The organism is Hydrogenispora ethanolica (assembly GCF_004340685.1).
Classification (GTDB): domain Bacteria; phylum Bacillota; class UBA4882; order UBA8346; family UBA8346; genus Hydrogenispora; species Hydrogenispora ethanolica.
This window is the reverse complement of sequence record NZ_SLUN01000004.1, coordinates 1-115,343: the sequence shown is the minus strand read 5'-3', so window position 1 is coordinate 115,343 and position 115,343 is coordinate 1. Positions and strand designations below refer to the sequence as shown.

Below are 115,343 nucleotides of genomic sequence, written 5' to 3'. Positions count from 1 at the left end.
AGCACCACCCGGACCGTATCCGGATTGAACTGGCTCATCCGCACGGCTTTGATCCACCGGCCGTCGCCCGGGATGGGCCGGTTGTTTCCCACCAGCGTCGCGCCGGCCAGGTCCACCACCAGCCGGCTGGGATGGTCGAAAGTGGAGACCTGATAGCGGGCGGGATAGTTTGACTTGATATAGACCTTCCGTTCCGGGCCATTTTGGAAGAAATCGATCGCCTCCACCAGATAATTCAGGACGATCGTCGCCTGGTTGGAGCCGGGCTCCTGAATGATCTGGTAGCCGCTGAGCCGGTTCAGATCGAAGACCACCCGCAAGCCGTCGCCGTTGGGGCTGAAACGGACCCTTTTGACCATGGGATTCTCCGCCACCGCGCTGTCAAAGGCCGGATGGGCCTGGACGCCCGGCAGGTCGACGACCAGCCGGTCCGGGCCGGTTAACAGGAAACTCTTGATGGTCAGCGGCTTGGCGCCGAGCAGCATAAAAGCCGGCCGGTCCTGATATTGAACGCGCTCCAGGCCCAGCAGGAAACTGGCGGACCAGGCCAGGGCGACACTCCGCTCGTCCTGGCTCTTGACGGCCAGGCCCAGATGCTCGATGAATTCCAGCGGCACCCACAGCTGGTTCTCCGCTTCAAAAGGGGCCGCCGCCAGGCGGCGGGTCTCGCCGTTCACGGAGTACTGCGGATCGTCCTCGAACAACAGCAGCGTCAGTTTGCCGAAACGGAGGTAAATCTCGCCTTTGTCGGGATCCCAGTCGCTATTGATATGTAAATATTGATTCAGAAAGGGCAGATTGATAAAACGAACGCCGTTCTCGCCGATCCGGACGCCGATCTCCGGGTCCAAAGCCTTGCCGTCCAGGGTCACCCGCAGCAAGCCGCCGTCCTCGGCCCGCGCGCCCCCTCCCGCCAACAGCACCAGGCAGATGGCGATCAGGCCGGTCATCAAAATCAGCCACGATGGTCTCTTGGCCAAAAAATTCGCCGCCTTTCGGGTTGATCATTCTACCCTCGGGCGGCGTTTCCTGCCAAATGCTGCTTAAAAAGATGTAGAATCTTTTGCCGGGCCTCACTCCACCAATTCCAGGTTGGCGTAAGCCAGGATCAACGACTTGATGCCGAGGCCGGGGAAGGCCACTTTGACCTGGGCGTCCCCCCCGTTGCCCTCTTTGGTGACCACCGTGCCGATGCCCCATTTGGCATGGCGCACTTTGACCCCCACCCGGATCGCCGCCGGATCGCTGGCGGCGCGGCCGGCCGGCTGCCCGCCGGCTTGGGCCCGGCCGGTGCGGTTCGCGAGGCCGGCCGGTTGCGGCGCCGGCTGGGCCGCGCCCGAATGGCCGGGGCGGTTGGCGCCTTTCAGATTGACCACGCTCGCTTTGGGCAACTCCAGCAGGAAGCGCGACGGCACCGAGACGCTGGTGCTGCCGTAGACGGTCCGCATATTGGCATGGCTGAGGTAGAGGCGGCGCCGGGCGCGAGTGATCCCCACGTAACAGAGGCGGCGCTCCTCCTCCAGCTCGTTGGTTTCCATCAGCGAGCGGCTGTGCGGGAAGAGCCCTTCCTCCAGGCCGACCAGGAAGACCACCGGGAACTCCAGGCCCTTGGCGGAGTGCAGCGTCATCAGGACCAGCGCGTCGGCGTCGGCCTCGTAATTATCGACGTCGGCCACCAGGGCGACGGTCTCCAGGAAGGCGGCCAGACTCTTATCGTCGCTGTTCTGTTCGAACTCCACCGTCAGGGAGATGAATTGGTCGAGGTTCTCCAGGCGGCTCTGGGACTCGATGCTCCCCTCGTTCCGCAACTCCTGCAGGTAGCCGCTCTCCTCCAGGATCAGCTCGGCCAGCTCTTTCACGCCGAGGGCCTCCCGCTGGGCCACCCATCCGGCCAGCAGCTTGAAGAAAGCCGCCAGCGGTTTCAAGGCCCGCGAGGTGAGGCTGGGAATCTCCTCGAGATGATCGGCGCCTTCGAGGACCGCGTAGTTGTTATCGTCCAGGAAGAACAGGAACCGTTCGTAACTGGCGTCGCCGATGCCCCGTTTCGGGACATTGATCACCCGGCCCAGGCTCAGCCGGTCGGCCGGATTGTAGACCAGCCGCAAATAGGCGAGGATGTCCTTGATCTCTTTCCGCTCATAGAAGCGCAAGCCGCCGAGCACCCGGTAGGGCAGACCGCGCTGGATCAGCGCTTCTTCAAAGCTGCGCGACTGGGCGTTGGTCCGGTACAAGAGGGCGAAGTCGCTGTAGTGGTAGCCTTCCTCCTTGACCAGCCGGTTGATCTCTTCCGCCACGAACCAGGCCTCTTCCCGTTCATCGTCGGCCCGGTACAAAAGGAGCTTGTCGCCCTCCCGGTTCTCGGTCCAGAGCCGCTTGGGCCGGCGGCCCCGGTTGTTCTTGATCACCTCGTTGGCGGCGTTCAAGATATTCTGGGTGGAGCGGTAATTCTGCTCCAGCTTGATGATGTGGGTCTGGGGAAAGTCCCGCTCGAACTCGAGGATGTTTCGGATGTCGGCGCTCCGGAAGCTGTAGATCGACTGGTCGTCGTCCCCGACCACGCAGAGATTCTGGTACTTGGCGGCCAGCAAGGTCACCAGCACGTACTGGGCGTGGTTAGTATCCTGGTACTCGTCCACCAGGATATAGCGGAACCGCTCCTGGTACTTCTCGAGCACCTCCGGGAACTCTCGGAAGAGCCGGACCGTCAGCATGATCAGGTCGTCAAAGTCGAGCCCGTTGTTCTGATGGAGTTTCCGCTGGTAGTGCTTGTAGACCTCGGCCACGGTGTTGGACCAGTAGTCGGCGGCTTTGCGGGCGTACTCCTCCACCCCGACGAGCTCGTTCTTGGCGGCGGAGATCGACGCCAGGAGCGCCTTGGGGTGGTAGCTCTTCTCGCTCAGATTCAGATCCTTCAGCACGTTCTTAACGACCGTGGCCTGATCCTGGGCGTCGAAGATGACGAAGCTCCGCTCGTAACCGAGGCGTTCGATCTCCTGGCGCAGGATCCGGACGCAGGCGGTGTGGAAAGTCGAGACCCAGATCGCTTCGGCGGCCGGACCCACCAGGTTGGCGACCCGCTCCCGCATCTCGGCCGCGGCCTTGTTGGTAAAGGTCACCGCCAGCACCTGCCAGGGCGCGACTCCTTCCGAGAGCAGCCGGGCAATGCGGTGGGTCAGCACCCGCGTCTTGCCGGAACCGGCCCCCGCCAAAATGAGAAGCGGCCCCTCGGTATGGCAGACCGCTTCGCGCTGTGGTTCATTCAAACCGTTCAAAATATCCATGAAATGTCACTCCAGACCATCGCTATCGCGAAATCGCGTTCCAAGCCGGCGGCGTTGAAACGGGCCGGCGGATCGCAGCGTATATACTTCCATTCGGCGGCCGGGTTTTCCTGCCGGACCGGCCATGAAAAATTAAACCGCCGCGGCGGCGCCGGCCGGCTGCCCCGGCATGCGGTGGGCGATGAAGAAATTGGCAATGGCCAGGACGCCGGCGGCGAGGAAGATGCTTTCAAAGCCGAGGCGCTCCCACAGCAAACCGCCGAGCATCGGCACGGACATGGCGATCATGTGATCCATCGAGATGCCCATCGACAGGGTGGGCGTCAGATCCTCCTCCGCCACCAGGTGCTTGTGGAGGTAGGTGGTGCGGGCCATGGCCACCGAACTGAGCAAGAGGTCAATGATGAAGCAGGCGAAGACCAGATAGACGGCGGACTCTCCCAGCCCCAGCCGGCCCGCGAAAGCGTAGCCCAGGCAGACTCCGAGGAACAGCACTGCCTCGGCGCTGATGATCTTCCGCTCGCCCAGGCGGTCGATGAGCCAGCCCAGCCACGGCTTGAAAACGATCCCGATCACCGCCGCGATAAAGGTCAAGGTGGCCATCATCAGCGGCTTTTGGCCGTAGACCTTGACGATGACCCAGGGCGCAAAGGTCAAAAAGACCTGCTTGCGCGCGCCGTAAAGGATCGACAGCCAGTAAAAGAGGGCATATTCCTTCCGGAAGAGCAGCCGGATCTTCACGCCGGAATGGGCCGAGCGGTGCTGGACCTTCATCATGAAGGCGCACCCGATGGCCAGTAGGCCGAAAAAGGCGGCGCAACGCAGGACCCAGCCGTAATTCAGCTTCAGCCAGCCCATGCCGACCCAGATAATCACGCAGCCGATGATCGAGGCGGCGGTCTGGGCGCCATTGAGCAGCCCCAGGTTCCTGCCGATCTGGCCGTTCTCCGAGAGCCGCAGGGTCACGCTGGAGGAGAGCGGCATGAACAGGTGCACGCCGGTGCTGAGGATGACCATATTGACGACCGCCCAGGAGAACTGGGGCGCTCCGCCCCATAAGTAAAAGGACTGCCCGAGCATGCCCAGGGTGGTCAGGATGACCGAGACGCCCAGCAGCCGCACGTCGGCCATGAACATCAACAGCCCGGAGATATAAGTTGAATTAAATTTCAAATAAGCATCATGTCCCTAAAGCCGGCCATGATGGATAAATTAAGGAATTTAATTCAACTTATTACCGCAGTAATAGGATGAAATAAATACCGTTTTGACTTCATTTGCATTCGGCTTTAGGAATGCAAATCTTAAAATGAAATTTATTTCATCCTATATGGCGATGATGAAGCCGGGAAACTCCCGGGGCAACTCCAGATAGCCGCGGACCTGGGCCGAGATGTGAAAGACCTCGTTCATGAAGTTGCTGAAGATCGTATCATTGATACCGCTGGTGATCCCCACCAGCAGCCAGGTGAGGAAGAGCAGTTTAAACTCCCGGCCGTAGCCGGACCATCCTTTGCCCATGTGAAACTCCCCGCCCGGATTTTCCTCCCGGGCCCGCCGCTTTTGGATTACAAAGCTCAATCAATCTTCGAATATTGTAGCATACTTGGCCCGGGTTTGAAATGGTCGGTTTGCGGCGCGGCTAAACCTGCCGCTCTCGCTCAGGAAAGGATGGGTGAGGCCGCCCGATCATTCTTCGAGAGAATTTCAAATTTCTTCGGAAAAAGCTTCGCAACACAATATATTGATTGATATATCCGGGCTGCTCACTATATATTGTATTGCGAAGGGAATATTATGGTAATTTGAAATTCTCTAATTCATGAATGACGGACCGCCCCGGAAGCAGCAGGATTCGTTCCTGAAATAGCCGGGGAACTGGCGCGACCTGCCACTCCCCTGCCACGCCGGGCGTTTCCCCCCGCCGGCCGGGGTGTTCCACGGCGCGACCCTTTTGGCCCGGGGTCCGGACCTGACACTCCGCTGCCAGGGACAGCCCGCCCGCCTCGTGGGATAAGTGATCCCGGACCCGGGAAAGTCGATCCTTAACACGGGAGAGTTGATCCTTGACTCGGGAGAATTGATTCTTAACACGGGAGAGTTGATCCTTCACTCGGGAAGACCCGGCCGCCGGCCGGGCGGACTCTCCGGGATGGGGGATCACTCCGCCCGGGCCGCGGGAGAGATGATCCCGAGCGCGGCCGAACTGATCCCCGGCGCGGGAAGATTCGTCCGCCAGCGAGGAAAACTGATCCAGGCCGGGGGCGGATTGGCCGGGCCCGGGGGCGGGCGAGCCGAAAGGTTGCGGCTCCGTTCAGCGTAGCTTGAAATAATTCTGCAGATTCAAACTTTCGATCAGTTGCACCAGGTTTTTGGTCCGCTTCATATTGCATTTCCTCAGGATGATGCCGATCTGCGACTTGATGGTGGATACTTCGACGCACCGGATTCGCGCAATCTCCCGGATCTTGCGCTGCTCGATCAAAAGCTTGATGATTTCCCGCTCCGATTGGGAAAACAACGACATGATATTCACCGCGTTGATAATGTCCGATTCATTTTTGCGAATCCGCGAAAATTCCGACCGGATTTTGTCGGCCACCTCCGGCCGGATCGGCGAGCGATTTTGATGCGCTAAGCGAATGCTTTCAACGATCTCCTCCGCCGGGGCCGTTTTGAAGACGTAATCGATGGCTCCGGCTTCATAAGCGCCAAAAATCGTTTCGTTGTCTTCATGCACGGTCAAAAAGACCACCCGGAGCTGGGGGTATATCCGGCGGAGGATCTCCGCCGTGCGAATCCCGTCGAAGCGTTCCGCCATTTCGATGTCGGTCAGCAAGACATCCGCCTCGACCGTCTCCAGGATGGCAAAGACTTCTTCGCCCCGGCCGGCTTCGCCCACGACCTTCATATCCTCGTTTTCATTAATGATACCGGTGAAATACTCCCGCAAAACCGCCATATCTTCCGCTACCACGACCCGTATGACACTCATCGTCCATCAGTCCCTTTGTTGCGTTTTATCGAGATCGGCGTCCATGACCGGAAGAACAATACTGAAAGTGCTTCCCTCGTGGAGCCGGCTTTTGACCTGAATATACCCGCAATGCGCCTTGATAATCTGCTTGGCGTAGGATAAGCCGATGCCCCAGTTTTTGGTGGTGATCTTGTGGGTATAAAAAGGATCGAAGATCCGGTCGATCTCATTGGGGGAGATGCCGCCGCCATTGTCCTCGATCTCCAGGACGCACCAGCTTCCTTCGGAGTGGGAAGCTATCACCACCCGGCCACCGGGCCGGTCGCCGATGGCCTCCACGGCATTGATGATCAGATTGGCGATGGCTTCGGACAGATAAAAGCGATCCGCGACCACCGTCAGGTCGGTGATGTTTTTCTGGACGGTTACGTTTTCGGGGAAAAACTTCACATTCTCCAGCGCTTTTTCGATAATTTGGTTCAGACGGTAGGGTTTGAGATTCAGCGATATGTCTTTAAACGCCTTATAAAGCTGGGTTATCCGTTGCAACGTTTGGTTGGCGATGGCCGAAATCTCATGCAAATTTCGGGTAACCTCGGCGACATTGATGCTTTCGCCCGGATGATTCACCGCTTTGCCGGTCTTTTTGGACAACACGTCGATCATCAGCAGCTGATTCTTTAATGAATGCGTAATCACGGAAACGCCGTGATTGACCGATAAAAATTTCTGCTCGTACGATAAATCCGATGTGTCAAGCCGCTTGCCGACATCGGAATACTTCCAGATCGCGAAGATTCCGGCGACCGAGGTGACGCCGGTGAAACCGATAAATACCGCCCATTGCCAGATGGTCAGCGGCGGATTGAAATTGCCAAAATTGGTATATAAAAAATAATAGGTCCGCAAATCGGTCAATTGGATGGGTCCCATAAACACCAGGTAAAAGTAGAATAGCGTCAAAGCCAGGACGCACAGCATGATATACTTCAACTGTTGGCGCAAAAACTGCAAGCGCGCGGTGTAATACTTATTCAATAAACAGTAAAAGGTAAAGAAAATCGTCAGCAATATCCAAAGCCGGATAAAAACGCTGATGAGGTAGATGGCATTGGATCGTAGCAGGTACAAGAGCTGCCGGTAAAGCGCCGGCTCGTAAATTAAGATATTGACCAGGCAAATCAGGGCGCTGGCCGCAAACAGATACCAGCAGGTCTTTTTAGAAAAGAAGGTGGCGATGGACAAACTCAAGCCCACCAAACTCATTGCAAAGATGCTTCTGCCGACCGACAGCAGGCGGCTGATCCAGTTGAGCGAGATCGAAAAGTACAGGAAGAAGACCCGGATGTCGTCGAAAAGGTATAAGATCCGGTTGACCCGGTAGTCGTAACCCCCGTATTTGGATAGAAAAATAATATACCCCAGCATGCTCAGGAACCAGCCCAGGAAGACACAGGCCATCCAAAACGCCATGGGCTTCCTGGCCCGGATGATCAATACCATGGAAGCGAAGATCAATAAGCACAATAGAATGATCATGTTATCCCCCGATTCGGATCAAACCGTTGGTGACGATTATATTAAACATCGGCCGCTAGCCTCCTTTTCATAAAAACAAAAACAAGGAATATAGCGTCAGCTTTAACCAGCCTTAGCTATATTCCTTATGCAAATTGGTAATGAGCGCTTCCGAAAAAGCCTTTACGCTATGACCATGTCTGCGGCATGCCCGAGGTTTGCATTCCCCGGAAGCGGTCCTCGGTTACATTTTCAATTCTTTCAGCGCCTCTTTGAAATATTGCGGATCGACAAAGTTGGTGGCCGGTACGAATTGATCGAGCTTTTTGTTGTCGACGAAGATCTGTTCCTCAATCTCGTACCATTTCAGCGCCGTGCCGTTGTTGTACATCTTTTTCAAGGTCTTGGTATCCAGCCACTTGGTGCCGTCGACCAGAACCGCGGTGGAGGTTTCGTCCTGTTGCAAATATTTGGCGGTAATCTTCACGCATTCATCCATGTGGCGATAGCGGTATTCATTGGCGCGGATCCACGCTTTCATAAACCTTATCGTCGCTTCCCTGTTGTTTTCCAGGAATTTAGGAGTCGCGACCCAGCTCTGCGGGAAGATCGCTTTGGGGACAAATTCTTTGGAATGCAGCAATTGGACGACGTTATTCTTGCCTTTGATCCGTTTGATCTCCGATACAAACGGTTCCCAGATGGCGGCGGCATCGATCCGGTCGGCGACAAAGGCGGCCACCGCGCCGGCGACGTCCATATTGATCACATTGATCTTGGATACGTCCAAATTCGCTTTCTTACAGGCCAGTCCGAAGATCATATCCGCGGTAGTCCCTTTGGGAACGGCCACCGTTTTGCCGTACAGATCTTTTAAACTCCGAATCTTGGACTTTTTGGTGGCGATAATCAGATTGCTGATGTCGGTGCTGTCCATCACCAGGATTTTGCATTGACCCTTGGCGGCAAAGACATGCGCTCCGACCCCGAGATACCCGATGTCAATATCGCCGGACGCCATTGCGGCCAGCTCCGGAGGACCGGAAGTAAACTGCACCAATTGCACATCCAGGTTTTCATCCTCAAAATACCCTTTTTCCTGCGCGATCAGGACCGTTCCCGCCCCGACGATATGCGGATGATACGCCACCCGAATCGAAATCCGCTTGGCGGGTTTGGCGAAAACAGCGCTTCCCACTAACAATACCACCAGCATCACGAGACTCAATCTGACCCAAAATCCTTTTTTCACGGCGCTTCCTCCTTAAAATTGAATGAAAAGCCAGGTGATAAAGTCTTTCCAATCGATTCCACTGGTAAAAGGATTTTAAAACGACTTTATCACTTGCTTTGAACGCTTTTAAATCGAGTTGAATTTCAATCCGTTTCCGGCATTCACCCGGACCAAACTTCCCGATTATTTCGGATTGGCGAGATATTCCTTGTAGACCATCGCCCACAGGCGATTTTTAAGCTCCGTAAATTCCTTGGTTAACTTGAGCTCCTGAACCCTGGGATAGGGCAGGTTGACTTCGATGATCTCTTTGAGCCGGCCCGGCCGCGCGCTCATGATAACGATCCGTTGCGCCAGAAAGACCGCTTCTTCCACATCGTGGGTGATGAAAAAACAGGTTTTTCGCTCATTTTCCCAGGTGGTCAATAAATTTTCCTGCAGTTGAACCCGGGTTTGGGCGTCAAGCGCTCCAAACGGTTCATCCATCAATAGCACTTCCGGGTTTACCGCGTAGGCGCGGGCGATGGCCACCCGCTGTTTCATCCCTCCCGACAGCTCCTTGGGATAGGCGTCCCGGAAATCCTTCAACCCCACCAGCTCGAGGTATTTTTCGGCAATCTGGCGCCGTTCCCCCTTAGGGATTTCTTGAAACTTCAAACCGAACTCCACGTTTTCGACGACCGTCTTCCATGGAAATAACGCATACTGCTGAAAAACCACCCCTCGCTCTTTCCCCGGTCCGGAGATCTCCTTGCCGCCGACTTTCACCGTGCCGCTGCTCGGCTCGGTCAGGCCGGCAATGATATTCAGAATCGTCGACTTGCCGCAGCCGCTCGGCCCCACCACGCACACGAATTCATTGCTGGCAACATCGAAACTGACGTTTTGCAACGCGACCGTCGTTCCGCTGCGGCCCTCAAATTCCTTACTGACATTCCGAATTTCAATTTGATTGGCGCCGGCACTCATCATACTTTCCTCACTTCCTGCCACCCGGTCAACTTCTTCTCTACCCACAACACCAACTTATCAAAGATGAACCCGATGACCCCGATGGTCACGATGCCCAGGATCACGACGTCCATGTTGAAGTAGAGCGCGGCCTCTTGAATCATATTGCCCAGGCCCTTGGAAGCGCCGGTCAATTCCGCGGCGACCAACGTGGTCAGCGCGGCGGCGAGCCCCAAGCGCACCCCGACTAAAATGTAAGGAAAGGAGGCCGGAATCACCACATCGAAGAAGACATCCTTATCCTTGGCTCCCAGCACTTTGGCGGCTTTGATCAAGGTGAGGTCCACGTTTCTTACGCCCTGATAGATGCTGATCACCATCACCAGGAAGACCGCAAAGAAGATGACGACCACTTTGGCCATGGTACCGACGCCAAACGCCACGATCACCAAGGGTATCAGGGCAATCGGCGGAATCGTCCGCAGGAACTGAATCCAAGGCTCAACGATGGTCCGGAACGTTTTATACCAGCCCAACAAAAACGCGACCGGAATGGCGGCAATCAGTCCGAGGAAAAAGCCGAGAAAAATTCTTACCAAGCTAACCCAGATATTGATCGCCAGGTCTCCATTGACCAATTCTTTATAGAACGCCTTGGCGAAGCGGAGCGGGCTAACGATGATCGAACTGACCCCGGGTAGCGATGATAACAGCGCCCATACCAAAATGGCCAATCCGAGGGAGACCACCATCATCGAAGCCTGATTCAGTTTCGCGGAACCGCTCTGCTTTTTTTTATTTGAACCCTTCGTGGACATTACGGAAAACACCCCTCCACCCCATCAAAAATCGCTTGATCCTGTCGAAAACGCCCCATCGATTGCTGGACCCGGGCCGGTCCGAATCACTCGCGTTTCATTGCCGCAGGATCAGGCCTGGCAAACCGATTCGAATCTTGTTTTCCCACAGCTTACTTGCATGTTACTATAATTTAATGTCTTCGAAAAGTCGTAATATTCATCCGACTTTTCGGTTGAAAGCGGCCTTTAACCAGCCGCGAGCCCGTTCGAAAGTTCCGGACTTTCCACAAGCAACCGCGTTCCAAACCGGACTGGAACTTCCCCGATTCAGGGGTCGCAACGACTGCCAGGCCGGTCTTGCTTGGCGTACCTGAAAAAACAAAGACCGCCGGCATTTCACCGGCGGTCTTCCCGCTTTCTTATTGCTTCCTTTTACTAAAGTAAGTTAATCCAGTCCCGTTTGGCATAAAGAATCCTGATGACCGTCACCGTTTTCTTCTTTTCGGAAACGACATAAAAGATAAGATAATGATCGACCGTCAGCCAACGAATTCCTTGCGCAGCCAAATTCTCATCCGCTGTCAAGGCGTGACGGGCCGGCAGCTCTCCGAGGCTCAGCACCGCCTCTTTGATCTTTCCCACCAGTTTTTTCGCAAGGGACGGCTCACGAAGATCGTTGGCAATATAGTCGGAAATCCCTCTCAAATCATTGACCGCCGGCTGGGTCATGAAGATCCGGTAGCTTTTCATACCTCCAGTTCGCTCTCGATTTGACGGAATACCTCTTCCGCGGGTACGACTTTATCATTCTTCACGGCATCCATCCCCTCGCCAAGCAGCTTGTAAAGCTCACACTTGCCGACGAGACGCTCGAAGGTTTCGATACTCATCACCGCCAAATCGCCTTGACCGTTCTTCGTGATATAAACGGGCTCGGAATACTTGTGACAAAATTCCGAAATTTCATTGTATTTATTTCGCAAATCAGAGCTCGGCCTGATGGAAGGCATCCTGATCACTCCCGTTTCGAATGTATACATATTTTATCAAAATATTGATACCGAATCAAGCTCAATGGCGTTCCATTCCCTCTATCCCGGTTCGCCCAGTGATCTCTCTTGGACAGACTCGATGATCGACATGTCAGTTAAAAGTGCTTATCCGAGTCGAAATCCACCGGATTCAAACAAAGACCGCCGGCATTTCACCGGCGGTCTTCCCGCTCCCTCATTGCTTCAATCCTGACCCCGCACCTTCTCGCTCATATCGAGCTTGACCCCTTTGTTCCCGCCGTGATCGGCGCCGGCTTCCAGCTGCGGCTCTTGCGACTTGATCTCGCGCGGCTTGGGATGGCCCCGCCGCAGGTCGGCCCGGACGCCGACCTCTTTTCCGACGGCATCGGGAGTAATCTGTTCACCCATGCTAAGCACCTCCGGCTCTAGTGTAACCAGCAGCCGGAGAATCAATAAGGGAGCAATACGGTCAAAAGTCCAAAGTCAAAGGTCCTCAAGGTCAAAAGTTCAAAAGTCTAAGGTCCAAAGTCTGAAGTCCAAAGTCTAAGGTCCAAAGTCTAAGGTCCAAAGTCTAAGGTCCAAAGTCTGAAGTTCAAAGTCTAAGGTCTAAGTTCTAAGAGTAAAGGTCGCTGGTGTCGATTCAAAATCTAAAGTCAAATGTTCTTTGCCTTTCAATCTTCGACTTTTGAACCTTTGACTTTTGACTTTCGACTTTCGACTTTCGACTTTCGACTTCAACCTTCCACTTTCGACTTTCAACCTTTGACTCATGTGACTCCTACCCAAGAAGAGCGCTAAATCCGTTGCTGAATTATTCGATAAATACCGCCGAATACCAGTTCTGGGGCTGATCGCGGTCTTTCAGCGTCTCGATGGGCAGGCCCAGCTGGCGGACGGTGCGGAAGACATCGATCCCGACGCTATGAAAAGCGGGGCGGGCCAGTTTGGGGTTGGCGCATTCCCGGCCCTCCAGTCCGGCGCAGTTGGCGCAGAGCGCGCAATCGCTCAGGGAAAAAGCAAAGTAATAGCCGTCGATAAAGGCTTCCCTTTCGATGGCGAAGGACGCTTTTTGGGCGATCTTCTTCACGGTCGAATGCACGATGACGCCCCATTGATACCTCTCGAAGATCTGCTGATATTCCCAGGGCTTGTAGGAACCGGGCCGCGAAGGGCAGGTCGGGCCCTTGCCCCAGTCGGCGCAGCCGAACATGCATTTCAGAATCGTCCGGGGATCAAAGACGATATCGCCGAGCTCGAAGCGGACCGCGTGGTCGGCGCCGAGTTCCAGCGCTAATTTGATATAAGCCTCGTGTTTCATAGACCCTCCTCATTTTGCCGTGGCAATCCTTCTCTCTGCATTCTACTGTAACGCCAGGAAATTGACAAGGCCGGGTCCAACGGATTCCTCGGGTTAATTGTCCGTTAACTTTGGAATAAGCCTTATCCTTGCCATGATGGTTTTACTTTGAAGGATGGGGAAGCCCGTTCGAACTTTTCAGTTCATCCCCTATCTCTTAGGCCCGCAAGTGCAACAAAAAAGCGCCCGCTATCAAGGGCGCTTTTCATGTGGTAGCCAACTCCGTGAGTGAAACCTTCGCTCCGCTTCCGATCACGAAACGTTCCGCGCGATAGCGGCTTCCAGCTCCGTTCCGTTCCGCGAGCGCAGGAGACTCATGCCGCCGTATTCGGCATCGTTCCGTTCCGGAAAATCCTCCCGGAAATGAGGGCCGCGGCTCTCCTTCCGGGCCAGCATCGCTTGGAGAATCGCCGTAGCGGTCAAAAGCGCGTTGGCTGCCGCCAACGCCGTCCGTAAAGCAGGGCCCGGGTATTCCAACGGGTTATAATCCCGGGCCAACCCGGCGAGGGAGTCCAGCCCCGCCCGCAACCGCGTTTCGCTGCGGATGATCCCGGCCGCCGCGTGCATGGTCTCCCGGATGCCGTCCAATACTTGTTCCGGGGCGAGCCGCGCCGGATGGCCGGAGTCGAAATCCCGGAGCCAATCCCGGGACGCCCCGGCGGGCCCGCTGCGCCGGGAACTCCGCCGTGCCAGCTTGGCGGCATGCTCGCCGCTGAGTTTGCCGAAGACCTGGGTCGCCAGAATGGCGTTGCCGCCCATCCGGTTGGCGCCGTGGGGTCCTCCGGCAGTCTCCCCGCAAGCGAACAGATTGGGAATCCCGCTCATCCCCGTCTCGTCGATGCGGATACCGCCGTTGAACCCCTGGCAATGGGGGTAGATCCAGAGCGGCTCCCGGCGCGAGTCCACGCCCCGGGCGGCCAGATAATCCCGCCATAACCGGAACTTGGGCTCCAGGAAGAAATCCGGCCCATACACCACGGCCGCCCCGGGCGCCCCCAACCGCTCGCTCTCCCGGACGATCGCCAGGTCGAAATGACGGGATTCGTCCTCGTAACTGAACGGGCCGTGGCTGGCGCGGCAATTCAAGCAAGCGGCGACGCTGGTCTCCGGCGGGAGATAATCCGTCAAAAACTCCGCCCCGTCGGCATTCCGCAAGGCAGGAAGGCTGCTCAGGGTCGGGTGATGAAAGTTGCTGCCGGGCCGCGGCGCGAGCGTTCCCGGGATAAACTGAATGAACTCCAGGTTGGCCAGGGCGGCGCCGTTCCGTATGGCCATGGCGTAACCCGCGCCCAACTGTTCCCGGTCTCCGAAACCGTAGCGCCATAGCGATTCGGCGCCGCCGGTCGCCAGCACGACCGCGCCGGCGGCGATCTCCACTCCTTGGCCCGCGGCATCGAGTCCCAGCATGCCCGCGCAGACTCCGTCGCGGAGCAGCAGATCGACGCCGCTAAACCCTTCGAGGATGGCAATGGCGCGCTTGAACAACTCCCGCAACAGACAGGCTTGGGCCTGGCTCAGCCGATTCAATTGAAAACCGCGCGGCCGCCCCCCGAAACAGGGCTTCTCATGATTCCGCACCAGCGAGGTGAATTCCAGGCCGTAGCCGAAAAGCTCCCGCAACCGGGCATCGGAATCCCGGGCCAGGACCTCCACCAGCCGCCGGTCGGCCACTCCACCGGCCACGGACAGGATTTCTTCGTAAAACTCGGCGGCGCCGTTCTCGGACTCGCCCGCGCTGAGGATCCCCCAGGGCAAGGAGTCCGGGTAGAAAGTCGACCCTCCGCCCCCTAATCTCCCGGCCGTGACCAAAAGCACCGTCGCGCCGGCATCGTGGGCGGCGATGGCCGCCCGGATGCCGGCCGCGCCGCCGCCCACCACCAATACGTCAGTCTCCATGCGTTGCGTGATCGCTTGCATCCGTTCACCCGCTTTTTTGATGAGCCGTCATCCCAGCGCGGCGATCTCCCGCGCCAGCCACCGGCCGAATTGCTGATGTTCCCCGGCCTCCCAATGAATGCCGTCCCGATCGCTGGTGGTCACCACCGCACCGGCGTCCCGGAAAAAGCAGCCGAGTTCCCCGGCCACTTCCCGGTAACACTCGGCCAACCGGAGCGATTTCTCGAAACCGCCCTGGAAGGTCTCGGCCGCAGCGGTCAACTTCCCCAGCGGCGGCGGCGCGATCAGCAGCACCGCCGGCGCCGCGCCCGCCGGCCCGGCGCTGCTCTGCTGGACCAGCTTAACCAGGACCCCGGCCCCGGCGGCGATGTCCCGGACCGGCAGATGGAAGCGCAGCTTCAAATCGTTGGTCCCCAGCATCAACAGCACCAAATCCAGCGGATGGTGCGTCTCCAGGCACAGCGGCAGATACGCCCGGCCGTTGCGGCACTCCCCCAACGGGTCGTCCCAGACCGTGGTCCGGCCGTTCAGTCCTTCCTCGATCACCAGATACTCCGGACCCAGTTCGGTCTGGAGCACGCCGGTCCAACGCTGCTCGCGGCGGTACCGCCCGCCGTCGGGGGGCCGGTAGCCCCAGGTGTTGGAGTCGCCGTAACAGAGAATGGATCTCATCGCAGTCACCCTCGCTAGCGGATGGAGCTTCCGCTAAAACTCGCCTTTCCGGCCGAATTTCTCCCGGACCCGCGCTCCAAACGCCGCTTCGGCGCGGCTGATCCCGGCCAGGATCTCTTCCAGGGATTGGCCCGCGGCGTTCCGGGCCGCCGGAATGATGGTCTGGCATTCGTTGGCGTCCATGAATAGGGCCGCTTCCAGCAAGCGCGCCTCGTCTTCCTCCGGCACGGCCAGGAAGCCGTGCTTGTCGGCATGGATCAACTGGCCGGGGCGGACTTTGCAGCCGAAGACTTCCACCTCGCAGTTCCAACGGACCGGAACGCTGAAGGCGTGGCCGACGCAGAGCCTGCGGGCCAGCGCCTTGAAACCGGCGTTGGTCATCTCGTCGACGTCGCGGATGGCGCCGTCGATGATGGTACCGACACAGCCGAGGGCCCGGTGGACGTTGCTATTGACCTCGCCCCAAAAAGCCCCCGCCACTTGCGGCTGATCCAGATCCTGGACCACCACGATCTTGGGGCCGGGAACGCCGGCCACATACTGGCGGTATTCTTTCCAGGCATTGGGATTGCGCCGCGGATGCTCGGGGTTGCCGGGCTCGATCACCACCGTGACGGCGTATCCGACCATCGGGCCCATCTGGGGCATGAAATCCCGGGTCTCCTCGGAGTTGAAGCACTCCGCCGCGGCATTCCGGCCGGTGATCTGCTCCCAGCCGTTATAAACGGTCGGCGTATTCCAGCGTTTTAACATTAAGAGATCGGCGTGGCTCAATCGCGAAGCGTTCATCATCTCAGCCCCTTTTTTGAATCGATCGTTTCCTCCCCGGAACGTAAGGAGCGGAGGATTCCCTCCGCCCCTGTTCGGTTCCTGTAAACGGTGGATCCCCGCTTAGGGATGGATTGCTTGTTTGGCCTGGAAATAACGGTGTTCCTCGGTGAGCTTCGCCAAGCGCTGTTTTTGCTCATCGTTCAAGGAGCGGAATGGCTTCCGGCATTCGCCGCTGTCGATGCCCATGAGGTTCAGGACATATTTGATGCCCTGGAAGACCCCGACCTCGATCAGCAGGTCGATCACTTGATTGGCCTCCACCTGCAGCTGTTGGGCCTCTTGGATCCGGCCCGCCGCGTACAGCCGGTTGATGGCGACGAACTTTTCGGCCATAAAGTTGTAGGTGCTGCCGATGGCGCCGTCGGCCCCCATGGCCAGGCCGGCCAGGAAGACTTCATCGTGGCCGTTGAAGATGGTCAACCGGGAATCGATGGTCTTCATCTGTTCCAGCTGGAACAGATCATAGGAGGTATGCTTGATCCCGATGACCCGCGGGTTGGCGGTCAGCTCCTTGACATTGGCGATGCTGAAGTTCACCCCGGAGAAGGCCGGGATATTATAGACGATCATCGGCAATCCGGTCTGCTCGATCAGATCGAAGTAGTAGTCCTTGATCTCTTGGAATGAGAATTTATAATAGAAGGGCGGCACCGACGAGAGCGCGTCCACGCCCACCTTCGCGGCGAATTTCCCCAATTCGGCGGCATGTTCGGTGTGGATGCAGCCGATGTGATAGATGATGGCCGCCTTGCCCCCCGCTTCATCCGCCACGGTCTCCAAGATCGCTTTCCGTTCTTCCTGGCTGAGCATGAAAGCCTCAGCCGTGCTGCCGCCGACGTAAAAACCGTCGACGCCCTTCTCCAGATTCAGGCGGACAATCTCCCGCAGCGCCTGGTGGTTGATCCCGCCCTCCTTGGTAAAGGGAGTGATCAGAGCCGGGTAGATGCCTTGTAGTTTTGCCATGATTTTTGTCCTCGCTTTATTGATGAATGTATTTGCTGGCGGTCAACCTTTCACCGCGCCGGATGTCAATCCTTCGATCAAATAACGTTGCACCACGCCAAAGAGTCCGATGATCGGAATGGTCACAATGACGCTGCTGGCCATGATCCCGCCCCAGTTCTGCTTGCCCATGCTGTCCATCAGCTCGGCGATGCCGACCTGCACCGTCTTGGCCTGGGTCGAAGTGGTCAGGATCAGCGCGTATTGGTAGTCGTTCCACGATAGGATGAACGAGTAGATAATGATCGAGACCAGCCCGGGCGCTGTCAGGGGCAGCACGATCCGGAAGAGCGTCGCCAGTTTGGTGCAGCCGTCCACCGAGGCCGCTTCCTCCAGCTCCTTGGGGACCGTCTCGAAAAAGCCCCGCATCAGCCAGACGCCGATCGGGATCGTCGCCGTGCTGTAGATCAGGATCAGCACCTGATGGGTGTTTAAGATGCCGAGCATCCCGGCCATTTTATACCAGGGCACCATGATCAGCGGCCCCTGAAACATCTGGGACAGCAGGATCGCCACGCTGACCGTCTTGAACCCCGGCGCCCTGTAGCGGGCCAGCGCGTAGCCGCCGGTGGCGGCGAAGAATCCGGTCAACAGCGCCGTCCCGCCCGACGCCAGGATCGAGTTGAAGAGCAAGGGAAGCAGATTGGTGCCGTTCGGCCCCAAGGCCCAGGCATAATTCACCAGCGTGAACCGTTTCGGGATCCAGCTCGGAATCACCTGGAAGATCTCCTGGTCGGTTTTGAGGGTGCTGACTAACAGCCAGAGATAGGGCAGCAGCGTGAAGCCCATGACCACGGCCAAACCGCCGTAAATGATTGTTTTGGATAATATCTTTCTGCTCTGCATCGCGTTACCTCACTCATTTCCCTTGGCGTCGAACAGCCGCAAATAAACCAGCACGATGGCCAGCACAAACAGGGTCGAGATGGCGGCCACCGCCGAACCGGTCCCCAAATTGAAGAACTGGAATGAATTCGTATAGATATAGGTCGGCAGGATGCTGGTGGCATGGCCCGGCCCGCCGGCGGTGAGCACCCAGATCATCTCAAACTTGGTCCAGGAAGTGATGATGCAGACCAGTCCGGTCACGAACATCACCGGAACGAGCATCGGCAGGGTGATGTAGAAGAACCGCTTCCAGGCGTTGCAGCCGTCGATATAGGAAGCCTCGTACATCTCCTCGGGCACGCCCTGGAGTCCGGCGAGCATCATCAGGGTGACATAGGGGAAGCCCTTCCACATCGAGGCGAATAACAACGCCGGCCAGACCGTGCCCTGATCGCCCAGCCAGATCACCTTGGTGTGCAGGTAGAAGTTGAGCAGGCCGTAATCCCCGTCATAGATCCATTTCCAGATGAGACCCATCACCACCATCGGCGTCACCCAGGGCACCATCAACAGGCCGCGCCAGACGGGCCGGAACGGCAGCTTGGCATTGAGCACCAACGCCGCGGGCATCGCCACGATGAACTGGAGCACCGTCGAACCCAACACCCAGAACAGGCTGTTGCCGAAGATCGGCCAAAAATTGGGATCCTGGGTCATCAGTTTGAGATAGTTTTGCAAGCCGATATACCCGCCGCTGCCCGGACGGAGAAAGTTCAAATCGGTGAAACTGAGCCGGAACGACTCAAACAGCGGATACACTTGAAATAGCACCAGATATAGCACTGTCGGCAGGATTAGCAGATAGCCGAAGCCATAGCGCTTCCAGAATGACGCCGCGGGCCTCAGGGTCAGGTCAGTCATGTTTTGCCACCTCAATCGAAAAACTTTGCTATCGCATTTTGATAAAGCGGAAACGGCTTGGTTCGCGAAAAGTGCGGTGAACCCAAACCCGTCAACGCTTTCGCAAAATGCTGTATTTGGTTGCGAAGGGCTGATTGCTCAGCCCTTCGCATCGTTCGTCGCTTTATTTCAGTTCGTCCTTCACGCGTTGAATGCCTTTGCGAATCTCGTCATAGGCCGCGGCCGGGGTCAGTTCGCCGTTGGTCAACCGGACCAACGCGCCCTGCACCACCAGCTCCATCTGGGGCTGGCCGTAAATCCGCGGTTGGGGCACGCCGTACTTCTTGGCGATCTCCGAGAAATCTTTCAACACCGTCAGGTGCCCTTGGTAGGATTGGGGATAGGTCTGTTTGGCCACCTCGTTCAGGACCTTCTTGTCAGCCTTGGTGCTGGCCGGCAGGTTGATGGCGCCGCCCAGTCTGGCCGCCAATTGCTTGCTGTTGAGGACCTCCATGACCTTCCAGGCCGCTTCTTTCTGTTTCGAACCTTTGATCATCGCGAAGCCGGCGTTGGCGACCATCGCCCGGGGCTTGCTGGCCGACGGTCCGTGCGGGAAGACGAAGGCCCGGGTCTTGCCGATGATCTCGGTGCTGTGGGAGATGGCGTTGGCCGTGAAATAGGTGCCGGTGTGCATCATTCCGACGCTGCCCGCGCCCCAGGCTTTGTAGAGTTCCGGATACAGCCAGGTGATCTGGCTCTTCGGCATATAGGGCGACAGATCGCCGACCAGTTTCAAAACCTCGATATACTTGGCCTTGGAAGCGTCGCTGATATCGTCGGGGGTCACATCATTGCTCAGGCAGAGCATCATGAAATCGCGGAAGCTGAAACGGCCGGTGCCGCCATTGGCCATGGCATAACCGTATTTGCCGTTTTTGGACATCGCCTTGACGGCGGCCTTCACCGCGTCCCAGCTCTTCAGATCGCTCATCTTGTAACCGGCGCTCTTCAAGAGATCGGTGTTGATAATGTGGGCGTACACGATGCCGAGCAAGGGAATGGAATACAGCTTGCCGTTGACTTTGGAATATTCCAGATACGCCGGAGAATAGTCGGAGATCTTGATCGAGCTCTTCTTCAGGTACTCGTCCAGCGGTTCGAGGGCGTTCATCGCCACCGGGTTGATCACGTCCTGGACGTTCATCATATCGGGGTAGTCGCCCGAAGCCACCATCACGGCCAGCTTCTTCTCGATGTCCGACCAGTTGAGGAAGATGTATTCGATCTTGATATTCGGGTATTTTTGGGACACGGCCTTCTTGAGGCTTTCGGCCCAGGCTTTTTCAACTTCGGAGGTTCCGGGATACAAGATTCTGAGGTTGGCCGAGATCTGGTTGCCGGATTGCTTGGCCAGACCGGTCACGCTCCATAACAAGCAAACCGCTAAAACCAATGACAGGAACAGACTGATTCTTCTTCGCATCTTCAATTTCCTCCCTTTTCGAAATATTATTATCGTCGGATCCTTCCGACGTAATAACCGGATTGGGGACAGCCCGGGACTTGTCTCTATTTCGCCCGGCCTGATAGCGGATGTTTCATCATTCCCGGATACGTTGTCAAAATGGCAAGTCCGGGAAGGATGATAGCCGCCCTTACAGATTGAGCAAACCGCTGTACAGGTGGTCGCGCATGGCCCGTTCCGCCACGTCGGCGTCGGAGACCTGCAACTTCTTCACCAGCTCGGTGTGACGGTTGATGATATGGTCGTACTGGTTGTTGAAACTGAGCGAGGAGAGCTTGTTGGCGGCGAAAAAGAGGCTCAGCCGCATGACCTTGTTGAACTCCCGCACCAGGACCTTGCAGTCGGCCAGCTCGACCAGGGAACGGTGGAACAGAATCTCTTTCTCCCAGTTGTCCCAGGAGTTGACGGCGGAACTGTCGACCGCCGCCGCCAATTCCAGCAGGCGGGCTTCGTTTTGGATGATCGGCTCGCCGCAATAGAGCCGGGCCGCCTGGCCCTCCAGCGCCTGGCGCAGGATCACCTGGCCGCGCAGGTCTTCCTCGGTAATGACCCGGATCCGGGTGCCCTTGCGGGGGATCGTCTCCAGCAGCCCTTCCGCCTCCAGCTGCAACATGGCCTCCAGCGCCGGGGCCACGCTGACCTCCAGCTCCGCCGCGACCTCCCGCCGGTTGATCATGTCGCCCGGCGCCCATTCGTTGCGCAAAATGCGTTCCAGCAGGGTATCATAAACTCGTTGCGAAAGCGAGCGTTTCAAGATATTTTTCCCCTTTGAGTAGCGGTTGTTCCATGAATCACCTTTATGATATATCACGTGATATATCACTGTCAAGCAGAATTTTCCCCCAACGGCGATCTTTGCCGCTCCTGGTTCTTGGAACCGTTACTGGAATATAAAGTGCAGCTATAATGGTATTTTCACCGTACCGGCCGCGTCCCCCACCGGGCCTCTTCCGGGACAAAACCGCTTCCCGCACCGGCTCGTCTTGGCCCTGTGACATTCCAGGCAACGCCTTTCAGAGTCCCGCGAAACCGCCCGGTTTTGCAACGAACCGCTTTGGCAACGCGCCAAACTTCCCCGGCGGCCGAGGGAACGCCTTGGGCCACCCGGGCAACTGCCTGAATGGCTCCCGCACTTCCTTCAGTCGCTCATGTATCTCCTTGAACGACTCAAGCACTTCCTGCGGTCGCTCAAGCAACTCCTTGAACGACTCAAGCACTTCCTTCAGTCGCTCAAGCAACTCCTTGAACGACTCAAGCATTTCCTTCAGTCGCTCAAGCAACTCCTTGAACGACTCAAGCACTTCCTTCGGTCGCTCAAGCAACTCCTTGAACGACTCAAGCACCTCCTTCAGTCGCTCAAGCAACTCCCAACCGCCGCGACCCGGCTGGCGATGCCAAAATTTTTTCCGCAGCGGCAGGAGTTTGCGAACCGACAGCAAATAATTCATTCGATGAATTCATTGAATGAATTAAAACAGACCATCACGGACAGGAGCCTTGAAAACACGATGACTCATAAGGAAACGCCGTTTTTTTCCGGCCAGAACCAGGACGCTATCCAGCTGCGCAACCGTTCGCTGGCGCTGCAGCTGCTGAAGCTGAACGGGACGATGTCCCGCAAGGAGCTGGCGGCGCGCACCGGCCTGAATGCCTCGACCGTCACCTATATCATCAAGGATCTGCTGGAAATGGGGCTGGTGGTCGAGACCGGCTGCTACGCCCGGCACGGGGCCATCGGCCTGGCGCTGGATCCCGACGGCCGGTATGTGATCGGCCTGCAGCTGGCCAGGGACCACCTCAGCGGCGGCCTCTTCAATCTGGAGACGCGGCTGCTGGCCTCGGAGCGAGTCCCCCTATCGCCGGCCCTGCCAGTGGCGGAGGTGCTGCGGCGGCTGGAGGAACTCGCCGCCCGGCTGCTCGAACAGAGCCCGGAGCGGCGGAAAGTGGCGGCCCTGGGCGTGGCCGCCCCGGGACCGCTGAATCTGGACGACGGCCGGGTGGCCTTCATCAGCAACTTCACGGGCTGGCGCGATATTCCCATCGCCGCGGCGCTCCGCGAGCGGTTCGGCCTGCCGGTCGTCGTCGAACACGACGCCCACGCCGCGGCTTCGGCCGAGCAATGGCTGGGCAGCGGCAGGACGGTCCGCAACCTGCTCTACATCGCCGCCGGAAAAGGCGTGGGCGCCGGGATCATCATCGACGGCCGGATCTATCACGGCGCCCACGGCATGGCCGGCGAGATCGGCCACACCATGATCGATCCGGACGGCCCGCGCTGCGAATGCGGCAATTTCGGCTGCCTCGAAGGATACTGCTCCAGCACCGCGCTGCTGCGGCAGGCCGAGGCGCGGCTGGCGGCGGCCGGCGGTGATTCCCTGCTGGCCGCGGCGCGGCCGCTGAGCTTTCCGGACCTGGTTCGCGCGGCGCGGGCCGCCGATCCGCTGGCGCTGGAATTGGTGCGCGAGGCCGCCCGTTATCTGGGGGCGGCGGTGGTCAACCTGATCAATACCCTCGAGCCGGAGCTGGTCATCCTCGGCGATGAGCTGCTGGAGCTGGGTCCGGTCTGGTTCGAGACCGTCCGCGCCACGGCCCGGGAACGGCTGCTGCCGGAGATCGCCCGCCAGGTGCGGATCGAACCCGCCAGCCTGGCGGGAGACCCCTTCCTGATCGGAACCGGGGCCATCGCCATTGAGTATCTGCTGCGGCACCCGGGATGAACTCCCGGCCCGGCGCAGCCTCTTCCCGGGGCGGCCCCGGCCGAGGATTGGCACCGGGGCACCGCCGCAAGGCCGTTCCCGCTCCCAATGCGCATCCGGCCGCGCCGGTCCCCCGGACCACATAACGCTGTCAACAGTCCAAACGAAACATAAGGGAGGTTCTCCAATGCAAAACTCCATCCCATCCCGTCTCGCCGCCACGCTGGAATCCCAGCGCGGCGTGCTCTTCGCCGAACCGGCCCTGGTGGGCCGGGAAAACTATTCCGGCCGGGACATTTTGGCTCCCAACAGCCAATTCATCCCGGAGTTCCAGGACGAGCGGGGCTATCTCACGGTGGAACGCTGGATCATGTCTCTGTCCGCGGCAGTGAACCGCCTTCCCAGGGCGCACGAAGGAATCTCGCGGCTGCGGCTGACGGACGGGGAGCCGGTGCTGCTGACCGAGGCGGCCGCCGCCTGCGGCGAGCGGCTCTTCGGCGGCTGCCTGGACCGCTGGCCCCTGGTGAAGCTGCTCGACATCGGCGGCGCGCCGGTGGTCCCGTCCTACGGCGGGGCGCCCGAAGCGCCGCCCATCACCTTCCATGTCCATTCCGGCGAGATCGTGAACGGCCGGGCCCAAGGCCCGGGCAAACTGGAGGCCTACTTCTTCCCGCCGCTGGACCTGCCCCCCTACAACCAGGATCCGGGCCGGGTCATCTCCCGCCTGGGAGTCCGGCCCCGGGTCACCCGGGAAGACGTCCTGGCCGCCCTCGGCGAATTCGGGAACAGCGACGCCATGTACGCGCTGGGGCAGCCTTACGAAGTGCGCCCCTATGACGGCTGGATCATTCATCCCGGCTGCCTGCACGCGCCCGGTCCCTGGCCCACCATCGAGGTCCAGGTGCCCCAGGACGATTACAACCTGGCCGCCTGGCGTTTCGGCGAACGGGTGGCCGATCCCGCGGCCCGGCGGGAACTGTGGCGGGCGATGGGCCTGCGCGGGCTGGCCGACGAACGCGATTTCCTGGCCCAGGTGGTCGATTGGGAATTATCCGCCGATCCCGAGTTTGAAAAGAAATACCGCCAGGCCGCCCGGACCCTCGAGAGCGGGAGCTGGGGGCGGCGGCTGCAGATCTTCTTTGAGATGTTCTACGGCGAAGCGCTGGAGATCGAGCCGGGAGCCGAATACCGCTGCCCCGCCTCCCCGGAGCCCTGGACCGGCCTGGTCTGGAGCGGCGCGGGCAGCCTGAACGGGATGCCGGTCGGCGCCGACTACCGCCGCTCCAATAACGAATTTCTGGTCACCCCCGGCCATGAGGCGCTCTTCCACAATTCCGCCGCCGGGGAGCGGCTCGTCGTCTATCGCATCTTCCCGTACCGCATCGGTTGAAAAAGGAGTTGAAGCATTCATGGAATATCTGCTCGGAATCGACCTCGGCACTTCCAGCGTCCGGGCGGCGCTGGTCGGCGCCGACGGCCGGGTCGCCGGAATCGCCGGCCGGGAGTATCCGATCCAGACCCCCCATCCGGATTGGGCGGAGCAGGACCCCGAAACCTGGTGGCAAGCCAGCGTCGCGGCCATCCGCCGGGTCGTAGCGCAGACCGGGCTTCCGGCGGCCGCGATCCGGGCCGTCGGCCTCTCCGGTCAAATGCACGGCTTGGTGCTCCTGGACCAGGAAGGCCGGCCGCTCCGGCCCGCCATCATCTGGCCGGACAAACGGAGTCAGGCCCAGTGCCGGGAGATCGCCGCCCGGATGGATCCTGGCCAATTGTACGGAATCACCGGCATGCCCACCGCCACCGGCCTTTTCGGCGTATCGCTGCTCTGGGTGAAAGAGCATGAGCCCCAGCTTTATCAGCGGATTCATACCGCCTTTCTGCCGAAGGACTTCATCCGCTACCGCCTGACCCGGGAGATCGCCACCGATGTGACCGACGGCTCCGGGACGCTGCTCTTTGATGTCACCCGGCGCCACTGGTCGGGCCCCATCGTGGACGCCCTGGAGCTGAAGACCGGCTACCTCCCCGCCCCCTTGGAATCCGTCAGCCTGGCCGGACGGCTCACGGCGGAGGCGGCCGCGGCCACGGGCCTGGCGGCCGGAACGCCGGTGAGCGCCGGCGGCGGCGATCAACTGATGGGCGCCATCGGCGCCGGCATCACCGCGGCGGGCGTCGTCGCCTCGACCATCGGCACGGGCGGCCAGGTCTTCACCGCCGCCGGCCAACCGCTGTTCGATCCCGGCCGCCGCATCCATACCCTCTGCCACGCGCTGCCGGACCGCTGGTTTCTGATGGGCGCCATCCTCGCGGCCGGCCTCTCCCTGCGCTGGTTCAAGGAGAACTTCTGCCAGCCGGAAGACCGGGACGGAGCGGGCGCAGGGACCGGCTCCTACGAGTTGCTCTCGCAAGCCGCCGCCACCGTGGAGCCCGGAGCGCAGGGCTTGCTCTTCCTGCCCTACCTCTGCGGCGAACGGACTCCGCATATGGACCCCAACGCCAAGGGCTGTTTCATCGGCCTGAGCCTGGCCCACCGCCAGGCCCATCTGGTGCGGGCGGTGATGGAAGGAGTGGCCTTCGCGATGAAAGATTCCTTGGCGGTCTTTGCCGAGCTCGGCATCCCCGTCCGGACCATCATCGCTTCCGGCGGGGCGGCCCGCAGCGAAGTATGGAGCCAGATCCAGGCCGACATTTATGAGACGCCGGTGACGATCCTGTCCAACCGGGAACATTCGGTCTACGGCGCGGCGCTGCTGGCGGGAGTCACCGGCGGGATCTTCGGCGCCGCCGACCTGCAACGTTTGGACCGCCCCGTGGAACGGCGAATCGCTCCCGATCCGGATCACGCCGCGATCTACCGCAAACATTACACCATTTACCGCTCGCTGTATCCGAGCCTGAAAGCTGCTTTCGAACAGCTGGCGTGAGGAAGCTTTGACGAACCTTGCAAAAAACAGCGGCCCAGGGGAACTCCGGACCGCTGTTTTTTATAAGATAATTTGATAATTTTAGGAGGCTTGCTTGAAAGATACCAAGAGCCGTTCCGGTGAGACATACTCCTTGCCGAGGGCTTCGGCCACCGGCGCGCAGGTCAGATTGGCCCGGTAGGTATTCAGGCCGGACAAGAGCGAATGGTCTTCCAGCAAAGCCCTTTCCGGTCCCAGGTTGGCGAGTTGCAAAAGATACGGCAGGGTGGCGCCGGTCAGCGCATAGGTGGAGGTGCGGGGCACCGCGCCCGGCATATTGGCCACCGAATAATGGATCACGCCGTGCCGCTCGAAACAGGGATGGTCATGGGTGGTCACCCGGTCCACCGTCTCGATGGAGCCGCCTTGGTCGATGGCCACGTCGACAATGACCGAGCCGGGTTTCATCGTCCGGACCATGGCTTCGGAGACGACCTTCGGAGCTTTGGCTCCGGCGACCAATACCGCCCCGACCAGCAGGTCGGCCTGGCGGATGATGGTCATCATATTGAATTCGTTATAGTACAGGGTGGCGATCCGGCCGCTGAAAATATCGTCCAAATACGCCAGCCGGCTGGCGTTGATATCCAGCACGGTCACCCGGGCGCCCATCCCCACCGCCATTTTGGCGGCATTGGTGCCGACGATCCCGCCGCCCACGATGACGACGTCGGCCGGGGGCACGCCGGGGACGCCCCCCAGCAGCACGCCGCAACCGCCGTTATATTTCTGGAGCAGATTGGCGCCGATCTGGACCGCCATCCGGCCGGCCACTTCGCTCATGGGCACCAGCAAGGGAAGGGCCCCGTCCGCGGTCTGGACCGTCTCATAGGCGATTCCGGTAATCTCTTTGCGCAACAGCGCCTCGGTCAGCGGCCGGTTCGGAGCCAGATGCAGATAAGTGAAGAGCGCCTGACCGTCCTTGAATAGTTCATACTCCGACTCCAACGGTTCCTTGACTTTCACGATGAGATCCGCTTCGCGAAAGACCTCGCTGCTCTTTTCGAGCATGGCGGCGCCGGCGGAACGGTACTCCTCATCCGTGATCCCGCTGCCGAGTCCGGCCGTCTTTTCGACGAGCACTTTATGGCCCGCCTTGACCAGGGCATACACGCCGGCCGGCGTGACCGCCACCCGGTTCTCATTATTCTTAATTTCCTTGGGAACTCCGATAATCATTGCCATACCCCCAAATTTACTCTCCGGAATAGTCCTCCGGGATGATCGAATGGTTGTTCTTGACCGTGGATAAGGCCACGATGGTGCGGGTCTTTTGCACCCCGGGAACGCTCTTGATCCGGTTTAAAAGCCTTTCCAACGTCGCCGCGCTACGCGTAATGATCTTCAGGGCATAATCATAATCGCCGGCCAGGTAATGGCATTCCAGGATTTCATCCTCCCGCTGGACGAACTCCACAAACTGCTCGGTGAATTTCGGCCGCTCCAGGGAGATAAACATGATGGCCGTCAGTTCCTTCTGGAAACGGGCCGGATTGACGATGGCGACATACTTATCGATGATCCCGCCGGCTTCCAGCTTCTTCAGCCGATCACTCACCGCCGGCACCGACAGATTGATCTGACTGGCGATCTCCGATACCGTCACCCTGGCATTTTGTTGAAGTAACTTCAATATTTTTACATCTAACGTGTCCATGACTGCCTCTTCCGGAAGACTTACATCAATTTTACATGATCGCCAAACGATTTAAAATAGTTCTTGATAATTACCAAAACATTTTATGTATAACCCCATTTATTGTTTAATAATTAAACAATCCCTGACATCAAATTCCTTTGTGAAAAAATTTTTTAACTCTTGCCGCCCCTTCCTGCTACGGCTCATCCCAATAAAAAAAGAGGGCTTCGCCCTCTTCGTAAATTTTGGTATTTCGCTGAAACCTTACGTCATTGTCACAACCGGCCAATCTCCCGGACCCAGCCGAACGGATCCTCGGCCCGGCCATATTGGATATCCACCAAGCGATCGTACAGTTGCTGCGTGACCGGGCCGACCTGGTTGCCATGGATGACATGGTTTTGATCCTGATAGAACAACGAGCCCACCGGCGAGATGACCGCGGCCGTTCCCGAACCAAACGCTTCGGTGAGCGTTCCGTCCTGCAGCCCGGCGATCACTTCATCGATTCCGATCGGCCGCTCCTCCGCCTCATAACCGAGACTGCGCGCCAACTCAAGCACCGAAGCCCGGGTAATGCCGGGGAGGATCGAGCCGCCCAAATTGGGAGTGACCAATTTCCGGCCGAAAACGAAGAACATGTTCATGGAGCCGACTTCCTCGGCATAACGGTTCTCCTTGGCGTCAAGCCATAATACCTGGGAGAATCCTTTTTCCTGCGCTTTGGCCGCGGCCAAGAGGCTCGCGGCGTAATTTCCGCCGGTTTTCACATTGCCCACGCCGCCGACGGCCGCCCGGATATAGTGTTCCTCCACATACAGGCTGATCGGCTTGAAGCCCTCCTTGTAATACGCTGCCACCGGGGTAAGGATCACGTAGAAGAGATACTCATCGGCCGGATGGACGCCCAGAGCATCTCCGGTTCCGATCAGCGTCGGCCGGATGTACAACGATGTTCCCGGCGCCTTGGGAATCCAACGTTTTTCCAGATTGACCAGATCGGTGATGCCCTGGAGAAACAGTTCCTCCGGCACCGGCGCCATGCACAACCGCTCCGCCGAAGCATACATCCGCCGGGCATTCTGTTCCGGCCGGAACAATAGGATCCGCCCGTCCGGTCCGGCATAGGCTTTGAGCCCCTCGAAGATCTCCTGGGAATAATGGAGCGCGACCGCAGCCGGATCGATCTGCAATGCCTTCAGCTTGGAAATCTTGGGTTCGACCCAACCTTGGCCTTTCCGGTAATACGCAGTGAACATGTAGTCCGTAAAAACTTTGCCGAATCCCAGCTGGGTCGGGTCCGCAAACAGCGGTTTCAACTCCTGCTCCGGCAGTCGCTCAACGGTAATATTCATGCCTTCGCCTCCTAAAATATATCAAGAATTTCTCTAAAAACATCCCTATCCAGACAAAACCGCACGGAAACCATAGCTCATACCCGTCAAAGAAAAATGAGCCGGTCTCGGAATTATCCCCTATTATAACACATTTCGAAGGGACCGGCGCGCCTTCTGAGAAAAAAAATAACGCCGGTCCTCGTTTCCCGGCGCTTATTTTTAAAACTTCAACCAAACTGTTCATCGAATCGCGACGCTTTCCAATGAACCCCAACATTGCCGCCCGTCCATTTCATCTTACATTCCGGAGTCTTGTGCCGGAGTACGGCTGGCTTTCCAATAAACGCATCAAGCGGCTTACCGTCAAATCGATCTTCGTTGCCAGCTTGTAACTCTCCTCATCCTCCAATTCCGGATGAGAGGGGTTGGTCAGCAACTCTTCCTTGAGTTCTCCAACGACCCGGTAGATCTGTTCAAGGTCCTTCTCCAACATGATCGGCCTCCGTCCGGCGCCAAGCCGCATTGGCCCGGCAACTGTCGGGTGTTTGATGGGTAATCCGCTGGACTGCAAAAGCGTTGTGATAAACCCTGTCCGAAGGTCAGGGCGGACACAAAAGCTCAGAGCAGCAAGGGATAAAGTCGTTTTTAAACCTTTTTGCAAGCTGATCCCAGTTTCGAAAGACTTTATCCCATGGCTTCCAACGCGTCCCGGATGCAATACTCAGTATCCATGATTATATCAGAAATTGTCGACGATGCAAGGGAAGAAAGACATGAAATAACCCCGGCCGGAAATATCAACCGGAGTTTGGTCGCGCTTTTCCCCGCGGATGGCGATTATCGTTTCCTAGCAATTTGAACCGGGTTTTGTCGAATCAGACGACAGGGTTGGAGCTGATTGGCAGCGGAACGCTTTTTCTTGAAACTGAACGGGCGGTGATCATTTCGGTTTATCCAGCGCATCAACCTTCACCCGAGCGCTGGAAACAATCCGGTTTATTTCAACGGTTCCGCTGTGGAAATGCCTCTTCCGGTAGAGCCAAATCCGCCGGCGCCGCGGTCCGTCTCCGCCAATGCATCCACCTCTTCCCAAATCCCGCGGAACACCGGGAAAAATCCCAGCTGCGCCAGTCGGTCTCCGGGTTGAATCTGAAAATCGGCCGCGCTCTCGTTCTTGACGAGACAAATCACTTCGCCGCGATAATCGCTGTCGATCACCCCGACCGCATTGGACAAGGCGATGCCATGTTTGGATGCCAAGCCGCTGCGCGGGAAGACCAAAGCCACCACGTGCGGACCCGGCAGTTCGAACGCGATCCCGGTGGGAACGCCCACCCGGCCGCCCGCCGGGATCAGCAACGGTTCCGCGATACAAGCGTGCAAGTCCATAGCCGCCGCACCGTCGGTGGCATATGCGGGCTTTGGAATCACGCCCTCCCTGATCAGCGGAGAGAGCACTTTTAATTTAATCGCCAGCGGTCCAACCGGCTCAATATTCATGATACCCTTTCCGCAACAGCTCCGAGTCCTCCGCAAAGGGCCCGACTGCCGTAATGACTAATTTATTCTCATCAAAAATGGCTCGGGCCGCCTCCAACACTTGAGCGGCATCGACCTGATCGATCCGGGCCACGCTCTCCTCGGGAGTCGTCAAAGGTTCTTGAAACAAAACCAGTTTTGCGATACGGCTCATCCGGTTGCAGGTGCTCTCCAGACTCAATAACAAGTTTCCTTTGAGCTGTTCCTTGGCCCGGGCCAACTCCGCCGCTCCGACGGGATTGTCGCGCAGCTTGCGCAGCTCGCTTTTGACCAGGGAAATCACTTCCTCAAAATTTTCCATGCTGGTTCCGGCGTAAATCGAGAACAAGCCGGTATCTTGATAGGCGGAGTGATTGGAACCGGCCATATAAACCAGTCCCCGTTCTTCCCGCAGTTCTTGAAAGAGCCGCGAACTGACGCTGCCGCCGAGAATGCTGTCCAATACGAAGACGGTAAACTTCTCGGGGCTGCTCCGCTCGACCCCCCGCGTTCCGAGGCAGATGTGGACCTGTTCCGTTTCTTTGCTCCGGATCACCACGTCTTGCTCCAGGCGCGGCAGCGAGGGCAGCTGCTTGGTGGCATGACCCGCCAATCCCTCAAAACGCTGGGCAACCTCTGCCACGATCTGGTCGAATTGGACATTACCCGCTACTGCAAAAACGATGTTATCCGGGGTATAATGGTGACTTAAGTATTGCAAGATGACTTCCCGGTCGATGCCCCGGATGGTCTCGGGCGTTCCGAGAATCGTCCAGCCGAGCGGATGTCCTTTCAATACCGCGCCGGCGAAAATATCATGAATCAGTTCATCCGGCGAGTCTTCATACGATTTGATCTCTTCGATCACGACTTGTTTCTCTTTTTCAAGCTCCTCCGGCAGAAAGAGGGAATTAGTCACCATATCCGAGAGAAGGTCGATTCCGAACCGGAAATGCTTATCGAGCAGCTTGGCATAAAAGCAAGTGTATTCCTTGGTCGTAAAGGCGTTCAGTTGACCGCCGACGGCGTCCATCTCCTCGGCAATCTGCTTGGTGGTGCGCCGGCCGGTTCCTTTGAACAGCATATGCTCGATGAAATGAGAGATTCCGTTGTATTGCGGTTCTTCATAGCGCGAACCGGTGCCGACCCAGATACCCAATGAAACCGAATGGACATGCGGAATCGTCTCGCAGACAATCCGCAGGCCATTCGCTAAGGTGGTTTGTTGGTACATGTTTCGAGTTCCTTGTCTTTTTGATAATGGCAAACGGTTTCTCCGTCAGCGTCCTGGCGGGAACGTCCGGTCCACGCCAATCGGAAGGGTTCGAAACCGCTTTTTGCCGATTTTAAGTGCTAATGACAGAATTATCATGTAATGTTCGCCTTTTTGAACCAAAGTCCTCTTTTTCGAGGCGGATGGTTTTAATGGTTTTAACTGTATATATCGTACTCCATATTCCGGACCAACAATGCCAACGCCACTTCGGCCGGAGCGACGGATGATGGTCCCTGTTCCATTTTTCGGAGTACCAGCCAAAGTATGCGTCGATTGTCTAAGTATAACGGGTTTACCGGGATCTACTTAGAGGTAAACCGCCCTGACCAGCGAATTTTCGAATTAAGGGCAGCGTTTATTGATTGCTGAAACAGCGATCATTTCATCGGATAAAAAAGTCAGGTCCCGGCATCGATAATTGGAAGGGAGCAACCCGATGCAAGGCAATGTGATCACCACCATCATAGCATTACTGTTTTATCTTACTTCGGGCCTCTTCGGGGTGAATTCCGGCAGTTCCAGCAAAAACTCGGCTCTGCCGCCCGAGACGAGCATTTTTTACCCTCGCTCCGGAGTGATCGCAAGCGATGTAGCGACCATTCGCAGCGAAAGCTCCTCCTCCAGCTCTACGGTGGGGAGCGCCACCAAAGGGTCGCGCTTAATCATTCTAGGGGAAAAGAATGGTCTCTATCAGGTGCAGACCCATTCGGGAATCACCGGCTGGGTGGCCAAATGGATGGTCACCGCCCAGGCCCCTGCGGCGGGGACGGTGAGCAAGGGAAGGACCATCGCCGGTTATTATGTCGAGAACTATTATAACGATCCGGTGGGGTACTCAGCGCTCTCCGCCAATCTGGGGACGATTAATACGGTGATGCCTTTCTCCTTTAACATTGACCAATACGGGACGATCCATAGCACCCACAATCCCAAGCCGGTCCGACTGGCCCGTAGTGCCGGCGCGGTGACGTTGGCCGTGGTCAATAACATCAAGGGGGATAATTTCAATTCCAGCGTGGCCAGTAAGTTGTTGAGCAGTCCGACTTACCGCTCCAAGGCAGTCTCGGGAATCAGCCGGATGCTGCAACAGAACGGTTTTCAAGGCGTCAATATCGACTTTGAGAATGTCCCGGCCCGTAGCCGAAACGATTTGACTGCCTTTTTCCGGGAATTGGCCGCCGAGTTGCGGCCCAAGGGGTTATTGGTGACGGCGTCGCTGCCGGCCAAGACCTCCAACGATCGCAGCTCCAGCCATGGCGGCGCCTATGATTATCAGGCCATCGCGCCCTATCTGGATCAGGCAATGATCATGACCTATGACGAACATTATGCCGGTGGCGCTCCCGGTCCGGTGGCTTCTTACCCTTGGGTTGATAAAGTGATCCGGTATACCTTGAATTATTTCCAGCCCAGCAAGGTCGTACTGGGACTCGCCGCTTACGGCTATAACTGGAGCATGAGCTCAGGAAAAGCGCAAAATTACAAGGCGATCCAAAACCTGATCAAACAGTATTCCGTCGCGCCGAAATGGCACCCGACCTATAAAGTGCCCTACTTCACGTATAAAAGCTGGGGAATCAAACATCAGGTCTGGTATGAGAACGCCAGCAGCACCGCTGCCAAAATGCAACTGGTCCGGAACTACGGCCTCAAGGGCGTAGCGGTCTGGCGGTTGGGCTATGAAGATCCCGCCATCTGGAATGTCATCCGGCAAAGTTTATACTGAGTGGGCTGAATCGCCCGAAAGGTTTGAATCGATAAAAGCAAAAAGGAGGCGCCGGGCGCTTCCTTTTTCATTTTCCTTATGGGAGGACCATGCCGATACCGCCAAACCGCCCTTGCCTTTCTGAAAACCGGTTATTAATCCGATGGTTAAATGTATGAAAAATTCTGGAAAACTCGTTAAAGCATCGCGATTTTCCAAAATTCCTTTCGATGTATTTAAACACCGGAGTAGTAGGAAATTCGCTCGTTCCGCAAAGCCGCGGTTGGCGTTTTTTTCGGTTATTGGTCACGATTTCCCCATCACCTGCGAGACCGTACCGGGTTCGAGATTCCGTTGGCGCAAGGAGCGTATCAGCTCCCGGAATACCGTCTTGGTGGCGACCGTGGGATGCATCAGCAGGATACCGCCGGGTTCGATCTTGCCCAATACCCGGCGCAACATCTCCTGCGGATCGGGATTTTTCCAGTCTACGGTGTCCACCGACCACAAGATGGTATAATTGCCCAATTCCCCGGCCGCTGCCAATACCTCCGGGCTGATCTCGCCATAGGGCGGCGCGAACAGATTGGCCGGTTGTTTTCCGGTGATCGACCACAAGAGCAACGCGTTATCGGAAATGAGCTTTTTCACTTGCTCCCGGCTCATCTGCGCGGGATGGCCGTGAAAAAGGCCATGATTGGCCACCTCGTGACCGGCGGCGGCGATATTCCGTACCAGTTCCGGAAATAGCTTCACCCACGTTCCGACAAAAAAGAAGGTCGCTTTGGTCTTTTCCTCCGCGAGGATCTTCAGCATCTCTCCCAGGTGTTCTTCGCCCCAGGCGACATTGATCGCCAGGGCCACCCGGGAAGCAGTTTTATCGCCCTGATAAACCGGTTTGAAAAGATCCTCGGTGATCGGTGGCGGCACCGGGTTCACCACCAGGCGGGCCACGGAGCCGGCGGGCGCCATGCAGACCTGGTGGACCGTTTGGGCGACATCCACCAACTTGCCGGACTCGGCGGGCAAGATCTCGCCGGTTTCCGGAATATAACTGGCATTGCGCGGCTCCCGGTTCACTTGAGCGGCGAGCGTTTTCACCAGCGAAGTGACTTCGTCCGGCAAAAAGCCTTGCACAACCCGCCCTTCCAACCGGACGCCCTGTTTCACCCCGAAAATCCGCCGGGCAAACCTATCCCAATTGGCCACCACGCCGGCGGTGAAGATCATCAGCAATAGAAAGATTAGCCCTCTTTGGACCTGTTTTTGCTTGAAGAAAAGAACGCGCATCCCCTATCCCCCCGTTCTCTGATTATTTATTCACGGGGGAAACCGGGTAGAACCGGTTATCTGGGATGGCGGCCTGATTTTCCGGCCGCTCCGGGAGCAGCCGCCCGCTGTATCGGTCGAAAGGTTCTGCTTTGCCGATGGAGCCGGGGTTGGGAAGCGAGGTCAGTCCCGGTAATCGGCGGCGATGAGCTGCGCCGCCCTTTGCATCACTCCGGGAGGTCCGATCCGTTCCCGGACTTCCCCCAATTCCCGGCGCAGCTGCGCGTTGTACTCGGCGTCGGTGAGCATCCGCTTCAGCTCGCGGGCGATGTTGGCAGCGGTCAGGTTCTTTTGCAGGAGCTCCGGAACGACGCTGCGGCCCATCATCAAATTGGGCAGGCCGATAAAGCCCAGCTTTTTATGTTCGGCTGTCTCCATCGCCTTATAGATTTGATACGACAAACCACTGATCCGGTAGACGATGATCATGGGCGCGCCGAGGATGGCTGCTTCCAATGTAGCGGTGCCGGAGGCGATCACCGCCCCGTCCGCCGCGGCCAGCAGATCGTAAGCTCCCCCTTCACAAAGGCTGCATTCCACCGGATACTCGCGGACGATCGACTCAAGCCATTCCCGGTCCAACGAGGCCGCCACCGGCAGGGCGAAACGCACCCGAAGCTCCCCCGCGACTTCCGCCGCCGCCTCCAGCATGAGCCGGAGCAACTTGGCGATCTCCTGCTTCCGGCTGCCCGGCATCAGCACCACCAATTGCTGAGGGTCCGCCACTCCCAGCGCCTCCCGGACCTCCTGCGGCTGGCGAGTGTTGCGGACCCGATCCAGCAAAGGATGGCCGACATAAGTCACGGTCGCGCCGAACTTGCGGTAAAAATCGGCCTCGAAAGGAGCCACCGCCAGCAGCAGTTTAACCCGCTCCGCCAGCTTGACGGCGCGATCCTGTCCATAAGCCCAGGCCGAGGGCGAAAACATGCAATACACCGGGATCTGCCGTTCCTTGGCCGCTTTAGCCAACACCAAGTTGAATCCGCCCGAATCCAACCAGAGCATCAAATCGGGGCGGCGTTTGTTCCACTCCTCCGTAATCTCTCGGACCAGTTTTTTCATCCGGCGTAGATTGCGCAATGCTTCCAGAAAGCCGATGGTGCTGACCCGGGTCGGGTCAAAAAGCAACTCCACTCCAGCCGCGGCCATCCGGGGTCCGCCGATGCCATAGAGTATGGCTTCCGGCAGCAATTTTTGCAATTCCCTCACCAAGACCTCGCCGTGCATGTCCCCGGAAAACTCACAGGTCGATACGAAAATAACCGGTTGTCCCATAGGCGTCTCCTCTGCCGTTTCATTCCAAAGCCAACGGGTCCGGGCGAACCCGAGATGATGCCTTCTCATTCTTTGGATATTTTGATTTCCGGGTTAATAATTCGGGGAATCTTCGCCGGTCCCTGCAAGAATCGGCGATTCCCGCCAAGATAGCCGGACCTGCCCCGGCTTGAGCCGCAAACCGGTCAGCCGCAGGGGCAAATTCGGCAACAGCGGAAACTCCAGCGGAATCTGATCGCCGATCAATCCGACGAAGCTGCTGCCCATGGAACGGCCGGAGATCAATAACCGTTTCGGAAAAAAACGAATATTCCTGTAATCGACCGGGGCAACTTCCCCTTCCAGCAGTATCGGCACTTCATTGCCGAAGACCGAGGCCACGCCGGTGAGGCGCACCCGATCCGCCAAAACGTTCAGATCCAGCTGATAATCGGGATAATGCGCCCGCAGGTACTCGCTGAGCGCTTGGTCGGAGACCCACGCTTCCACCGCGGTCTTCCGCACCTCCAGAAAACGCAGCCCGCCGCCGCGCAACAGCAAAGGGAGGTCAAAGCGAAAGCCCTCATTGACCAGGTCCAGACGGGCCAGGTCTAACTCGCTGATCCGGCAGTGGGTTGCGTTCAAGCGGGCATAACGAATCCTTCCCCGCGCCAGATCGGGCAGGCTCAGCCAACTGAGGTCGGCCTTCAGTTGCGACTTGGCGCCCGTATCGATCAGACTGGCCCGCAGGGCGGAGCGGATCCAAAAGTTCAGCCCGAACTCGGCCAGCAAGACGCCAATCAGGAAACCGGCCAAGCCGATGATGGCCGGCTTCACGTACTTGCGGGCCAGCAGCCGCTCAAATTGTCCCACCCATTGGCGGCAGTAATGTCGAAAGGATTGCAACCGGAAGGCTCCTTGCCTGATTGATTCAGTTCATTTTACGGGATCGCTATTTGCTATTATTACCGATTTTTCAGTGAACAAGCCGGCTTTTATAAGCCATGTGATAAAGTCTTTCGAAACGAGATCAGCATACAAAAAGGTTAAAAAATCGACTTTATCACTTGCTTTTCTGAGCTTTTGTGTCAACCCTGTCCTTCGGACTGGGTTTATCACAACGCTTTTATAAAGGCGCGCCGATCTCCACCACGTGTCCGTCCGGGTCATAGAAGCGAAAGACCGGCTGCCCCCAGGCTTGTGTTTCGATGCCGTGGATCAGCCGCACTCCCGCCTGGCACAAGCGTTCGTAGGTGCCCGCCAAGTCATCCGTTTCAAAGTAAACATCCATGTTCAGACTGCCTTGCGGTTCGTCCGTCCCGCCCTCCGGCGCGCCGATCAATCTCCGGAACTCCCGGGCGCCGTGTAATGCCAGATGGCCCTCGAAGATGACACAAGCACCGTAATCTTGAACCACCGGAATGCCGATGGTCTGTTCGTAGAATTTTTTGGAAACCTCAATATCTTTGACCATAATCAGCGTATTAACAAATTGAATCGTCACCGCCACCACCCCTCTTTTTATCAAATCGCCGGCAACAGCCGGTACTTTACTCGCTGGGCGTAATCGGAGTATCCGGCCAATTCTCGACGGAGCATCCGATCGTCTTCCAACGCGATGCACCCGATGAAAAGCGCCATGGTCAAACCGTCCGGAACCATAGGTTAATCCAAAAGTTTATAGCTGGTCTCTACTACCACCTGATCGCTCATTGACACCCAAACCGGCGCTAGAGTTCGGGTCTCCTCCAATGCATTCCGGATCTCATCAGCTCCGATATGATCGGCTTTGATTGCGGCTTCAAAAATAATTTTGCCTAGCGATAAAGGTTTCTCACGTCGGAAACCCTGGACATGGGCTTTAAAATCGCTGACTTGCGCTCCCTTTTTTCGGAGCAGATATAATAAGGTGGTACTGACACAGCTTGCGAAACTCATCACCAGCAGTTCCAGCCCGGCATACCCCGCTCCGGTTCCCAGAGGGGGCGCGAAGTCGAAGGTCAACGGCTGTTCGGCATTGGATTTTGAGATTCCGCTCATTTTTACTTTTTGGTCGATTAAACTGATTTGGATATCATATTGTGGGTTGTTCAAGCTCATGACTCCTTTTCTATTCGGAATTTTCAGCAATGGATGCCAGGCGTCGACCGGCAAGATCCGGGGCTGGGAACACTCATTTTGAATCAGCCTCGCAGATACTCTCCCAGCCTCGCCAGCGCCTGGGGAAAATTCTGGCGTCCCAGCCCCACCCGGAAATGATTCCCCGGCGCATCGAAGACCGTGCCCGGGAGGATCATCAGGTTCTTGGTCAGCACCACGTCTTCGCAGAAAGCCTCCACCGGAACCGCCCGCGTCAGCTCGGGAAAAGCGGTTGAACCGGCCTGGGGCGCAAACCACCGGAAACTCTCCGGATGCTCCGCAAAAAACTGCTCGGCCAGGTCCCTGTTGCGAAGGATAATCTCCCGACTCCGGGCGATCAAACGCTCCTTGGCCCGCAGCCCGATGATGGCCAGCACCTCGCTGGGAGCGCTGCCGCAGATGGTGGTATAGTCTTTCATGCTCGCGAACCTGTCCATGAGCGCCTGGCCCCGGGTGGCCAGCCAGCCGATGCGGAGCCCGGGAAGTCCGAAGGTCTTGGAGAGTCCGAACAAGGAGACTCCTTTCTCATAGGCGTCCGCGACCGCCGGCAGCCGGTCGGCGGGATGATGTTCCGACAACCAGTACATCTCGTCCGAGAGGAGATAAAGATCATGCCGCCGCACCAGGTCGAGAATTCCGGCGAAGAGCTCCCGCGAGGGCAGAAACCCGGTGGGATTGTGGGGGAAATTGATGGCCAGGAGCCTCGTCCGATTGTCGATGCTATCCTCCAGACGGTTCAGGTCCAACGTCCATTGGCCGTTCCCGGCCACGATCGGCCAGGGCGTCACCTTGCAACCGAGGCTCCGCGGGATCTCCTGCAGCGACTGGTAGGCCGGATCCACGACCACGGCGCTGTCGCCCGGTCGCAGGATGGTGTTGAGCGCGATGAAAATGCCTTCCTCCGGCGTCAACACCAGTACGTCCTCGGCCGAAATCTCCCGGTAGAGCCGGGCGATCTCTTCCCGCAGCGCCGGGTGGCCTTTGGACTCGGTATACCCCAGTTTCAAATTGGCCCAGAGCTCTTTTCCGTCGGGATCCGCATATTCCAGCAGTTCCGGAAGGGATAGACTCTCGCAATCCGAGGGGCTCAGGAGATACTCCACGTTGAACTCATACTTGGCGAAATAACGTTCCAGTTTAAAATCATTCAGTTGCATTGGAAAACCGCCTCATCTCATGAAAATTCGATCGATTGGAACCGGCGTCGAAAAACCCGGCAATTTTGGAAATTCCTTTCAATTTGATGATGATTACTCATCCACCCCGGTTTTTCCTGCCTCCCAATTGTTAAAATTCGGAGACGGGTAGACGAAACGGGAAGCAGCTGTTTCTCTTATGCCTGCCGGAGATCCCTCCCGCTTCGTCCGGTGCGCCGCCCGGGCCGCGCACCCCGACAAAAAAAGCTCTGCATTTCTGCAAAGCTTGTTATCCGTCCGGCGGGTTGCGGCATTATCATCCGGCGTTTCGGGTAGGGACTGATGGGTCATGGACAGCGTTCCCGAAGTCTTCCGGCTCCCCCAGCTTCGCCTGATACTCCTTGATAAGCGCCACCGATTGCTTAAACTCCGCCATCTCCCGTTGCGAAAGCCTGCATTCCATCAGCTCCTTCACGCCGTCGCCGTTCAGCACGGCCGGGACGCCGACGTAGACGCCGTTTTCGCCGTATTCCCCTTGCAGCATGGTGGAGACCGGGATGACCTTGTTTTCGTCGTTGAGCACCGCTTTGATGATCTCCACCGTGGTCGCGGCGATGCCGAAGGTCGTCGCGCCTTTGGCGTTCATCACTTTGTACGAGATATAGGAGGTGTTATGGGCGATCTGGTCGATCGCGATGCCTTGCAGCCGGTCCCGGTTGTCCTCGAGAATGTCGAGGAAATTCTTGCCGCCGACTGTGACCAGGCTCCAGGGAATGACTTGCGAATCGCCATGTTCGCCCAGGCACAAGGCCTGCACGCTCCGGGGGTCCACCTTCATTACAGCGGCGATGTAATATTTCAAGCGCGCCGAATCCAGCGCCGTACCCGTGCCGATCACGCGGCGGGCCGGCAGGCCGGAGAGTTTGTACACATAATAGGCCATTACATCCACCGGATTGGTGATCACAATGAAGATCCCCTGAAAACCGCTTTGCATCACCGGACCGATAATGCTGCGCATGATGCCGGCCGCCTTTTCGGTCAGATCGAGCCGGGTCTGTCCCTTCACGAAGGGCAGCGCCGCCGCGATCACCACAATATCAGCGTCCCCGCAAGCGGCGTAATCCCCATCCCGCACATTCATATTGCGGTTGGAATAGGCCAGGGAATGCTGGAGATCGGTGGCTTCCGCCCAGGCCTTGTCCCGGTTGATATCGATCAACACCAAATCGTCGCAAATCCCCTGCACCACCAGATTGAAGGCCACCGCGGAGCCCACGGCGCCCGCCCCTACCACCACGACTTTGTTGCGTTTGATTGCCATGCTTCATCCCATCCTCTATGTTCGATGTCAGGAAATTGTGATACCGATAACCGATTGAGAGAGCTGCTTCTCCGAGTTCCGCCACCGCCCCCGAGCGGGACGGTGCTGAATGTGATCATAACATAAAAGCGGCGAACAAAAAAGACCTGCGTCTTCCATGTTCGCCGCGATGAGCCTTCGCACTTTGGAGCCTTTTAACTCCTTACATCCTCCGGTCTTCTTCCTTTCCTGAACCATAGCAACTTTCAGCGCGAGAATTTCATTTCATTCTCGCCAATTTCAACTTCAGCCTCTTTATTTTTCAGACAATCTCTACCCCTTCTTTTAACACCTCGGCGACAAATCCTTCCCGTTCGATATAATCCTGATAAGTGAAAGGAATGGGTTGAAAATCATAATGGTTATACTTACGGGCTCTGGCAAGCAAAAACTTGATCCCCTCGATGCGAGACGAGCCCGCAAAATAATCCGAAAAAATGGCTAAATCGACATCGCTATCCCGGTCATAATTCCCCCGGGCGTATGAGCCAAACAAAACAGCTTTCTGAACTGGTATTTCCTTGCTTAGCTCCGAGACATATTCTCGAATCGCCAAATTTATATTTTCAGGGATTTGAGCCATGCAAATACCTCCTTAGCCTTGGACAAAATGGCAACGGCAGATTGGTGATTGACGGATAGCGTAATCTTCTCCTTGTAAGACGGGTACCTTTCCGAAATATAAAAAGCCAATAACTCTTCTAAAAATTCTCGATACTCCTCAACCTTCACCATAATTTGATCCGGTTGAAACTGAATTTTTTCAAAAATCGCAAGAATATTATGAGTCCGCGGTGGTTCCTCCCCACTTTTTAAGACAAATAATCCTTTCGTTATTTTTTCGATCGCCTGCTGACACATAAAGACCACATATAAATATCTCCCGGAGTCAAGCATGGCCTCAGCGGTTTTAAGATCATATTCGGCGATATCTTCCCAATATGAATATTTGTCAAGCGGATCCAATCAAATCACCACCTTTGGATTGATTATATTATTTTCTCAATAATTGGGGATTATCTTGTTCTCTATCACGCAAATATATTTCCAACTTCTATAGAACATTCCACAAGAATTTCCCAATTCCATGACCACTTGCTCTATCTCCCGCGCGTATTCAACAACTTGAATCCGAATGGCAACGATCGATTCCGCCGTTCTTCTCCAGCTCCTCGTAATGGGCGATCTTTTTGTCGATCTTCAGGGCGTACTTCTTGAACTGCCGGATCTGCTCCTCGATGGCTTGTTTCTGCTCGATCAGCATCTGTTTGCGGGCGCCGATCGTCGCCGCGTCGCCCTTGGTGAGGGTCACAAAGCGTTTGATCGCGGCCAGCGGCATTCCCGTGTTGCGCAGGCAGCAGATCAAACCGATCAGTTCCATATCCTGGTCGCTGAAGTTGCGGTTGCCGTTCTCGTCCCGCTCGATCAGCGGCAGCAAGCCTTCCCGCTCATAATAGCGGAGCGTGTACTCGGTCAGTCCGACCTTTTGCGCTATCGTCTTGATCGTGTATCCCATGGCGTCGTTCTCTCCTCGTAATTTCGGTTGATGGCCTTCCACTCCATTATATACCCTAGCGCCCGTGGTAAGGCAAGCCCTCTCCGATTTCTTCCTCTCCCGAAGAGGGGTTTCCCGCCGTCCGAAACCGGTGTTGACTTATAGCCTACTCCAAGGTATACAATTCAAATGTTGGCTTCATTTTGGCCGGCGGCCGCCCGAGCAATGAGGCGATCGCGGCCCCCGGAGCTTATGCGCGTCATTCATTTTTCAGGATATCAAGCACCGACGGATGCGCAACGATAAGCCATCGTCGACCCGAGGTTGCGATGGTTGCGGCGACCCGCGTAGGCTCCGAAAGACAAATTTTGAAACGAGGTGTTTCATTTGCCAAAAGTCGTAGTCACGGGCGGCAGCGGACGGCTGGGAACCGCGGTGCTCGAACATTTTCTGGAGTCCGGCTATGAAGTCGTGAACGCCGATCTGGTCAAACCCAAGGTTGCGAAGGTGAAGCATGTCACGGTCAACCTGCAGAACCTCGGCGAATGTTACGGCGCCCTGGCGGGGGCGGACGCGGTGGTGCACCTGGCGGCGATTCCCGTAGCCTACAGCCATCCCAATGAAGTGACCTTTCAGAACAATGTGATGTCCACCTACAACATCCTTCAGGCCGCTGCCGGCCTGGGCATCGGGAAAGCGGTCGTGGCCTCCAGCGAGTCCTCCTACGGTATCGTCTTCGCTAAACACCGCCTGGTCCCGCAGTACGTGCCCCTCGATGAGGACCACCCGCAACTACCGCAGGACAGTTACGGCCTGTCAAAGATCGTCAACGAAAAGACGGCCGAGATGTTTCACCGGCTCACCGGGATGCAGGTGGTAAGCTTCCGGATCGGCAATGTCATCGCCCCGGAGATGTACCAGAACTTCCCCAATTTCATCCATGACCCGGAGCAACGCCAAAACATCCTCTGGAGTTATATCGACGCCCGCGACGCCGCGGTCGCCTGCCGGATGGCGATCGAGGCCGACGGACTCGGCGCGGTGACGCTCAACCTCGCCGCCGACGACACCAGCATGGACATCCGGAGCGAGACCCTCCTGAGCATCGGCTATCCCGAAGTGACCGATATCCGCGCGCCGCTGGACAATTTCAACACCCTTTTGAGCAACCGGAAGATCAAGGAAGTATTGAACTGGCGGCCCGTTCATTCCTGGCGCGATCATGTGAAACTCTGAATTCCGGATCTTCGCCCGAAGCCTCCCGAAAGCGGCCGGGATTTAGAATACGTCATCCCGGGGTCGGCCCATATTAAAGGAAAGAGGTGTGTTTCATGAAAAAAATCAGTATTAGCGGCGGCGAGATGAACGTCCCCGCGATCGCGCTCGGCTGCATGAGAATCGCCGAACTTTCGAAGCAGGACGCGGCGGCTTTGCTCCATACCGCGTTGGACGAGGGGATCGACTTTTTCGACCATGCCGACATTTACGCCGGCGGCCGCGCCGAGGAGCGCTTCGCCGAGGCCCTGGAGATGAATCCGGGCATCCGTGAACGGCTGATCATCCAGAGCAAATGCGGCATTCAAAAGGGCTATTTTGACTTTTCCAAGCAGCATATTCTGGAGGCGGTCGAGGGCAGCCTCAAAAGGCTGCGCACCGAGTACCTCGACGTGCTGCTGCTGCACCGCCCCGACGCTCTGGTGGAGCCGGAGGAAGTCGCCGAGGCCTTCACCCAGCTGGAACGGAGCGGCAAGGTCAAATACTTCGGAGTCAGCAATCAAAATCCGATGCAGATCGAGTTGCTCAGCAAGTATCTGAATCAAAAGCTGATCTTCAACCAGTTGCAGTTGAGCATCACCAACACCGGGATGATCGACGCCGGCCTCAACGTCAACATGCAGATCGACCGTTCCGTCGATCGCGACGGCAGCATTCTGGACTACTGCCGCCTCAAGAACATCACCATCCAGGCCTGGTCGCCTTTTCAATACGGCTTCTTCGAGGGCGTCTTCCTGGACAATCCGAAATTCCCGGAATTGAACCGGAAGATCGACGAGATCGCGGCGGCCAAGGGCGTGCCCAACACCGCCATCGCCATCGCCTGGATCCTGCGGCACCCCGCCAAGATCCAAGCCATCGCCGGCACCACCAATGCCAAGCGCTTGAAAGATATCTGCCAGGCTTCCTCGGTCACCCTCTCCCGGCCGGAATGGTACGAGATCTACCGCGCCGCCGGGAACAAGCTGCCCTGAGTTGTGCAAAAAGCCGGTTGGAAGGAGATCCAGCCGGCTTTCTGTTTACCAAGAACCCGTCCCCAGGGGAATGTCCGGAAGTGGCGCTCCGGCCAATCTACCTTCACCACCTGGCCTGTCCGGGATTGGGGCAAGATTCCCCGTCAATTTTCGCTCTGACCTGAACCAGGCAGCCGCAATGCCGGCAGGTCGTGCCGAACGATAGATCCGGGCAGCGGCTGCAAATTGCCAATCGACTTTGATATGCCTCGTCCGCTACGGTTTTAACTTTTTTCTTCTCGATAACATAGCGCAGTATGTTGGCAATTTTCTCCGGAGTGACAGCGATGGTCCCCGAACAATCCTTGCAAGGGACGATTCTCATCCGATTCCCTCCCCAATCTCACATGACTTCCAATAAAACCACCGACATTGGCGGAAGATTGGCTTTCAATCCGTCGGAAAGCGTTTCATATTCATTGAATTGCCGCGGTTTTACTTGCTCCGGCTGATCAAAGGTATTATGAGTGTTCATTGCGGAGGCGGTTAAAACCTGTCCGGAAATCCGGCGTGGGTTGAGCCCCGCCAGGCTGCAGTTGATCTCAACGCTCTCCCGTAAATTGATGTTGCAAAGGGTCAGGTGAATTTTACCATTGTCATCCACCGAAGCGGACGCACTGAGCCACGGAATTTTCTGCCCGTCATGTTCATGCTCCCCCGTTATCAGCTCCACTGGCAAATGCGTCGCATCCTGGTGGACCTGGTACATTTCGTAAACATGATAGGTAGGCGTAAGAAGCATTTTAGCCCCGTCCGTTAAAATAGGAGCCTGAAGGACATTGATTGTCTGGGCGATATTGGTCATCCGCACCCGGTCGCTATGATTGTTGAATATATTGAGGCTGATCCCGGCGGAAACCGCATCACGAAGCGTATTCTGCTGATACAGGAATCCCGGGTTGGTGCCGGGTTCGACATCAAACCAAGTTCCCCACTCATCGACGATCAAGGCCACTTTCTTTTCAGGATCATATTTATCCATAATGGCTGAATGCTTTGTAATAAGTTCTTCGGTAAAATAAGCAGCGCTCATGATCGCATACCATTCGTCCGCCTCGAAATCCACCGCGGATCCCCGGACGGCATTGGGTTTTGCTAAATAAATCTTGTTCCCATCGGGTTCTTCAATTACTATGTTGTGGTCATTGACCCTTGTATAATAATGCAACGCGAGTCCATCCATAAAATGCCCCGCTTCCCGCATCATCACTTCCGTCCAGTGATAATTATCCCCTCTGGGACCGGCGGCAATCTTTTCGAGCGGAGCGGCGCCATAATCCCTGACATACAAGCTGTACTGCCGATACAGGTCGGCGTAATATTCGGCTCTCATCCGGCCGCCGCAACCCCAGTTTTCATTGCCGACCCCGAAATACTTCAGGCTCCAGGGTTTTTCCCTCCCGTTTGCCCGGCGGAGAGCGACCAGCGGCGATTCGCCGTCGAAGGTCATATACTCTACCCACTCCTGCATCTCGCGGACGGTTCCGCTGCCCACATTGCCGCAGATATACGGTTCGGTCTCCAGCAACTCACACAAATCAAAGAATTCATGGGTGCCAAAATGATTATTTTCAACGACTCCACCCCAATGGGTATTCACCATTCTGGCCCGGTTTTCCCTTGGGCCGATACCGTCCTTCCAGTGGTATTCATCGGCAAAACATCCTCCCGGCCAACGTAACACGGGGATCTTAATATTCTTTAATGCCTTGATGATATCATTCCTTATCCCTCGGGTATTGGGAACCGGGGAATCCTCTCCCACCCAAAAACCGTCATAAATACAGCGGCCCAAATGCTCGGCAAAATGACCGTAGATATTGGGATTGATACGATGCTTGCCCGCTGTGGTGTCGATCTTTAGCGTAGTCCGCATAACAGGTAGCCTCCTTCGTTTATCGAACCATTCGCTGATTTTCAGCCTTTTACGCCCCCGCTGGAGAGACCCGATATAAAAGCGCGCTGGTAAAAGACGAATAAAATAATGATCGGAATGACTGCCAGTACGGCGCCGGCTATCAGCATGTCGTAATTGTTGCCGTAGGGTGACATCAACGATGCCAGACCGATGGGTAATGTAAACATGGTGTTGGTCCGCAGGACGATTAACGGCCAGATAAAACTGTTCCAATTCTGCATTGCCAAAAGAATGGTCATCGCGCCGAAGGCGGGTTTCATCAAAGGAGCCATGATTTTAAAGAATATGCCGAATTCCGTACAGCCGTCGATTCTTCCGGCATCCATGAATTCTTTGGACAACCCGCTGGTATACTGGCGGAAGAAAAATATCGCCATCGGTGAAACCGTAAATGGCAGGATCACTCCAAAATAAGTATTGATGATACCCAGCTTGATAATTAGTTTATAGAGTGGCAGTATCAATATTTCCAGGGGAATCATCATCACAAATAAAACCATCGTAAAGATCACGTTCTTGCCTTTGAAGTCGTAGGCCCCCAAACCATAGCCGACCAAGGAGGAAAAGAAGAGCGCTCCGATGGTGTATAGGAAAGTAATGCAAAGACTGTTAAAATACCAATAAAGATAGATTGACCCCTGGCCGAGAAATAGCAACCGATAGTTCTCCAAGTTCATCAAATCGAGCCTAATTCCTAAGTCTAAACCGTTTCTGAACAGTTCACGGGAACTCTTAAAGGACGCCATCAGCATGTAATAAAGGGGAAAAAGCACAATTAAGCTGACGATGATGAAAGAGACGATCATCAACACAGTAAGAAGGCTTCGTTTATGATTAGCATTCATCAGCGTTCACCATCTTTTTTAAAAAGTCCAAAACATTTTAATTGGATCAAGTTGATCACTAAAACAATGACGAGCAGTGTAATTCCGATAGCCGATCCCAGCCCCATGTCATTTCTCTGGAAGGCTTGCTGATAAATGTATCGGACAATCGTGAGTCCGATATCCCCGGGCATCCCCTCATTCCAGTATACATAGCTCTCTCCGAACATCCGGTAGCCATCGAAGATCCCGATCGTCAAGGTGTAAATGATAATCGGCTTTAAAAGCGGCAAAGTAATCATCCGTAACTTAGTGAACGTATTGGCGCCATCGATATCCGCCGATTCGTACAATTCTTCGGGTATATTTTGCAACCCCGATAAATAATAGATCATGTTAATTCCGGCAAATCGCCATGCGGCCAGTATGACCATTACCAACATCCCCGTGGCGTAATTCAAAGTCCACTTCTGGGCCGGCAACCCGATTTTCAGAAAGATGGAATTCACGAAGGCGGTATCCAGTTCGCCAAACATGAGTCGAAACGCGACGCCGGCAACAATTACGGAGGTCAAGGCCGGCACAAAAATAACCGCTCGGAAAAAATTTTTTCCCTTCATCAGCTTGGAATTTAAAAGCACCGCAAAAAGCAGGGGCAGCGGTATCAGTATCATGAGCGTTGATAGCGTAAAAGTGGTATTCGTCTGAAGCGCGTTAAAAAAATGTTCATTAAGCAAGCGGTTATAATTGCTAAATCCGATAAACCGAGTGGCCGAAAAACCTAAAACCTCTTGAAAACTCATGATGATTGTACTGATAGACGGATAGAGAAAAAAAATCAAAAAAGACAAGATAAATGGGGAAACAAACAAATAGGGCGCTGTTTTACTCGAATAAAAAAACTTTTTAAGACGACTCGCGCTCAGTTTCGGACCAGCCCCGAGATTAGGCATCGCTGTTTTGACCAAAATCCCACCTCCTGGAGTATTAGGGCTGCTAAAGATTCGCTGCAGATTGAGCGGCTTTAGCAGCCCAAATTAAATCGAGATCCCCCTGATTCTTACTTTCGCTGCCTGCGCAATTCCTCGGCAGCCGCCTTTAATGCTTGTTCCGGAGTCTGACTCTGATCTTTCAGCGACTTGAACATCACATTGGATTTTACGATATCCTGCGCCGCGGCGCTTAATTCACCCATATTCGGGGAGCGAATCTCTTTTCTCATCGTCAACAGGACCTTAAATACCTTTTCATTATTGAAATACGGCAGGGGTTGGGCCAACTCCGGCGAATCCCAAACATCCCAGCGGATCGGGTCGAAATTGAGCTCTTGCCAGATCCGGATGTTGGATTCCTTCGAAAGCTTAGCATAGGCGAGAAACTTCACTGCCAGATTCTGGTTCTTGGACTGTTTGGTCACAGCGGTTCCGGTTCCACCGATACCGGCCGACCGTGAGTTGCCTTTTTCAAAGATCGGCATGGGGCGAACCATTATTTTTCCTTTTAAATCCGGCATATAGCTGGTAAACCGGCTCATATACCACATCGGCATAATCAACGAAGCGATTCCGCCCTTATTCATGAAGGCGAAAAATTCTTCAGAGTTGGTATTTCCGCCCGGCATGGGGATAGCGATTTTTTCCTTGTAAATCATGTCTTTAATGAATTGTAATGTTTTGACGTTGGTTTCACTGTCCATCGTCACATTGCCCTTTTTGTCAAGGTAATCAGAACCTCTTTGGACAATCATCGGCCAGAAAGGTCTTTGATCGGTGACTTCCACCGCAGTCATTGGTTTCCCCGTTACGGCGAGCACTTTTTTGCCGGCGTTGACATAATCGTTCCAGGTAACGATCTTGTCCACATCGACTCCGGCTTGATTCATGAGGTCCTTGTTGTAATAGACAACGGTCGCGCCCACGTGGAAACAGATCCCGTAGTATTGGCCGTTTTTGCTGTAAATATCGAACCGGGACTGGATACATTTCGATTTAACCGGATTGATGACCCGGTTGAGTGATACGAGAGGAATATCGCCCTTTAAAAAATTCTGGAAAAAGTTAATGTTGATATCCGAAATATCCGGAGCCCCGACTCCCGACTGCAAAGCAATCAGCAGTTTGTTGTGCATTTCGGCGTTGGGATAAACATCAACCGTCAAATCAATGGGCTGTTTGGGGTTGCTTTTGTTCCAGAGTTCCGCAGTTTTCTCATAATACTTTTTGTGCAGATCCATGTAGGTCCATAGATTCAACTTGACCGGTTTTACGGCTCCTTTGGCCTGAATGGCGCTGTAGCCGAGCGGTAATAGAGAAAGCACCAGCAGCATGGTCAACACTAAAATCGAAACCTTTTTCATAATCGTTCCTCCCTTTTTTATTTGTCTTTAACCCTACATTTACATTATAAAAAATACTGTATCGCTTCGAACTCCACATTCTTGTACTCTACTACAATTTTTTGTAATCTACTTTTTACAATTCTGTTCATACTCCAAAGGGGTCATCCCCACGATCTCCTTGAACACCTTAAAGAAATAGTTGTAATTATTAAACCCGGTTTTGGTCACAATCTCTTTGAGCTTGTATTCTCCGTTGTTAATATAATTGCGGGCATTTTCAACCCGAATATGATTCAGGTATTCAACAAAACCCATCCTGCAGTCTTCCTTAAAAACTCTACTGATATAGGAATTGCTTACTCCGATGAAATCAGCGACATCGCTCAAGGAAATGTCTTTCTGATAGTTGCGGTTGATAAACTCGATCACTTTTTTGGTTATATCCGAATGCTGGTGATCGCTTTTTATGCTCTCAAGGATTACAATCAACTTTCCATAGATGCCCAACAACCATTCTTTGATATCGCTGATCGTTTCATACTTTTGCAGCATATTGTACGGGATATCCTTATTGGTATAGATCTTGGAAATCTCCAATCCGGTCTCTTTAAGGACCTTATTGACGATGTTGATCAATTCGGCGCAAATCATCTGAGTTGACTTAATGCCAAGCCTTTGACTGGAGATTTTCTCGAAAATGAGATCGATGGTTCCTTTCACTTTTTCATAATCAAGGGCTCGCAAGGCCATGGAAATTTCTTTTTCCTCTTTGATATCAAGACAGAAAAAGCCCTCTTCATGCCGATAGGCTGAGCCGCTCATGAAAATACCGTCTTTCCCCTGGTAAAATTTATTTTTTAACTGAATGTCCGCTTCCCGGTAAGCCATGGAGAACACGGAAATGTCCCGGCATAGTTTGCCGACACCAAAGCAGGCGGTGATATTCAAGTATTTTTTAATTCCGGTTCTGATTCGATCCAAGGTTGCGGAAAGCCGATTATTGATATATAGCCGGCTATAGCCGACTCCCAAAGAAAAGACGATGATAAACTTCCCTTTCTCAAGCTGGAAGATGGGCGCTTTCTCCCAATCGCTGAGCATTTCCTTGGCGATCTCCAAAAAAGTTTGGATCAGAACCCCCCTTTCCTTACTGGAGTATTTTTCTTCGATAAATGGATAGTCATCGATCTCCGAAATCGCGATCACCAGATTTTCGGTATCCATCTTAATGTCCAGGGCACCGATGGTTTGGCGAATTTCTGCTTTATCGGTTATGGTTCCGGAAACCAGTTTCAAAATGAATTCCTGAGCCAGAATCGCCCGGCCGCTTGATATCTGGTCGGACATAAAATTTCTTTGATTACATTCATCCCGGTATTGGATGATGGAATTCCGGGCGGTTTCAAGCATATCCATTAAAACCGCCGCGTTCAAACGATGCTTCAGGACATAGTCGATGGCGCCCTTCTTCATGCTCTGTCGCACATAATCAAAGTCATCATAGGCGCTTACGGCAATCACCCGGATCTGCGGGTAATTTTGCTCAATGTAATCAATCAGCCCAATCCCGTCCATCGAGGGCATGTACATGTCGGTGATCACGATGTCGGGCAATTCCTTTTCCATGAGTTGAATGGCGTTTAAACCGTTATTGGCCTCCCCGGTGATACAAAAACCGCGGTTCTCCCATTCGATCATCGTTTTCAAGTCGGTCCTGGAAAAACTGTCGTCATCCACAATCAACACCCTTAGCATCCAATTCAGCTCCTTCCTTCTCAATCACCGGAATGGTGATTTCTACCGTCGTATACAAATTGGGAACACTCTCAATGGTAATACCGTACTCCGGGCCGAAATTGAGTTTGATTCTTTCTTCGATATTCCAAATTCCGATGCCGCTGAGCCGGTCTTTCTTTTCAGGTGGCTTTTCTTGCAGTAAGTTGTCCATCACATCGCCGGGGATACCGACGCCATTATCCCGGACAATCATCTTTAAGTCGTTCCCGGCCCTGTACCCTTTGACAACAATGATCCCCTGCCCGCCGCCGGGCCCTAAGCCATGGATCAGTGAATTCTCGACGATCGGCTGTAAAATGAACTTTGGCACCTGGCAGTCCAAAATTTCGGCTTCAATTTGATAATGGACCTTAAATTTGTCATAGTACCGGTAGGCCATGATATTGAGATAATTCTTCACATAGGTGATCTCATCCCGAAACTCGACCAACTCTCTCCCTTTGCCCATGCACCCGTCCAACAGCTGCATGAGTGATGTAACAACACTCGATATATTATCCGCCTTCTGGATATTGGCCAGCCAGCGGACAGTATTCAGTGTATTGGCAAGAAAATGCGGGTTGATCTGGGCCTGTAGCGTCTTAAGTTCAGCAATCCTTTTTAGTTTTTCTTTGTTTTTTACTTCCTCAATCAGATCTTTAATCTCCCGCACCATCTTATTAAAGACATTCGTTACTTCGCCGATCTCGTCCTTGCTGCGATCTTCGATGCGGACGACAAAATTGCCGGTTTCAACGTTTTTCATGGAATCCACCAGTTGATGCAGAGGCTTGGCAATACTTTTGGTGACAATGAAAGAGAGGAATAAAGCCAACAGGAAACAGATAATTCCTAAAATAGCGATGTAAATGCCAATTCTGGTTGATTCGGAGTTCAGATAGAAGAAGGGGATGGCGCTCACCACAAACCAATCCGCGCCGGGGATGTAGGTGTAAGCAATCAAACAGCGTTTGCCGGAAATAATATGGTTAAATGTATATTTACCCTCTTTCATGTGGCTTTTGAGTGCTTCGCTAAAGGAAGGATCGGGATATAACCGGGCAACTTTCGTGTCCGGGTTTCGGCTGGAGATCACCACCCCTTGACGATTCAAAATAAAAGTATCGGCGCCGTTTCCAAGATTGATGCTTTTATATTTATTTAAGATATACTTCTCATTAATTCGGATAATGATATAGCCGATCGGAATTCCCTGTTCCAGTGATTTAAAGCTTCTGGCCAAAAGGATGCCCGCACTGCCGTATCGTTCCATGCGATAAATCGAATTACTCGGTTCTGCTTCATTCGCTTGATCTTCGATCAGCCATACCGGGACGCCTTTTCGGGCCGCCGTTTCCTGGAAAATGTCCTCTAAGAAATCCGACTTAAGCTTTAGTTTAAAAAGCATGTCGCCGTAGGCGATGATCTTCTCCTTATTTTGGGTATACACTAAAACATCCGAAACGCTGCGGAAAAACAGAAACCGTTTGGCGAGAATGGCTTGCATTTTTAATTCCGCATCCGTTTTTTGCCAATCATTCAGTGTAGCATAGCTAATCAGGGTTTTTTGAAAGATATCCGAAAACGCAATATCAACGCTGTCACTTTCAAAACGGGCCAGAGCGTTTTGAATGTTTTCACTGACTTGATTCACAACCTGAATTGAATAAGTGCTGATCTTGGTTTTAATCGCTTCACTCGACTTATAGTACGCAAAAACTCCGGTAATCAGCAATGGAATCAACGAAAGGATCGCAAAGGAGATGAATAAGCGGTTCTGAATCCCCGTCTGCCGGATAAAGCCGGCCAAATTGATAAAAGCTTTGTGATTTTCGTAATTCCGAGTCAGATAGTTGATCATATCCGATATGTTCAAACGTAGCTGTCTCAAAAGCTCTTGAATGGGGCGCAAATGGTTTGCCTCCTCCCGGCAATGCGAAATTTTTCATAACATGAAAAGGGACAGAAACGTTAATACATTTCGGTCCTTCCGGCCCACTTCCTGCCATGGCGACAGGGAGACGGCGCTTTACGAAGCACATTTCGCGTAAACAGGCGAAATGCCGCGATGAATCCTTTCCGGTAAATCATGGGGATGTTTGACGAAATTTTAAAGAAGCCTTTTTTTAAGATGAAAAATGTCTAAATGCAACCCCTTGCCCCTTAAAGGGGAAAGCACCAGGCTTTGAAGTGGATGAAACATTGTTTTGAGCTTCTACAAGCGTTGTGATAAACCCTGTCCGAAGGCAAGGGTGAACACAAAAGCTCAGAGAAGCAAGTGATAAAGTCGATTTTTTAACTTTTTTGCATGCTGATCTCGTTTCGAAAGACTTTATCACATGGCTTCTAGATAGCTTTTAATCGGGCGCGGGTTGAGGATCCGCAAGAGAACGTTTTACGAATCACGGATCGCTTTGGGTGGCTGAAAGAGCTCGCTCAGTCGCCGAGCAAGCTCTTTTTGTGGATGAGCGAGCTGGTTTTGTGGATAAGCGAGCTAATGATTATCAAGTTAGCTCCGCTCACACGGAAGGGATTGAAGGATAAGTCGTGACGTCTATAGTCCTAACCCTCGGCCCTTCCCGAATCGGGCAATGTCATCCACCTGAATCCGTGACCTCTATAGACTACCAGGCAAAACCGTAAGAACTCGCGACAACGTTTCGCCTGGTATAAAGGGATTCGCCACGGATTCAGGATCAAGCTATCGTGGGATAAAATGGGAAAGATGACTATCAAGTTAACCCAGTAAAATCGGAAAGATAAATCGAACTCACCCTCGCCCTCTCTTTTATGAAAGAGAGGGTAACCCGGATCCTCCGCCGCCTAAAGACTCAGCCACTGCCATGAACCGGCCTTCCTTTCCTCTCTTTCCGCAAAAGAGAGGGAAGCTAGATGGGTGAGTTCAGTTTTGAGCTTTCAGGCCTAATCTGGCTAAGATATTTCACGATATTTTAATTTTCTGAGCTAATATAATAGTCAACATGGGAAATGTATTGATGACAAACTACGAAGTCGAAAAGCGACCTCTCCCACTCTTCCCTTATTCATCATCATAATGCGCTATAGTGTTCTTGTTCCAAAATATGTAATTATCCCTTGATGGCATTGCCCGAATCGGGCAGGGAAACCACCAGGCTCCGGGGTCTAAAAGCCTTTAGGCTGCGGAGAATGGTGGTTACTCTCCCCGATTCGGGCCCTAACCAGGATGGTTTACGCACGGCGGTCCATGGATGGAATACCGCTGCGGAGAGCCAAGAGAGAGGAAGAAGGCTAGATCGAATCCCTATCATGCTTACGTACTTTCTTGCGGATTTAACTTTATAATCATCAGCAAGCTGGTTTTATGAATGAGCCTCCCACCCCAACAAAGTTAGGACAAACGAAAGGATGAAAAATGACGAAGTGCGACCCCTTGCCCCTTAAAGGGGAAACCACAAGGCTTCGAAGCGATTTTTCAAAGTAGATAGCGAACTTGCTCAGTCGTTCAGCAAGCTCTTTTTGTGGATGAGCAAGCTGGTTTTGTGAATGAGCGAGCTTGCTCAGTCGCTCGGCAAGCTATTTTTGTGGATGAGCAAGCTGGTTTTGTGAATGAGCGAGCTTGCTCAGTCGTTCAGCAAGCTCTTTTTGTGGATAAGCGAGCTGGTTTTGTGAATAAGCGAGCTTGCTCAGTCGTTCAGCAAGCTCTTTTTGTGGATAAGCGAGCTGGTTTTGTGACTGAGCGAGCTCGCTCAGTCGCTCGGCAAGCTCTTTTTGTGGATAAGCAAGCTATTTTTGTGGATAAACGGATCCGTTTAACGTGGTTAACGGTTTTGGCTGTGGATAAGTCGGGGATGTACAACGAAAACCGGCTAACCGGCAAAGCCGGAAAGCCGGCCGGACACAGGTTCCAACCGGCTTTCACTCATCTTAAAATTCAAACCGCGAAGTTTTATCTGACCTGATGAGATGGGTTTAGGGGTACAGGATGACCTTCATCGCGTTGGTTTTCTGCTTGTTCCAGAGCAGCTCAAAGGCTTCTTTGACCTGTTCCAGCCGGAATCTGTGCGTGATTAGCGGTTTGGCTTGCAACCGGCCCGCCTCCATCAACCGCAGGGTGGTCGGGAAATCCTTGAACGGGTTATTGGCGGAACAACGGATCGAACGCTCGCCGCTCAGATCCAACAGTTGATAGTCCATTTCATTCTCATTGGCCACCAGATTGACCATGGTTCCGCTGCAGCCCAGCATCTGCAGGCCCTGTTTCTGAGTGCCGTTGGTTCCCACGCAGTCAAAGACGGCTCTAACCCCGCTTCCACCGGTTTGCTCCTTGATATACTCCACCGGGTCGGCCTGGGTAGCGTTCACTCCGCCATCGGCTCCTACTTTTGCGGCGATCTCCAGCGCCAGGTCATAAATATCCACGCAATAGACTCGTCTGGCTCCAAAGAGCCGGACGATCTGGGCGATAGCCAGTCCGACCGGGCCGCTGCCGATGATCGCCACATCTTCCCCCAAGAGCTCCGGAGCAAGCTTCACCGCATGCATGGCGACTGCAAAAAAGTCCAGGGTCGAGGCCTCCTCGTCGCTTACGTGATCGGCAATGGGGTAGCAGTGGGTCCCCCAGACCTGGCAGTATTCGGCCATCCCCCCGGGGAAATACTTCATATCGTTCCAGCCCGCGCCGTGCCCGATATGTTTGGTGTCCCGGCAGAGATTTTCGCGGCCGGTGCGGCAAAACTCACAAACGCCGCAGGTGTTGTAGACCAATACTCCGACGCGTCGGCCGACTAAAAAGCGGTATTTGGGGTCGCGTACCTCGACCACCTCGCCGGTGAACTCGTGACCCAGGATAATATTGTCGGGGTTCTTGGCGTTGATGCCAAGGGTATGCATGGCCCATGGGCTTTCGCCGTCATAATAGCGTAAGTCGCTGCCGCAGACGCCGCAGGCTTTCACCCGGACCAAGACCTCATCCGGCTTCAACTCTGGCAGCGGCACATCGCGGTATTCCAAATCGTGACTGCCTTTCAATACAACCGCCTTCATCCGTTCATCCTCCTCAAAGCGTTTTTAATCGTACCAGAGTCTCGCCGCCATACGGGATGATCCCGACCTTGGCGTCGGCTCCATGTCGCTCAAAGGCCATCTCCAAAGCGGCGTTCACATCGTTGGCCCGTCGAAAACGTAATAGTCTCAACTCTTCTTCCGTTAGATATTGAGACACGCAAATCACGTCGGCCCGATCGATCAGTTTGAAATGGTTCAGAGGATTGGTGGCTCCCACAATGTCCCGGATGGCCCCCCGGTTGACCCCGTCGATAATCGCTGGCGGCGTCATTCGAAAACCTTCATATACCGCTTGTTGGTGGGACGGGGCGTTGCCGCAGAGTCCTTCCGGAGCATCCAGAACGAAAATAATCGTTCCGCCCTTCTTCACACCGAACTGGGCGAAGGCAAAGGGTTTGAAACCCTGCCAATAATCGATGAAACAAGGATTGGCCGAAACGACCAGGATATCGGCCAGCTCCGGAATTTCCGGTCTGAGCACTTGATCGGCAAAGCGGACCCCCGCGCGGTGGGCTTCTAAAAAATGCCCGGCGAAAAGCTTCAGGATGTTTCGCTCCTCATCGAGCACGGTATTGATGATAAAATCCAGCCCGACCATTTCGCCGATGCGGTCGATCTCGGCGCGGCAGAGATTGTCGATGGCGCCGCAGACCCCCATCAGATCGGTCTTGACCGCGCCGATCCAATGGGTGTAATCCGTAGTCCGTTTGCCGCAGACTCCCGGCTGGATCATTTTGGCCCCGCCACTCCAACCGACGACCACGTGGGGAACGATGTTCCCGATGGCGATTTTGAAATCGGACTCCAGCACTTCGGGATAAACCTCAACCGGAGTCCCCAATTCCGTGGTGTTCAAGTAATGAAAATGGCTCTCCTGATAGTTGGGGTTGATGATCTCGTATCGGCCGAGGATTGCCGGACCCACTTTCTGGAGCAGTTCCGCCTCGGTCAACGGCCGGTGCGTTCCCGGGGCGATCATCAGCTTGATCTGCCGAGGCGCCGCCTGCTCGATCCGGCGCAAGACATGGGGCAGAATCCGCTGCTGCGGCGTAGGCCGGGTAATATCGTCGATGATGATCAGTACCTTGGCCCCAACCGGGATCGTTTCTTCCAAGCGGCCGGCCCCGATGGGCTGGTCAAGCGCTTCGCTGATGAGCCGGTCCTGATCGCCGCAAGCCGCAATGGCCGCCGGAGCGGCATAGTAAAGCAGATTCCGGTCCGGCACCGCGAATTCCACTTCGCGCAGGCCCGCAGATTCCGGTCCGGCACCGCGAATTCCACTTCGCGCAGGCCCGTGGAAAATCTAAACGTTGACATCGGTTTATCTCCCATACTTTATTCGATATTCAGTACCCTACTGTTACCGCCCGGACCGGCCATAATCCAGCGACTCCCGGAATTGGCGGAGATTCTGCGCCAGGCTTCCGCCTTTTTTGAAGACGGCCGAGGTCCCCGCCACCAGAATATTAGCGCCGGCTTCCAGCGCCGCCAAAGCGTTTCCGGTGCTGATATTGCCGTCCACCGCCAGGTTGATGCCGCCCACCAGGGAACGTGCCTCCCCGATCTTGGCGTGCATCGCCGCAATGAATTTCTGACCGGCGAAACCCGGCTCCACCGTCATGAGCAGCAGCAGATCCAAATAATCGACAAGGTAGCGGAGCTGATGCAAGGCCGTGAAAGGGTTGACTGCCAACCCCGCTTGCACGTTGTTTCGACGGATCTTCTCCAATAGCCGGATCGGGCACCTGGTGCTCTCCGCATGGCAAGTAATGATGTCGCTGCCGGCGTCAATGGCTTGATCCAGGTACTGTTCCGGCTGTTCCACCATGAGGTGCACGTCCAGCGGTACCCGGCTGATCTGTTTGATCCGCCGGACGGTTTCAAAATTCATGGCCAGGTTGGGCACGAACCGGCCGTCCATGATATCGATATGGAACCAATCGCAACCGGCGTCCTCCAGTTGGCGGACGGCCTCCTCCAAGCGTAACGGATCGGCGCACATCAACGAGGCGGAAATTCTGACTTTCATGAAATCCCTCCCCGGGCCGAGACAAAGCTCGCCACTTCCTCCCGGGATGGCAATGACCGTAACGAACCGGCCCGGGTGGCAGTCAACGCGCCGACCGCGTTGGCAAACTTCACGCTCTCATCAATACTGTACCCCCGGCTATAATAGAAGGTCAGCGCCGCGCTGAAGGCATCGCCCGCCGCGGTCGTATCCACCGCCTCGATCGCATAGGCGCGGTGATGGCGAAATCCGGTCGCGTCACCGACCAAGGCGCCCTGATCCCCTAACTTCAGGACCACAATCTGAGCGCCGGAGGCTAGCAGGATCTTCCCGGCCCGCTTGGCCGAGTCCAGATCGGCGATGGCGACTCCCGTCAGGGCCCGGGCCTCAGTCTCATTCGGGCTTAAGATGGTGACTCCTTGGAATAGGTCGAGCGGCAACGATTGCGCCGGACCGGCATCCACCACCACCGGCACCTTGTGCCGGCGGGCGATGGCGATAATCTTTTTCACGCTGGGAATGGGGATCTCCAGTTGCAGCAGGACGATTCGGGCCGATTCGATCAGCGGCCGGACTTGGTCGACCTCTGCTTCCTGATAAGCCATGTTAGCGCCGGGGAGCACAATGATCCGGTTCTCGCCGCTCTCCTCGACGATGATGAAGGCGACTCCGGTGGCGGTCTGTTCATCGATGAATAACGCCGCTGGATCGAGCTTCTCATTCAATAAGGTGTGGTATATGCCGTCGCCGAAGGAGTCCTTGCCGATCTTGGCCGAGAAACGGACATCCGCCCCCAATCGCGCCAGGGCCGTCGCCTGGTTGGAGCCTTTCCCTCCGGGCAGGAAACTCATGGCTGAGCCGAAGGAGCTTTCGCCGGCGGCCGGCACCTTGGCGGTCTTGATAAAAACATCCATGTTGGAGCTGCCGATGACTAAAATGTGATCGCCCAACTTGATCGCCCCCTACGGCAGGATGATTACTTTCATGGCCTGGTATTGTTCTTTATGGAACAGAATGTTAAACCCCTCATTGACCTGTTCCAACGGGAGAGTATGAGTGATCAGCGGCTTTGCCTGGATGACGCCGGACTCCAACAATTCGATGCCGAGCAGGTAATCTTCATATTTATTATTGGCCGAACTGACGATTCGGCGTTCTCCGCTGAGATCCATCAGCCGATAGCTGGCCTTGGTCTCATTGGCTACTAGGTTTACCAGCGTACCGCTGACCGCCAGGCATTTCAGGGCATCACTCTGGCTTTGGGCAGTTCCCACCGTGTCAAATACGATATTGACGCCTCGATTATGCGTCTTCTTCGCTATGAATCCAACGATATCTGTCTTTCTGGAGTCAAGCGCCTCGTCGACCCCGATCGAACCGGCTATTTCCAACGCTTTGTCAAAGACATCCGTACAATAGACCCGACTGGCTCCGTAAGCGCGCACCGCTTGTGAAATGCACAACCCCACCGGGCCCGAACCCAAAACCAGAACCTGATCGGCCGGTTGAATCGCAGTTTGAGTAATGGCGTGGATGGCCACGGATATCGGATCGAGTAAGGTCGCTTCTTCATAGGAGATCGAGTCCGGTATCTCGCAGACATGGGTTCGCCAAACCTCGCAGTATTCGGCCATCCCGCCCGGATAATAGCTCATCTCGCCCCAGCCTGCGCCATGCCCGATGTGCTTAGTGTTCTTGCAGAGATTGTAACGTCCGGTCCGGCAAAATTCACAAACGCCGCAGGTATTAAAGGCCAGAATGCCGACGCGTTTCCCGATCATCTCCTTAAAATCGGGGTTCCCCACCTCCACCACGTCCCCGGCAAACTCATGGCCGAAAATGATATTGGCGGGATTGGGCCGGTTTTCGCCCAGCGTATGTAGGGCCCAAGGATTCTCCCCTTTGTAATACCGTAAATCACTGCCGCAAATGCCGCAGGCTTTCACCTCCACCAATACCTGGCTTTGGTCATAAGACCGCTTCGGAATCTCCTCCACTACCAAGGTCTGCGGTTTCTTCAATACTGCTGCTTTCATGGTCTTCTCCTCCGTGTTGTCGATGTTTTTCTTTTGACTGTCTTTGGAATCTCAAGTCTCAAAGCTTCCTATGCCCGCTCGGCCCGGCTCAACCTTTGACTGCTCCGGCCGTCAATCCCTTGATGATATAGCGCTGCAAGAACAGCGAGATGATTAGGATAGGCGCGGTGATCACCACAGCCGCCGCCATCAGCCCGCCCCAGTTAATTTGGGAATATGAAACGAAACTGAACACGGCGATCGGCAAAGTTTTGGTGTTTGTTCCGGAGAGAATCAGAGAAAACATAAAGTTGTTCCAGGAAAAAATGAACGACAGGATCGATGAGGTGATGATCCCCGGTCCGGACAATGGCAGAATAATCCGGAAAAAGGTTCCCACCCGCGAACTACCGTCCACCCAAGCGGCTTCCTCCAGTTCCCTGGGCAATGATTCAAAGTAAGGGATCATAATCCAGATTACGAATGGCAACGCCACCAGCATATGGGTGAGGATTAGGGCTGTATAGGTATCAACCAGCCCGATCTGGGTAAACAGAATATACCAGGGTACCAAAAAGGTAATCCCCGGGATGATCCTTACCACCAGAATGATCAGGCCGAAAAGTTTCTGTTGGAACCGCGCGATGGCATAAGCGGCAGGCAAGCCCAGGATCAAGGCGTAAAGAATCGATAAAAAGGCGATGATAAAACTGTTTTTAATGGGACCTAAAAAGTTATATTCCGAGAAGACTGCAACATAATTCTTGAAGGTCGGAGTGAATTGAAACGGATTCTGGTCCACCGACATGATCTGCACCTGGGTCTTGAAGGATGCCAAGACCATCCAGATTAATGGGAACAACACCACCAGCAGAATCAGATAAATCAGGATATGACGCGTAACCTCGAAAGCAATTTTCCGGTTTTTCCGGCGCTTGCCGATGACTTGCCGACTTTTCGCGGCGACTGCCGTCTCGTTTGCCATTAGAAATCCACCCCGACTTTGTTTTTTACTTTAATAAAGCCCAGGCTGATCAAAAGCACAATAATAAAGAAGATTACCAGCAACGCCGAGGCCTTACCAAACGTAAAATATTGAAAACCCTGGATGTATCCTAAGATGTTAACGGTTTCACTGGCATAATCCGGTCCGCCCTGGGTCGTGACATAAAAGATATCAAAAGTCTTCAAGGCATCGATCAATCGCAGCAACGCCGCGATCATAATGGTCGGACTGACCAGCGGAATGGTGATCTTCCATAGTACCTGCCACCCGTTGGCGCCATCGACTGTCGCCGACTCATAGGGGTCATGGGGTAGCGCGCTCAAACCGGCCAGCACGATCAGGGCGATCATCGAGGTCCATTCCCAGATATCCACGATTAGCAGCGACACAAATGCCGTCTTGGGTGAGCCGAGCCAGGCCAGTGGTTGGAACCCCAACGCTTTGACCACGACATTGACAAAGCCGATGGTCGGCTCATAAATGAGCATCCAGATCAAGCCGACCGCCACCGGCGTGGCGATCATCGGCAATAAAAACAGGGTTTTGACAATGTTCTTGCCCAGGAAATCGCGGTTCAGCAGCAGCGCGATGGCCACGCCGAATACGGTCTCAAAGAGCAACGCCAAGACACTAAAGTAGAGCGTGCGGAAGACCGACATCAAAAATCGCTGGTCCTGCATTAACTCGACATAATTGTTCAACCCCAGCCATTTTGGAGGCGTCAGATTCGACATGCTCCACTCAAAGAAACTCAACCGAAAGGTATATACAATAGGAAGTGCGATCATGACCAGTACAAAGATAACTGCTGGCAAAGTAAAAATAAACTTGAGATTCTTGTCTATCCAGCGAGTCAACAATTTCCTTCCCTCCCTATTTCTCGAAGCAGGCTCCCGAAAAGAACCCGGGAGCCTGCCATAATCGCTATTTGCCGAAATCCTTGTCGATGATCGCCTGGAAAATCTGGTTGGCTTTGTTGGCCGCAGCCGCCACATCCCGGTTTTCGATGGCCGCGGTGATCACATCACCAATAGCATCCCGGGCGGCACCCACCTGAATTACCAGCGGCCGGTCGGAACTCACGCCGATGGAGGCCGAGGCGTTGATCACCGCCACCAGTTCCTTCGGAAAACCTTTAGTCCCCACCGAACGTTTCCAGATCGAGCGCCGGGCTCCGGGTACCCCGCCCTGCTGCGTAAGCATCACCATGGCTTTGCCGGTGGCCCAACGAATGAATTCCCAGGCCGCGTCCTTTTTGGTACTATTCGGACTGACGCCAAGCGCCCAAGTGACGACGTTGTACGGTCTGGCCCCCGCCGGTCCGGCCGGGAATGGCGCAAAACCGACATGTTCGCCGATGAGCGATTTGTCCTTATCCACAGTTGACCGGTACAAGCTGTCCGCATCGGTATACATCGCCGCCTTGCCCTGCGCGAACACACCTGCGGCCTGGGGCCAGTTCATGTTCAGGACGCCCGGCGCGCCATAATTTCTCAAGATATCGCCGTAAAACTGGAAGGCTTTAATGGCTTCCGGCGTATTGATGGTGGCTTTGCCGTCTTTCATGAAATCAGCGCCAAAGCCTCGCAAATAACTGGAGAATTGGGTTACGGCCGCTGCCCGCTGGCCTCTTGCCACAAACCCGTAGATGCCGTTGCTCGGATCATTCAATCGCTTGGCGGTCGCCATTAACTCATCCAATGTCTTCGGGGGATTTAATTTATACTTTTTGAATAGGTCTTTGCGGTAATAGAGGATTTCTCTTTCAGTGACGATAGGTACGCCGGCGATCTTGTCCTTGTCTTTCACCACTTCGAGGGTGGAGGGAATAAAGTCCTTGAGATCGAAAGCCTTGTCCTTCTGAACCAGCCCATCGATCTCTTGCAGCCAGCCGTTTTTCATGAAGAGCCGGCCCTCTTGAAGCGGACGGAACATGAATACATCTAAGCTTTTGGAGCGGGACGTACACTCCACCGCCAACTTCGTGCTTAGCTGTTCCTCCGGCAGAGATTCGAATTCAATCTCAATTCCCGTCCGTTCGGTAAATTCCTTAAAATAAGGCCGCAGCAGTTCGGTCCAGTTATGATTACCCGCCAGAAAACGGATCTTGGTTCCGGCATAGGGTTTGCCCTTGGCGGCGTCTACCGAACCACCCCAGGTTATTCCAAAGCCGGCACACAACGCCACGATGAACATCCCAAACAATACTTGAGGCCAAAACTTTCTGGTTCTTTGCAACTTCAACTTAACTTCCCCCTTTTTTATCCTTTTAGAACTCAAAAACTCAAAATGCCATCCATCCCTCCTTAGCCTCAAATCGCCTCAGTTAGGCACTTAATCAAAATGAGCTGCGTGCACAATTTTAAACAAAAATTTTTATCGAAGAATTCTTATAACGATTCCTTCGTTTTAACCAGCATCGGCATGGTCGTTTCAATCTCATTGGCAAAGCCGTAGATTGCGAGTTCGTACAGGGATTTGATGGTGCAATAGCCCAATTTGATTAAGTCCACGCCAATCAGTGCATCAACCAGGCCTTCCATTACGAATATCTCAGCCTTCGTGGTGAAATCGAAGAAAATCACTTTCACTTTATCGAACTGATTGCATTCTTTTAAAGCGGTTACAATTCCGGCGATTCCGCCACAACTGGCGATAATCCCCTTCACGTCAGGATGGTTCCGGATGATCTCCAGGCAGGAATTGTAAGCGATATTTTCGGTGTAATTTCCCGAAACATTGGCCACGATCCGCAGGTTGTCGTATTCATGAATCTTACTCACCGCGCTGGCGATTCGGGTCTGATGAACCGTATTATGGAGAAATCCCGAAAAGAGCGCCACTTCGCCGGCACCGTGCATGAACTTTTCCAGCAGATCCACCGCCACCCGTCCCTCCTTGGCGCTGTCTGAACCCACGAAATAGTTGAAGTCCGCCTCAATATGATTGAAGTAACAGGTTACGATGATCCCTTTTTCCCTGGCCCGTTGCACGGCAGCCGGAATCTCTTTCTTTCGTTCTCCTTCCGGACAAATCGCAATCCCGGTAACCCCCATTTTAATAAACTCGTCGATCGCCTTTACCTGGTCCTCGGCCCGGCCAGTGGTCATGCGGCGGATAATGAAATTGACCCCACGATTCTGGAGACGCTCGATACACAACTGCATTCCTTCAAGGATTAGCGAAAATAACGTATTATCCTCCGGAGTCAAATCGGAAGAGAGAATAATCCCAAAATTCAGTTTTTTCTGAAGAGCCAGAGCTTTCCCGGCACTATTCGGTTTGTAGCCTATCTCGTTAATCCGCTTTAGAATAAGCTCTTTGGTCTCTTTTTTGACACCAGGCCGGTCATGGATCACCCGATCCAAGGTGGCCCGCGATACATTCAGTTTTTTTGCCAATTCTTCCAAGGAAGTCATCAACAGTCTCCTTATTTTGAGCTACGTGCCCATTAATGTTTCATCTATTTCCGCTTTCTTTTCCCTATCATGTAACGAATCACTTTTAAACGCCGGTTGTACAGACCGCGCTCATTTCGTTATTTAAGCAGAACCGCTCATTAACGAATAATTGCCGCATAAAAAACACCAATTGAGTTGCGTGCCCGATTTCAGTTTTGATTATATCATCAAGTGATTCACTTTTCAAGCCAGATTGTTACAACTTTTTGAACACCCCCCTCTTCTCCCAATCCGGCGTACCCCTTCAATGCATGGAATACTCTCAATTGTTGAATTGAAAAGCCACTTGATAAAAACCATCACTTCCGCCGACGAGCGGTAAATGAAGACTCTGACGAGATTCTTTGAATAATGGTATAAATAAGAAAAGTATTCGTAGTCGTCCCTGCCGAAATATGATACAATCAATTCGTTATGAGTCCGCTTGGAGGTGTTATTGGAATGGATGATCGGCAAGTAGCGGTATTGCTTGAAGATCTGCGGGCACAGTTTCGGACCTTTGGCGAAGGCCTCCAATTGCTCAACCAGCAAGTTGAACAAGGCTTTTCCGAAGTGAAGGCCGAACTTAGCTCCTTGCAATCCGAAGTTCTCCATCTCAAACTTCAAAATCAACAAGAACATCAACAATTGCGGCAGATGATCCAAGAATTGGACAATGAAGTACAGGTCGAAGTCAAGCGGGTAAAATAGCCGAAGCAAACCTTTGCTTTCATCATGCTTCTGCGGCATAGGCCGCAGGGTTATTTAATATTTGTCGCCAAAGCCGGTCGGAACTCATTCAGAGCTCCTACCGGCTTTTTACATTGAATCCTTACCCGAGGCCGCGTTTTAGAGCTTCCCGCTCAGATCGGCCATCTCCAGCGCGGAGATGGCCGCGTCCCAGCCTTTGTTGCCGGCCTTGGTTCCGGCCCGTTCGATGGCCTGCTCAATGCTGTCGGTGGTCAAGACGCCGAAAATTACCGGCACCCCGGTGGCCATGCCCACCGCCGCCACTCCCTTGGAGACCTCGGCCGCCACATAATCGAAATGGGGCGTGGCGCCGCGGATCACCGCCCCCAGGCAGATTACGGCGTCATACTTCCCGGACTCGGCGGCCTTTTTGGCGACCGCCGGGATCTCAAAAGCGCCCGGCACCCAGACTACCGTGATCTTTTCATCGGCGATGCCGTGCCGTTTCAGCGCGTCCTCCGCCCCGTCCAGCAGGTGCTGGGTGATGAAGCTGTTGAACCGGCTGATCACAATGGTGATCCGAAAGTCCCTGCCGCCTAAATATCCTTCGATGATGTTCATGGTCATGTATCCTCCTTTATTCGATAGCAACACAGAATCAAAAACCAATCATTCTTCCAACAAATGCCCCATCCGCTTCTGTTTGGTCTCCATATAAAATTGATTGGCCGGCCGCACCGGCACGGTTAAAGGCACCCGTTCGACGATCTCCAGGCCGTGCCCGGTCAGGCCGATCAGCTTGCGGGGATTGTTGGTGAGCAGCCGGATCTTGGTCAGACCCAAATCGCGCAGGATCTGCGCGCCCACCCCGTAGTCGCGCAGGTCGGCCTCAAAGCCCAGCGACTCGTTGGCCTCGATGGTATCCTGGCCCTGATCCTGCAGCTCATATGCCTTGAGCTTATTCAAGAGGCCGATGCCCCGGCCCTCCTGGCGCAAGTAGAGAACGACCCCGGCGCCTTCCGCCGCGATCAGCTCCATCGCCTTGCGCAACTGCTCGCCGCAGTCGCAGCGATAGGACCCCAACGCGTCCCCGGTCAGGCACTCGGAATGGACCCGCACCAGGGGAACTTTTCCTTCCAGATCGCCGTAGACCAGCGCCAGATGTTCCTGATGCCCGTAAATGGTGGCGTAGCCGTACATCTTGAAGGTCCCGTACTGGTTGGGCAGAAGCGTCTCCGCCTCGCGCCGCACCACTTGCTCCTGGGCATTGCGGTAGGCGATCAGATCGGCGACGCTGATCATCTTCAGGCCGTGGTCCGCGGCGAAACGCTCCAGATCGGGCCGGCGGGCCATGGTGCCGTCCTCGTTCAGGATCTCGCAGATCGCCCCGGCCGGTTCCAGGCCAGCCAGCCGCGCCAGGTCCACCGCGGCCTCGGTATGCCCGGCCCGGACCAGCACTCCGCCGTCCTTGGCGATCACTGGAAAGATATGCCCCGGCCGCACCAGATCGTCCGGCCCGGACTCCGGATCGGCCAGCGCCTGAATGGTCAGCGCCCGTTCCCCGGCGGAGATGCCGGTCGTGCTGTCCCGGTGATCGACCGAGATTCCGAAGGCCGTCCCCATCGACTCGGCGTTGCGGCTGACCATCGGCGGAATATTCAACCGCTGGGCCGCGGCCGCGGTGAGCGGCGCGCACAACACCCCCCGGCCGTACTTGACCATAAAGTTGACCGCCTCCGGCGTGACCTTCGCCGCCGCCATCAGCAGATCGCCTTCATTCTCGCGGTCCTCGTCGTCGACCACGATCACCATCCGGCCCAGCCGGATCTCTTCAATGGCTTCCTGAATCGTATTCATGATGATTCCTCCTTACTTCCACAGAAAAGTCACGTTATGAATGCTATTTATCAAAATCCGTGTTCCGCCAGGAACTCGACGCTGATTCCCTTGCCCCGGCCCGGCTCCTCCGCAACGGCCGCATCCCCCTGCCGCCCGTACTTGGCCAGCAGGTCGGTCTCCAGATTGACCGGGTCGCCCGCTTTAAGCCCGGGAAAGTTGGTCTCGCGGTAGGTATGGGGGATCAGGGAGACCATGAATTCGGTCCCGGCCAGCGCCTGAACGGTCAGGCTGATGCCGTTCACCACGATGGACCCTTTATGGACGATCCAGGGGGCCAATTGCTTCGGAAAGCCGATCCGGATCAGGACCGCGTTATTTTGCCGTTCGATCCGAAGGATCCGGCCGATCCCCTCGACATGGCCGCTGACCAGATGGCCGCCGAGCCGGTCGCCGAGGGCCAGGGCCGGCTCCAGGTTCACCGCCGCGCCCGGTTTCAAAAACGACAAATTGCTGCTCCGCCAGGTCTCCGGCATCACGTCGGCGCTGAACCAGCCGCCGCCCAACCGCGCGGCGGTCAGACAGACGCCGTTCACCGCCACGCTGTCGCCCAAGCGCAGGCCCTCCGCCAAATCGGTCCGGATCTTCAACCGCGCCGCCCGCGCCGTGACCTGCCGTTCCAGCACGGTTCCGACCGCTTGAATCAAACCGGTAAACATGTCGCCAACTCCTCCCGGTACGCATGGACCAACACATCATTCCCAACCCGCCGCACCCCGGCGACGGTCAACCGCGGCGCTTCCGCCAGCACCGCCACGCCCGGGCCGCCGACCACTCCTTTGGCGGTCGGGCCGCCGATGAAGAACGGCGCGTAAAACAGGTAATATTCATTGACCAGATCCGCCCGGACCAGCGAAGTGAAGACACCGGCTCCGCCTTCCGCCAGGACGGACTGCACCCCCATCCCGCCGAGGCTTTCCAGCGCGCCCGCCGGGTCCACCGCGCCGTCCCCTTCCTGCCGGATCACCCGGACGCCGGACCGGGACAGCTGTTGGATCCGCTCCGCCCCGGCCTTGCGGGTGCAAAAAACGATCAGTTGCTCCGGACTCTCCCGCACCAGTTTACTCTGATCCGGCAGACGCAGGTTGCTGTCGAAGACCACCCGCAACGGCTGGCGGACTGCCGGCCGGGCCGTCCGGTTGGTCAGTTGCGGATCGTCGGCCCGCACCGTTTCCACCCCGACCAGCACCGCCGCAACTTCCGAGCGGAGCCGGTGCACCACCCGGCGGGCCGCCGGGCCGGTGATCCACTGCGATTGGCCGGTGGCGCCGGTGATCTTGCCGTCGAGACTCATGGCGGCCTTCAGAATCACCCAGGGCCGGCCGGTCAGACAGAAGTGGAAAAAACGCCGGTTCAGCTCCAAGGCTTCCCTGCGGCCAACGCCGCCGGCCACCTTCACCCCGGCCCCGGCCAAGCGGGCGGCGCCGCCCCCGGCCACCGGATTGGGATCGGCGATGGCGTACTGGACTTCGGCGATGCCCGCCGCGATCAAAGCCTCCGAGCAGGGCGGCGTCCGCCCGAAATGATTGCAGGGCTCCAGCGTGACATAGATCGTCGCGCCGCGCGGGTCTTCGGTGCAGGAGCGCAAGGCTTCGATCTCGGCGTGCGGCAGGCCCGACCCCCGATGCCAGCCTTCGCCGATGACCCGTCCCTCCTTGACAATGACCGCGCCCACCAACGGATTGGGGCAGGTCCGCCCCTGGCCGCGCTTGCTCAGTTCCAAAGCCCGTTTCATATAGCGGCGATCCGCAGCCGCGATCCGGCTTTCCGAGATCTCCCGTTCCGAACCCGACTCGTCATTCATATTTCAAGCTTCCTCCCATCCGATCCATCCTAAACTTGCCCCCGGTGCTAAGTCTTTATCAAATAAAAAATCGACCCGGCCAATACGCTTCGGGTCGATGATGGACATCGCTGAAATTCAAGGCATACCTTCTCCCATCCAGGCTGTACTGTCGGCTTTGGAATCTCACCAAATCTGCCTCCAAAGAGGCTCGCGGGCTTTACCGCCGGCTCGGAATTGCACCGACCCCGAAGGTTATTCAATTCATAGCACGAATATTACCCTTATGATAACCGAGTTTTCGACATTCGGCAAGAGGGTTAACCATTTCCTAACAAAATAATATCCGGGAATCCCTCAACCAAAGCAACCGGCGGAACGTCTAACGCTTGACGGCGCAAACGGTTCCAACCTAAATAAATCGAGGTGTCATGCTTCATGAAACGGTTATTAAGCCTATTATTACTCCTCTTGATATGTTGGCCCGGGACCGCGATCCAAGCCGAATTTGGTTCGAATGACGCGGCGCTGGTGGCGGAACGGGTGCAATTCCTGACGCCGCGGATTCCCGGTGATCACCCGCGGCTGATGCTCACGCGATCGGAGTTGCCGGAGTTCCGGCGCTTCGTCATGGCGATGCGGCAGCGCCGGGAGTATCCGGCGGTTTTCAAGAATGTGCTGATCCCCCCGTCCGGACTGCCGCTGCCCGATGAGCCGCCCGCGCCGCACGGCAAGGGCTTCGACGGCCGCGAGATCTGGCGGAAGGGCTACCAAACCGCTTTTTACGCCGGAAGCCAGGCCCAACAATACGCCTTCTCCTACCTGCTCAGCGGCGACCCCGTCTACGGCCGGGAGGCCGCCCGCTGGCTGCTCCATCTGGCCGGCTGGGATGTGAACGGCGGGATCAATATCCGGGAGAACGACGAGGCCTTCATCCAGTCGCTCCGGCCGATGCTCTACGCCTACGATTGGGCCCACGACGCCCTGACCCCGCCCGAGCGGCGGGCCATCCTGCAAGCCTTGGACGTTCGCCTGAAGATTCTCTTCCCTCATATCACCCGCAAATTCAGTCTGGACCGGCCGACGCCGCCCGATAATTCCCTGAGCCATCCGCTGCGTTTCATCTCGACCCTGGGCATCGCCGGATTGGTGCTTTATCAGGACCTGCCCGAGGCCCCGACCTATCTGGCCTGGGCCTATGAGTATTATCTGCGCCGCTTCCCGGTCTGGGGCGGCGCCGACGGCGGCTGGTCCGAGGGCTTAAACTATTGGGCCACCGCCACCAATCAGCATTTTCAATTCCTGGACGCGATGCAGGCGCTGAACCTGACGGAGATCCTGCAAAAACCCTTTTTCCGGAACACCGGCTATTTCGCCCTCTACAACCTGGAGCCTTTCCCGGCTTCCTCCTTCGGCGACCTCTGCAACGTTATGGCGCCCAATCCCAATATCGCGCTGATCTTCGAAAAGCTGGCCCTGTTTTATCAGGACCCGTACTTCCTACAGTATTTCCGGACCATCTTCGAACGCTATCCCAGCGGCCGGGATTATTACCAGTTCTCCTACTTCGATACCCTCTTCCAGCTCTACCGCAAGGATCAGAGCCAGCTGGCGCCGCGCAGCCTGGCGGAACTGCCGCGCAGCCGTTTCTTCCGGGATATCGGCTGGGTGGCCATGCATTCGGCTCTCGGCGGCCGGGACGATATCATGCTGGGTTTCAAGAGTAGCCCCTACGGATCGGCCAGCCACAGCTTCTCCGATCAGAACAGCCTGGTGCTGAATGCCTTCGGCGAGCCGCTGGCGATCTCCTCCGGCTACCGGGAATGGTATGACAGCCCCCATCATCTCGGCTGGACCCGCACCACCCGGTCCAAGAACGCCGTCCTCTTCGGCGGGGAGGGCCAGCCGGTCAAAGACGCTTCGGCCACGGGAACGATCCGCCGTTTTTACACCGGGCCCGGCTTCGACTTCGCCAGCGGCGACGCCACGCCGGCTTACCGGAAAGCCGGCGCGCGGCAGGCGCTACGTCACGTGCTCTTCGTGGACCGGCGCTATTTTATCGTCTTTGACGAACTGCAGTCCGGGGCGCCCGTCTCTTATCAATGGTTGCTGCATGCCAAGGAACCCTTCGCCATTGTTCCGGCGCAAGGGACAGCGACCATGGAGCGCCATCAAGCCGGACTGCGGGTCATGTTCCTGGAACCGGAACCGGGCCAGTTGGATTTCAGCCAAACCGACCGTTTCAGCGTACCGGTGGATCCCCACTTTGCCGCCAAGCTGCCTCCGGAATGGCATCTCACGGTCGCGGCCGAGCGACCGCAAACGGCCCGCGACTTTCTGACGCTGCTCCAACCCTACCGGCTGCCCCGGGAAACGGCCCCGGCAGTCCGGGTCGAGCAACGGGACTCTGGCTACCGGTTGATGGTGGCCGATCATTCCCGTCAAGATCAGATCATGCTGACCAAAGAAGGCCGCGCCGAATTCAAAACGGAACGAGGCCGGTTGCACGGCAAAGCCGGGGTGATTACCACCGCCGCCGGCAAGCCGGTCAAGTTCCTGCTGATCGACGGCCGGCTGCTGCAGGGCGCCGGTCTGGAGCTGGAAGCTTCGCGAGCCCTTTCGCTGGAGGGCGCTTTCAGCGCCGCCGGGCTGCGGCTGTCGGCGAGCGTCCCCGGCGTCACGGAACTGCGAATCCGTTTGCCTTTCGTCCCCCAGGCGATCTCCGGGATACCCGGGGCCGATTGGCGGTTTGACCGGGAGACGCAATGCCTGTTTCTGAAATTGACGCGGGATGGAACCATCCAGATTCAGTAAAACTGTTTCCGGAACCGACAGGAAATAGGCAAAGGAGAAGCGAATATCCTTCGCAAGAGATCCAAAGCAAATCCGCGCAAAGGAAGGTCATGCTGATGAGCCAAATTTCAGCCCAACAACTGGCGGCCATGATTGACCATACCATTCTGAAACCCGAGGCCGAGCGGGTTCAGATCATCAATCTCTGTGAAGAAGCCCGCCAGCACCATTTCTGCTCGGTCTGCGTCAACCCGGTCTGGGTCGCCGATGCCGCCGAACTGCTGCAGGATACCTCCGTCAAGGTCTGTACCGTCATCGGCTTCCCGCTGGGCGCCAACACCCCCAAAGTGAAGGCGTTCGAGGCCGCCGCCGCGGTCGCCGAAGGCGCCACCGAAGTCGACATGGTGATCAACGTCGGTGCGCTCAAATCCGGCCTGCTGGGACTGGTCCGGGATGAGATCAAGGCGGTGGTGGATGCCGCGGCCGGACGGGCGCTGGTCAAAGTGATCCTGGAGACCGCGTTGCTCACCGAGACCGAAAAGATCACCGCCTGCCATCTGACTGTGGAAGCGGGCGCTCAATTCGTCAAGACCTCCACCGGTTTCGGTCCCGGCGGCGCCACCGTGGCCGACATCGCCCTGATGCGGCGGGCCGTCGGACCGGATTTCGGCGTGAAAGCCTCGGGCGGGGTCCGCGATCTCCCCACCGCCCTGGCGATGATCGAAGCCGGCGCCAGCCGCATCGGCACCAGCTCGGGAATTAAGCTTATCGCGGGCTTGAATCCCTCGTAACGGGTGCCGCGGTTTAAGCCACGGGATTGCGGCCGGATGAAGGACCTTTAGGTCCGCTCCGGAATGGCGCCGCCATGTCAGGGATGATCTTCCGTCCAACTCGGATCTTCTTCATCCTTGTTAGGATGAAAGCCATCCTTGGAAGGGATGCCGCGATCCTTTCAAGGGATCTTGCGATCCATGTTAGGAATGCTATGATCCGTGTCAAGGATGGTCTTCATCCTTGTAAGGGATCCCCTGATCCTTTCAGAGGATCCCTTGATCCTTTCTTCCCGAAGGGTCATCCTAGCATCCCGGAGGTTCCGGGACAAAGAACCAAACCTTCGGGATGCTTCCTCAAGACGCATACCTGCATCTTCAATGTTCATCCTGGCTTCCCGAAGAACCATCCTTCTTTCCCCGGGTCTTGAGGAAGCGGGACCAAGCCGCAAAGAAGCTTCCCCAAGGCCCGGGGAAGCCGGACCGAACCCCGGACCGCGCAAAAGGCTGCCCCGAAATTACTTTTGGGACAGCCTTTTTGACATTTTAGCCATTTTTCAATACGAGCTTTAGCCAATCTCCCCCAGGAAACGTTGGAGCAGCCCTTCCGCGCGAGCGGCTGACGCTTGATGGTACCGGGCCGAGAACGGGTCGGCAAAGCCGTGCGCTCCCGCGAAGACATGACACTCCACCTTCGGCCGGTGATTCAGGGTCTCCACCAGTTCCGCCACTGTAAAACCCGGCTCGGTCTCGGGGAAAAAGAGCAAAACCGGGCACTCCGGCCGGACTGCCGCAAAGTCGCGGATCCGCGAACCGTAATACCCCACCGCGCCCCGCACGCCAAGCTCGCTGCAGCGCCAGGCCACCGTCGCTCCGGCGCTGAATCCCATCAGGTACAGCGCATCGTACCGGGGCAATTGGTCGAGGATGATCCGGCGCGCCTCCTGATAAGCTTTCTCAAAGCCCACCTCGTTCAGGAAATAGGCGTAAGCCTCGGCCGCCGCCTCATATTCAAAGGGCTCCCGGCCGAGCAGGTTGGGGCAGAGCACTTCGTATCCTTCCCGCCGCAGCCTTTCGGCCCGCCATTCCATGTGGCGGTTGACGCCGTAAATCTCATGCAGCAAAATGATTAATCGTCGCGACGGTTCACCCATCTAATCCCGCTTTCCCTGCTCCTCCCGCAACTCCTGAACCAGCTTGCGGAGTTCCCGGACCTCTTTGACCAGGTCCGGCAGGCGGCTCAAGGACGCCTGGATCCGCATGGTCTTCTGATGCGGCCGGGCCGGATCGCCGGAGACGAAGGAACCCGGCGGCAGATTTCCGATGACTTTGGCGCAGGCCGCGATGACCGAGTCGTGCCCGATCTCCTGATGACCGGTCAAGCCGGCCCGCGCCGCCAGCGTCACCCGGTCGCCCACGATGGAGCTGCCGGCCATGGCCGCCTGGCCGCAGATCATATTGTGCTCGCCGATGGAACTGTTATGGCCGATCATCACCTGATTGTCAATTTTGGTGCCCCGCTTGACCAGGGTCACATGGGTCGTGGCCCGGTCGATGGCGCTATTGGCCCCGATCTCCACCTCATCCTCAATCACCACGATGCCGAGCTGCGGGACTTTATAGTGCCGGCCCTCGACCGTCACATACCCGAAACCGTCCGCTCCGATCACCGTTCCGTCGTGGATCTCGACCCGGTCGCCGATGCGGCATTCCGCGCGGATGACGACGTTGGAATGGATGATGGAGTTCGCGCCGATGGTGACCCGGTCGCCGATGACCGCGCCGGGATGCAGGATCGTTCCCCGGCCGATGCTCACCTCGTTCCCGATATAGACCAACGGGCCCACCTGACAACCGCCGTCGCGGAAGTTCTTTCCGATGACCGCGGTCGGATGGACGCCCGGGACGCAAGTAACTTGCGGCGCGAAATAGGTCAGGATCTGGGCGAAGGCCAGGCGGGGGTTGACGGCCCTGATTCCGGGCTTGGCCAGCTCGGTGACACGCTCCGGAACAATGACCGCCGCCGCCGGCCCCTGCAACGCGGCGGCGATCGCCTGATCGGTGGCGCCGAGGGTGATCACGCCGGGCCGGAGGCCGTCGAGACCGGCCGCGCCCTCGATCGCCGTTCCGCCATCCCCCAATACCGCTCCGCCAACCAAGGCCGCCAACTCCGCCAGTGTGGCCATGCAATCATCTCCTTATCACGATTGAATCCGGTGAGCCAATTCCTTATCGATGGATTGAACCACCGGGGTAGTAAAAAAAGAATTCCCTTTCGGAATCCCGTCGATCGCTCTCATCTATCTCGGATTGTAGATGAATTCTTCCCAAAAAGCAACTCTATTTTGCGCCGAAACCGCTCATTCAACCCCATTCTATATAGGCCATCTAACGAACGAAATTGAGTTCATTTTGCGTAAAATATTTAAAAGCGATCTTGTAAACTCATGCGTAACAAGGTTATACAGAGACGTTTTTAGAATCAAACTGATCCTTGCCGCGCTGATTGTCTAAAAACTGACCTCTCCCCCTGTCCCCTCCCCGGCGGTATTTCATCCGTGAACCGCCGGACTCTATCCTTCCTGGACATGGCCCGGCGAAGTTATTTCTGATGGTAGACTCGACGGGGAGGGGTGGATTGCCACAAATTATTGCGCCCATTTTGGGGTTTTATCTTTGGCCTATTTCCGTTTGATTCACGTAAAAACTTACCTTTTTGCATAAACATTGGCCCTCGTTTCAAGCGATTGACCCCTCCCCGTCGAAATGTCTATCTGAATTCGCTTCGCCGGGGAGGGGATCGGGGAGAGGTCGCTTTTGGACTTGCTTTGTCTCTCTATTGATCTCCAAAAACCTTTTTGGTTCCGGCTTCGCCGGGATAGGATGAAATAAATTTCTTTAATAAGATTTGCATTCCTAATGCAAACGACATTTAACAAAGCCGTTTGCATAGAAGACCGAATGCAAATGGAATCAAAACGGAATTTTATTTCATCCTATTACAGCGGTAATAAGTTGAATTAAATTCCTTAATTTATCCTTCATGGCCGGCTTTAGGGACATGATGCATAATAGAAATTTAATTCAACTTATATAAGCAAATTCAAAAAAAAGTAACCAACCGCAAAAGTTGGTTACAAAAGAAAGGAGGAAAGAAGAAAGTGTTCCGTCATGCCATCTTCATACGATACTGATCATTCCCGGAACCTCAGGTTTCGCAATACACTTCCACCACCGGGCCGGCGCCGGCGGTCAACGGGATCACTTTGCCGTCCACTTCCCGGCCGGCCACGGTCAGTCGATAGTGGCCGCTGCGCCGGTTGGCGATCTGGATCCGGTATGCCACGCCCCGGAATTTCCGGGTGACGGTAACCTCCGCCAGCTCGGCCGGGAGGCAGGGATCGACCACCAGCCCCTCGAAATCGGGCCGGACTCCCAAAATATATTGGGTAATGGCAACGAAATTCCAGGCGGCGGTCCCGGTCAGCCAGGAGTTCTTGGCTTCACCGTGCCGTTTGGCGTCGCTGCCGGTGATCATCTGGGAATAGACATAGGGCTCCATCCGGTGCAGATCGCTGATCTCCTCGCGATAGGCCGGAGCGATCTTCCGGTAATACTCAAAGGCCCGTTCGGCCCGGCCGACCATGGTTTCGGCGATCATCACCCAGGGATTGTTGTGGCAGAAAATGCCGGCATTCTCCTTGTACCCCGGCGGATAGGTCGAGATCTCCCCGAGTTCCAGCCGGTACCCGGAGTAGGCCGGGTTGACCAGGCGCAGGCCATGCGCGGTATCCAAACGCTGCTTCACCGCGTCCAGAGCCTTGAGGGTCAGGCCCTTTTCCTCGCCGATCCGGGCCATGCCGCACATGCCTTGCGGCTCGATGAAGATCTGTCCCTCGTCATTCTCGCGGCTCCCCACTTTCCGGCCGCTGTCGTCATAGGCGCGGAGAAACCACTCGCCGTCGAAGCCGGCATCCAGGACCGCCTGGCGGATGGCGGCGACTTTCTCCAAGACGCTTGCCGCGGCGTCGTCCCGCCCCAGCTTCCGGCAGAGCCTGGCGTATTCCGGGCCGATATGGACCAGCATCCCGGCGACGAAGACCGACTCGGCGGTCTTCCCATCCTTGCTGGTGCAGGTCTGGAAGGACTCATCGGGAGTGGTGGAATAGCAATTCAGATTCAGGCAATCATTCCAGTCCGCCCGCCCGATCAGCGGCAGGCCGTGCGGCCCGCGGTGCTCCCAGACGTGCCGGATCGAACATTCCAAATGCTCAAAGAGGGTCGCGGTCACCGCCGGATCGTTGTTGAACGGCACGACCTCGTCCAGGATGGCGTAATCCCCGCTCTCTTTGAGGTAAGCGATCACCGAATAGAGCAACCAGAGCGGGTCGTCGTTGAAGCCGCTTCCGGCATCGGCATTGCCCCGCTTGGTCAGCGGCTGGTATTGGTGGTACGCGCTGCCGTCGGGGAACTGGGTCGCCGCCAGATCCAGGATGCGGGCCCGGGCGCGCTCCGGCACCATCCCGACGAAACCCAGAATGTCCTGGTTGGAATCGCGAAAGCCGATCCCGCGGCCGATCCCCGATTCAAAATAGGACGCGCTCCGCGAAAGATTGAAAGTGACCATGCACTGATAAGGATTCCAGATATTGACCATCCGGTTCAGCTTGGCGTCGGCGCTGGCCACCGTATAGACGCCCAACAGTCCGGTCCAGTAATCGCGCAAGTCCGCCAAAGCCTGCCCGACCCGGTCCGGGGAAGCATAATCCGCCAAGATCCGGCGGGCTTTGGTTTTATTGATGACGCCCGGCCGCTCCCATTTCTGCTCCGGATCGTTCTCCACGTAGCCGAGGACGAAGATGAGCTCCCGGCTCTCCCCCGGCGCCAGGGTGATCGCCAGGCAATGGGAGGCAATGGGCGACCAGCCGTCGGCCACCGAATTGCGGGACTGGCCGTTTACGACGACCTCGGGATTATGAAAGCCGTTATAAAGCCCGGTAAAGCTATGCCGGTCCGTGTCGAACCCGGCCAGGGGATGGTTCACCCCGTAAAAGGCGAAATGGTTGCGGCGCTCCCGGTACTCGGTCTTGTGATAGATGACGCTGCCGTCCACCTCGACCTCGCCGGTATTAAAATTGCGCTGGAAGTTGGTCATGTCGTCATAGGCGTTCCACAGGCAGAACTCCACCAGCGAAAAGAGCTTGAAGCTCTTGGGCTCCTTGCCCTGATTGGTCAGGGTGACCCGGTGAATCTCGCAATCGTGATCCAAGGGGACGAAGAACAGCGCTTCCACCTTCAGATCGTTTTTGACCCCGGTGATCCGGGTATAGCCCAGGCCATGGCGGCACTCGTACCCGTCCAGCTCGGCCTGGACCGGCTGCCAGGACGGGGACCAAACCGCTCCCCCGTCGTTGATGTAAAAGTAACGTCCCCCGGTATCCACCGGCACTTGATTGTACCGGTAGCGGGTGAGCCGGCGCAAGCGGGCGTCCTTGTAAAAGCAGTAGCCCCCGGCGGTATTGGAGATCAATCCGAAAAAATTCTGCGAACCCAGGTAATTGATCCAGGGGCGCGGCGTGCGCGGCGTGGTAATCACGTACTCCATTTGCGAATCGTCGAAATAACCGAATTTCATCCCATTTCCTCCATTGTCTCAATAATGGACCCGGATCTTCAGCGACGGGCCGGGCTGCAGGCGGTCCAGCGGAATGAAGCGCGGGTCCGTTAGCCGCTCCCCGGCGATGAAAATGCCTCGTTCCGCCACAGGGCCGCGGAAGCCGATCTCCAGATCGCGGCCGCGGAAACGCCGCCGGACGGTGAATTCCGGCCAGTCGTCGGGAACCTGCGGATCGATGATCAAGCCGTCATAATGAGGGCGGATTCCCAGCAAGTATTGGGTTCCTGCCACATAGGCCCAGGTCGCGGTGCCGGTGAGCCAGGAATTGCGGCCCAGCCCGAACTGGGGATGCTCCTTGCCCAGGATATTCTGGCAATAAACGTAGGGCTCCACTTCGTGCCGGTCGGGGATGGCATTCTTGTAGACCGGCAGAATCCGCTGGTAGTCCCGGAACGCTTCGTTCTTCAGGCCCAGCATCAGCTCGGCTATGATGAACCAGGGGTTGGTGTGGACGAAGATGCCGCCGTTCTCCTTGGCGCCGGGCGGATAGGTGCTCACGCCGCCCCGGTCGTCCCGGAACTTCCGGTAGGCCGGATACAGCAGCACCAACCCGAATTCGGTGCCGAGCAGCTCTTTGGCGCGGCTCAGCGCCATTCCGGCCCGCGCCGCGTCGGCCACCCCCGAGAGCACCGCCCAGGCTTGCGGGTTCAGGTAGATCTGTTCCTCTGCGCCGCAACTCTGGGAGCCCACCGGCCCGCCCTGATCATCGAAGGCCTGCCGGTACCACTCGCCGTCCCAACCGGCGTCGTTAATCGCCGCTTTCATTTGGGCCGCCGCCTCGCGCAGCCGGGCGGCCTCGGCCGATTTGCCGAGATGCTCCGCCAGTTCGATGAGAAGGTTCAATTCCCGGTGGTAGAGCATGCCGGTCCAGACCGACTCGGCCCGGCCGTCGCCCCGGTCCAGGTTGAGCGCGTCGTTCCAGTCGGCGAAGCCGTTCAGGGGCAGGCCGTGCTCGCCCCGGTGGCCGGCGGTGAATTCCAGCGCCCGCAGCAGATGCTCCCAGACCGTTCCGGCCCGCTCCGCCCCGGCGTAGCCGATCGGTTCCGCCAGGAAATCCAGGTCGCCGGTCTCCTTGAGATAGGCGACGGTGGCCTCGATCAGCCAGAGGTGATCGTCGGAATACCAGTTATACTTGCCGCCCTCGGCCTCGCCCATGGTGCCCTCGCCGGTCAGCGGATAAAACAGGTGATAAGCGTGGCCGTCGGCGAATTGGCATTGGAAGAGCCGCCGCAACAACTTTTTGGCCTGGTCCGGAAGGGCATGGACCACGCCCAGCAGATCCTGGGCGCAATCCCGGAAACCCATTCCCCGGTCGATGCCCAGCTGATACAGGGAGACAAAGCGCGACCAGTCGAAGGTGGTCTTGCATTGATAAGGGTTCCAGGTATTCAGCATCAGGTTCAATTCGGGAACCGGCGTGACCGCCTGGAACGTCGCCAGGTAATCCCGCCAGGACTCCCGCAACGCGGCGAAATGACGGTCCACCGCTCCCGGTCCGAGCAGCTCCGGCAGCTCCTTGCGGAGCGCCGCCGGGTCGGAGGTGACGCCCAGGACGTAGACCAGCTCCAGCGTAGCGCCGGGCGCCAATTCCAGTTGGTGATGGAGCGCGCCCACGCCGTTGCCGCGCTGGGCGACGCTGCCGCTGCAACGCCCCGCTTCCACGGCGGCCGGATTGGTCAGATCGCGGTAGCGGCCGACGAAACTCTCCCGGCTGGTATCAAAGGAGCTGGCCGGGAGGCTGGCGGTCATGAAGACATCGTCCCATTTCCGCATGAAAGCGTTCCAAAAGATGATATTGTCCTCAAAGACGCCGCGCTGGATCTGCTGGACCCAGTCCACATTCTGCTGATCCTTGGCGGCATCGAAGAAACAGAACTCGGCATAGCTGAAGCTGGAGATCCTGCGGGTCCGCTGGGAGTGGTTGCGGAGCTTCAGCCACCAAAATTCCAGCTTTTTGCCCAGGGGCACGAAATAAGTTAGTTCGCTCCCGATCTCGGCGTGCCGCTGGGAGATGACGGTATAGCCCAAACCGTGCCGGCATTGATAATGATCGAAGCCGGCCTTCACCGGTTGCCAGGTAGCCGACCAGAAGGCGCCGCTCTCGTCGTCCCGCAGATAGATGTAACGGCCCGGCTGGTCCTCGGGGATCGCATTGTAACGGTAACGCAACACCCTTTTGTAACGCGGATCGCGGTCAAAACTGTAGCCGCCGCCGTTGTTGGAGACGATGCCGCCGTACTCCCCGCCGCCGAGATAATTGATCCAGGGCGTGGGGGTCTGCGGCCGGGTGATGACATATTCCCGCTCTTCGGGGTCGAAGTAGCCGTATTTTCCTTCTTCCAGCATGACGATGCTCCTTTGCGTCGGATCCGGGCGCGAACCGCGGCAAATGCCACAGGTCAGGCCCGGTCGCGGGTCGGTCCGTTGGTGGACTGGCGGACCACCAGCTCGCTCTGGAGATAGCGGCCGGGAATCTCCCGGGCGGCCTCATCCTCCATCCGCAGGCATTCCAGTAAGATGCCCGCTCCCAGCGAGCCCAGTTCGTACAGTTTGGAATGAATCGCGCTCAGCCCCGGTTCCAGGCTTTGGGTCAGCGGCAGGTCGTCGCCGCCCAAGACATCGATGTCTTTTCCCGGAACCAGCCCCCGCTCCCGTAGCGCGCGCAACACGCCCCAGGCCATCGGATCGCTGGCGCAAAAGATCGCCGTGGGCGCGGGCTGTTTCGCCAGCAGCCGCTCCACCGCGTAATAACCGCATTCGACCGAATAATCCCCGGGCAGCACTCCCTGGGCGGGAAACTCCAGTCCCGCCTCTTGGTAGGCCCGGATGCAACCGCTGATCATGCTCTCCTTGTCCGGTTCCAGAAACTGCGGCGCCTCGCCCAGGAAAGCGATCTCGCGGTGGCCGAGGTTCAACAGGAACCGGGTCCCCAGATAGCCGCCGCTGGGCGCTTCCACCTCCACGAAGTTATACTTCTGTTCCGGATAACATTTCCCCAATGAAACATATTTCAGCCCCTTGGCCTCGAACTCCCGGGCCAGCGGCTCGACTCCGGCCATGGCGTAGAGGATCAGCCCGTCGACGTTCTTGTGTTTCAAAAGGCTATCCACTTCGCGCAGGGCATCCCGGCCCGACTTGGGCACCGAGAGGATCAAATTGTAATCGCTCGCCGCCAGCACGTCGTTGGCTCCCTTGATCTGCTCCAGCTGGGCGGGGTCGCGGAAGACAAAGTCCGAGCCGTAGGGAATGACATAGCCGATATTAAAGGTCTTTTGCTGTTTCAGGCTCTTGGCGACCGCATTGGGATGGTAATCCAGCGCCCGGATGGCATCCAGCACCCGCTGCCGGGTCTCCTCCTTCACCGTCGCGCAATGGTTGATCACCCGGGAGACCGTCTTCGGGGATACCCCGGCCCGCGCCGCCACATCATAAATGGTCGCCATCGCTTTGCCTCCTGAAATCGTGATGTCATCGATGTCATTTATTATAACATACCTTTCAAAATCCGTTCAACGGAACTTTACCCCGAATTTACATTTCATCCCCTTCCAGCGAATCAAAAGGTGCCCGGATCTCCTTTTTTCTCCCTCGTTTAGAAGCGTTGTGATAAACCCCGTCCGAAAGGTCGGGGTATTCACAAAAGCTCAGAAAAGCAAGTGATAAAGTCGATTTTTTCCGAATTTGAGGACTTTATCACATGGCTTTTAGAAAAATGCTCCTTTCCAACTGGCGGGAGATCCAGCCGCGCTTCCTCCGCCGCCGCGGCACTCCGGGAACTATTTTCGCCAGGCTGGAATGAACCGGCCCCGCTCCGGGCCAAAGCAACCCGGGCCGGGATGCCTCCCGCCCGGAGGCTGGGATCTCATGCCCCGGTCGCGGCGGCAGCCGCCCGGAGCACGAGCATCTCGGTCCTGGGCCGCGCTCGCCCAGACAGGGGCGGGAGCCGACATGACGGAGGCAACCGTCGCCCGGGAGCGGGCGGCCTAGGCCGGGAATTTCCAAGAGTCTTTTAAGCGGGTGCGGAGAACGTTGAAGGACGGCCTGATGGCCGTCCTTTCACAAAAATCCTGTTCGATGGTTGAATGGGTAAAAAGGCCGTTCCGCCGGTCCCGGGGCGGAGCCGCCAGTGCCGCCGCGGCGGCTCGGGGCGAGACTCCCCGGCTCAGCGGGTAATGGTCACTTTGGACAACCGGCGCGGTTTATCGGGGTCATACCCCTTGACCAGGGAGAGCTTGCAGGCGAACATCTGGGCCACCATCATGTTGAAGAAGGGCGAGATCACATCGTTGCCGGTATCGGGGATGGTGAAGGCGCTCTGGCCCATCGCCAGGAGGTCCGGGCTGTTGGAGACGATGATCAGCTCCACCTGGCTCTGGGTGAGTTTGGCGATGATCTCGCGCATATCGGCCTGACTCGGCCCCTGGGGCGCAAAGATCAGGATCGGGATGGCGCTCTCCACCATGGCGATGGGTCCATGCTGAAAGTCGGAGGTGGCAAAGGCTTTGGCCCGGACGTAGGAAGTCTCCTGAATCTTGAGCGCCGCCTCCAGCGAGATGGCGTAGTTGATGCCCCGGGCCAGTACAAAACATTCGTCCATGAAGCGGTACCGTTCGGCCTTGGCCGCGATCACCTCGGCCTCGTCGCGGAGCGGCAGCAGCTTTTGAGGGACGGAAGCCAGTTCCCCGGCCATCGCCGGATCGCCGGACCAGGCCGCCGCCAGCTGCGCCAGGGCCATCATCTCGGCGCTGAAAGTCTTGGTGGCGGCGACACTCTTCTCCAGCCCGGCATGGCAGTCCAGATGAAACTGGCCGGCCCGGGCCAGCGGAGAGGCGGGGTCGTTGGTGATGGCCACGGTCACTGCGCCGCTGCGCTTGCCGGTGTTGATCACCTCAATCACGTCGGCGGCCTTTCCCGATTGGGAGATGCCGATGACCAGGCAGTTTTTCAGCTTCAGATCCTGGGAGTACATCGTGACGATGGACGGCGCGGCCAGCGCCACCGGGATCCCCAGGGTATACTCGAAGATATATTTGCCGTAGACCGCGGCGTGATCCGAAGTCCCCCGGGCGGCGATGTAGATCAGATCGATCTCGCGGGCCTTGATCGCCTTGACGACCTCCCCGATGACGCCGCTATTTAGAGTGATGCAACTCTCCAGCACGGCCGGCTGCTCCCAGATCTCTTCCCACATTTGAACCATGATGAATCCTCCGTTTCATTTCGCCTGACGATGCCTTCCCGCCCGGGGCGCCGGATGGCGGAAGCCGCCACCGGATGCGCCGGGATGACGATCAGGCATGAATATCGTTTCGGTATAGAGGTATATACCACTTTGTTGCTTTCATGGTATCACTGCCGTCTCCTAAAATCAAGAGCAGGCTTGTTAAAATTTCCGGGAGCTGCCGTGCGAAGCGTCGGAGCGGCTGTGGCCGCCGCTCCGGCCCGCAGGCTGGTAACGACCGGGACGGCGCGGGCGCTATCCGGAACCGCCTTTAGCGGTTCTCTTTGACATGAATGCGGACGCTGTACCGGTATTGGGTGGCCGAATAGACCGAATTTTCATAGAAGAGTTTCTGGCCGGAGACGGAGAAGTAGAGTCCGCTGATGCGGAGCAGCGGCTCGCCCGGGCCGAGGTGCAACACTGCTTTTTCCTCCTTGCCGGGACGGCCGGCCTCGATCGAGTTGTCAATGAAATGGATGACATAGGAATACTCGTCCTTGATCAGCTGATACAGCGAGGCGGTCAGGTCGTGCCGGTCCAGCTCCGGGAATAAGCGTTCCGGCAGAAAAACCTGCTCGATGGCGATGGGGGTCTGATCCGCCAACCGCAACCGTTTCAGATTGAAGACCGCTGCCGCGCCATCCAGTTCGAGCGCTGCGGCGACTTCGGGCGGAGCGATCTCCCTGCCGAAATGGAGCACCCGGGTGGCGGGAGTCCGGCCGCTCTGGCGCACGAAATCGGAGAAACTCATGACGTTGCGCTGCTCCATTTTGGCCTTGGAAACAAAAGTGCCCCGGCCTTTCTCGCGGTACAGGACGCCCTCGTTCACCAATTGGTTGATGGCCTGGCGGACCGTCATCCGGCTGATGTTCAGCTTCTCGCTCAACTCCCGTTCCGACGGGATCGGCCGGCCGCCGTCGAACTGGCCGCTATGGATCTGTTCCAGCAGGCTCTTCTTCAATTGATAGTATACCGGAATATGACTCTGTTTGTTGATAAACATCCGTTCACCTCAAAAATCCGGAATATCGGAGCGTCGTGAATATTATACCATCGAAACGGCCGGCGGTATATCCGCTTTGTATCGGCAGTCCTCGGAGCGAGGCGGCCCTGCGACACCGCCCCGGATCAAGAAGACGCCGCATGCGAGCGGCGTCTCATCCATTGCCTGGCCGGGTCAAAAACCCCCATGCCAAAATCCGTTTCAATTTTCCGGTTGCAACCTGTATTCCTTGCCTTACTCCAGAATGTACACTTTCACTTTTTTGCGGCCGAACATGACCGCCTCGCGGTAGGTCTCGAAACAGAGATCGATCCGGTTCCCCTTGATGGCCGCGCCGATGTCGGCCGCTTCCGCTTTGCCGTAACCCTCGATATACAGCTTGGTTCCGAGCGGAATCACCCGCCGGTCCACGGCGACCAGGCCGAAACCGGCCCGCTTGCCGGTGTAGGTCCGGGCGGCGGCGGCATATTTCCCGGTGCTCTCGGGCCCCGGATAATACGCGGTGGCTTCCATCTTCCGCAATTCGATGTAGCGGTAAGTACCCCGGGAGGTCACGAGGGTCTGAACCAACGGCTTGACGCCCACGGCGATGATCCCGTTGAGCGCCGGTTTGATGACCTTATCCATCAGTTTAATCTGACGGACCGGCCGGCCGTCCTCGTAGACCACCTTGACCTGCCGTTCCATGATTCCCGGCTGGGCTTTGCGGATCACCTTTTCGACCCCGCGCTCCAGGGCGCGGTCTTTCCGGTACTCGGTGGCCGGATTGATCACCAGCCGCCGGTTCTCGACCTTGGTGGTAATCTGGACGACCTGAATCTTCTGGTTCGGCTGGACCAGCTCGTCGACACCCGGAACGATCCGGTCGTCGGCGTCATAAGTAATGTTCGCCCTGGCCAGTACCTCGCGGACCGGCCGGCTAATCGTAAAAACCTGGGTTGTTTTCCCGGCGGCACTGACCGTGACCGGGAAGGAACGGGTCACCTGAATCGCCAGATTCTCAGTGACCGGACTCTCCAAAGCGGGCTTGATCTCGTCTCCCTCTTTCAGGCTGACGTTTTTTTCCCGAAGCACCTGGCCCACGGTGGAGCTGACGGTCAGCCATTGATAGCGGTGGCCGTCGACCTCCAGGGTGACCCGGTCAAGCGCTACCCAATAAGCCAAAAGCCCGATACATGAGATGATCAGGATACAAGCGGAGATGATCAGGGTATACTTGGTTTTTTTGTTTCCCCATTGTTCGCTGCTTATCTGCATGCCATCCCACCTTTGCTAAAAAATTACCGGTGCATTCTCATCCCGATGCTGAATTCACCGGCGTCATCCCGGACCGTATCTCAAGAGTTGACCGGGGCCGAAGGCCGCTACGGCCGGGTATGAAACGAGTATCTTAAAAAAATTCGCCATTGAACCGCCAATTCCTGCCGGTCGCGGGAATTGCCTCCTTCTTAACAAACCGTTATTCCGAAACAACCGGCTTCCAGACCTGGAAATACGCTGAAACCAGCTGAAAAAATTTTTTCATCATCCGGTCAGACGGACGAGCTGTCGTGAATGTTCAAGATCGGGCGCATCTTTTTCGCAATACTCTTCCCGGTATATTGTGCCCGTCGCGGTTCATTCCATGCCGCCTCCTCAGGCCTGCTCAAATCCCTGAATCTCCCGGACCCGAAACTCCGCCCCGAGCGCCGCCGCGACCTGGGCGGAACGCTCCAGATCGACGCCGGGATAATGGACCACCGATACGGTGACCTTGGGAATGTAGCGTTTGCTGCGGCGGGCGAACTCGCATACCGCAGGAAAGGCTTGTAAGCCGTAGGGCGAATGGGTCAGCCGCTGGTAGGCCTCGGCATCCGGCGCGTTCAGGCTGATGGAGATGCCATCGATCAGCCCTTGCAGTTGGGGCAGGACGTCGAAGCCCAAAAAAAGATCGGCCAGACCGTTGGTGTTGATCCGGATGGGAACGGAGGCCCGCTCCTTCAACCGCCGGGCTACTTCCGTCACGATCTCCGGCCGGAGCAACGGTTCGCCGTACCCGCAAAAAACCACTTCCCGGTATGGCGCGATGTCGCCGGCCGCCTCGATAACCTCATCCGCCGTGGGCTCGGCGTCCAGCCACAGATTGTAACCCACTCCCCCGGGGCTTTCCCGGATGCAAAAAACACACCCGTTCGGGCAGCGATTCGTAATATTTAGATATAAGGCGTCCCCCAGCCGGTAGGCGATGGCCGGCGCCGAATCCTTGGCCTGGTTCTGCTGGTTCATGCCGCTCCCTCCATCCATCGACTCGTTCTTTCCGAAATTAAAATCCTGCCACTCCAACCAGTATCATCCAAATTCCCTAAAATCATACGCGGCCGACATCTTTTCGGTTACAAACGGAACAAGCGCCGCGTATTGGCAGTGGTCTGCTCCATTACCTCCGCCAGGGGCAACTCCTTGATCTCCGCCAGCTTGGCGCCGACGAACCCGACATAGCCGGGCTCATTGCGCCGGCCGCGCCAGGGATGCGGCGCCAGGTACGGCGAATCGGTCTCCACCAGCAATTTGGCTAGCGGCAAGGCCGCCGCCACCTCCCGAAGCTTGGCCGCATTGGCGAAGGTGACGGGGCCGGCCAGCGAGATATGGAGCCCCAGCTTTAAAAAGCTCTCCGCCATGGGCAGGCTGCCGCTGTAACAATGCATGACCCCGCCGGCCGCGCCCAGGGGTTGCTCGGTCAAAATCATCAGGGTGTCCTGATGGGCCTCCCGGTTATGGATAATCACCGGCTTGTCGCAGTCCGCCGCCAACTGCAGTTGCGCTTTGAAGGCGATGCGTTGCTGCTCCGGAGCAGAATAATTGTAATGATAATCCAGCCCGATCTCGCCAAGGGCCACGACCCGTGGATGCCCCAGCAACTGGCGGAGCCGGCCCGCCACCTCCGCATCCCAGATCTTCGCATCATGCGGGTGGATGCCCACCGCCGCGCGGAGCGGCTCATGCCGCTCCGCCAGTTGGATCGCCCGCTCCGAGGATGGCAGGTCGAAGCCGACGACGATCATGGCCTCCACCCCTGCGGCCCCCGCCCGCTCAAGGACCTCCTCGCAATCGGCTGCAAACGCCTCGTCGTTGAGATGGCAATGGCTATCGATCCACATGGGTTCTACCGCACCTTCGCGCCTGCGCCGATTTCGGCCTCCGGCCGTACCAGCGCCAGCTTGCCGTCTTCATTGGAGGCGGCCAGCAGCATCCCCTCGGAGAGGAGTCCCCGCAGTTTGGCTGGCTTGAGATTGGCCACCACCACGATTTCTTTCCCGACCAATTGCTCCGGCTGGTAATGCTGGGCAATCCCCGCCACAATCTGCCGTTCGGCCCCGAGTACCTTGACCTTGAGGCGGAGCAGCTTGTCGGATTTCTCCACCCGCTCGGCTTCCAGAACTTTGGCCACCCGAAGGTCGATCCGGGCGAAATCCTCAATGGTAATCTGTTCGATGCCGGGCTGTTCCGGCTGGGGTGGTGTCGCTGTCACAGTCTTTTCCTCCTTGGGTGTTTCCGGTTTGGATGCTTCCTTCTTTTCATCCTCGATCCGCGGGAAGATCGGGTTGCCTTTCCGGGTCACGGTACCCGGCTGCAAACCGCCCCACTGGCTCGCGGACTGATAATCCTGCTCGGCCGGAATGCCGTCCACGCCGAGTTGATTCCAAATCTTGCCCGGGGTCTCGACCAGGAAAGGCACCAGCAGCACCGCGGACAGCCGTAAAGTTTCGGCCATGGTATACAGCACGGTATGCAAGCGCTCCCGGCCGTCCGGCTGTTTGGCGAGCGCCCAGGGCGCGGCCTCGTCGATATACTTATTGGCTCTGCTCACCAGCTTGAAGATGGCGATCAGCGCGTTGTTGACTTCCAGCTTAGCCATGGCCTCGCTCATCTCCCGGATGCTCTGGCGCGCCTGGTCGATAACCTGTTGGTCCAGCTCCTGATAGGCGCCGGGCGTCGGAATGACCCCGCCGTTGAACTTTTCGATCATCGATAACGACCGGTGCAGCAAGTTGCCCAGGTCGTTGGCGAGATCCTGGTTGGTACGAAGGATCAACGCCTCTTCGGTATAGGAACCGTCGGAGCCGAAGGGGATCTCCCGCAACAGGTAGTAGCGGATGGGATCCAGGCCGTATTTGGCGATCAATACCGCCGGGTCGATCACGTTCCCCTTGGATTTGGACATTTTTCCGCCTTCCAGGACCAGCCAGCCGTGGCCGAAAACCTGTTTCGGCAGCGGCAGACCCAAGGCCATCAAGATAATCGGCCAGTAAATGGTGTGAAAACGGACGATCTCCTTTCCCACCAGGTGCAGTTCGGCCGGCCAGAATTTGCGGAACAATTCAGTCTCTTCCGGATAGCCCAGCGCCGTGATGTAATTGGAAAGGGCGTCCAGCCAGACGTAGATGACGTGCTTCGGATCGAAGGTAATCGGAATCCCCCAGCTGAAGGTGGTCCGCGACACACAGAGATCCTCCAACCCCGGCTTGAGGAAGTTGTTGACCATTTCGTTCTTGCGCGAGACCGGCTGGATGAATTCGGGATGCTCCTCAATATGCCGGATCAAACGATCGGCGTATTTGGACATCCGGAAGAAGTAGCTCTCCTCCTTGACCAGCTCGACCTCGCGGCCACAATCCGGGCATTTGCCGTCCTGTAACTGCCGTTCCAGCCAGAAAGCCTCGCAAGGCGTACAGTACCAGCCCTGGTACTCGCTTTTGTAGATATCCCCCTGCTGGTAAAGGCGGTCGAAGATCTGCTGGACCGCTCGCTCGTGCCGTTCCTCGGTGGTACGGATGAAATCGTCGTTGCTGATCTGAAAGAGCTGCCACAGCTGCTTGATGTTAGCCACGATCCCGTCCACATAGGCCTGGGGAGTCACCCCGGCCGCCTCGGCCCGGCGCTGAATCTTTTGGCCATGTTCGTCGGTGCCGGTCAAAAACCAGACTTCGTCCCCGATCTGCCGGTGATAACGGGCCAAGGCGTCGGCCACCACCGTGGTGTACGCATGCCCGATATGCAGATTGTCACTGGGATAATAGATTGGTGTCGTCAGATAAAACTTGCCCATGCGAATCCCCCTCTGCGAACGTTTCGATTTCCTGAAAATCAAAATAAAAAAACCCCTTATCCCCGGCAGGGGACGAGAGGTTAGCCTTCGTGGTACCACCCCAATTCTCCTCCAAAACGATACCCGGCAAAAAGACAGCTGCTGCCGGAAGCGGCATCGTTTCCCCAACATCGCCAGAGCGAAAGCACCGTCTCAGCTTACTTTGGGTGGAGGACTTGGATCCTTAACGCGGAAAACGACCGAATCTACTGCGACAATCGGCTTCGCCAATTCTCGATTCGACCGGTAACTCCGGAATCATTTTCCTTACCGAATCCGACCGGACTCTCACCTGCGCCGGTTCTCTGAAAAACGGATCTCCGTAAGTACTCTTTCCTTCACTGTTGATCAACGATTCAATTGTCCGAACCATCGGGATTGGTAAAATTACTATATCCACTTCAGCCGGTTTTGTCAAGTGTTTTCCCAATAAATACCGGTAAACTTCCGCGCCGCGCCTGCCGAAATAATTACCGTTATCATCCGACGCCCATTACCAAATTATCAATAGACCGCCAAAAAATTTACTGGAATTTAAGGAAAAAAACTAAATATTTTTTTTGGATTAAATTGACTTTGAAAGTAAATATAGGTATAATAGTGTTGATGATTGTCGAATTTTAACGAAAGGAGTGACGAATCATGATGAAATCTACAGGGATCGTGAGAAAAGTCGACGAATTGGGAAGGGTGGTTATTCCGATCGAACTGCGCCGGACCCTTCAGATCGACGAAAAAGACGCGCTTGAAATTTATGTAGACAGCGAGAAAATCATCTTGAAAAAATACGAACCTGCCTGTATCTTCTGCGGAAATGCCGAAGGTATCCGGGATTTCAAAGGCAAGAACATTTGCAAATCCTGCCTGGAATCCATGAAGGGCGCTTGCTAATACAGATATAGAGAGTTTTTTAGGAGGAAAGGAGGAGGTTAAGCCTCCTCTTTGTTTTTCCCTTTTTTTTGAAGGTACAATTGGTAAATCTCGCGGGTGCCGCGGCCGGTCTGCCGGGCGATCGCCTTCAGATTCTCTCTCAAACTGCCGTTCCGGTTGTCCAGGTTATTTAAAATTTCTTCCAAATCTGGGTTTGTCGAATCCTGTCGGATGATTTCCGGTGCTAAACAGCCTTCGACCAGGATCGTAAACTCTCCTTTGACGCCATTGCGCTCCAACTCCGCCAGCACTTCGCTGATGCTCCCGCGGATAAACTGTTCATGGACTTTGGTCAATTCCCGCGCCAGGACGATGGAACGATCCCCCAGCGCCGCCTGGATATTCTTGAGGGTCTGTACCAAGCGGTGCGGCGCCTCGTACCAAATGAGCGTCCCAGGGAACTCTTTGAGCCGCTCCAGCTGTTGCAGCTGCTCTGTCTTGCGACGGGGCAAAAACCCCCCGAACCGGAAGGAGCTTGAATCCAGCCCCGAGGCGGCCAGTGCGGTAACGACCGCCGAAGGACCGGGGACCGGGACCACGCGGATCCCCTGGCGCACCGCCTCCGCCACCAGCCATTGGCCGGGATCGGAGATCCCCGGCATTCCGGCGTCGGAGACCAGGGCCACGTTGGCGCCGGTCCGCAGCCGGCTGATGATGCCGTCGGCCCGCTCCCGCTCATTATGCTGATGATAGCTGAGCAAGGGCCGCTTGATTTCAAAATAATTCAGCAACTTTAGGGTATGCCGGGTATCCTCGGCGGCGATCAGATCGACCTCCCGCAGAGTCCGCAATGCCCGTTGCGTAATATCCTCCAGATTCCCCAGCGGCGTCCCCACCAGATACAGCGTTCCCGTTTGCGCTTGCGTTTGCTCTTCCGTCATGACAATCCCCTATTCTCTCCAACCTTTTTCCGCCGGGCGGATCCGCTTTCTCTTCACTTTAGAATATCCAACAGATTGGCGAGCAACCGCCGGTTCTGCGGCCGGAGGCCCACCGCCGCCCGGAAATAATCGGGGCCCAGCCCGGCAAAGTTCCGGCAATCCCGGACCAGGATTCCCCGCTCTCCCAGCCTCCGGATGAATTCCGTGCCGTTCAGGTCCGGATGCCCGACCTTGGCCAGGAAGTAGTTGACTTCCCAAGGATAGACGGTCAAACCGTTCACCCCGGCGAGCCGCTGCGCCAGCCAGCGGTTCTCCCGCGCCAGCCGCTCCCGGGTCCGCGCCAGGAACTTGGGCTCGATGATGGCGGGGATCAGGGCCTGCGCCAAGCGATTGACGTTCCATGGATCCAGGGCGGCCTCCAACGAACGTACGATGTCCGCGCCGGCCAGGAGCAGTCCCAACCGCAACCCGGGAATTGCGCCGATCTTCGTCAGGGAGTTCAGCACCAGCAGCCTGGGAAACTCGTCCAGGTAACGGACTACGCTCGATTCGGGGAGCGCGCCGCAGAACCAGAGGAACGATTCATCCACCAGCGTCCAGGCCTGCCTGGCTTCGGCCAGCCGGATCAGGTCCAGGAGCGCGGCCTCCGGGAAGCGGCGGCCCGTCGGGTTATTGGGCTGGCAGATGAATAAGATATCGCCGGGGGCCAGGATCTGCCGGGCCGGGACCGGGTCGATTCCGAAAGCGGCGGTCAGGGGCAGCCGCGCCACCGGTTTGCCGCGCTGCTCGAAAGCCCGGGCATATTCGGAAAAGGTCGGCTCGAAAACGACCGCCCGCCGCGCCGGCAGGATCTCCGGCAGGCTGTGGATCAGCTCGGCGGCGCCGTTCCCCAGCGCCAGCCGATCGGCGGATACCCTAAAAAAGGCCGCCAGCGCGGCCCGCCCGTCCCGCGAATACGGCTGGGGATACCGCCGGACCGCCGGAAGGCTGGCGAGGAGTCTGAGCCAGCCGGCCGGAGGCGGCCCCCAGGGGTTGACATTGATGCTGAGATCGAGAAAACTGCGGCGGCGGTGTACCCGCCGCGCCGCTTCGATATTGCCGCCATGGTCGCCGCCGGCGGCCGGGATCGTCTGGAGTCGCTCCGTCATTGTAAGCAAGCCTACTTTACCGTTTCTTCGAAAACCCGGCCTCAGCCGGGAAACTTGACCAGCAGCACCGCCCAGCCCAGCAGTTCCAGCAGTTCATTGGTTGCGCCCAGAATATCGCCGGTGATTCCGCCGAACCGCCGCCGGATGAAGGGCGCCAGCAGCGCCAGGGCCGCCAGGGCCGCTCCCAGAACGGCCAGGGAGCCGGTTCCGGCCCAGAGCGCCGCCGCCAGCGTCAGGCCGGTCGCCAGCGCCAGAGTGGCCGTCTTATTGGGGAGCTGGAAGATGCGCAGCAGACCCTGGGAGACCGAGGGCTGGGTGGCCATGAAGCAGGCCATGCCCCAGCGGGAAACCACCGGCACCAGGACCAGCATGGCCGGGGATTGATCCAGGAGTTGCGGCAGCATCAGCGTCTTGCCCAGCGCCAGGAAGATCAGGGCCATGCCGCCGAACGCCCCCAGCCGGCTGTCCTTCATGATCGCCAAACGCCGCTCGGGGCTGGATCCGCCCAGGCCGTCGGCGGTGTCGGCGAAGCCGTCCCAGTGGATCGCCCCGTTCAGCCAGACGCCGGCAAAGACCGTCAGCCAGGCGGCCACCGGGAGCGGCAAGAGCCGGCCCAGGCCATGCAGACCAGCCCAGGCCGTCAGGCCGAACAGCACGCCCGCGGCCGGGAAAAACCCCACCGCCCGGCCGAAATCCGCCGCCGCCGCGTCGCGCGGGCCGACCGGCAGAATCGTCAGGAAACCCACCGCAGTGCGGAAGGCCCGTAACATCTTCATGGAGCGTCACCTCACCCTTTGATCCGCACCGGTATTCCGCTGACCACCAGATAGACCTGGTCGCAGGCTGCGGCCAGCGCTTGATTGGCGAGCCCCGCCAGATCGCGGAAACTCCGCGCCAGGGCATTCTCGGGGACGATGCCCAGCCCCACTTCGCCCGCAACCAGGATCACTCCGGCGGGGCAGTCCCGGAGGGCCGACGCCAGGTCATGGAGGGTCGCGCCGAAAAGCGCCTCTCGCGCCGCCGGGTCCTCCCCCTCGTGGGCGAAGAGCCAGTTGCTGACGTACAAGGTCAGACAATCGATCAACACGGTCGTCCCGGCCCGGGAGCGGCGGAGTACTCCCGCCAGATCCAGAGGCTCCTCCACCGTCTCCCATTCGGGCGGCCGCCGCTCCCGGTGAGCGGCGATGCGCCGCCGCATCTCCTCATCGAGCGGCGCGGCGGTGGCCACATAGACCACCGGAGCGGCCGACTCCGCCGCCAATTTCTCGGCGAAGCGGCTTTTGCCGGAACGGGCCCCGCCGGTGACCAGCACATGCGGCGGGTTCATGCTTCCCCTTTGGCGACGCCGGCCGATTCGAAGGTCGCCATCTCCCGCAGGGTTTTCAACGCGGCATCGATAATGCCGAAGGCCAGCACCGCGCCGGTCCCTTCGCCCAAGCGCATCTCCAGTTCGAGAAGGGGTTTCAGGCCCAGGAGCTCCAATAAGCGGCGGTGCGCCGCCTCCGCCGAGCAGTGCGAGGCGATCATGTAGCCGGACGCCAGAGGGGCCAGGCGCGCCGCCACCAGCGCGGCGGCGCTGCTGATGAAGCCGTCGATCACCACCGGAACCCGCCGGGCCGCCGCTCCCAGGATCAGTCCGGCCAGGCCGGCGATGTCCAGGCCGCCAACCTTGGCGAGAACATCCAGGGGGTCGGCCGGGTCGGGCCGGTTGACCGCCAGCGCCCGGTCGATCACCGCCGCCTTGCGGCCGACCGCCGCCGCATCCAGCCCGGTGCCCCGGCCGGTCACCGCCGCAGCGGCCTGGCCGGTGAAGGCGGCCACGATCGCACTGGAGGCGGTGGTATTGCCGATGCCCATCTCGCCGGTGGCCAGGAGCCGGTAGCCCCGGTCGATCAGCTCCCCGGCCACCGCGATCCCCACTTCCAGGGCTTGGACCGCTTCTTCCCGGGTCAGCGCCGGACCCTGCGCCATATTGGCGCTTCCCAAGCGGACTTTTTTGGAGATGACCTGGGGATGGTCGATGGGCGCGGCGACCCCGACATCCACCACCACGACATCCGCCCCGGCGTGGCGGGCCAGCACATTGATGGCCGCGCCGCCGTTACAAAAGTTGGCCACCATCTGGACCGTGACTTCCTGGGGAAAGGCGCTGACCCCCTCGGCCACCACGCCGTGGTCAGCGGCCATTACCACCACCGCCTTTGGCGCGGCCACCTCCGGAAAGGCCTGGCCCGTGATCCCGCCCAGCTGGGCGGCGATGCTTTCCAGTACTCCGAGGCTCCCCGGCGGTTTGGTCAACGTATCCTCATAGACCCGGATCGCCTGAATCGCCTGTTGATCCAGGCCTTGAATCCGCTTCAGGGTATTTTGCAATCCATTCATTATCCGATTTCCTCCGTTCCCTTGAATCCTGAAATGTGGGCCGCTCCGGCCCCGCCCCGGGCGACCCCCGCCCGATCCGGGGCCTCTCCCGCGCGGCACCGGGCTCCTTAGGCCTGGCTTGGGGCGGCTATTGCCCCATGGCGGGCCGGCGCTGCCCGCGTCCGGGGTGGCTCCGCCCCGGCCGGGGCCGCCGGCGCGGGGAGGAGGGCCATTCCCGCCGGAGCGGAGGCGGCCGCTGCCCGGCCGTTCCGGTTAGCCTTGCATTCCCAGCCCGATGACTGCGGCGAGCACTAGCCATAAAACCGTCGCCCCGTTCAGCAGGCGGACGGCGCGCCGCAGATCCTCCGCTTCCAGGGGGCGGTCGGGGTTCCCCAGATAAGCCCGGAATGAGGTTCGGCCGTGATACACATTGAAGCCGCCCAGGCGAATCCCCAGCGCCCCGGCGACGGCCGCCTCCGGCCAGCCTCCGTTGGGGCTGGGGTGCTTCCGGGCGTCCCGCCGCATGATCCGCCAGGACTGCCGGGCAGCGCCGCCCAGCAGCCCGGCGGCGGCCACCAGCAGCAGCCCGGTCAGCCGGGCCGGGAGATAGTTGGCCAGATCGTCCAGCCGGGCGGCGGCCCAGCCGAAATGGCGAAAACGCTCGTTCTTATAGCCCAGCATCGAATCGAGCGTATTGACGGCCCGGTAGGCCATGGCCAGCGGCGTCCCGCCCAGCAGGCCGTAACAGAGCGGAGCGATGATCCCGTCCACGGTATTCTCAGCCACCGATTCCACGCCGGCCCGGACCACTTCCGCCTCCCCCAGGCCGCCGGTGTCCCGGCCGACGATCTTTCCCGCTTCCGCCCGGGCCGCCGCCAGATCGCCGTTCCGCAAGGCGCGGTAGATGGCGCTCCCCGCCTCCTGCAAGCCGCGCCGGGCCACGGTGGTTCCCATCAGCCAGGCGTTGACCGGCCAATACAGCCAGCCGACGGGGCCAAGCCATTCCAAGAGCAGCAGCGTCGCTCCGAAGGCCAGGCCCACCACCAGGCCGACGGTGAGAATGCCCAGCCAGCGCAGGAGGAGCGGCGAACGGCCCGGCCGGTTCAGCCATCGTTCCAGCCCGGCGATGACCCATCCCAGCCCCACCACCGGATGGGGCAGCCGCGGCGGGTCGCCCACCAGTCCGTCGACGCCCAGCCCGCTGAGAACCGTCAGCAAATTAGGCGCTGCCACGTTCGAACCCCATCCATTCATAGATCGTCGCCAGATCGAGATGCTGGCGGAGCACCGCCGCCAGTCGCCGGTAACTCCCCTCGCGGACCTCCCGGAAGGATGGGCCGGCCGGCTGGTCCGGCAGCCCCTTCCGCCGCCGGGCCAGCCGGAGCAGGTGGTTGCGGAAGAAATCATTGTCCAGGCAGCCATGGAGATAGGTCCCGAAGAGCCGCTGCTCCAGCTGGCAGCCTTCCCAGCCCCCGTCCGCCAGGCGGAACAGATTGGCGTTGCCGGTGATCTCGCTGATCCCCTGATGGATCTCATACCCCTGGATCGGATGGTCCGTCCCGGCGCCGTCCGGCCAGACCGCGTCCACCTGCCGGAGCGTCTTGTCCCGGGCTTCGAAACGGGTAATGACGGGCAGAAGGCCCAGACCCGGCAGCTGCGGCAGCTCCGACTCCAGCCCCGCCGGGTCGTGAATCTCCCGGCCCAGCATCTGGTAGCCGCCGCAGATGCCGAGGATCAGGGTCCGCTCCGCCAAGGCGGCGATCCGCTCCGCCAGCCCGCTCTGGCGCAGCCAGGCCAGATCGGCGGTGGTGTTCTTGGTGCCGGGGAGGATGATCAGGTCGACCCCGTCCAGCTCGTCCGGGCGTTCGATGTAACGGACCGTCACCCCGGGATCGCAGCGCAACGCGTCGAAGTCGGTAAAATTGGCGATCCGCGGCAGCCGGATCACACCGGCCACGATCCCGGCACCGCCGCGCGCCGGCCCGTCGGGCAATCCCAGCGAATCTTCCTCCGGCAGCTCCAGCCGGACATAGGGCAAAACGCCCAGGATCGGCAGGCCGAGCCGCTCCTCCAGGAAATCCAGGCCGGGCTGGAGCAGTCCCCGGTCGCCCCGGAATTTATTGATGATGATGCCCTTCACCCGCCGCCGTTCCTCCGGCGCCAGGAGCTCCATCGTTCCGACCAGCGCGGCCAGGCAGCCGCCCCGGTCGATGTCGCCCACCAGGATCACCGGAGCGTCGGCCATCGCGGCGATGGTCATATTGGCGATGTCGTGGGCGCGCAGGTTAATCTCGGCCGGACTGCCCGCTCCCTCGATCACCACGATCTGATAGTCCCGGCGCAATTCCTCCAGGCATTCCCGGACGGTCTCCAGCGCCTGGCCCGTCACTTCCTCCCGGTACTGGCGGGCCTCGAAGTCCCCGAACGGTTTTCCTCTCAAAATGACCTGGGCCCGGCGGTCCCCCTTCGGCTTCAGCAGCACCGGATTCATGGCCACCGTCGGCGTCACCCGGGCCGCCTCGGCCTGCATCGTCTGGGAGCGGCTGATCTCGCAACCGTCGGGGGTCACCGCCGAATTGAGGGCCATGTTCTGCGACTTGAAAGGGGCCACCCGGTAGCCGTCCTCCCGGAAGACCCGGCAGAGGCCGGCGACGATCAGGCTCTTGCCCACGCTGGAGGAGGTCCCTTGAATCATTACGGTCCGGGCCGGCATCAGCGGCCTCCCAGTTCCGGCAGGGCATCCCGGACCGCGCTTAACGCCTGTTCCAGATCGGCGCTGCCGTGGGCGGTCGAAAGGAAACAGGTCTCGAACTGTCCGGGGCTGAAATAAAAACCCCGCTCCAGCATGGCGTGGAAGAACCGGGCGTAACGCTCCCGGTCGCTCCGGCTGGCGCTCTCGTAGTCCACGACCGGGCCGGGGTTGAAAAAGACGGTGAACAGCGATTCCGCCTGATTGACGGTGGCCGGGATCCCGGCCCGCTCGAACAGGGCCCGCAGCTCCGCGGCAAAGGCAGCGGTCCTTTGGGCCAGTTCGGGGTAGGGTTGCAGCTCCTGCAACAGCCGCAGGGTAGTCAGGCCGGCGGCCACCGCCAGCGGGTTGCCGGAGAGGGTTCCGGCCTGGTAGACCGGGCCTTCCGGGGCCAATAACGCCATCAGCTCCCGTTTGCCGCCGTAGGCCCCCACCGGCAGGCCGCCGCCGATGATCTTGCCCAGGCAGGTCAGGTCGGGCTCGATGCCGTAAAGGGTCTGCACTCCGCCGTAAGCGACCCGGAAACCGGTGATCACTTCGTCGAAGATCAAGGCCGCGCCGCTGGCGGCGGTCAGCCGCCGCAGCTCCTCCAGATACCCCGGATGGGGCAGCACCAGTCCCATGTTGCCGGGGAACGGCTCCACGATCACCGCCGCGATCTCCCCGCCCCGGGCGGCAAAGGCCTCCGCCAAGGCTTCCCCGTCGTTAAACGGCAGGATCAGGGTTTGGCCGGAAACCGCGGCCGTCACCCCCAGCGAATCCGGAACGCCCAGAGTGGCCGCTCCGGAGCCGGCCTTCACCAGCAAGCTGTCGGAATGCCCGTGGTAACAGCCGGCGAATTTCACCAGCAAACTCCGGCCGGTATGGGCCCGGGCCAAGCGGATGGCGCTCATGGTGGCCTCGGTGCCCGAGTTGACCAGGCGGACCTGGTCCATGCCGGGGAAGGCCGCCAGAATCGTCTCCGCCAGGACCACTTCGGCCTCGGTGGGCGCTCCGAAGCTGGTCCCGTCGGCCATGACCCGCTCCAGGGCGGCCAAGATCTCCGGCCGGGCATGGCCCAGGATCAGGGGCCCCCACGAGCCGACGAAATCCAGATAGCGCCGGCCGTCGACGTCCCACAAATAGGCTCCGGAACCCTTGGCGATAAAGCGCGGCGTTCCGCCGACCGAGCGGAACGCCCGCACCGGGCTGTTCACTCCGCCGGGGATCGAGCGGAGCGCCCGCTCGAAAAGCTGTCCGGAACGCTCCGGACGGATGGGTTCAGCCATAATACTTCCCTTCCTCCCGCAACCAGACCGCCGCCTCTTTAGCGTGGTAGGTAATGATGGCCGATGCGCCGGCCCGTTTGATCGACCGCAAAATCTCCAGGCTGATCCGTTTGCCGTCGACCCAGCCCCGGGCGGCGGCCGCCTTGACCATGGCATACTCGCCGCTGACATTGTAAGCCACCGCCGGGATGTTGAACTGCTGCCGGGCGCGCTGCAGAATGTCCAGGTAGCTCAGGGCCGGCTTGATGATGATCATGTCGGCGCCCTCCTCGATATCGGAGGCGATCTCCCGCATCGCCTCGTCGCTGTTGGCCGGATCCATCTGATAGGTCGAACGGTCGCCGAATTGCGGCGCCGAATCAGCCGCCTCCCGGAACGGCCCGTAGAAAGCGGAGGCGTACTTGGCGGCATAGGACAGGATCGGCAAATTCTCGAAACCGTTGGCATCCAGAATGCTGCGCATCGCCCCCACCCGGCCGTCCATCATGTCCGAGGGGGCGATGATGTCCACCCCGGCTTTGGCGTATGATAGGGCCACCTGTTGCAGGATCTTCAAGGTCACGTCGTTATCGATCAGGCAACCCTTGAGCACGCCGCAATGGCCGTGCGAAGTGTACTGGCAGAGGCAGAGGTCGGCGATGACCAGCAGATCGGGACGGTAGGTCTTGATCGTCTGAATGGCCCGCTGGACCGTTCCGTCGGCTTGGAAAGCGCTGGAGCCGATCTCGTCCTTCCATTCGGGCAAACCGAACAGCAGCACGCTTTGGATGCCCAAGGCGGTGATCTCGGCGATCTCCCGCGGCAATTGATCCACCGAGAGGTGATAATTGCCGGGCAAGGAGGTCAGTTCCTCCCGGACATTGGTCCCGGGAACCACGAACAAGGGGTAAATCAGATCATCGATCCGCAGCACGGTCTCGCGGAAGATATCGCGGATCGCCGGGTTCTGCCGCAACCGCCGCAAGCGTTGAATGGGAAAAGGCATATTCTCATCTCCTGATGCAGTTTTGTCGTTTCAATCCTTACGGAACTCCGCCACCAGGCAATCCACCATCTCGCGCACCCCGCTGTTGGCGGCGGTGGCGTGAACGGTCAGGCCCGCTGCCCGGGCATATTCGGCGGTGACCGGGCCGATGCAGATGATCTTCACTCCCGCCAGCCATTGGAGCTGCCCCTCGATATTGCCGAGCAAGCCCCGGACGGTCGATGGGCTGGTGAAGGTGATCGCATCCAGCCGGCGCTGCTTCAGTTGCTCCCGGAGCCATTCGGCATGGCGGGTATCCGGCTCGACCCGGTAAACGGGGAGTTCGGCCACTGCCGCGCCGCTCTGGCGGAGCGCCGCCGCCAGCTCCGGCGGAGCGTCGGCCACCCGGGCCAACAGAACCGACTGCCCCGATACGTGGGAGGACAGCGTCTTCCCAAGCTCGGCGGCTGTATAAACCGGCGGCATCTGATCGGCCACGATCCCCCGTTCGCGCAATGCCGCCCCGGTGGTCCGGCCGATGACCGCAAATTTCAGCCAGTACAGCGCCCGCGCGTCCAAACCGGCCTGATACAATTGGTTGAAAAAATGCTCCACGCCGTTGCGGCTGGTAAAAACCAGCCAGTCGGCGCAGTTCAGCCGGTCCCGCAAAAAGTCCGGGTCCACCGGCAACGGCCCCTCGATCCGGATGGTCGGAAAGGCCAGCGGCTCGCCGCCCTGCGCCCGGATTGCCTCGGCCAGCTCGGCCGCCTGCCCTTGGGGGCGGGTGACCAGGATCCGCCGGCCCCGCAGCGGCTGCGCGGCGGAGCGCCATTCCAGACGGTCGGCCAGTCCGACCACTGCTCCGACGATGAAAACGGCCGGCGGCTTCACGCCGGCGCCGGTGGCCACGTCGGCAATCTCCCCCAGCCGGCCGCGGATCGCCCGCTGCCGGAGCGTGGTGCCGTTTTCGATCACCGCCGCCGGGGTCTCCGGGCTCAAACCGTTGGCCAGCAACCGTCCGGCAATCCAGCGCAGATTGGCGACGCCCATCAGGGTCACCACCGTCTCGCCGGACCGGCCCACCTGCGCCCAGTCGATCTGCCCTTCATGTTTGGCGTCGGTTTCATGGCCGGTTAAAACGGTAACCCCGCCGGCCAGCCCCCGGTGAGTGACGGGTATCCCGGCATAGGCCGGCACCGCCAAGGCGGATGACACCCCGGGAACCACCACGAAGGGGATGCCGGCGGCCGCCAGGGCCAGGGCCTCCTCGCCGCCCCGGCCGAAAAGGAACGGATCACCGCCTTTCAACCGGACCACGCGTTTCCCGGCCCGGCCCAGCCTGACCAGCAACCGGTCGATCTCCGCCTGGGTGACCCGGTGGTTGCCGGACTCCTTGCCGACATCGATCCATTCCGCCTCCGGCGGCGCGTAATCCAGCAGCTCGGGCGCAAGCAGCCGGTCGTACACCACCACTTCGGCCTGTTCCAGGCATTGCCGGCCGCGCAGCGTCAATAGGCCGGGATCTCCGGGTCCGGCGCCCACCAGATAAACGAGGCCCTTTCTCTCTTCCGCTAACACCAGTCCACGATTCCTTTCTCCAAAAACCATTCCGCCAGCGCCGCGCCAAGTTCTTCCGGCGCGGCGTCGCTCCCGTTCATATGGTGGCGCAGCAGGCGGGTCCCGGCGCTGTCAGCCACCATGCCGCGCATGGCCAGCCGGCCGTCCGGCCCGGACTCGGCAAAAGCGCCGATGGGCAAGCGGCAGCCGCCGCCCAGCCGTTTCAGAAACTGCCGTTCCGCCCGGGCCGCCAGTTCGGCGGCCCGGTCATTGAGCGCTCCGTACAGCCGGGATTGAAGCGAAAAATCCGCCCGGACCTGGACCGCGATGATTCCTTGGCCCGCCGCGGGCAAACACTCATCCAGGCTATAAATCCGGCCCACCCGTTCCTCCGCCCCCAGCCGCTTGATCCCGGCCAACGCCAGCACCAGGGCGTCGTATTCACCCTGATCCATCTTGCGGATCCGGGTATCGATATTGCCCCGGATCTCCCGGTACTGATAGGCCGGGTACAAGGTTTGCAACTGCACTACCCGCCGCAGGCTGGAGGTGCCGATGACCGCTCCGGGCCTCAGCACCGGGTCGCTCCCCCGGGCCGTCAGCAAGGCTTCGCGGGGATCCTCGCGCCGCAGATAAGCGGCAAGTTGCAGTCCCGGCGCCAGATCCACCGGCAGGTCCTTCAGGCTGTGAACCGCCAGATCGATCTCCCCGGCTAGCAAGGCCCGTTCGATCTCCCGCACGAACAGCCCTACCCCGGCGGTGCCCCGCAAGGAAAGATGCTGTTTGCGGTCGCCTTCGGTGAGAATGGTCTTGATGGTTATCTCAAAACCCGCCTGTTGCAACCGTTCGGCCGCCAATCGGGTCTGAATCAGCGCCAGCCGGCTGCCCCGGGTTCCGATAGTCAAATATGGTTTCAATACTCGATTCCTTTTCTGGCCCCAATGCCTTTTTGATAGGGATGCTTGATGAGCCGCATTTCCGTGACTAAGTCGGCCAGTTCCAAAACGGCCTCCGGCATGTTTCTGCCGGTGAGCACCAGCTCCAGACCGGCCGGTTTCTCCCGCAGCACTTCCAGGACGGATTCCGGCGGCAATAGCTTTTTATTCAACGCATGACTGAATTCGTCGATTACGATCAGATCATAGGCTCCGGAACGGATCGCCCGGCGGATCTCCTCCCAGCCGGCCTCGGCCTGCGCGATCTCCTCCGGCGTGGCTTCCCGTTTAAAGATGAACTGTCCGCTGCCCAGCGGCTGAAACGGCAGCGGCGGGTTCAGCGCCGCCAGGGCGGACTGCTCGCCGGTACCGTCCGCCGCCTTCAACAGCTGAAAAATGATGACCCGGAGTCCCCGGCCGTGGGCCCGGACCGCCTGCCCGACGGCGGCGGTGGTCTTTCCCTTGCCGTCGCCGGTGTAAACTTGAATGATTCCCTTTTCCATCCGCTATCACCTGCCGCCTCTGCTTTAATTTATAATGTTATAAAGTTAAATCCGCAAGAAACTACGTAAACATGATAGGGAGTCGGTCTAGCCTTCCTCCTCTCTCTTGCTCTCCCCGAATCGGGGAGAGTAACCACCATTCTCCGCAGCCCAAGGGCTTTTGGGCCCCGGAGCCCGGTGGTTTCCCTGCCCGATTCGGGAAGCCAGAGCCAGGATGGCTTAAGCTTGCGGCGTCCAAGGACGGACATCAGCCGCAAAGGGCCGAGGGTTAGGACCATAGCCATCCATGACTTTCCTTCAATCCCTTCCGTGAGTGAGCGGAACTAACTTGATAATCATTATGATTGGCATTCCGCCGCAATGCGCACCCAGCGCTCCGCCATTCCCGGATTGGAGCCAAAATGGAGATGGACATAAGACGCCAACAGATTGCCGCGCCGGAAACCCAGCCGCTCGCCGCGGGCCGACCGGTAGGCGTCGGCCTGCTCTGCGCCGCCGCAGATCCGGGTATAGTGAAATTCGTGGCCGCGCGCCGTCTCGCCCTGGACCAGGAGAATGTTGTCCGCGGCCGCGCTGACTTCGATATAGCCGAGCGCCGCCAGTCTGGCGCCCAGCTCGATCTCCAAATCCAGCACGCCCAGCATCGGGAAGCTTTGCTCTCCGACCCGGAGCGAGCGGGCCAGATAGAGCAAGCCGCCGCATTCGGCGTAAACGGGTTTGTCCCGGGCTATCAATTCTTTTATCTGCCCCAGCAGTCCCTGATTGGCGGCCAGTTCCGCCACGAACAGCTCCGGGTAGCCGCCTCCGAGATACAGGCCGTCCAGTCCGACGGGAAGCGTCGCGTCGCTCAGGGGTGAGAACGGCACCAGCTCCGCGCCGGCCCGCCGCAGCAGGCGCCAGTTTTCCTGATAATAAAAGCCGAACGCCCGATCGCGGGCCACGCCGATCCGCACCCGCCGGGTGAGCGGAGTGACTGGGGGCAGATCCGGGGGCGAATCCAACGAGGGTTGCGCGAATGCCGCGATCAGCCGGTCCACTGCGACGGTTTTCTCAAACCACTCCGCCAATCCCGCCAGCCGTTCCGCCAATTGGGAATCCTCGTAATACGGAACCAGGCCGAGATGCCGCTCCGCCAGGCAGAACTCCCTCTCCTTGGGCAGGTAGCCCAATACCGGTATCGCGGTCGTCGCCGCCAGCGCCTGGGTCAGGAGCTCAAAATGTTTAGCGCTGCCCACCCGGTTCAGGATGATTCCGGCAAAGCGCAACCGGGGATCGAATTCGGTGAAACCTTTGACCAGGGCGGCGACGCTCCGGGCCATGCTGCGGGCATCGACCACCAGAACCACCGGCAAGTTTAGCAGTTTGGCGATCTCCGCCGTAGAGCTTTCGTCCGTCACCGGGCTGGCCCCGTCGAACAAACCCATGACGCCTTCGATGACCGCCAAATCCGCCCCGCCGGTGGCCGTTTGGTAGATTCTCCGCACTCCGCCGGCTCCGGTCATCCAACTGTCGAGATTTTCGCCCTCCCGGTCCGTGAGCGCCTGATAAAAAGAGGGGTCGATAAAGTCCGGGCCGACCTTGAAACCCTGGACCGCCAGGCCGCGCCGGGACAATGCCGCCAGGATCCCCAACATCACGGTGGTCTTCCCGGCGCCGCTATGGGTGCCCGCAACGACCAGGCCGGGAATCATCGCTGTTCCTCCGCCAAGGCGCATAGCGCATTCAGAATGGCCGCCGCTACCGTGCTGCCGCCGCGGGGACCGACGGTGCGAATATAGGGCACGCCGCTCTGGCTGAGGAGCTGTTTGGACTCGGCGGCCCCTACAAATCCCACCGGAGTGCCGATGACCAGAGACGGCCGGCAGACGCCCTCCCCGATCATGGCGCAGAGTTCAAACAAGGCGGTCGGCGCATTGCCAATGACGACGATGCCCCGCTCCAGGCCCTGGCAGAGACTGCGGATGGCCGTAATCGCCCGGGTGCGGCCGCTCGCTTCGGCCGCGGCGCTGATCTCGGGATCATCGATGGAACACTCCACCGCGCAGCCGAAACGCTCCGCTTTGCGGCCGATGCCCGCCTGCACCATCCGCACATCGGCGATGATGGGCGCTCCGGCCCGCAAGGCTTCGATTCCCGCGGTTGTCGCGGCGGGGTGGAACTCCACCAGCCTGCCGATTTCGGGATCGGCGGTGGTATGGACCACCCGTCGAATCACCGCCCACTCGGCCGGGCTGTAATGAGCGGAACCCAAAAGCGTCTCGATATGTTCAAAGCTTTCCGCCGTGATCTCCCGGGGGTTGGCGTGATAGCCCGCCCTGCGCAAGGCGGCGTCGATCCGGTCGCTAAGCGCGGCCGCGATCAAGCGGTTCGGCCCCAAATGCTCCCCGGTTTCAATGGTCAATTCGGGGAATTTGGCGCGCGCCTCTTTCAAGAGCTCCGGGATGTCCTGCTGGATATGGTTGCCCGCGAACAGAAAGACCGGTATCATAATTAAATGCCGGAATCCGGCGGCATAGACCTCGGCCACGGTGGGCAGCCACTCCGGGGCGTGCAACTGCAGATATGCCGAGAAAATCCGGCAATCGGGCCGCAGCCTCCGGACCCTATCCGCCAAGGCTTCAAACTCGAAATGGGCCGCTTGATTCCGGCTGCCGTGTCCCAACAATACGATCGCTGTTTTCATGAGATAACTCCAATCCTTTTACCATGCCCAATAGTTTCTCAATGCTCTCGACCGTTACGGCGGGGGACCCCTCCGCAAGGGTTGGCCGGTCAATCAATAAGACTTTGCAGGCCGACTCCAGGGCGGCCGCCAGCTTTACGTCGGTCCCGCCGGCCTGCCCGCTCTCCTTGGTCACCAGCCAAGCCGCTCGCGTCTGTTTCAAGATGGCGCCCAGCAGTTCCGGGGTTCCCGGGCCGTGAAAGGCGTAGATCTGCTCCGGCCGCAGGCCGCAGGCGCGGCAAATTTCCATGCTTTCGGCCGTGGGATAGACTTTGGCCCAGACCGGCCGCGCAGCGCCGTCCCAGAGTCCCCGAAAGCGCCCCAGATTCTTCACGCCGATGGTGAAAAGGACTCCGCCTTCCGAATCGCGCAATACTTGGAAGGCTTCCTGGTAATCGGGAACCCGGATGATCGCCGGATGATCGGGAATCTCAGTCCGGGGCCGCTGAAAACGCCAGTAAGCGACCGACTGTTCCCGGGCTATTTTTTGGCTAAGCGCCTGGATCTGGACGGCATAGGGATGGGTGGCGTCGATGATCAATTCGACGTGCCGTTCCCGCAGTAACGCTTCCAGGGTCTCCGGCTCCAACCGGCCGACCCGGCGCGGGGTCCCCTCCTCCAAAAACAACTCGCCCAGCCCGCTCGCTACCGAAAGCAGACAGGAACGGCCCGCTTGCTGCAGCGCCCGGGCAATCTCCCGCCCCTCGGAAGTTCCGCCCAGTACCAGAATCATAGCCGGTAACCCCGGGGCGTGATCATTCGGCCATTCCAAACCGCGGTCGCCCGGTTCCCCACAATCAGCGTGGTCGCCATATCGACCGGATGATCCAAAAAGTGCTGCAAGTCGCTGACCAGCACCGTTTCATCATCCCGGAAGGCATTGCGAACGATCCCCACCGGGGTGGTCCCGGGCAGGATGGTCAATAATTCCGCTCGGACTTCGCCGATCTGTCGAACCCGCCCCTGGCTGCTGGGATTATAGAATACCAGTACCAAATCGGCTTCAGCCGCCAAACGGATCCGTTTCATGATGGTCGACCAAGGCGTCAAGCGGTCGCTGAGACTGATCAGCGCTACATCCTGCATTAACGGCGCGCCTAAGCGGCTGGCGGCGGCAGTGGCCGCGGTGATGCCCGGCTCAATCCGCACATCCAATCCGCTCCTGGCGGCAACCTCCAGTACTGGGCCGGCCATGCCGAAGACCCCGGGGTCGCCGCCGCTGATCATCACCACGTTCCGTCCCGAACGGGCCGCATCCACCGCCATTTGCGCCCTGGCCACCTCGGTGGTCATCGGGTAGGCCAGGCTCTCCTTGCCCTGTAACAATGCGGCGATCTGCTTCAAATACGTCTGATAGCCGATGACCAGATCGGCTGCCTCAATGCAAGCCAGAGCCGCCGGAGTCATCCTGTCGACGGCTCCCGGCCCGATCCCCACCACTGTTAATGACCCGGCAGGAGCGCCACTGCCAGCGTGATCTGTCCCAGATTGTCCTTGGTCCCGATTAACCGGCCGTTTCCCGCTCCCAATATTGCCGCTGGTTCGCATACTCCGCCAACTCCCACCGTATCTTCGACGAAATCCGAGTGTTGCAGGCCGGTCATCACCGTTTGCAACTTCGCTTCACTAAAAGTAACCAAAGGCACCTTGAATTCCTGGCAGGCCTCGACGATCCCCGGTTCCTGGGCTTTCAGGTCGATGGTGGCAATGGTTTTGATGCTGCCGGTCGCCCAATGGCGTTCCCGGAAGTAACGGCGGATCGCGCCGATGATCTTGACTCCCGGCACTCCCTTGCAACACCCGATCCCCACCACGAGACAGGCGGGGCGTAACGCCAAAACCGCCGTGCCCGACGGCAAACTCGGATACTCTTGATATCCGGCGATGATCAAAAACTTCTCCCGGGCCGATAAAGTCAGGTCGGGGCCATTCACTACCCGGACGTGCTCCGGCCATTGCTCGGGAAGGCCCCAGCGGTCCCATAGGACCAAGGGATCGCCATTCACAATGGCTCCGGCGAACTCGGTCAGCCGGTAAGAATTTTCGATCCCCAAATGAAGCCGCTTGGCCAGGAGATCCAGGCTCGGGAGCTTATTGAGATCGGAAGCGGTCGTGATCACCGCCGTCCCGCCGGTAAGGCCGGCAATCTCCTCGGCCAGTCGATTCGCTCCGCCCAGGTGGCCCGATAAGAGGCTGATCACGAAGCGGCCCTCCTCATCCAGGACGATGACGGCCGGGTCGGTCCGTTTGTCCCGCAATACCGGCGCGACGCTCCGGACGGCAACCCCGGAAGCCATGATCAGGATCAGGGCGGAATACTTCACGAACGCTTCTTGAACCACTTGGCTGACGGATGTCAAGTAACCCCGGGGATCCATGGGACTCTCCAAGAAACGGAGCGGCACCAGAACTCTGGCCGGCAACTGCGCGGCAAGATCCAATGCCAGCTGGCTCCCTTTTTTGGTGACGGCGATGACGATTCTATCCGTCCTGTCGGCTCCGACGATATTCATGGCTAAACTCTCCATCATATAATTTCGAACGGGTTCCCTCCCGTTCCAGGCAAGGGCCGACGATCACCAGGGCCGTCTTTTGAATCCCCGCCGCCTTCACTTTGGCCCCGATATCCGCCAGGCTGCCGCGGATGATCCGTTGCTCCGGCCAGGAAGCCTTTTCGACCACGGCCACAGCGGTAGCGGGCGGCAAAACGCTGGCTAACTCGGCGGCAACTTGCTCGATTTGCTGGATGCTCAAAAAAATACAAATGCTGCTCCGGTGGCGCGCCAATTCGGCCAGCCGTTCCCGGTCGGGAACCGGAGTGGCCCCGGCCATCCGGGTAATGATCACGGTCTGAGTGGCTTCGGGAACCGTGTACTCCAGTTGCAGCGCGGCGGCAGCCGCCAGAAAGGAGCTGACCCCGGGGATGAGCTCATAAGGGATTCCCGCTTCATCCAACCGGCGCATCTGCTCCCCGATGGCGCCGTACAACGAGGGATCGCCGCTATGCAGGCGGACCACCCGTTGCCCCCGCTCCCAACCCTCCCGGATGGCGACGATGATCTCTTCCAGCGTCATGGCGGCGCTGTCCAGCCATTCCGCTTCCGGTTTGGCAATCCGCCGGAGCGCCGGATTGACCAGGGATCCGGCCCAGATGATCCGGTCGGCCTCAGCCAATAAGCGCTGGGCTTTCACGGTCAACAGCTCGGGATCCCCGGGGCCGGCTCCGACGATATAGACTGGGTATACTGGTTTCATGGCTTCCCCTTGGTATGTAAGATGATGATCGAGAAATAATCCAACGGCGGGAGGGTCCGGCCCGGTCCTAAAGGCGTGACGGCCTCCCCCGCCATGCCGCAACGGCTGACCAGAACTCCCTCCCCCGCCGGGCAACTGGCGAAGAACAGCTCGCACAAGCCGGCCCCATCGGCACCCGGCTTGTAAATCACGAGCGTCTCGAATTCCCGGCAGTACCACTGAAATTGAAGCGGATCGGTCGTCCCGGTCAAAAGCAGCAGACGGTCACTGCCCTCGGTCAGATACACGTTGCAACGGGCGGCGACGGCGCTGAATCCCGTGATTCCGGGGATGGTCCGGATTACCACCGCCGGGTCGGCGCTGCGGATCTCGCGGTATAAATAGAGATAACTGCCGTATAACAACGGGTCGCCGAGGGTGACGAAGGCCACGTCGGTCCGGGAAAGGCTCGCCAGGATTCGCCCGGCCCCTTCCCGCCAGGCCGTTTCCAGGGCCTCCCGCTCCCGGGTCATCGGCATTTCCAAATATTCCAGCGGCGCGTCGGGAAGATGATGGCGGACGATCGCTCCCGCCAGGCTTTGACCGCCGTGGTTCCCGGGAGCGTAAATCCTTCCCGCCCGTTTGAGAACAGCCAATCCCTTGATGGATAACAGCTCCGGGTCGCCGGGGCCCAATCCCACTCCGTAAAAGACTCCCATCAATTTTCCTTTCCGAGGGTCGCCGTTATGACATGAATCGCATGCCACGGCTCGAACAAATGATACCCGTTTAACTTTTGCAGCTGCGCAATTTGGAACGCCAGGACTTCCATATCGCAAAAGGGCAGCCCCGCGAGCCGCTCGACGGCGAGCTGCAGCGTCTCCAGGGTTACGGCGGTCATCACCAGCAATCCGCCGGGCTTCAACTTGTCGGCCGTGGCGTCCAGGATCGCCGCCAGGCGCCGGCCGCCGCCCCCGATAAAGACCCGGTCCAGCCGGGGCAGGGATTGCAACGCCTCCGGCGCGGCGCCCTGAATCACGGTGATCCGCCCGGCGGCGAAGCGCCGCATATTCTCCCGGATCAACGCCACCCGCTCGGGCAGCGGTTCAATGGCAAAGACCTGCCCCGCGCCCAACCAGCGGCTGGCTTCGATCGCCACCGAGCCGGTCCCCGAACCGATATCCGCCAGCTGCTGCGTTTTTTCCAAACGCAGTTTGCTGATGACCACCGCGCGTATTTCAGCCCGGGTCAACGGGCTGTCGTCTTTCTGAAAGAACCGATCCGGGATGCCCGGGGTCTCATAGGGCCAATTCTGCATCTGCCACGATCACCACGCTATAAGGATGATTGGGATCCCCGTCCTGGTAGGCGCCGGCCGTACCCTGCCAGGTTGCTTCTTCCGCCGTGCCCAGGCGGCTGCCGACGAAGACCCTTCGCTTCGGAAAATGGGCGGCGACGGCGGCGATAATGGCCGCCGGAGGGCGGCGCTCGTCGGTAAGCAGGCAGACTTGGCGGTTATGGCGAAGCTCCGTCAGGAAGTCGACGCCGTCGCGACCATGCAGGCTTAAGAATTTACAATCATACCAGCTCTGTCCTAGACGGGCGAAGGCCAGTTGCATGGAACTGATGCCGGGAACGACGGCCATCCGCTGTCCCGGAAACTCCCGTCTCAACCAGTCGAGGATGCTGTAAAAACCGGGATCGCCGCTGACCAGAAAGGCCACCCGCTCCGCCAGCCACCCGCTCAGCCGCTGTTGCAGAGCGTCCAGATCGGCGTCGATGACCAGTCCGGTTTGGGCCGGTCCCAAGTATTTTTGCAGCAGCGGCTGGCTGCCGCAGACGAACCTGGCGCTCCGCAGCGCGTCGCGGGCCGCGGCGGTCACATAGTCCGGTCCGCCGGGACCCATTCCGATTACGACCCAGTTGGCGTCCATCGTCGCTCCCTCATGATTCGTTCGGCGTTCCGGTCGCTGCCCCGGATCACGCCGTTCCGGTCCAATAAGACCGTGCCGACGGCCGGTATTCCGTACCGTTCGCCCGCCTTGCGGCTGGCCCGTTCGGCCGCGGCGTCCAACACCGGGCGATCCAGGCCCGCGGCGGTCAACTGCTGGACCGCTTCCTCCGTCGTGTTGGCGGAGTCGATCCGCCGCAATAGTTCCGGAGCGGCGCCCAGCAGGGCGCTGATGGCAATCAGCGTCTCCAGCCGGGCGTCGGCGACCCGGTTGTGGGTTTTAAAGACTCCGGCGGCCACTTTCAGCAGCTTTCCGTAATGCCCCCAGAGGATCACTTGCCTGAAGCCGGCTTTTTGACTCTGCTCCAGCATGAAGCCGATAAAATTACTGGTCTCGGCGATCTGTTCCTCCGGGATTCCCCGCTGCAGCGCCCAATTCAGCCCCTGCCGGCCGGGGGTTAAGAGCGCGGTATCGTGGCCGGCGGCGGCGATCACGTTCAGCTGCGGGACCAAGGAATCTCGCCAGGCTTCCTCGGAGACCGGCTTCACGATTCCGGTGGTTCCCAAGATCGAGATCCCTCCTACAATTCCCAGCCTCGGATTGAGCGTGCGCGGGGCGACCTCGGCGCCGCGCGGGACAATAATGGTGATCTCCAGGCCCTGCCGGATCGGGGTTTCGTCCACCGCCTGCAGGATCATCCGCCGGGGTACCGGATTGATGGCCGGCTCGCCGGGGGGAACCGGCAGCCCGGGTTTGGTCACCCGGCCCACGCCGGCTCCGCCGTTGAGAACGACCGCCGTCCCGGGAAGCCGCCGGATCTCCGCCCGGATGAGCAGCCCATGGGTGACATCGGGATCGTCGCCGGCATCCTTGACGATCTCTCCGTAATAGGCGCCGGGATCGCTATCGACCCTGCCGCAACTTTGGACCGGAATCTCAAGCTTCCCTCCCTGAAGCAGGCTGACCTCCACCGTGTGGTTTTCCTCCCCGGCCATGCAAAGCAAGGCCGCTTTGACCGCTGCTGCGGCGGCGGTCCCGGTGGTAAAGCCCTGGCGCAACCCGTTCATGGCTTTGGAGCGTCCCGTTCCAGATTGAGATCCTCCAATTCCGGGCCAAACAAGGATTCCAGCTCCAGCCGGAGCTTTCGCGCGATGGCCGGGTTCTTGCCCGACGTCGAAATGGCCACCAATAAATCACCGCGCCGGATGATCGCCGGGAAGATGAAGTCCGAGTCCGCCGCATCCGCCGCGGAACTCACCCACAGGTTGCGCCGCCGGGCTTCGCCCACGATCCGGCGGTTGACATCCGGGTCATCGGTGGCTGCAATGACCAGGGCGGCTCCGGCCAAATGCTCCGGCCTAAAGCACTCCGCCCGCCATTGGATCCTTTGCGCCGCCGCGAGCGGTCCCAATTCCGGGGCCAGCTTGGGAGCGACCACCGTAATGACGGCATTGGCCTCCAGCAACCGCTGGATTTTGCGGGTCGCCACCTTGCCGCCGCCGACGATCAGGACCGGCTTGGCTTTGAGGGAGACGACCACTGGAAAGAAATGATTCTGCAGGGGCACCGCCGGCCGCAAGGCTTCATTCTTGGCGTTGGCAATCGAAAGGTACACCAGTTTGCGTAATTGTTGCGCCCAGGCCCGCTCCAGCTCTTGTTGCAACCGTTCGTCTTCCACCCGCCGCAATAAGGTTTCCAGGGAAAGTTGTCCGGCTTCGATGATCTGCCGGCTGCGTTCGGCGATATCCAACTCCTGCTCGCGCTGGTAAAGCGCGAGCACGGTCTCGGACACGGCCGCCGCGATGATCAGCTCGGCCCGGGGCAGCTCCGACTGCCGGCGCTCCATATTCCGGGCGGCCAGCTGTTTCAGATCGTTCAGCCCGTAATAGGCCAACCCCGGATATTCCAGAGACGGCGGTGCGATGACCGGCGGGGACGAGAGCTCGATCAACAGTCTCGGACCGCTCAAGCCGGCCAATTGCGCTCCTGAAATTAAAATGCGCCCCGCTCCCGACACTCCGATTACCACCTGGAAGTCCTCCAGACAACGGGGCAATTCGGATGGCGGACTCCAACCGCCGTCGAAATGCCGCGCCAACTCGGCGGCCCGCTCCGGATTCCGGCCGGCAATGAAGTGAGGCTGGATCCGGTTGACGGCAAGGATCTCCGCGATTCCCCGGGCCAGGTTGCCGGTGCCGATGAGCAGGGCCCGTCCCGGCGGCGATTCCGCATGAGCGCGGATTATCTGCCAGACCAAACCGGGGTAGCTGAGATTGCCGCTGGCGATCGCTGTCTGTTGCCGGACTTTTTTGCCGGCCGCCAGGGCATTGCGGAAAACCAGATCGAGCATGGGGCCAACCCGGCCTTCCCGCCGGGCCTCGCGGAAGCATTCCTTCACTTGCGCCGCGATCTCGTGCTCGCCGATGAGGGGCGATTCCAGCCCGGCGGTCACCCGCATCAGGTGCTCGACGGCAGCCGGGCCAAAACGGATCCGGAATTGCTCCGCCAGGGATTCCCCGCCCTTACAGGCCTGCAGCAACCGTTCCCGCAATGTTGGCGGCAAGTCCGCACCCGGCGCATACCCGAAGCACTCCCAACGGTGGCAGGTCTGCAGGATGGCGGCTTCGGCGCCGGGCAGATCGCCCAGGACCCGTGCCACGGCTGAAGCTGCCTCCCCACTGTGGAGATACGCCCATAGCGCTTGTTGATTCCGATCGCAGCCGACTTGGAAAAGCATTCTTGCTCCAAAAAAACCCTGCCAATGGCAGGGTGAATTTAACAGACGTAAACTTGACCCCAATCCGCGAAGGCCGGTGTAAATCTCTCTGGCAGGTCTCCTGACTGCCGTTTCGACGGAGAGTACGCCTTCCCTTGCGGTGGCAATGTATCTCCTCTGCGGCTACAGTGGCGGGTCCGTGGACTTGAGGGGTTCCCTTGTCGCTTCCCTATTATCCCGAAGGCACCAGAGAATCTATGTATAAATTGATCAGGATATTCGCTTTTATTCTGCCATCTCCTCTTTATTTTATCGAAGTTGAATCAAATTTCGAATAAGCAGCATGGTCCCTAAAGCCGACCCTGATGGAAAATTTAAGGGATTGAATCGCGTAGACGGCAAAAATCCGGATCATATGCCGCAATTTCCGCCCAAAATAGAAACTCCGGGACGCATCTCCCGGAGTTAAGGGCCCACCCAGTGCGAAGGAGTTCTGGTGATTCTACCACTTTTTGCAACAACTGGCCTGGCTCAAAGAATTGACTTTCGGGAAAACATCCACTTTGGTGATGACATCCAGTTGAGTCCATTCGGATACTTTCACGAGCACATGAGCGATGACTTTCACATCTACCCTGGCCTCATCGTCGCATTTGCAGGATGGTTTCAAGATAAAATCGGTATCAATATCCAGTACATGATTTTGAACCTCGGTGAACGGGGTCTTCTTAATACCCGGAATTTCCACGGTCAGCGTGAAGGGGGAATCCTCCTGGAAGTCACGCACGACGCCATCGGGATCAACATACAGGATCTGGATGTGAACCGTTCCCTGTTTCACGACTTTGCCAAAGAAAACATGATCCTCGAAATTTTTTAAATCAGCATCAATATTGATAATTTTAATCGCATTGAGCGAAACCGTATTTTGGAATACCAGCTGTCCGACAGCCTCACCGACCACTTTCAGGACTTTGATCCGCTCGGTCGTTGCCCGCACCTGCTGATGATCGCCCAGGGAAGAGTAGCAAAAACAGCTCATTTGGTAATCCTCCTTTGATGGTCCTTTACAATATACCTGAATCCGTGATTTAAGTTTACGGAAACGACCTAAATCCCCAAGAATTGCAAAGAATCAAGAGGGGAAACCATAAAACCCCAAAAGAAGGGA

General features: G+C 58.0%; 107 protein-coding genes and 2 riboswitches (1 of these 109 running past the window's edge). Of the genes, 13 read left to right on the top strand and 94 right to left on the bottom strand.

What is annotated here, in order from left to right; translation table 11 throughout:
- The 4 genes from EDC14_RS04970 to EDC14_RS04955 all read right to left on the bottom strand — a co-directional run.
- Window positions 1–980 carry the 5' portion of an N-acetylmuramoyl-L-alanine amidase family protein gene (locus EDC14_RS04970; RefSeq protein WP_132013161.1) on the bottom strand. The gene continues 937 nt to the left of window position 1, outside the view, so only the first 980 of its 1,917 coding nucleotides appear in the window; the start codon lies at window positions 978–980; its stop codon lies beyond the left edge, outside the window.
- 93 nt (window positions 981–1,073) lie between these two features.
- Complete coding sequence (gene pcrA / locus EDC14_RS04965; RefSeq protein ID WP_132013160.1) at window positions 1,074–3,281, bottom strand: DNA helicase PcrA; 2,208 nt, start codon at window positions 3,279–3,281, stop codon at window positions 1,074–1,076.
- Between the two features lie 132 nt (window positions 3,282–3,413).
- Window positions 3,414–4,454, bottom strand: a complete 1,041-nt coding sequence (locus EDC14_RS04960; protein ID WP_132013159.1) for an MFS transporter — start codon at window positions 4,452–4,454, stop codon at window positions 3,414–3,416.
- 153 nt (window positions 4,455–4,607) lie between these two features.
- Window positions 4,608–4,802: a hypothetical protein gene (locus EDC14_RS04955; protein ID WP_132013158.1), complete on the bottom strand. Its 195-nt coding sequence runs from the start codon at window positions 4,800–4,802 to the stop codon at window positions 4,608–4,610.
- Window positions 4,803–5,433: 631 nt separating this feature from the next.
- Here EDC14_RS04955 and EDC14_RS26625 point away from each other — a divergent pair.
- Window positions 5,434–5,604, top strand: coding sequence for a hypothetical protein (locus EDC14_RS26625; protein ID WP_165907800.1), 171 nt, complete (start codon window positions 5,434–5,436; stop codon window positions 5,602–5,604).
- On the opposite strand, the gene EDC14_RS04950 is transcribed toward EDC14_RS26625, so the two are convergent.
- From EDC14_RS04950 to EDC14_RS26620, 18 genes are all read right to left on the bottom strand, one after another.
- Complete coding sequence (locus tag EDC14_RS04950) at window positions 5,596–6,276, bottom strand: response regulator transcription factor (RefSeq protein ID WP_132013157.1); 681 nt, start codon at window positions 6,274–6,276, stop codon at window positions 5,596–5,598. The genes EDC14_RS26625 and EDC14_RS04950 overlap by 9 nt on opposite strands.
- A gap of 6 nt (window positions 6,277–6,282) precedes the next feature.
- Window positions 6,283–7,797, bottom strand: coding sequence for a sensor histidine kinase (locus EDC14_RS04945; protein WP_132013156.1), 1,515 nt, complete (start codon window positions 7,795–7,797; stop codon window positions 6,283–6,285).
- A 223-nt stretch (window positions 7,798–8,020) separates the two neighbouring features.
- Window positions 8,021–9,028 (bottom strand): ABC transporter substrate-binding protein, encoded by a 1,008-nt coding sequence (locus tag EDC14_RS04940; protein ID WP_132013155.1) that lies wholly within the window; start codon window positions 9,026–9,028, stop codon window positions 8,021–8,023.
- Window positions 9,029–9,193: 165 nt separating this feature from the next.
- Window positions 9,194–9,979 carry an ABC transporter ATP-binding protein gene (locus EDC14_RS04935; protein ID WP_424337398.1) on the bottom strand — a complete coding sequence of 262 codons (786 nt, stop codon included), beginning with the start codon at window positions 9,977–9,979 and terminating at the stop codon, window positions 9,194–9,196.
- Entirely contained in the window at window positions 9,979–10,716 is a 738-nt protein-coding gene (locus tag EDC14_RS04930) for an ABC transporter permease (RefSeq protein ID WP_132013292.1), read from the bottom strand. Before EDC14_RS04930 ends, EDC14_RS04935 begins: the two co-directional genes overlap by 1 nt.
- Window positions 10,717–11,196: 480 nt before the next feature.
- Window positions 11,197–11,511 (bottom strand): type II toxin-antitoxin system RelE/ParE family toxin, encoded by a 315-nt coding sequence (locus EDC14_RS04925; protein ID WP_132013153.1) that lies wholly within the window; start codon window positions 11,509–11,511, stop codon window positions 11,197–11,199.
- Window positions 11,508–11,771, bottom strand: coding sequence for a type II toxin-antitoxin system prevent-host-death family antitoxin (locus EDC14_RS04920; protein WP_132013152.1), 264 nt, complete (start codon window positions 11,769–11,771; stop codon window positions 11,508–11,510). The genes EDC14_RS04925 and EDC14_RS04920 overlap by 4 nt, the downstream gene beginning before the upstream one ends.
- Before the next feature lie 225 nt (window positions 11,772–11,996).
- Window positions 11,997–12,182, bottom strand: a complete 186-nt coding sequence (locus EDC14_RS04915) for a hypothetical protein (protein WP_132013151.1) — start codon at window positions 12,180–12,182, stop codon at window positions 11,997–11,999.
- Between the two features lie 403 nt (window positions 12,183–12,585).
- Window positions 12,586–13,092: a DUF2284 domain-containing protein gene (locus EDC14_RS04910; RefSeq protein ID WP_132013150.1), complete on the bottom strand. Its 507-nt coding sequence runs from the start codon at window positions 13,090–13,092 to the stop codon at window positions 12,586–12,588.
- Between the two features lie 291 nt (window positions 13,093–13,383).
- Window positions 13,384–15,048 (bottom strand): FAD-binding protein, encoded by a 1,665-nt coding sequence (locus tag EDC14_RS04905; protein WP_132013149.1) that lies wholly within the window; start codon window positions 15,046–15,048, stop codon window positions 13,384–13,386.
- Between the two features lie 27 nt (window positions 15,049–15,075).
- Complete coding sequence (locus EDC14_RS04900; protein WP_132013148.1) at window positions 15,076–15,699, bottom strand: SGNH/GDSL hydrolase family protein; 624 nt, start codon at window positions 15,697–15,699, stop codon at window positions 15,076–15,078.
- 33 nt (window positions 15,700–15,732) lie between these two features.
- Window positions 15,733–16,488 (bottom strand): RraA family protein, encoded by a 756-nt coding sequence (locus tag EDC14_RS04895; protein WP_132013146.1) that lies wholly within the window; start codon window positions 16,486–16,488, stop codon window positions 15,733–15,735.
- 102 nt (window positions 16,489–16,590) lie between these two features.
- A complete protein-coding gene (locus EDC14_RS04890; protein ID WP_132013144.1) occupies window positions 16,591–17,493 on the bottom strand; it encodes an N-acetylneuraminate lyase in 903 nt (300 codons plus the stop codon).
- 42 nt (window positions 17,494–17,535) lie between these two features.
- Window positions 17,536–18,378 carry a carbohydrate ABC transporter permease gene (locus tag EDC14_RS04885; RefSeq protein WP_132013142.1) on the bottom strand — a complete coding sequence of 281 codons (843 nt, stop codon included), beginning with the start codon at window positions 18,376–18,378 and terminating at the stop codon, window positions 17,536–17,538.
- Window positions 18,379–18,387: 9 nt separating this feature from the next.
- Window positions 18,388–19,281 carry a carbohydrate ABC transporter permease gene (locus tag EDC14_RS04880; RefSeq protein ID WP_132013140.1) on the bottom strand — a complete coding sequence of 298 codons (894 nt, stop codon included), beginning with the start codon at window positions 19,279–19,281 and terminating at the stop codon, window positions 18,388–18,390.
- A gap of 163 nt (window positions 19,282–19,444) precedes the next feature.
- Entirely contained in the window at window positions 19,445–20,743 is a 1,299-nt protein-coding gene (locus EDC14_RS04875; protein ID WP_132013139.1) for an ABC transporter substrate-binding protein, read from the bottom strand.
- A 172-nt stretch (window positions 20,744–20,915) separates the two neighbouring features.
- Window positions 20,916–21,539, bottom strand: coding sequence for a GntR family transcriptional regulator (locus EDC14_RS04870; RefSeq protein WP_132013137.1), 624 nt, complete (start codon window positions 21,537–21,539; stop codon window positions 20,916–20,918).
- 259 nt (window positions 21,540–21,798) lie between these two features.
- Complete coding sequence (locus tag EDC14_RS26620; RefSeq protein WP_165907799.1) at window positions 21,799–22,233, bottom strand: MLKL N-termimal domain-containing protein; 435 nt, start codon at window positions 22,231–22,233, stop codon at window positions 21,799–21,801.
- Between the two features lie 60 nt (window positions 22,234–22,293).
- Here EDC14_RS26620 and EDC14_RS04865 point away from each other — a divergent pair, with 60 nt between their 5' ends.
- The 3 genes from EDC14_RS04865 (at window position 22,294) to xylB (ending at window position 26,405) form a co-directional block, all read left to right on the top strand.
- Entirely contained in the window at window positions 22,294–23,502 is a 1,209-nt protein-coding gene (locus tag EDC14_RS04865; protein ID WP_165907798.1) for an ROK family transcriptional regulator, read from the top strand.
- Between the two features lie 166 nt (window positions 23,503–23,668).
- The gene (locus tag EDC14_RS04860; RefSeq protein ID WP_132013134.1) at window positions 23,669–24,871 is read left to right on the top strand and encodes a hypothetical protein; all 1,203 of its coding nucleotides are present in this window, start codon (window positions 23,669–23,671) and stop codon (window positions 24,869–24,871) included.
- A gap of 19 nt (window positions 24,872–24,890) precedes the next feature.
- Window positions 24,891–26,405: a xylulokinase gene (xylB, locus tag EDC14_RS04855; protein WP_132013132.1), complete on the top strand. Its 1,515-nt coding sequence runs from the start codon at window positions 24,891–24,893 to the stop codon at window positions 26,403–26,405.
- Between the two features lie 81 nt (window positions 26,406–26,486).
- Here the strand turns inward: xylB and ald are convergent, their stop codons facing one another.
- The 6 genes from ald to EDC14_RS04825 form a co-directional block, all read right to left on the bottom strand.
- Window positions 26,487–27,623 (bottom strand): alanine dehydrogenase, encoded by a 1,137-nt coding sequence (gene ald / locus EDC14_RS04850; RefSeq protein WP_132013130.1) that lies wholly within the window; start codon window positions 27,621–27,623, stop codon window positions 26,487–26,489.
- 16 nt (window positions 27,624–27,639) lie between these two features.
- Window positions 27,640–28,101, bottom strand: coding sequence for an Lrp/AsnC family transcriptional regulator (locus tag EDC14_RS04845; protein WP_132013128.1), 462 nt, complete (start codon window positions 28,099–28,101; stop codon window positions 27,640–27,642).
- A 257-nt stretch (window positions 28,102–28,358) separates the two neighbouring features.
- Window positions 28,359–29,438: a branched-chain amino acid aminotransferase gene (locus EDC14_RS04840; RefSeq protein ID WP_132013127.1), complete on the bottom strand. Its 1,080-nt coding sequence runs from the start codon at window positions 29,436–29,438 to the stop codon at window positions 28,359–28,361.
- Window positions 29,439–29,712: 274 nt separating this feature from the next.
- Window positions 29,713–29,913, bottom strand: a complete 201-nt coding sequence (locus EDC14_RS04835; protein WP_132013125.1) for a hypothetical protein — start codon at window positions 29,911–29,913, stop codon at window positions 29,713–29,715.
- Window positions 29,914–30,416: 503 nt separating this feature from the next.
- The gene (dut, locus tag EDC14_RS04830; protein ID WP_207930706.1) at window positions 30,417–30,920 is read right to left on the bottom strand and encodes a dUTP diphosphatase; all 504 of its coding nucleotides are present in this window, start codon (window positions 30,918–30,920) and stop codon (window positions 30,417–30,419) included.
- Window positions 30,910–32,172: a M16 family metallopeptidase gene (locus EDC14_RS04825; RefSeq protein WP_132013123.1), complete on the bottom strand. Its 1,263-nt coding sequence runs from the start codon at window positions 32,170–32,172 to the stop codon at window positions 30,910–30,912. The genes dut and EDC14_RS04825 overlap by 11 nt, the downstream gene beginning before the upstream one ends.
- A gap of 478 nt (window positions 32,173–32,650) precedes the next feature.
- On the opposite strand from EDC14_RS04825, the gene EDC14_RS04820 reads away from it, so the two are divergent.
- Entirely contained in the window at window positions 32,651–33,940 is a 1,290-nt protein-coding gene (locus EDC14_RS04820) for a glycosyl hydrolase family 18 protein (protein WP_132013121.1), read from the top strand.
- 285 nt (window positions 33,941–34,225) lie between these two features.
- Here the strand turns inward: EDC14_RS04820 and EDC14_RS04815 are convergent, their stop codons facing one another.
- The 11 genes from EDC14_RS04815 to EDC14_RS04770 form a co-directional block, all read right to left on the bottom strand.
- Window positions 34,226–35,209, bottom strand: a complete 984-nt coding sequence (locus EDC14_RS04815; protein ID WP_132013119.1) for a polysaccharide deacetylase family protein — start codon at window positions 35,207–35,209, stop codon at window positions 34,226–34,228.
- A 162-nt stretch (window positions 35,210–35,371) separates the two neighbouring features.
- A complete protein-coding gene (gene lpxB / locus EDC14_RS04810) occupies window positions 35,372–36,523 on the bottom strand; it encodes a lipid-A-disaccharide synthase (protein ID WP_165907797.1) in 1,152 nt (383 codons plus the stop codon).
- A gap of 93 nt (window positions 36,524–36,616) precedes the next feature.
- A complete protein-coding gene (locus EDC14_RS04805; protein ID WP_132013115.1) occupies window positions 36,617–37,408 on the bottom strand; it encodes a hypothetical protein in 792 nt (263 codons plus the stop codon).
- 220 nt (window positions 37,409–37,628) lie between these two features.
- Window positions 37,629–38,006: a VOC family protein gene (locus EDC14_RS04800; protein ID WP_132013113.1), complete on the bottom strand. Its 378-nt coding sequence runs from the start codon at window positions 38,004–38,006 to the stop codon at window positions 37,629–37,631.
- A 20-nt stretch (window positions 38,007–38,026) separates the two neighbouring features.
- A complete protein-coding gene (locus tag EDC14_RS26615; RefSeq protein WP_165907796.1) occupies window positions 38,027–38,164 on the bottom strand; it encodes a hypothetical protein in 138 nt (45 codons plus the stop codon).
- Window positions 38,165–38,167: 3 nt separating this feature from the next.
- Complete coding sequence (locus EDC14_RS04795) at window positions 38,168–38,656, bottom strand: OsmC family protein (protein WP_132013111.1); 489 nt, start codon at window positions 38,654–38,656, stop codon at window positions 38,168–38,170.
- A 29-nt stretch (window positions 38,657–38,685) separates the two neighbouring features.
- The gene (locus EDC14_RS04790; RefSeq protein WP_132013109.1) at window positions 38,686–39,798 is read right to left on the bottom strand and encodes an aminotransferase class I/II-fold pyridoxal phosphate-dependent enzyme; all 1,113 of its coding nucleotides are present in this window, start codon (window positions 39,796–39,798) and stop codon (window positions 38,686–38,688) included.
- 295 nt (window positions 39,799–40,093) lie between these two features.
- Entirely contained in the window at window positions 40,094–41,101 is a 1,008-nt protein-coding gene (locus EDC14_RS04785) for an L-lactate dehydrogenase (protein ID WP_132013107.1), read from the bottom strand.
- A 301-nt stretch (window positions 41,102–41,402) separates the two neighbouring features.
- Window positions 41,403–41,723 carry a nucleotidyltransferase domain-containing protein gene (locus EDC14_RS04780; protein WP_132013105.1) on the bottom strand — a complete coding sequence of 107 codons (321 nt, stop codon included), beginning with the start codon at window positions 41,721–41,723 and terminating at the stop codon, window positions 41,403–41,405.
- Entirely contained in the window at window positions 41,699–42,106 is a 408-nt protein-coding gene (locus EDC14_RS04775) for a HEPN domain-containing protein (RefSeq protein ID WP_132013104.1), read from the bottom strand. The genes EDC14_RS04780 and EDC14_RS04775 overlap by 25 nt, the downstream gene beginning before the upstream one ends.
- A 151-nt stretch (window positions 42,107–42,257) precedes the next feature.
- Window positions 42,258–42,656: a MerR family transcriptional regulator gene (locus EDC14_RS04770; RefSeq protein WP_132013102.1), complete on the bottom strand. Its 399-nt coding sequence runs from the start codon at window positions 42,654–42,656 to the stop codon at window positions 42,258–42,260.
- 366 nt (window positions 42,657–43,022) lie between these two features.
- Between EDC14_RS04770 and EDC14_RS04765 the strand changes: the two genes are divergently transcribed.
- Window positions 43,023–43,871, top strand: coding sequence for an NAD-dependent epimerase/dehydratase family protein (locus EDC14_RS04765; protein WP_132013100.1), 849 nt, complete (start codon window positions 43,023–43,025; stop codon window positions 43,869–43,871).
- 95 nt (window positions 43,872–43,966) lie between these two features.
- Window positions 43,967–44,884, top strand: coding sequence for an aldo/keto reductase (locus EDC14_RS04760; protein ID WP_132013098.1), 918 nt, complete (start codon window positions 43,967–43,969; stop codon window positions 44,882–44,884).
- Between the two features lie 103 nt (window positions 44,885–44,987).
- On the opposite strand, the gene EDC14_RS04755 is transcribed toward EDC14_RS04760, so the two are convergent.
- The 7 genes from EDC14_RS04755 to EDC14_RS04725 form a co-directional block, all read right to left on the bottom strand.
- On the bottom strand, window positions 44,988–45,248 hold the full coding sequence (locus EDC14_RS04755; RefSeq protein WP_132013096.1) for a DUF6171 family protein: 261 nt from the start codon (window positions 45,246–45,248) through the stop codon (window positions 44,988–44,990).
- An 18-nt stretch (window positions 45,249–45,266) separates the two neighbouring features.
- Entirely contained in the window at window positions 45,267–46,799 is a 1,533-nt protein-coding gene (locus EDC14_RS04750) for an alpha-N-arabinofuranosidase (RefSeq protein WP_132013290.1), read from the bottom strand.
- Between the two features lie 41 nt (window positions 46,800–46,840).
- The gene (locus tag EDC14_RS04745) at window positions 46,841–47,686 is read right to left on the bottom strand and encodes a carbohydrate ABC transporter permease (protein ID WP_132013095.1); all 846 of its coding nucleotides are present in this window, start codon (window positions 47,684–47,686) and stop codon (window positions 46,841–46,843) included.
- Entirely contained in the window at window positions 47,686–48,618 is a 933-nt protein-coding gene (locus tag EDC14_RS04740) for a carbohydrate ABC transporter permease (RefSeq protein WP_132013289.1), read from the bottom strand. The genes EDC14_RS04745 and EDC14_RS04740 overlap by 1 nt, the downstream gene beginning before the upstream one ends.
- A 107-nt stretch (window positions 48,619–48,725) precedes the next feature.
- Window positions 48,726–50,021 carry an ABC transporter substrate-binding protein gene (locus EDC14_RS04735; protein ID WP_132013093.1) on the bottom strand — a complete coding sequence of 432 codons (1,296 nt, stop codon included), beginning with the start codon at window positions 50,019–50,021 and terminating at the stop codon, window positions 48,726–48,728.
- Between the two features lie 108 nt (window positions 50,022–50,129).
- Window positions 50,130–51,758: a response regulator gene (locus tag EDC14_RS04730; RefSeq protein ID WP_132013091.1), complete on the bottom strand. Its 1,629-nt coding sequence runs from the start codon at window positions 51,756–51,758 to the stop codon at window positions 50,130–50,132.
- Window positions 51,733–53,523, bottom strand: coding sequence for a sensor histidine kinase (locus EDC14_RS04725; RefSeq protein ID WP_165907795.1), 1,791 nt, complete (start codon window positions 53,521–53,523; stop codon window positions 51,733–51,735). Before EDC14_RS04725 ends, EDC14_RS04730 begins: the two co-directional genes overlap by 26 nt.
- 1,756 nt (window positions 53,524–55,279) lie before the next feature.
- Between EDC14_RS04725 and EDC14_RS04720 the strand changes: the two genes are divergently transcribed.
- Window positions 55,280–55,720, top strand: a complete 441-nt coding sequence (locus tag EDC14_RS04720; protein ID WP_132013087.1) for a hypothetical protein — start codon at window positions 55,280–55,282, stop codon at window positions 55,718–55,720.
- Window positions 55,721–55,730: 10 nt separating this feature from the next.
- Here EDC14_RS04720 and EDC14_RS04715 read toward each other — a convergent pair whose 3' ends face one another.
- From EDC14_RS04715 to EDC14_RS04675, 9 genes are all read right to left on the bottom strand, one after another.
- Window positions 55,731–56,804 (bottom strand): zinc-dependent alcohol dehydrogenase, encoded by a 1,074-nt coding sequence (locus EDC14_RS04715; RefSeq protein WP_132013086.1) that lies wholly within the window; start codon window positions 56,802–56,804, stop codon window positions 55,731–55,733.
- A gap of 13 nt (window positions 56,805–56,817) precedes the next feature.
- On the bottom strand, window positions 56,818–58,062 hold the full coding sequence (locus EDC14_RS04710; RefSeq protein WP_279388730.1) for a nickel-dependent lactate racemase family protein: 1,245 nt from the start codon (window positions 58,060–58,062) through the stop codon (window positions 56,818–56,820).
- Window positions 58,063–58,185: 123 nt separating this feature from the next.
- Window positions 58,186–58,854, bottom strand: coding sequence for a ribulose-phosphate 3-epimerase (rpe, locus tag EDC14_RS04705; RefSeq protein WP_132013082.1), 669 nt, complete (start codon window positions 58,852–58,854; stop codon window positions 58,186–58,188).
- The gene (rbsK, locus tag EDC14_RS04700; RefSeq protein ID WP_132013080.1) at window positions 58,851–59,783 is read right to left on the bottom strand and encodes a ribokinase; all 933 of its coding nucleotides are present in this window, start codon (window positions 59,781–59,783) and stop codon (window positions 58,851–58,853) included. The genes rpe and rbsK overlap by 4 nt, the downstream gene beginning before the upstream one ends.
- A 12-nt stretch (window positions 59,784–59,795) precedes the next feature.
- Window positions 59,796–60,869, bottom strand: coding sequence for a zinc-dependent alcohol dehydrogenase (locus tag EDC14_RS04695; protein ID WP_132013079.1), 1,074 nt, complete (start codon window positions 60,867–60,869; stop codon window positions 59,796–59,798).
- Window positions 60,870–60,957: 88 nt separating this feature from the next.
- Entirely contained in the window at window positions 60,958–61,833 is an 876-nt protein-coding gene (locus EDC14_RS04690) for a carbohydrate ABC transporter permease (RefSeq protein WP_132013077.1), read from the bottom strand.
- Window positions 61,833–62,588, bottom strand: a complete 756-nt coding sequence (locus tag EDC14_RS04685; protein WP_341540146.1) for a carbohydrate ABC transporter permease — start codon at window positions 62,586–62,588, stop codon at window positions 61,833–61,835. Before EDC14_RS04685 ends, EDC14_RS04690 begins: the two co-directional genes overlap by 1 nt.
- A gap of 190 nt (window positions 62,589–62,778) precedes the next feature.
- Window positions 62,779–64,098, bottom strand: coding sequence for an ABC transporter substrate-binding protein (locus tag EDC14_RS04680; protein ID WP_243662815.1), 1,320 nt, complete (start codon window positions 64,096–64,098; stop codon window positions 62,779–62,781).
- A gap of 146 nt (window positions 64,099–64,244) precedes the next feature.
- Window positions 64,245–65,273 (bottom strand): substrate-binding domain-containing protein, encoded by a 1,029-nt coding sequence (locus tag EDC14_RS04675; protein ID WP_132013074.1) that lies wholly within the window; start codon window positions 65,271–65,273, stop codon window positions 64,245–64,247.
- 483 nt (window positions 65,274–65,756) lie between these two features.
- Between EDC14_RS04675 and EDC14_RS04670 the strand changes: the two genes are divergently transcribed.
- The gene (locus EDC14_RS04670) at window positions 65,757–66,005 is read left to right on the top strand and encodes a hypothetical protein (RefSeq protein ID WP_132013073.1); all 249 of its coding nucleotides are present in this window, start codon (window positions 65,757–65,759) and stop codon (window positions 66,003–66,005) included.
- Between the two features lie 138 nt (window positions 66,006–66,143).
- Here EDC14_RS04670 and ribH read toward each other — a convergent pair whose 3' ends face one another.
- From ribH to ribD, 4 genes are read right to left on the bottom strand one after another with little or no spacing between them, the layout of a single operon-like run.
- Window positions 66,144–66,605: a 6,7-dimethyl-8-ribityllumazine synthase gene (gene ribH / locus EDC14_RS04665; protein ID WP_132013071.1), complete on the bottom strand. Its 462-nt coding sequence runs from the start codon at window positions 66,603–66,605 to the stop codon at window positions 66,144–66,146.
- A gap of 48 nt (window positions 66,606–66,653) precedes the next feature.
- Window positions 66,654–67,847, bottom strand: a complete 1,194-nt coding sequence (locus tag EDC14_RS04660; RefSeq protein ID WP_279388733.1) for a bifunctional 3,4-dihydroxy-2-butanone-4-phosphate synthase/GTP cyclohydrolase II — start codon at window positions 67,845–67,847, stop codon at window positions 66,654–66,656.
- 44 nt (window positions 67,848–67,891) lie between these two features.
- Entirely contained in the window at window positions 67,892–68,539 is a 648-nt protein-coding gene (locus tag EDC14_RS04655; RefSeq protein ID WP_132013068.1) for a riboflavin synthase, read from the bottom strand.
- Window positions 68,524–69,684 (bottom strand): bifunctional diaminohydroxyphosphoribosylaminopyrimidine deaminase/5-amino-6-(5-phosphoribosylamino)uracil reductase RibD, encoded by a 1,161-nt coding sequence (gene ribD / locus EDC14_RS04650; protein WP_243662814.1) that lies wholly within the window; start codon window positions 69,682–69,684, stop codon window positions 68,524–68,526. The genes EDC14_RS04655 and ribD overlap by 16 nt, the downstream gene beginning before the upstream one ends.
- A 122-nt stretch (window positions 69,685–69,806) precedes the next feature.
- A riboswitch (FMN riboswitch) is annotated at window positions 69,807–69,923 on the bottom strand.
- Between the two features lie 178 nt (window positions 69,924–70,101).
- On the opposite strand from ribD, the gene EDC14_RS04645 reads away from it, so the two are divergent.
- Together EDC14_RS04645 and deoC are read left to right on the top strand one after the other, a co-directional pair.
- Window positions 70,102–72,477 (top strand): DUF4962 domain-containing protein, encoded by a 2,376-nt coding sequence (locus EDC14_RS04645; protein WP_132013066.1) that lies wholly within the window; start codon window positions 70,102–70,104, stop codon window positions 72,475–72,477.
- A gap of 95 nt (window positions 72,478–72,572) precedes the next feature.
- Entirely contained in the window at window positions 72,573–73,247 is a 675-nt protein-coding gene (deoC, locus tag EDC14_RS04640; protein ID WP_132013064.1) for a deoxyribose-phosphate aldolase, read from the top strand.
- A 548-nt stretch (window positions 73,248–73,795) separates the two neighbouring features.
- On the opposite strand, the gene EDC14_RS04635 is transcribed toward deoC, so the two are convergent.
- From EDC14_RS04635 to EDC14_RS04615, 5 genes are all read right to left on the bottom strand, one after another.
- A complete protein-coding gene (locus EDC14_RS04635) occupies window positions 73,796–74,380 on the bottom strand; it encodes a dienelactone hydrolase family protein (RefSeq protein ID WP_132013061.1) in 585 nt (194 codons plus the stop codon).
- Window positions 74,381–75,412: a UDP-3-O-(3-hydroxymyristoyl)glucosamine N-acyltransferase gene (lpxD, locus tag EDC14_RS04630; RefSeq protein ID WP_132013059.1), complete on the bottom strand. Its 1,032-nt coding sequence runs from the start codon at window positions 75,410–75,412 to the stop codon at window positions 74,381–74,383.
- Between the two features lie 1,022 nt (window positions 75,413–76,434).
- Window positions 76,435–78,861, bottom strand: a complete 2,427-nt coding sequence (locus tag EDC14_RS04625) for a glycoside hydrolase family 94 protein (protein WP_132013058.1) — start codon at window positions 78,859–78,861, stop codon at window positions 76,435–76,437.
- A gap of 18 nt (window positions 78,862–78,879) precedes the next feature.
- Window positions 78,880–81,249, bottom strand: a complete 2,370-nt coding sequence (locus EDC14_RS04620) for a glycoside hydrolase family 94 protein (protein ID WP_132013057.1) — start codon at window positions 81,247–81,249, stop codon at window positions 78,880–78,882.
- A gap of 53 nt (window positions 81,250–81,302) precedes the next feature.
- Complete coding sequence (locus EDC14_RS04615; RefSeq protein WP_132013055.1) at window positions 81,303–82,346, bottom strand: LacI family DNA-binding transcriptional regulator; 1,044 nt, start codon at window positions 82,344–82,346, stop codon at window positions 81,303–81,305.
- 574 nt (window positions 82,347–82,920) lie between these two features.
- Between EDC14_RS04615 and EDC14_RS26610 the strand changes: the two genes are divergently transcribed.
- On the top strand, window positions 82,921–83,076 hold the full coding sequence (locus EDC14_RS26610; RefSeq protein WP_165907792.1) for a hypothetical protein: 156 nt from the start codon (window positions 82,921–82,923) through the stop codon (window positions 83,074–83,076).
- On the opposite strand, the gene EDC14_RS04610 is transcribed toward EDC14_RS26610, so the two are convergent.
- From EDC14_RS04610 to metG, 6 genes are all read right to left on the bottom strand, one after another.
- Window positions 83,066–84,103, bottom strand: coding sequence for an SIS domain-containing protein (locus EDC14_RS04610; protein ID WP_132013054.1), 1,038 nt, complete (start codon window positions 84,101–84,103; stop codon window positions 83,066–83,068). The two genes, EDC14_RS26610 and EDC14_RS04610, sit on opposite strands and share 11 nt — an antisense overlap.
- Before the next feature lie 292 nt (window positions 84,104–84,395).
- Window positions 84,396–85,127 (bottom strand): GntR family transcriptional regulator, encoded by a 732-nt coding sequence (locus tag EDC14_RS04605; RefSeq protein WP_132013053.1) that lies wholly within the window; start codon window positions 85,125–85,127, stop codon window positions 84,396–84,398.
- Between the two features lie 234 nt (window positions 85,128–85,361).
- A complete protein-coding gene (locus EDC14_RS04600) occupies window positions 85,362–86,384 on the bottom strand; it encodes a 3D domain-containing protein (protein ID WP_132013052.1) in 1,023 nt (340 codons plus the stop codon).
- A 378-nt stretch (window positions 86,385–86,762) separates the two neighbouring features.
- Complete coding sequence (locus tag EDC14_RS04595; RefSeq protein ID WP_132013050.1) at window positions 86,763–87,392, bottom strand: TatD family nuclease-associated radical SAM protein; 630 nt, start codon at window positions 87,390–87,392, stop codon at window positions 86,763–86,765.
- A 107-nt stretch (window positions 87,393–87,499) separates the two neighbouring features.
- Window positions 87,500–88,264, bottom strand: a complete 765-nt coding sequence (locus EDC14_RS04590; protein ID WP_132013048.1) for a TatD family hydrolase — start codon at window positions 88,262–88,264, stop codon at window positions 87,500–87,502.
- Between the two features lie 5 nt (window positions 88,265–88,269).
- Window positions 88,270–90,384, bottom strand: a complete 2,115-nt coding sequence (gene metG / locus EDC14_RS04585; protein WP_132013046.1) for a methionine--tRNA ligase — start codon at window positions 90,382–90,384, stop codon at window positions 88,270–88,272.
- Between the two features lie 507 nt (window positions 90,385–90,891).
- Between metG and EDC14_RS04580 the strand changes: the two genes are divergently transcribed.
- Window positions 90,892–91,143: an AbrB/MazE/SpoVT family DNA-binding domain-containing protein gene (locus tag EDC14_RS04580; RefSeq protein WP_279388732.1), complete on the top strand. Its 252-nt coding sequence runs from the start codon at window positions 90,892–90,894 to the stop codon at window positions 91,141–91,143.
- Window positions 91,144–91,181: 38 nt separating this feature from the next.
- On the opposite strand, the gene rsmI is transcribed toward EDC14_RS04580, so the two are convergent.
- The 24 genes from rsmI to EDC14_RS04460 form a co-directional block, all read right to left on the bottom strand.
- Window positions 91,182–92,063, bottom strand: a complete 882-nt coding sequence (gene rsmI, locus EDC14_RS04575; protein ID WP_132013042.1) for a 16S rRNA (cytidine(1402)-2'-O)-methyltransferase — start codon at window positions 92,061–92,063, stop codon at window positions 91,182–91,184.
- 53 nt (window positions 92,064–92,116) lie between these two features.
- Window positions 92,117–93,211, bottom strand: a complete 1,095-nt coding sequence (locus EDC14_RS04570; protein WP_132013040.1) for a pyridoxal phosphate-dependent aminotransferase — start codon at window positions 93,209–93,211, stop codon at window positions 92,117–92,119.
- 41 nt (window positions 93,212–93,252) lie between these two features.
- Window positions 93,253–93,987, bottom strand: a complete 735-nt coding sequence (gene cobS, locus EDC14_RS04565; protein ID WP_132013038.1) for an adenosylcobinamide-GDP ribazoletransferase — start codon at window positions 93,985–93,987, stop codon at window positions 93,253–93,255.
- Window positions 93,988–93,998: 11 nt separating this feature from the next.
- Window positions 93,999–94,538, bottom strand: coding sequence for a bifunctional adenosylcobinamide kinase/adenosylcobinamide-phosphate guanylyltransferase (cobU, locus tag EDC14_RS04560; RefSeq protein WP_132013036.1), 540 nt, complete (start codon window positions 94,536–94,538; stop codon window positions 93,999–94,001).
- Window positions 94,535–95,593, bottom strand: a complete 1,059-nt coding sequence (gene cobT, locus EDC14_RS04555) for a nicotinate-nucleotide--dimethylbenzimidazole phosphoribosyltransferase (RefSeq protein ID WP_132013034.1) — start codon at window positions 95,591–95,593, stop codon at window positions 94,535–94,537. The genes cobU and cobT overlap by 4 nt, the downstream gene beginning before the upstream one ends.
- A gap of 252 nt (window positions 95,594–95,845) precedes the next feature.
- Complete coding sequence (gene cbiB, locus EDC14_RS04550) at window positions 95,846–96,805, bottom strand: adenosylcobinamide-phosphate synthase CbiB (RefSeq protein WP_243662812.1); 960 nt, start codon at window positions 96,803–96,805, stop codon at window positions 95,846–95,848.
- Window positions 96,792–98,285 carry a cobyric acid synthase gene (locus EDC14_RS04545; protein WP_132013032.1) on the bottom strand — a complete coding sequence of 498 codons (1,494 nt, stop codon included), beginning with the start codon at window positions 98,283–98,285 and terminating at the stop codon, window positions 96,792–96,794. Before EDC14_RS04545 ends, cbiB begins: the two co-directional genes overlap by 14 nt.
- Entirely contained in the window at window positions 98,285–99,589 is a 1,305-nt protein-coding gene (hemL, locus tag EDC14_RS04540; RefSeq protein ID WP_132013030.1) for a glutamate-1-semialdehyde 2,1-aminomutase, read from the bottom strand. The genes EDC14_RS04545 and hemL overlap by 1 nt, the downstream gene beginning before the upstream one ends.
- Window positions 99,582–100,574, bottom strand: a complete 993-nt coding sequence (hemB, locus tag EDC14_RS04535; protein WP_132013029.1) for a porphobilinogen synthase — start codon at window positions 100,572–100,574, stop codon at window positions 99,582–99,584. Before hemB ends, hemL begins: the two co-directional genes overlap by 8 nt.
- A 30-nt stretch (window positions 100,575–100,604) precedes the next feature.
- Window positions 100,605–102,131 (bottom strand): uroporphyrinogen-III C-methyltransferase, encoded by a 1,527-nt coding sequence (gene cobA / locus EDC14_RS04530; RefSeq protein WP_165907791.1) that lies wholly within the window; start codon window positions 102,129–102,131, stop codon window positions 100,605–100,607.
- Window positions 102,125–103,027, bottom strand: a complete 903-nt coding sequence (gene hemC / locus EDC14_RS04525) for a hydroxymethylbilane synthase (protein WP_132013027.1) — start codon at window positions 103,025–103,027, stop codon at window positions 102,125–102,127. Before hemC ends, cobA begins: the two co-directional genes overlap by 7 nt.
- Entirely contained in the window at window positions 103,024–103,548 is a 525-nt protein-coding gene (gene cobO, locus EDC14_RS04520; protein ID WP_132013025.1) for a cob(I)yrinic acid a,c-diamide adenosyltransferase, read from the bottom strand. The genes hemC and cobO overlap by 4 nt, the downstream gene beginning before the upstream one ends.
- Window positions 103,549–103,886: 338 nt before the next feature.
- Complete coding sequence (locus EDC14_RS04515) at window positions 103,887–105,239, bottom strand: cobyrinic acid a,c-diamide synthase CobB (protein WP_132013023.1); 1,353 nt, start codon at window positions 105,237–105,239, stop codon at window positions 103,887–103,889.
- On the bottom strand, window positions 105,236–106,231 hold the full coding sequence (locus EDC14_RS04510) for a precorrin-8X methylmutase (protein WP_132013021.1): 996 nt from the start codon (window positions 106,229–106,231) through the stop codon (window positions 105,236–105,238). Before EDC14_RS04510 ends, EDC14_RS04515 begins: the two co-directional genes overlap by 4 nt.
- The gene (gene cobK / locus EDC14_RS04505; protein ID WP_132013020.1) at window positions 106,167–107,003 is read right to left on the bottom strand and encodes a precorrin-6A reductase; all 837 of its coding nucleotides are present in this window, start codon (window positions 107,001–107,003) and stop codon (window positions 106,167–106,169) included. Before cobK ends, EDC14_RS04510 begins: the two co-directional genes overlap by 65 nt.
- Window positions 107,000–107,677 carry a precorrin-3B C(17)-methyltransferase gene (gene cobJ, locus EDC14_RS04500; RefSeq protein WP_243662811.1) on the bottom strand — a complete coding sequence of 226 codons (678 nt, stop codon included), beginning with the start codon at window positions 107,675–107,677 and terminating at the stop codon, window positions 107,000–107,002. The genes cobK and cobJ overlap by 4 nt, the downstream gene beginning before the upstream one ends.
- A gap of 35 nt (window positions 107,678–107,712) precedes the next feature.
- The gene (locus tag EDC14_RS04495) at window positions 107,713–108,783 is read right to left on the bottom strand and encodes a cobalt-precorrin 5A hydrolase (RefSeq protein WP_165907790.1); all 1,071 of its coding nucleotides are present in this window, start codon (window positions 108,781–108,783) and stop codon (window positions 107,713–107,715) included.
- Window positions 108,752–109,525 (bottom strand): precorrin-4 C(11)-methyltransferase, encoded by a 774-nt coding sequence (gene cobM, locus EDC14_RS04490; protein WP_132013014.1) that lies wholly within the window; start codon window positions 109,523–109,525, stop codon window positions 108,752–108,754. Before cobM ends, EDC14_RS04495 begins: the two co-directional genes overlap by 32 nt.
- A complete protein-coding gene (gene cobI, locus EDC14_RS04485; protein WP_132013012.1) occupies window positions 109,522–110,223 on the bottom strand; it encodes a precorrin-2 C(20)-methyltransferase in 702 nt (233 codons plus the stop codon). The genes cobM and cobI overlap by 4 nt, the downstream gene beginning before the upstream one ends.
- Window positions 110,223–110,822: a precorrin-6Y C5,15-methyltransferase (decarboxylating) subunit CbiT gene (gene cbiT / locus EDC14_RS04480; RefSeq protein WP_132013011.1), complete on the bottom strand. Its 600-nt coding sequence runs from the start codon at window positions 110,820–110,822 to the stop codon at window positions 110,223–110,225. Before cbiT ends, cobI begins: the two co-directional genes overlap by 1 nt.
- Complete coding sequence (cbiE, locus tag EDC14_RS04475) at window positions 110,803–111,438, bottom strand: precorrin-6y C5,15-methyltransferase (decarboxylating) subunit CbiE (RefSeq protein WP_132013010.1); 636 nt, start codon at window positions 111,436–111,438, stop codon at window positions 110,803–110,805. Before cbiE ends, cbiT begins: the two co-directional genes overlap by 20 nt.
- Window positions 111,417–112,523 carry a cobalt-precorrin-5B (C(1))-methyltransferase CbiD gene (gene cbiD / locus EDC14_RS04470; protein ID WP_132013008.1) on the bottom strand — a complete coding sequence of 369 codons (1,107 nt, stop codon included), beginning with the start codon at window positions 112,521–112,523 and terminating at the stop codon, window positions 111,417–111,419. The genes cbiE and cbiD overlap by 22 nt, the downstream gene beginning before the upstream one ends.
- Window positions 112,520–114,115 (bottom strand): NAD(P)-dependent oxidoreductase, encoded by a 1,596-nt coding sequence (locus EDC14_RS04465; protein ID WP_165907789.1) that lies wholly within the window; start codon window positions 114,113–114,115, stop codon window positions 112,520–112,522. Before EDC14_RS04465 ends, cbiD begins: the two co-directional genes overlap by 4 nt.
- 151 nt (window positions 114,116–114,266) lie before the next feature.
- A riboswitch (cobalamin riboswitch) is annotated at window positions 114,267–114,438 on the bottom strand.
- Window positions 114,439–114,674: 236 nt separating this feature from the next.
- Window positions 114,675–115,214, bottom strand: coding sequence for a DUF3794 domain-containing protein (locus EDC14_RS04460; RefSeq protein WP_132013004.1), 540 nt, complete (start codon window positions 115,212–115,214; stop codon window positions 114,675–114,677).
- Window positions 115,215–115,343: the final 129 nt, after the last annotated feature.

Bases quoted from the DNA above. Each gene is read 5' to 3' on its own strand.
- EDC14_RS04885 (WP_132013142.1), bottom strand. From the start codon at position 18,378: ATGCAGAGCAGAAAGATATTATCCAAAACAATCATTTACGGCGGTTTG.
- EDC14_RS04910 (WP_132013150.1), bottom strand. From the start codon at position 13,092: ATGAAACACGAGGCTTATATCAAATTAGCGCTGGAACTCGGCGCCGAC.
- EDC14_RS04895 (WP_132013146.1), bottom strand. From the start codon at position 16,488: ATGAACGCTTCGCGATTGAGCCACGCCGATCTCTTAATGTTAAAACGC.
- EDC14_RS04690 (WP_132013077.1), bottom strand. From the start codon at position 61,833: ATGGCAAACGAGACGGCAGTCGCCGCGAAAAGTCGGCAAGTCATCGGC.
- EDC14_RS04760 (WP_132013098.1), top strand. From the start codon at position 43,967: ATGAAAAAAATCAGTATTAGCGGCGGCGAGATGAACGTCCCCGCGATC.
- EDC14_RS04620 (WP_132013057.1), bottom strand. From the start codon at position 81,249: ATGCTGGAAGAAGGAAAATACGGCTACTTCGACCCCGAAGAGCGGGAA.
- EDC14_RS04460 (WP_132013004.1), bottom strand. From the start codon at position 115,214: ATGAGCTGTTTTTGCTACTCTTCCCTGGGCGATCATCAGCAGGTGCGG.
- EDC14_RS04880 (WP_132013140.1), bottom strand. From the start codon at position 19,281: ATGACTGACCTGACCCTGAGGCCCGCGGCGTCATTCTGGAAGCGCTAT.
- hemB (WP_132013029.1), bottom strand. From the start codon at position 100,574: ATGCCTTTTCCCATTCAACGCTTGCGGCGGTTGCGGCAGAACCCGGCG.
- cobK (WP_132013020.1), bottom strand. From the start codon at position 107,003: ATGATTCTGGTACTGGGCGGAACTTCCGAGGGGCGGGAGATTGCCCGG.
- lpxD (WP_132013059.1), bottom strand. From the start codon at position 75,412: ATGGCCACACTGGCGGAGTTGGCGGCCTTGGTTGGCGGAGCGGTATTG.
- EDC14_RS04590 (WP_132013048.1), bottom strand. From the start codon at position 88,264: ATGTGGATCGATAGCCATTGCCATCTCAACGACGAGGCGTTTGCAGCC.
- xylB (WP_132013132.1), top strand. From the start codon at position 24,891: ATGGAATATCTGCTCGGAATCGACCTCGGCACTTCCAGCGTCCGGGCG.
- EDC14_RS04515 (WP_132013023.1), bottom strand. From the start codon at position 105,239: ATGATTCCCGGCCTGGTCGTTGCGGGCACCCATAGCGGCGCCGGGAAG.
- EDC14_RS04595 (WP_132013050.1), bottom strand. From the start codon at position 87,392: ATGAACCAGCAGAACCAGGCCAAGGATTCGGCGCCGGCCATCGCCTAC.
- EDC14_RS04790 (WP_132013109.1), bottom strand. From the start codon at position 39,798: ATGCAACTGAATGATTTTAAACTGGAACGTTATTTCGCCAAGTATGAG.
- metG (WP_132013046.1), bottom strand. From the start codon at position 90,384: ATGTTGGGGAAACGATGCCGCTTCCGGCAGCAGCTGTCTTTTTGCCGG.
- EDC14_RS04755 (WP_132013096.1), bottom strand. From the start codon at position 45,248: ATGAGAATCGTCCCTTGCAAGGATTGTTCGGGGACCATCGCTGTCACT.
- cbiD (WP_132013008.1), bottom strand. From the start codon at position 112,523: ATGAACGGGTTGCGCCAGGGCTTTACCACCGGGACCGCCGCCGCAGCA.
- EDC14_RS04615 (WP_132013055.1), bottom strand. From the start codon at position 82,346: ATGGCGACCATTTATGATGTGGCGGCGCGGGCCGGGGTATCCCCGAAG.
- EDC14_RS04945 (WP_132013156.1), bottom strand. From the start codon at position 7,797: ATGATCATTCTATTGTGCTTATTGATCTTCGCTTCCATGGTATTGATC.
- EDC14_RS04600 (WP_132013052.1), bottom strand. From the start codon at position 86,384: ATGCAGATAAGCAGCGAACAATGGGGAAACAAAAAAACCAAGTATACC.
- EDC14_RS26620 (WP_165907799.1), bottom strand. From the start codon at position 22,233: ATGAATTATTTGCTGTCGGTTCGCAAACTCCTGCCGCTGCGGAAAAAA.
- EDC14_RS04605 (WP_132013053.1), bottom strand. From the start codon at position 85,127: ATGTTTATCAACAAACAGAGTCATATTCCGGTATACTATCAATTGAAG.
- EDC14_RS04735 (WP_132013093.1), bottom strand. From the start codon at position 50,021: ATGAAAAAGGTTTCGATTTTAGTGTTGACCATGCTGCTGGTGCTTTCT.
- cobI (WP_132013012.1), bottom strand. From the start codon at position 110,223: ATGGGAGTCTTTTACGGAGTGGGATTGGGCCCCGGCGACCCGGAGCTG.
- lpxB (WP_165907797.1), bottom strand. From the start codon at position 36,523: ATGGGACAACCGGTTATTTTCGTATCGACCTGTGAGTTTTCCGGGGAC.
- EDC14_RS04890 (WP_132013144.1), bottom strand. From the start codon at position 17,493: ATGGCAAAACTACAAGGCATCTACCCGGCTCTGATCACTCCCTTTACC.
- EDC14_RS04715 (WP_132013086.1), bottom strand. From the start codon at position 56,804: ATGAAGGCGGTTGTATTGAAAGGCAGTCACGATTTGGAATACCGCGAT.
- cobU (WP_132013036.1), bottom strand. From the start codon at position 94,538: ATGAACCCGCCGCATGTGCTGGTCACCGGCGGGGCCCGTTCCGGCAAA.
- EDC14_RS26625 (WP_165907800.1), top strand. From the start codon at position 5,434: ATGGGGGATCACTCCGCCCGGGCCGCGGGAGAGATGATCCCGAGCGCG.
- EDC14_RS04730 (WP_132013091.1), bottom strand. From the start codon at position 51,758: ATGCTAAGGGTGTTGATTGTGGATGACGACAGTTTTTCCAGGACCGAC.
- EDC14_RS04545 (WP_132013032.1), bottom strand. From the start codon at position 98,285: ATGCCGGCCCGGACCGTAATGATTCAAGGGACCTCCTCCAGCGTGGGC.
- deoC (WP_132013064.1), top strand. From the start codon at position 72,573: ATGAGCCAAATTTCAGCCCAACAACTGGCGGCCATGATTGACCATACC.
- EDC14_RS04865 (WP_165907798.1), top strand. From the start codon at position 22,294: ATGACTCATAAGGAAACGCCGTTTTTTTCCGGCCAGAACCAGGACGCT.
- EDC14_RS04780 (WP_132013105.1), bottom strand. From the start codon at position 41,723: ATGGCTCAAATCCCTGAAAATATAAATTTGGCGATTCGAGAATATGTC.
- EDC14_RS04935 (WP_424337398.1), bottom strand. From the start codon at position 9,979: ATGAGTGCCGGCGCCAATCAAATTGAAATTCGGAATGTCAGTAAGGAA.
- dut (WP_207930706.1), bottom strand. From the start codon at position 30,920: ATGAATATTGAGCCGGTTGGACCGCTGGCGATTAAATTAAAAGTGCTC.
- EDC14_RS04835 (WP_132013125.1), bottom strand. From the start codon at position 29,913: ATGTTGGAGAAGGACCTTGAACAGATCTACCGGGTCGTTGGAGAACTC.
- EDC14_RS04845 (WP_132013128.1), bottom strand. From the start codon at position 28,101: ATGGACACGTTAGATGTAAAAATATTGAAGTTACTTCAACAAAATGCC.
- EDC14_RS04925 (WP_132013153.1), bottom strand. From the start codon at position 11,511: ATGAAAAGCTACCGGATCTTCATGACCCAGCCGGCGGTCAATGATTTG.
- EDC14_RS04820 (WP_132013121.1), top strand. From the start codon at position 32,651: ATGCAAGGCAATGTGATCACCACCATCATAGCATTACTGTTTTATCTT.
- EDC14_RS04745 (WP_132013095.1), bottom strand. From the start codon at position 47,686: ATGAATGCTAATCATAAACGAAGCCTTCTTACTGTGTTGATGATCGTC.
- EDC14_RS04860 (WP_132013134.1), top strand. From the start codon at position 23,669: ATGCAAAACTCCATCCCATCCCGTCTCGCCGCCACGCTGGAATCCCAG.
- rpe (WP_132013082.1), bottom strand. From the start codon at position 58,854: ATGAAAGTCAGAATTTCCGCCTCGTTGATGTGCGCCGATCCGTTACGC.
- pcrA (WP_132013160.1), bottom strand. From the start codon at position 3,281: ATGGATATTTTGAACGGTTTGAATGAACCACAGCGCGAAGCGGTCTGC.
- cobS (WP_132013038.1), bottom strand. From the start codon at position 93,987: ATGAAGATGTTACGGGCCTTCCGCACTGCGGTGGGTTTCCTGACGATT.
- EDC14_RS04900 (WP_132013148.1), bottom strand. From the start codon at position 15,699: ATGAGATCCATTCTCTGTTACGGCGACTCCAACACCTGGGGCTACCGG.
- EDC14_RS04955 (WP_132013158.1), bottom strand. From the start codon at position 4,802: ATGGGCAAAGGATGGTCCGGCTACGGCCGGGAGTTTAAACTGCTCTTC.
- EDC14_RS04510 (WP_132013021.1), bottom strand. From the start codon at position 106,231: ATGAAAACAGCGATCGTATTGTTGGGACACGGCAGCCGGAATCAAGCG.
- EDC14_RS04785 (WP_132013107.1), bottom strand. From the start codon at position 41,101: ATGGCAATCAAACGCAACAAAGTCGTGGTGGTAGGGGCGGGCGCCGTG.
- cobJ (WP_243662811.1), bottom strand. From the start codon at position 107,677: ATGACTCCGGCGGCTCTGGCTTGCATTGAGGCAGCCGATCTGGTCATC.
- EDC14_RS04920 (WP_132013152.1), bottom strand. From the start codon at position 11,771: ATGCCTTCCATCAGGCCGAGCTCTGATTTGCGAAATAAATACAATGAA.
- EDC14_RS04685 (WP_341540146.1), bottom strand. From the start codon at position 62,588: ATGTCGAATCTGACGCCTCCAAAATGGCTGGGGTTGAACAATTATGTC.
- EDC14_RS04950 (WP_132013157.1), bottom strand. From the start codon at position 6,276: ATGAGTGTCATACGGGTCGTGGTAGCGGAAGATATGGCGGTTTTGCGG.
- EDC14_RS04645 (WP_132013066.1), top strand. From the start codon at position 70,102: ATGAAACGGTTATTAAGCCTATTATTACTCCTCTTGATATGTTGGCCC.
- cbiT (WP_132013011.1), bottom strand. From the start codon at position 110,822: ATGCAGAATTGGCCCTATGAGACCCCGGGCATCCCGGATCGGTTCTTT.
- EDC14_RS04915 (WP_132013151.1), bottom strand. From the start codon at position 12,182: ATGGGTGAACAGATTACTCCCGATGCCGTCGGAAAAGAGGTCGGCGTC.
- EDC14_RS26615 (WP_165907796.1), bottom strand. From the start codon at position 38,164: ATGGTTCCGGACGGTTTGACCATGGCGCTTTTCATCGGGTGCATCGCG.
- EDC14_RS04840 (WP_132013127.1), bottom strand. From the start codon at position 29,438: ATGAATATTACCGTTGAGCGACTGCCGGAGCAGGAGTTGAAACCGCTG.
- EDC14_RS04770 (WP_132013102.1), bottom strand. From the start codon at position 42,656: ATGGGATACACGATCAAGACGATAGCGCAAAAGGTCGGACTGACCGAG.
- EDC14_RS04750 (WP_132013290.1), bottom strand. From the start codon at position 46,799: ATGCGGACTACGCTAAAGATCGACACCACAGCGGGCAAGCATCGTATC.
- EDC14_RS04905 (WP_132013149.1), bottom strand. From the start codon at position 15,048: ATGCAAGCGATCACGCAACGCATGGAGACTGACGTATTGGTGGTGGGC.
- EDC14_RS04670 (WP_132013073.1), top strand. From the start codon at position 65,757: ATGGATGATCGGCAAGTAGCGGTATTGCTTGAAGATCTGCGGGCACAG.
- rsmI (WP_132013042.1), bottom strand. From the start codon at position 92,063: ATGACGGAAGAGCAAACGCAAGCGCAAACGGGAACGCTGTATCTGGTG.
- hemL (WP_132013030.1), bottom strand. From the start codon at position 99,589: ATGGCTGAACCCATCCGTCCGGAGCGTTCCGGACAGCTTTTCGAGCGG.
- cobT (WP_132013034.1), bottom strand. From the start codon at position 95,593: ATGAATGGATTGCAAAATACCCTGAAGCGGATTCAAGGCCTGGATCAA.
- ribH (WP_132013071.1), bottom strand. From the start codon at position 66,605: ATGAACATCATCGAAGGATATTTAGGCGGCAGGGACTTTCGGATCACC.
- EDC14_RS04655 (WP_132013068.1), bottom strand. From the start codon at position 68,539: ATGTTTACCGGTTTGATTCAAGCGGTCGGAACCGTGCTGGAACGGCAG.
- EDC14_RS04610 (WP_132013054.1), bottom strand. From the start codon at position 84,103: ATGGTTCAAATGTGGGAAGAGATCTGGGAGCAGCCGGCCGTGCTGGAG.
- EDC14_RS04695 (WP_132013079.1), bottom strand. From the start codon at position 60,869: ATGAAAGCAGCAGTATTGAAGAAACCGCAGACCTTGGTAGTGGAGGAG.
- EDC14_RS04625 (WP_132013058.1), bottom strand. From the start codon at position 78,861: ATGAAATTCGGTTATTTCGACGATTCGCAAATGGAGTACGTGATTACC.
- cobO (WP_132013025.1), bottom strand. From the start codon at position 103,548: ATGGAAAAGGGAATCATTCAAGTTTACACCGGCGACGGCAAGGGAAAG.
- EDC14_RS04740 (WP_132013289.1), bottom strand. From the start codon at position 48,618: ATGCCTAATCTCGGGGCTGGTCCGAAACTGAGCGCGAGTCGTCTTAAA.
- EDC14_RS04815 (WP_132013119.1), bottom strand. From the start codon at position 35,209: ATGCGCGTTCTTTTCTTCAAGCAAAAACAGGTCCAAAGAGGGCTAATC.
- ribD (WP_243662814.1), bottom strand. From the start codon at position 69,684: ATGAATGACGAGTCGGGTTCGGAACGGGAGATCTCGGAAAGCCGGATC.
- EDC14_RS04875 (WP_132013139.1), bottom strand. From the start codon at position 20,743: ATGCGAAGAAGAATCAGTCTGTTCCTGTCATTGGTTTTAGCGGTTTGC.
- EDC14_RS04635 (WP_132013061.1), bottom strand. From the start codon at position 74,380: ATGGGTGAACCGTCGCGACGATTAATCATTTTGCTGCATGAGATTTAC.
- EDC14_RS04930 (WP_132013292.1), bottom strand. From the start codon at position 10,716: ATGATGGTGGTCTCCCTCGGATTGGCCATTTTGGTATGGGCGCTGTTA.
- ald (WP_132013130.1), bottom strand. From the start codon at position 27,623: ATGATTATCGGAGTTCCCAAGGAAATTAAGAATAATGAGAACCGGGTG.
- EDC14_RS04570 (WP_132013040.1), bottom strand. From the start codon at position 93,211: ATGACGGAGCGACTCCAGACGATCCCGGCCGCCGGCGGCGACCATGGC.
- cbiE (WP_132013010.1), bottom strand. From the start codon at position 111,438: ATGGACGCCAACTGGGTCGTAATCGGAATGGGTCCCGGCGGACCGGAC.
- cobM (WP_132013014.1), bottom strand. From the start codon at position 109,525: ATGAAACCAGTATACCCAGTCTATATCGTCGGAGCCGGCCCCGGGGAT.
- EDC14_RS04825 (WP_132013123.1), bottom strand. From the start codon at position 32,172: ATGTACCAACAAACCACCTTAGCGAATGGCCTGCGGATTGTCTGCGAG.
- EDC14_RS04675 (WP_132013074.1), bottom strand. From the start codon at position 65,273: ATGACTTCCTTGGAAGAATTGGCAAAAAAACTGAATGTATCGCGGGCC.
- EDC14_RS04495 (WP_165907790.1), bottom strand. From the start codon at position 108,783: ATGAATATCGTCGGAGCCGACAGGACGGATAGAATCGTCATCGCCGTC.